This window comes from Solidesulfovibrio fructosivorans JJ] (genome assembly GCF_000179555.1).
In the GTDB taxonomy this organism is placed as follows: Bacteria; Desulfobacterota; Desulfovibrionia; order Desulfovibrionales; family Desulfovibrionaceae; genus Solidesulfovibrio; species Solidesulfovibrio fructosivorans.
In genome coordinates, this window is sequence record NZ_AECZ01000009.1 from 1 (window position 1) to 112,854 (window position 112,854).

The window sequence follows — 112,854 nt, forward strand, 5'->3', positions numbered from 1 at the left end:
ACTTTTAACGGTTACAGGATGCTGTCGATATCCATCTATAACCATTGAAAGTTTTTAGGAGGGGAGAGCGCGAGAGGGGGACACTTTTTTCAAAAAGGGTCCCCCTCTCGCATCCTCTTTTCCTCCCCGCCTATTGACCGAGCCATTGGGCCCAGACCTTGCGGTTCCTGGGGCCGTCCCATTCGCACAGGAAGATTCCCTGCCAGGTGCCGAGCATGATGCGGCCGGCCGCCACGATGAGCGTCAGCGACGGGCCGACCAACGTCGTTTTGATGTGGGCGTCGCTGTTGCCTTCGACGTGTCGGTAGCCGGCGTCCCGGGGCAGCAACCGCCCCATGGCCGCGACCATGTCGGCGACCACGTCCGGATCGGCGTCCTCGTTGACGGTGAGTCCGGCGGTGGTGTGGGGGCAGAAGACGACCAGCGCCCCGTCGCGCCAGCCCCTGGCGTCCACGAGTTCCTGCAGGGCGCTGGTGAGCCGGATGAGTTCCTCGCGGCGGGTGGTGTGCACCTCGAAGGTTTCCATAGGGTGAGCCTCCTTTAGCCGTCGTCGCGGACCGGACGAAATCCGTGACCGAAGGACGGGTCGTAGAGTTTGGAGCATGTTCCCTGGCCGAGCCCGGGCAGCACCAAGAAAAGGGTTTGCCGGTCGACGCCGGCATGGCGCACCGTTTCGGCCAGGGTGGCGACGGTGGCCCAGAGGCGTTTTTCCCCAGGCCAGCCCAGGCGATGGGCGATGGCCACCGGCGTGTCCCCGGGGAGTCCCGCTTCGCGCAGGGCGGCGGCCACGCCCTCGGGATCGCCGGCCGAGAGGTAGATGGCCAGGGTGGCTTTGTGCGCGGCCAGGGCGGCCAGGGATTCCCCCGGCGGCATGGGCGTGCGCCCGGCGAGCCGGGTCAGGATCAGGCTCTGGGTCGTCTCCGGTTCGGTTACGGAGACGCCGAAGGCGGCGGCGGCGGCCGAGGCCGAGGTAACGCCGGGAATGACCTGATAGGGGATGTCGTCGGCGACCAGGAGCCGGGTCTGTTCGGACAGCGCGCCGTAAAGGGCCGGATCGCCGGTATGCACCCGGGCGGCGATGCCCCCGGCCCGCACGGCGTCTACGAGCAGGGCATGGGTCTCGGCCAGGGTCAGCGGCGCGGAATCGACCACCCGCGCCTCTTTTTTGGCCAGGGCCACCACGGCCGGCGATACCAGCGAGCCGGCGTAAAGGACCAGATCGGCCCGGCCGATGATCCGGGCGGCCTTGACCGTGAGCAGCTCCGGGTCGCCGGGGCCGGCTCCGATGAAATAGACGCCGCAAGGGACGTCGGGCGCGTCAGCCATGGCGGGATTCCTTGACGGCGGTTAGGACGAAGACGGGATTTTCGGCGCAAAACCGCAGGTCCCCGGCAAGCGGGGTTGCCGTCTCCGCCTGGACCTGGGTGAGGGTCACGGGCCAGCCCAGGGCGCGAAGCGTTTCCAGGGCGCTGTGCAGGCTGCCGAGCAGCACGCAGTTGGCGACCAGCCTGCCCCCGGGGCGCAGCCGCCGGCACAGTTCGGGCAGCAGGTCCGGCGCGTTTGTCAGGCCCCCGCCGATGAAAATGCGGTCCGGGTCCGCCAGCCCGGCCAGGGCGTCCGGGGCCTCGCCGTGGATGGGCGTCACGGTCAGCGCGCCGGTGCGGCGGATGTTGTCCATAAGCAGCGCATGCCGGGCCGGATCGCGCTCCACGGCAAAGACCGGGCCGCCGAGGTTTAACAGGGACGCTTCCAGGGCCACGGCCCCGGTCCCGGCCCCCACGTCCCAGACGACGTCTCCCGGACGCGGTGCGAGCCCGGCCAGGGACACGGCCCGCACCGGAGCCTTGGTGAAGACGCGGTCGCTTCGCGAAAGCGCGTCGTCGGCAAGGCCCAGGCTGAGCGCGATTTCGGGCGGGTGCGTGCGTTCGACGAGCGTGAGGTTGAGCGGGGAAAAATCCTGGTTGGCCGCCTCGGCCAGACGCAGGCTGCGGCGGCGCTCCCCGGGCAAGCCCATTTCCTCCAGCACGTGCATCGTAAAGGCTGCGCCGCCGCGCCCAAGCAGCTTGTCCGCGATGACGGCCGGGGTGTTGACGGCGTCGGTGTAGACCGCTGCCGCGCCGTGGCGGACGAGGGCGGCGAAAAGGGGCGTCAGGTCGCTTCGGCCGTGGAGCGAAACGGCCGGGAGGTCCTGCCAGGGCCGGCCCAGCCGGGCGGCGGCGGCCCCGACGGCGGTGACGCTCGGGTAAAACGTCAGGCGATCGGACCCGAAACGTTCGACCAGCAGGCGGCCGATGCCGAAAAAAAGCGGATCGCCGTCGGCCAGCACGCAGACCGCCTCGCCGCTGTCGGTAGCGGTTTCGATGGCGTCGCACACGGCGGCAAGCGGACCGACGATGGGGATGCGGCGCGCGGGATGATCCGGAAAAAGGGCAAGCTGGCGGGCGCCGCCGACCACCACGGCGGCCCCGGCCAGGGCGTCGGCCGGTTCCGGGGCCAGCCATGGCCGGCCGATGCCGCAGCCGATGACGGCGACGCGCTTGGGGGTCATGTCGGGTACTCTCCAGAGGTCATGCCCCCCTGTACGCGCGCGTCGGGCCGGGGTCAAAAGGGTGGTTGCCCTTTTGGCGGGGCTGGGTCAGAAGTGTTTCAATGTGAAAAAGGGGGGTGATATGCTCGATCAACGCATTGGCGTCAGGTTCATGGGCGGGGCGCTGGCATCCCTGGGGTATACGGCGCTTTGCGCCGTGCTGGCGCTTTTTGTCATTCCGGCGGCCTGGGGCGTGGTGGCCTTTACGGCCTGGTGGTGCGGCGGGCTTGTCTTTTCCGACGGCACCCGGGCGGAATTTACCGGGCGGGGCGGCCGCGTCTGGCCGCTTTTTGCCGTGGCGGTTTTTTTGGCCATTCTGCCAAGCCTCGTGACGGCGGGCATGGAACACAACGCCAGGACGACGTCCGTGCAGTTGCTGCTCGTGTTGGCGCTGGTGCCGTTCGACGTGGCGGTCAAGCTGCCCATCTACCGCTGGCTGTTCGCGAACATCCGGCTCGAGCCCGGCGGCGCGCCCCGGTTCCACGGACGATACCTGCCCTATCTCGGCTGGGTGCTGCTTTTTTACCTCACGGCCCTGACCGTGGTGCTGTGGCCCTGGGTGGCCACGGGGCTTGTGCGCTGGTTTTGCGACAACCTCGAGGGCGACGGCTACGATGTCATGTTCGTGGGCACGGGCTGGGGGCTTCTCTGGCGCTCCGTCGTCTGGTTCGTCGGTTCCCTTCTCTTGATCCCCATTCCCTGGGTGCTGCGTTCCATGTACCGCTGGTGGACGGACAACCTCGAGCTTGTCCGCCATCCTGCCGACGCAACTTCCTTTCCCGCCTGATCTTCCGTTAAATGGGGCCAGGGGAGGCAGCGCCTCCCCTGGTCAGCATCACGCCATCGAAGTCGAACACGACGAGGGTGATGGCCGGGGAGCCGCCGGCAAAGCGGCGCATATGGGCCAGCGCCTCGCCGGCGAGCAGTTCGGCCAGGGCGCGTTTGGCTTCGGCCGAGGGGGCGATCTCGAAGGCATGACGGGCGGTGTTGGCCGTGGCCGCCTGCCGCGCTAAATCCTCTGGCCAGCCGGCCAGGGCGCACCAGTCGGCCAGGGCGGAAAAATCGGTTTCCCCTTTATGGGCATGGGTGTTGGGCAACCCCTGGGCCATCTTGACCAGCTTGCCGGGAAAGGCCGCCCAGACAATGGCCGCGAATTCCCGCCTGGCCGCTTCCGCAAGGGCGAAGGCGAAGAAATCCGCCGCCTGGACGCAGGCCGTTTCCGGCAGATCGGGGTAAAGGCTCCGCAGGAACGCCTCGCTGCGCCTGCCGGTGGAAAACCCGACCGTGCCATGGCCGAGCGCCTTGGCCACGTCGAGGGCTTCGGCGATGGAGGCCTTCCAGGCCTCGTGGCTAAACGGCCGCACGATGCCGGAGACGCCGAGGATGGAGATGCCGCCGACGATGCCCAGGCGCGGGTTGAGCGTCCGCTTGGCGATGGCTTCGCCGCCTTCCACCGTGACCACGGCCGCAAGTCCGCCCCCGTAGCCGCACTGGCGCGCCGCTTCGGTCAGGGCGGCGATGATCTGCTGGCGTGGCGCGGGATTGATGGCCGCCTGCCCGACCGGCACCGGCAGCCCCGGCAGCGTCACCCGGCCGACGCCCTCGCCGCCGTCAAGCGCGATCCCCGCTTCGGCCCGGCGCGTCACCCGGCAGCCGATGCGCGCCCCGTGGGTCGCGTCCGGGTCGTCGCCGCCGTCCTTGATGATGCAGGCTGCGGCTCCATCCCCTTCGCGCCGCGCTTCGGCCACGGCCAGGGACATACGGGAACCGTTCGGCAACGGCACATCGACGGTTCCGGGTACCGCCCCGCCAAGAAGCGTGAGCGCCGCCGCCTTGGCCGCGCCGGCCGCCGCCGTGCCGGTGGTGAAACCCTCGCGCAGCTTTTCCCCGGCCATCAGTCCCTCCCTTTGGCGCAGCAGGCCGCGAAATGGGCCGCCGCCCGGGGATTGCCGCCGAAATGCAGGTGCACGTAGCTGCCGAGCGTGTTGCCGCGCAGAAATCCCTCCGGCGCGTCGATGGGCCCCTTGCGTCCGGTCAGGGCATAGACGGCCGCAACCTCGCCCGTGTCGCCGTCCAGGCGCGAATAATGGAACTCGTGCCCCCGCAGCCGGGTCCCGGCCGGCCCAAGCGGCGTGTCCGCCCGGGTGACCGCCTCCCGGTAGCCCAGGGCCGAGAACCGTTCGCCCATGATCGCCCGGAACGGAAACACCCCGGCCATGGCCTGGCTGCGTCCCGCTTTGTCGACAAGCGACTCCATCAGATACATGAACCCGCCGCACTCGGCCAAAACCGGCCGCCCGGCGGCGCAGAATTCCCGGATGGCCCCGCGCATGGCCGCGTTCGCCGCAAGCTGTTGCGCGAAAAGCTCCGGATAGCCGCCGCCCAGGTACAGTCCCCCCACACCCTCGGGCAGGGCCGTGTCCGCAAGCGGCGAAAAATACGCCAGTTGCGCTCCGGCCGCTTCGAGCAGCCGCAGATTCTCCGCATAATAAAAGCAGAATGCCGCATCGCGGGCGACGCCGATGAGGGGCGATGTGGAGGGTATGCCTCCGGCGGCCAGGGGCGCTGCCCCTGGACCCTGCCGGGGGACCACGGCTCCCCCGGACCCCCGTAATGGGGGGAGGGATGGAATGAGGCGCGGCAGGTCCATGTGCGCTTCAATCCAGTCGGCCAGGGCGTCGAGGCGGGTAAGGGCCTCGGGGTCGGTTTCGGCCGTAACGAGCCCCAGGTGCCGCGAAGGCATGGCGATTGCCGGCCGGCGCGGCAACACGCCCCAAAGCGGCGTCTCAGGAAGCGCGACGGCCATGACCTCGGCCAAAAGCTCGCGGTGGCTGTCGCTGCCGGCGTTGTTGAGCGCCACGCCGCAAAAAGCGAGCTCCGGATCGAACCCCGTAAACCCGGACACCATCGCCGCCGTTGACCGGGCCATGGACGCGGCGTCCGCCACCAGCAGCACCGGCAGCCCGAGCGTCTTGGCCAGCCGGGCCGTGCTGCCGGCGTCGTCCGTGGCCGAGAAGCCGTCGAAAAGCCCCATCACCCCCTCGACCACCACCATGTCCGCGTCGGCCGCGTACCGGGCGAAGATCTCCCGCATGCCGTCCGGGCCGCACATCCAGTCGTCGAGGTTGTGGCTCACCCGGCCCGTGGCCAGCCCATGGTGCCCCGGGTCGATGAAGTCCGGCCCAACCTTGAACGCCTGCACCCGCAGCCCGCGCCGCGAAAGCGCCCGCATCAGCCCCAGCGCCACCGACGTCTTGCCGCAGCCGCTGCGCGTGCCGGCCACGACGAGGCCGCGCCCGGGGCGGGGGGATGGGTCGTCGGCGGGGCGCTGCCCCGGCCCCCGGCGGGGCTCCGCCCCTGCACCCCGCCGGGAGGCCAGGGGCCCCCCGGACCCCCCGTCCGGCTTTGGCTGGGCGGAGGATGGGTTGGTTGGCGGAAGGTCGGTGGGAGGAAGATGGAGTCGGCATTTGCCGGGACGGTGCCGCCGCTTCGCGGCAGGCTCGTCCCGGGCAAATGCCGACTCCACCGCGCCGTCGCCCCGTTGGGGCGAAAGTGGCAAGGAAGAATCGTTCATCGTCTTCCGCTTTGCGGCCCCTTTAAAGTTTTTGGGGAGGGTGGGGGTCCGGGGGAGGGAACCCTTTTTTTCAAAAAAGGGTTCCCTCCCCCGGCGCCTTCGATCTCCCTTCTCCCTTACCGGCCCAGTTCCAGAGCGCCGCTTGTTTTGAGGCGCGTCAGCAGCTTGTCGTTTCGGGCCTTGGCCATGCGGGGGGCTTCGTCTGGTTGGAAGGCGGCGAGGATCATGCCGCAGAACTTGTCGCCCTTGTAGACTTCCACGCGGTAGATGGAGCCGTCCTTGTCCACGGAGTAGCCGGCCTTGAGGTCGTCGCGGCGGATGGTGAGGCCGCCTTCGTCGTCGTGGCCGGGTTTGGCGTAACCGATGACGTTGACGCGGTAGTCGTGGTTTGGTTCGACGACGAAGGAGCCCGCCACGTTGACGACGCTGCCGAAGGGCACGGTGCGCCGCGTGCCGTCGATGGTCATGGGCACGGCGTCGAGGCTGGTGTCGTAGTCGAAGTATTGGGGGTCGAGTTCGGTCACGTTCTTGTTGCCGAAGTAGACCCTGAGGCTTTTGTCGGCCGAGACCAGGGCCATGATGGGGCTGCCGGGGCGGTATTCCACGGCGCTGCCCTTCTTGAGCGGGATGTAGCGCAGGCGTGCGCGGGCGTTTCGCAGGTCCAGGTAGACCTTGTTGTCGAAAAACGAGACGTCCACGTTGCTTTGCAGGGCTTCGGCCACCTGTTTGGTGTCCAGGGGAAAGGTGCGTTCGAATTCGATGCCGAAGGAATTGAGGAAGCTTTCGACCACGGCCAGGTGGTAGTAGGCGGACATGAAGGGGGTGATGTTCTTGCTGCCTTCGATGCCGAAAGCCGGCTTGCCGTGGTTGATGGCGAAGTAGGTCAGCGTCTTCGACATCTCCTTGGCGGTCTCGTTATTGAGGTCGTGGGTGTGGGTGTTTTTGACGTGGTAGGCGTGCAGCTCTTCGTAAAGGTGCTGGTTGGCGTCGTCCACGGCCTTTTGGGCCAGTGCCTGGAGGTCGCCGAAGCGCGCGCCGGGAACGCTGGTCTGGTCGATGATGACGGATTGGCCCCAGCGCGCCGGGCACTGCCAGTCGGAGACGTAGGTGGGGCTGTAGTAGCCCCAGCCGTCGTGCAGGTGGAGCACGGCGTCCACGCGCTTGTCGGTGATGATGGCCTTTATTTTCTGGATGGCCGCGTATTCCGGGTCCTTGGGGTCGAGGTCGGCGAACTTGCGGTTCATGTCGCCGTGCATGCCGCGCGAGTTGTGGATAATGGACAGGAAGTTGAGGTTGGGCACGACCCAGACCGCGCCGGTTTTGATCTTGTAGTGCGACACGAGCAGGGCGGCGGTGTAGAAGCCGCCGGGCTCGTCGCCCTGGATGCCGCCGACCACGAGCACGGTCGGGCCGGGGCGGCCGGAGTCGAGTTTGTGCAGGGTGAAGTCGAGATTGCCGCCGAAGGCGGTCGATGCGAAAGCCGAGAGGAGAAGCGCGATCAGGATGGAACGCATGGGACCTCGACGTGGCGTTGTTTTCGCCTTGTTTACAACAAGGCGGGGCGCCGTATTCTTTAACCGATCCGGCCTCGGAAGTCATCCCGGAGCCTGCCGCCGGTATCGCTGGCGGCTTGACGCGGCATGGCCGAAAGACGATACTATAATACGGAATAACCCCAAGGAGCGTGCCGCATGAAACCGGTCGATCTGCTGTACATGGGACTTGGCGCGGCCTTTTTGGCCAAGGACAAGTTCGAGGCGTTCGTGGACGAGATGGAAAAGCGCGGCGAGATGTCGCGCACCGAGGCCAAGAACTTCCTGGAAGACGCCAAGGCCCGGGCGCAACAGGAAGAGGAGGCGCTAAACGCCCGCATTCGCAAGGAGTTGCAGAAAGTTCTGGAAGGCATGGGCCTGGCCACCAAGGAGGACATTGCCGAACTCAAGGCGCTTATCGAGAAAAAGCCGTCCTGATGCCGTCCGGATTCGCGCCGCGCCGCGTCTGGCTGGCTTTTCGGTTCCTCCATACGGTCTTCGTGCTGGTGCGGCGCAAGGAGCGGTTTCTCGCCTTGCGCCCCTTGCCGCCGCGCCGGCTCAAAGAGGCCATCCTGACGCTCGGCGTCAGCTTCATCAAGCTGGCCCAGGTGCTGGCCACCCGGGCCGATTTTTTTACCGAGGACTATCTGGTCGAACTGCGGGGCATCCACGACGAGGTCGCCCCCATGCCCGAGTCCGATTTCCGGACGGCCTTCGCCAGGGCCTTCGGCGCCGCGCCGCCGTTTGCCGCCTTTGAGGCGCAGCCGCTGGCCAGCGCGTCCATCGGCCAGGTGCATGAGGCGTATCTTGCCGACGGGAATAAGGTTGCGGTGAAGCTGCGCCGGTTGGGGGTGGAGCGGCTGGTGCGGGCGGATTTGCGGCTGGTGCGGGGCATGTTGTCCCTTTTCTCCCCGTTTTTTTCGCGGGCTACGAAAAATTCCGTGGAAGCCGTGCTGGCGGAATTTTCCGCCATGATCGTCAAGGAAGCCGACTTGTCCGTGGAGCTTGCCAACCTGCGCAAGTTCACCGACGCCTACGGCGACGGCGCGGTGCGGTTCCCTGCTCCCGTGCCGGAGCTTTCCAACGCCGACGCCCTGGTCATGAGCTTCGAGACCGGGTTTCGCATCGACGACAAGGCCGGGCTGGCCGCCGCCGGCATCCCCTTCCGCAAGGTGCTCGACGACCTGATCGCCTTTTATATCGAACAGATGCTGGTGCGGGGCTATTTCCACGCCGACCCGCATCCCGGCAACATCCTGGTGCGGCCGGATGGGGGCATCACCCTGCTCGATTTCGGCATGGTCAAGCGGCTTCCCGCCGACACCCGGGTGGCCATGATCGAGGTGGCCAAGACCGCCCACGACCGGGACTACGAGGGCTTCATCGTGGCCTGCAAGCGTCTGGGCATCGTGGCCGCCGGGGCCGAGCCCACCGAGATGATGGAATTTTCCGAGCGCATGTTCGACATCTTCGGCGACGCCAGCCTGTCCGCCGCCTCCATGCAGGCGCTGGCCTTCTCGGTGCTCGATTCCATGAAGGACCTGCCGTTCAAGGTGCCTCAGGACGTGGTCTACGTCATGCGGGCGAGCACGCTGATCGAGGGCCTCGGCACCACCTACATCGAGAATTTCAACGGCGTGAAGGACATCCTGCCGCTTCTGCGCCGCAATCTGGCCCGGGCCATGGGCGCGGAGGCCGGGCTTTTTCCCACCCTGCGTTCGGAACTGACCAGCCTGCCGCTGACCTTGCGCCGGGCCAAGACGGTGCTGACGGACTTAAGCGAATCCAACCTGCGGGTGAAGCTCTCGCCCGAGACCCTGGAATACGCCGGCGAACGCCTGCGCCCCTATCTGCGCCGGGTGGCGTTGGGGATTTTGCTCCTTGCCGCCGCCTTTCTCGTGGCCCTGACGCGGCCGCCCCATGCCGTGCCCATTGCCTGGACACTGTTTGCGGCCGGGGCGGTACGCATCTGGCTGGCTCTCCGTTAGTGAAAGTACGACGCTACGCGCCGAAAAGCGCCTGCTCGAAAGAGGCGTAGCCTTTTTCCACCGCATATTCGTAGGGCATGTCCCAGTTGAAGCGGGCGCTTAAGGCGATATGCGGCACCGGGACAAAGCGCGCCTTGCGGGTGAGCAGGGCTTCGTAGCACGGGTCTGCGACAATGAAATCCACGGCCGGATCGTTTACGCGCTCGGCAATGGCCTGCTCGGCGTCGGTGTCCAGGTCGCGGGGGCCGCGCGCGGCGAGAACGCCCCGGCAACCGGGCGCGTCGGCAAAAAGCGCCTCGGACGGCGTCACGGACACCACGTCCACCTCGGGCAGGCCGAAATCGCGGCGCAGGCAGTGCTTGATGCCATAGCTGACGACCGGCTCGCCGATGACCAGGGCGTGTTTAAAGGGCGCTGGGCGCGCGGGCGGCGTCGCCGGGGCGGCGGGACGTCCCTCCAGCATGGCCAGGATGTCGGCCAGTCCCTGCCGGCCGACGGGCAGGCCGGCCACATAGGGCGTGCCGTAGGCGGCCTGCATGCGCGCGGCCAGGGACAGGCCGCTTGCCGAAACCACCAGGTTGGCGGCCGCTTCCGGGGCCTCGCGTACGGCCTGGAGCGGGTCCTCTTGGCCCGGGCGGGCCACGGAAAAGACGCTGACCAGGGCATGGCCGGCTTGTTCAAGGGCCGTCAAAAGCGGCTGGATATGTTCCGGCTTGCCCGTGGACAGGTGGATGGCCCCGAGCACGTTCAGGCTTTTTCCCCGCTTCTTTGTCGGCGGAACCATGAACTTGTCGGCCAGGGCCAGAAACGCCTTGCCCGCGCCCTCGGGGTAGGGCTCCGAGCCGGCGGTCGGCACCATGAACACCGGCAACCCGGTGCGGGCTTCCAGCGTGCGGGCGAAGCCCTTGAGGTCCGTGCCGATGATCTCCGAGATGGGCGTGCCGGCCAGGGCGATGAACCGGCGGTCGAGCTCGGTTGCGACCTTGGCGATGTTGTCGATGAACTTGTCCTCGTTGCCGAGGATGACGTCCATCTCCAGCAGTCCGGCCCCGACCACGGTGGCCGGTCCCCGGTACCAGCGGGGCTCGTCCTCGATATTGATGTGCCAGGCCCCGCCGGCCGGGCCGTAGATCACCACCAGCCCGTCGAAATCGTACAGGGCCGAACTGACGCCGAAATAGCCTGTGGCCAGGGGCAGAAGCTTGTGGAAGATTTTCATGTGCTCCATCCTTGCGCTGTCGGGCTTAAATGAGGAACTGGCGCCGGTAGATCCAGTCGTGGTTGCTGACCGGATGGGCCATCGCCTGCCGGGTTTCCTCGAGCATCCACACGGCGTTTTCGTAGCCGTAGTGCTGCTCCTGGTAGCGCGACAGCGGCACGTTGACCGCCTTGGCGCAGAACATGCCGGCGTCCACGCCGTAGGCCAGGTCCACGTGGTCGAAGGCGGCCGTTTCGCCGCAGAGGTTCGGGTGGGAGACGTTGTAGACCCGGATGTGCGGCGCGACCTCGCGCAGGCGTTCGATCAGCTTCCATTCGTAGGGCTTGAAGGTGCCGCGCCCGAAGATGGTATCCACCGTGAGTCCCGCGTCCACGAAGGCCAGGGCCAGCTCGTAGGGGCTGCCGTTGATCGCGCATCCAATGGCGATGGTCTTGCCGCGAAGGGTGTCGAGGAGCGGTCCGGCGGCTTCCTTGGCGGCCTTCTCGGCGGCCGTCGTGTCCAGGTCGCGGCCGAGGGCCTCGCCTATTTTGGCGTACTGGGCGGCGATGGTCCCGAAGCCGTAGGCCGTGGGCACGAAAAGCGACGGGATGCCCAGCTCCTTTTCCATGCGTCCGGCCATGCCGTTGGCCAGCGGATGGAGCACCAGGGAATGCCCGGCCGAGGCCATGCGGGAAAACTCCTCGAGATCGGCGCAAAGGGGAATCTGGGTGAGGCGCGACAGGCCGGCCGCCCGCAGCACCGCGTAGAATTCGCCGTCCGGGGAAAGCGGCATGAAGGTGCCGAGCAGGTTCACGGCGTCGGGATCGGGCGTGCGCGGCGCATCCTTTAAAAACTCGAAAAACGAGGTGTAGGCCGAGGTGAAGGGCGATTCCTTGAGCCCGATGGTGATGGGGGCCATGGCCCCGAGGATGACGCGGCGGCCGGTGGCGGCCGTGAGCCGCTCGAGCACGCCGGTGAAATCCGTGCCCAGGATGTAGTCCGGGCAGCCGACGATGAGGAAGATGGCCTTTTCCGGCCGGGTGGCCGCGATGTCCCGCACGGCCTTCTCGATCTTGTCCAGATGCCGGCCCATGGTCATGTCCACTTCCTCGAGGCACAGCATATAGAAGCGGTCGCCGAATCCTCGGGCATGGGCCATGAAGGCCGAGTGGCGCAGGCAGGCCGAGGGCCCGACCATGATGGAAAGCGACTCGGGCAAAAGGAGCGAGGTTTCGATGACGCCCCAGCCGGCCAGATTGGGGCCCACGCCCTCCAGCGGCGCGAAGGGGAAATCCTCCCGTCGCGTGAGCCGCGCCATCTCGATCGAGGCTTGTGTTGCGCGCATGGCGTTCTCCTGTTGTCTTCTCAGTCCCCCTTTCCCATCAGCTCATGAGAAAAGGAAAAAAGTTTAGGAAGGGGAGAGCGCGAGAGGGGAGAACCCTTTTTAAAGGGTTTCCCCTCTCGCATCGCTTCCTTTCCTATAATCCCATCATGGTCCGGGCGAGGTTGCGGAATTCGAGGGAGGTCGGCAGTCCGGGGTCGCCTTCCACGATGGTCCTGCCTTCTTCCTCGAAGGCGTGGATGGCCCGGTCGCGGGGGATGACGCCGAGGATGGTGGTGTCCATTTTGGCGGCGAAATCCTCCACCCGGGCCTTCTCGTCGGCCATGTCGCGGCAGTTGAGGATCAGCCCGCCGAGCTCGGCGTAGTGGCGGTCGGCGAAATGGCGCAGGGCCAGGATGATGTTGCGGGCGGCGAGCAGGGCCATTTTTTCGCCCGAGGTGACGATGGCCACCTTGTCGGCGAAGCCTTCGCGCATGGGCACGGCGATGCCGCCGCAGACGATGTCGGCCAGGATGTCGTAGAGCACCACGTCCGGGGCGTAGGTCGCGTAGGCGTTCATTTCTTCCAGCAGCTCGAAGGCGGTGAGCATGCCCCGGCCGAAGCAGCCGACGCCGGGAGTCGGGCCGCCGACCTCCAGGCAGGTGGTGCCGCCGAAACCGGTGCGGGCGATCTCGTCGAGGCTGGCCGGCCGGCCGTGTTCCTGGAGGTATTGCAGGATGGGCGGCGGGGTCAGGCCGCGCAGCAGATTGATGGTGGAGTCCGTTTTCGGGTCGCAGCCGATCTGCATGACCTTGCGGCCCTCGAGGCTCAGGGCGGCCGAGAGGCTTGAGGTCACGGTGGATTTGCCGATGCCGCCCTTGCCGTAGATGGCGATCTTAATCATGCGCCGCTCCTTGCATCTTGAGGGAATCACCGCGACTGGAGCCGATCGTGCGTCCGGCGCGGGCCAGCACGTTTTTCGCCTCGTCGACGGAGACGTACCGTTTTTTGGTGGTGATCTGGAATTCGTATTCGATTTTGTCTTTTTTGCTTTGGGCGAAGGGGTTGCAGTTGGGCATGATGACGTTGGCCCCGCCCTGGACGAGCGCTCGGTACTGGCCCTGGTCCGGGTCCAATGTCGCGACGGTGTTGGCCGCCGCCAGATGGGTGTTCCGGGTCACGATGCGGGTCAGGGCGAAGACGCGCAGCATCAGTTCGATGTCCCCGGCCGGCTCGCTCCCGAGCGGCGTGCTGCCGTCCGGAATAAACGGCCCGATGTTGACCATGTCCGGTTGGAAGTCCTGGAAAAAGAGGATGTCGTCGGCCAGATCGTCCAGGGTTTGGCCGGGCAGGCCGACAATGTTGCCCACGCCCGTCTGGTAGCCCAGGTCCCGGATGGTCTTTAAAGCGCGAAGCCGCCCGGCCAGCGTGCGTCCGGGGCGCATCCGGGCGTAAAGCTCCGGGTTCATGGTCTCGTGCTTCATGAGGTAGCGGCCGGCCCCGGCGTCCCGGAAGGCGCGCAAATCGTCCGGCGAGCGCTCGCCGAGGCTCAGGGTGACGGCCACGTCGGCCTGGTCGAGAATCCGGCGCAGGATCGAGCGGACCCGCTCCCGGGTGTAGTAGCCGTCCTCGCCGGATTGGAGGACCACGGTGCGAAGCCCTGCGTCGGCCACGGCGAGGGCGGTCTCCACGACCGTATCCTCGGACATGCGAAAGCGCTCGATGGCGCGGTTGCTTGCGCGCAGGCCGCAATAAAGGTCGTCGCACGAGCAGTGGTTGGAAAAGTGCACCACGCCGCGCAGCTGGGCCTCGTCGCCGCAATGTTCCCGGCGCACGCGGTCGGCCTCCGTAAAAAGCGCCTTTCCGGCCGCCGGATCGCCCAGGGCGTCGAGGATTTCCCGTCTGTTCATGGCCGCATCCTTTTTCCCGCTTATTTCGCGTTGGTGCTTGTCACGCGGCCGGTGTCGGCGTCCTCGACGCGCAGCACGCAGGCGTTGCAGGGATCGAACGTGTGTATGACGCGCAAGAGTTCCAGTGGATTGGCCGGGTCGGCCACCGGGATGTCCAGCAGGGCCCGCTCCAGGGGGCCGGGAATCCCGTCGCCGCTTCGGGGGGAGAAGTTCCAAAGCGAGGGCACGAGCGCCTCGTGGGCGACGATCCGCCGGTTTCGCAGGCGGATGCGGTGCACGAGCGCGCCCCGTGTGAGTTCCGCCAGGCCGATGCCCTCGCCGCTGTCCGGGAGCGTGAAAGGCACCTGCAGGACCGGGTTTTCCGCGTCGAGGCAGCGGTCGAGGTCGCCGAGCCAGGCCGTGACGGAGCGGATGCAGGCCACGGATTCGATGCCCCGGGCCAGCACCCGGCCGATGACGGAATCAAGCGCTCCAAGCGGCAGACCGAGCGCTGTCAAGGCCGCGTCCGCAAGCTCCCGGACCATGGCGTTGGCGCGTCCGTAGGCTCCGACGATGCGGGCCACGGGCCCGACCTCGCAGGCCCGGCCGGCATGGCGCGGCGCGCTGAACCAGCGGAAATCGTCGTTTCGCCAGTGGTAGGCCGTTTCCCCCGGGCCGAAGCGCAGCCGGTAGCGGTCCTTGTCCCGCTCGGCCCAGCCCGGGTCCGTCTCGTCGGTGACCGCGTCCGGGCTGGCCGGCGCGGCCTGGCCGGCGTCTTTAACCGTGAAGACGCCGCCCGGGAAAAGGGCGTCGCCCCCCTCCGGGCCGGGGAACTCCCCCCAGGACAAAAAGGCGTCGGAGCGGCCCACGGCGGCCCAATCCTTATAGATGCCGCCGACGAGCAGAACGTCGGGCAGGAAGGTGCCCTCGATAAATTGCCGGCACTCGCCCAAAAGCGCCGCGCAGGCGGCCCGGGCCGTGGGGGAAAGGTCGGGATTGCCGCCGCCGGTCAGGCTGGCGCTTTGGGGGAGCCCCCCGATATGCCAGGTGGCGTTGGCGGCCAACGCGCCGCGCAGGATGCCCTGGGCTCTCGTCAGCTTGGTCCGGATGTCCATGGCCGGCTGGATGTGACTCAAAACGAGCAGGCTGGCTTCGGGCGAGGCGTTCTGGGCCGGGTGGCCGGCCTTGCCCACGGAAAAGACCGTGCCGCCGTCGCCCGCGGCCAGGGCGGCCAGCAGGCCTTGCGCCTCTTGGTAGAATTTCGCCCCGGCGGCGAGGGAGGGGCTTTTTTCGCGGGCAAAGGCGGCCGTCTTTTCGGGCGAGGCGCGCAGGGCGGCGGCGAGGTCCAGCCAGTCGTTGCTATAGAACAAGTAGAAATGGGTGAGATGGTCGAGAAGGTACTGGAGCGCGTGCACGATGTTTCGCGCCAGACGCGCGGATTCGGGCAGGCGTATGCCGATGAGCCGTTCCAGGGCCCGGGTGGCGGCCAGGGCATGGCCGGCGTTGCACAGGCAGTGGGGGCGCTGGGCGAAAAAGGATTCCTCCCCGGACAGTCTGGCCCCGAGCAGGTAATTCATGTTGTGGAGCATCTTCCCCGTGCTCCAGGCCCGCGCCACCCGCCCCTTGGCGCGAAGGACGCTGATGATGAAGAGGTTGCCTTCGCACAGGGCGATGCCGGCGTTTTTTTCGGGGTGTATGGACATGCGGCGGTCTCGTCAGGCTCCAGGCGGCGGGGCGCGGCTTGCGGTCTTCGTCTTCCCGTGGAGGCGCGTGGCCCCTTCCTTGTGGATAAGAAAATATAAAAGGTGTCACCAGTACGATCAAGCCCATGCCGCTTTGAAAAGGAACGTTGTTTTCGAGGGCGAAGCGTTACCCGTGCGGCAGCGGGCAAGAGGGGTCGGAAGGCATATCGCGGACCGGCCGGAGACGACGATGCGAGGCGGACGGCGGGGCGATCGTCGCGAAATTCATGCAGGCTGCGTGGCGAGCATGCGGGCCAATGGCATCACCAGCTTTTCGCGAAAACGCGATGCGCTGTTATTGGGTTCCCTTTTCGTTATGGTCGTAACCACTTGTTTTTTAGACCTCTCCCAGCTTTCTGTCAAAAGGAAAAGGGGAGGGCGCTTTGGGGGGCCAGGGGAAACCCTTTCGTAAGACAAGGGTTCCCCAGGCATCTTATTTAACCGAAACGGCTGATATCGGTTTTGCAGGCGTCGTCCCATTCCAGGCAATCGAGGTCGGTGATGGCCTCGAACTGGTTCAGGCAGCGCTGGCACTTCCGGGCCACGGCCACCTTGCCGCCCTTGATGTCGGCCTCGGTCGCCTCGACCGTGACCTTTTCCCCGCAGCTCGGGCAAACGGCCGTGAATTTCGCTTTCTTTTCCGCCACGTCGCACTCCTTTGACAGGTTTTCCCCCGGCGCGCGGCACATGGCGGCCAGGGTATTTTCAACGGTAGCACTCCAGGCCGGGCGGAGGCAATGCGCGCCGCCCTTCGCCCGCAACCCGGCCACATCCTTGACGCCTGTCCGCTCCCGAAGCATCATGGCCTACGTGATGCAATCCCAACACGGGAGGGGTCATGCGGACCACGGCCTATCTGCTTGAAAGCCTTGTCGCCGAGGGTGTGGGGCACACGTTTCTGGTCCCCGGCGGCCTTGTCGATCCTTTTCTGCCCGATCTCGCCGCCACGCCGGGCATGACGCCCATTGTGGCCGCCCACGAATCCGGCGCCGCCTACATGGCCGACGGTTACGCCCGGGCCTCGGGCCGTTTCGGGGTGGCCCTGGCCATCGGCGGACCGGGCGTGACCAATCTGGTGACCGCCGCCGCCTCGGCCCGGGCCGACGCCTCGCCGGTGCTCTTCGTCACCGGGCAGGTGCCGACCGACTGGGAAGGGCGCGGCGGGTTCCAGGACTCCTCACCGGCGTCGCTCAACGACGTGGCCTTGCTCTCCCCGGTCACGGCGCTCTCGGTGTCCGTGGAAAATCCGCACCTTACCCATCACCACCTGCGGGCCTGCCTGACGCGCATGCTGGCCGGTCCCAAGGCCCCGGTCCACATGAGCCTGCCCCTGGACGTGCAGCGCGCGGAAGTCCCTTCGCCCTGGGAGGCGCTCGACGACTCGGTCTACCGGCCCCGCTTCGTGGACGGCAGCGCCGTGGAGCGGCTGTGGCGCGTGCTGGTGCCGGACGGCGGCGGCGAGGCTCCCACGCGGGTGGCCATCCTGGCCGGGGCCGGGGTGGAGAAATCCGGGGCCACGGACTGCCTGGTCGCCTTTGCCGAACAGTTCGAAATCCCGGTGGCCACGACCTTGCGGGCCAAAGGGGCGTTCCCGGAAGACCACCGGCTTTCGCTCGGCATCTTCGGCTACGCCGGCCACCGCCACGCCATCGAAACGTTTCTGTCCGGCCGGGTGGAGGTGCTCATCGTGCTCGGCAGCGGCCTGTCCCAGCGCGATACCCTCTTCTGGGACCGGAAGATGCTGCCCACGCGCGCCCTGGTCCATGTGGACGTGGACCCGCCCGCCATCGGCCGCACCTTCCATACCCACGTGCCCATCGTGGGGGACTGCCGGGCAGCGCTGACCCTGATGATGGAGGGCGGTTCGGCCCGGGTGATGCACCTGCGGGCCGGCAACCAGGCCCGGGCGGCCTGGCTGGCGTCCATCCGGGCGTCCGGACCGCGCGAGTACGACCCCGGGCACGCCGCAAGCGAGGACGTGCCCCTGCACCCGGCGCGGGTGGCGGCCGAGCTGCGCCAGGCCCTGCCCCGGGACGCGGCCGTGGCCGTGGACTCGGGGGCGCACCGGGCGTTTTTCGCCCATTATTTCAAGGCATACGGTCCGCGCACGTACTATACGGCCTCCAACCTCGGCCCCATGGGCTGGGCCATCCCGGCGGCGGTCGGCATCAAGGCGGCCCTGGGCCAAACGCCCGTCGCCTGCGTCACCGGCGACGGCTGCATGCTCATGCATGGCATGGAGGTGGCCACGGCCGCCCGCTACGGCCTGCCGATCCTCTTTGTGGTGGTCAACAACAACGCCCTGGGCAACGTCTGGCTGCGGGCCATCCAGGAAGGACCCGGCCCCGGAGCCCTGGCCGAGCTGCCCGGACACGACTTCGCCGCCTTCGGCCGGGCCATGGGCGCGCGGGGCCTCACGGTGACAAGGCCCGAGGAACTGGCCCCGGCTTTCGCCGAAGGCCTGTCCGGAGAAGGGCCTTGCGTGGTGGACGTGCGCTGCGACAGACGCTTCACCACGCCCGTCACGCCCTACTCCGAAGCCAAAAAAGAGTGGGTGGACAGCGATTGAGGGGCAGGGAACGAGAAGAAACGGGGGGACGCCTTTCCGCAAGAACGGTGTCCCCCTTCCTTTTTCGGCCTCGTTACCGGGCGATGCCGGTGAGGGCGAGCAGCCAGTAGCAGGCCGCCGAGGCCAGGGCCGCCGCCGGGATGGTCATGACCCAGGCCATGACCAGTCGGCCGGCCACGCCCCAGCGCACGGCGGACAGGCGCTTGGACGCGCCCACGCCGATGACCGTGGTGGAGATGGTGTGGGTGGTGGAGATGGGCGCGCCCAGGACCGAAGCGCCGCTGATGACGGCCGCCGCCGCCGTTTCCGCGGCGAAGCCGTGGATGGGCTCGAGTTTGAAGATCTTGTGCCCCATGGTCTTGACGATCTTCCAGCCGCCGGAGGCCGTGCCGAGGCCCATGGAGGCGGCGCAGGCGAGTTTGACCCAGAAGGGCACGGTCATTTCCGGAATCGAACCGGCCAGGAACAGGGCCAGGGTGATGATGCCCATGGTCTTCTGGGCGTCGTTTAGGCCGTGGCTGGTGGCCATGAAGGCCGAGGACAGGATTTGCAGCTTCTTGAAAAGGCCGTTGACCCGGTGCGGCGTGCTGCGGCGCACCAGCCACGACAGGAGCACCATGAGCAGGTAGCCGGACACGAACCCGGCCAGGGGCGAAAGCACCAGCGGCAGCAGGACCTTGTGGGCGATGGAGCCGTAGCTCGGCGTATCCCAGCCGCCATAGGCCACGGCCGCGCCGATGAGCCCGCCGACCAGGGCGTGGGACGACGACGACGGCAGTCCCCAGTACCAGGTGAGCAGGTTCCAGATGATCGCCCCCATAAGCGCGGCCAGGACCACGCCCTGGCTGCCGGAGACCACGTCGGGCCGCACGATGCCGCTGCCCATGGTATGGGCCACGGCCGTGCCCAGAAAAGCGCCCACCAGGTTCAGGACGCCGGCCATGCACACGGCGGTCAGCGGCGAGAGCACCTTGGTGGAAACGACCGTGGCGATGGCGTTGGCGCTGTCGTGGGCGCCGTTGGTGAAATCGAACAGCAGCGCGATGCCGACCACCGCGATGAGCAGCACCGGGATATCAGGCATTTTTGAGCACCACGCCTTCGAGCACGTCGGAGAGGGATTCGGTGCGCTCGACGGCCGCCTCGATGCGGTCGAACAGGTGCTTCCATTTGACGATTTCGAGAATGGCCGCGTAGCCGGCGCAGTCCTCGCCGCCGTCGTAGAGTTCGCCGATGCCGACCATGATCAGGGTTTCGCACTCGTGCTTGAGGCCTTCGATCTTGAGAAACTGCTGCTCGGCCTGCTTGTTCTGGCGCATGTGCGCGAGCACGGCCCCGATTTCCTCGATCATGGCCCGCAGGTTGCTGATGATGCGCCGGGCGGGATAGCGGATGCGGTCGAAGCCGAAAAGCCCCACCCGGGAGGCGATGGCCTTGATGAGGTTCAGGATGTCTTCCTGGGTGAGGTTGATCTCGTGGATGTCCTCGCGGTCGATGGGCGTAATGAAGGTGAGTGAGAGTTCCTTGGCGATGCGCCGGCTGATGGTGTTGCCCTCGGACTCGATGATGGTGATGCGCCGGCAGCGATCCTCCACGTCGTCGAAGGTGGTGAACAGTTCGTCGAGGATGATCGCGGCCTTGACGAGTTTACGGTGTTGCTCGGCAAACAGGTCGTAGAATTTCACGGACCTGGGAAACAGGCTGAACCCCATGGCGTCTCCGCTTTGTTAACTGCTTGTATGGGGGAAACCGCGCGTCGGGGCGGTTTCCCGAAATCGCGTCGTTACGCGCCGGCCAGGGGCAGGCGCACCACCCGGACGGCTCCATTCAGCGCCGCTTCCCCGCCGTACGGCGCAAGCTCCGCCTCGGGCAGGACGAGGTCGAGATTGGCCGGTCCCATGAAACGCACCTCCACGAAACCCGCTTCCCGGGTCACGCTGACGGTCAGGCTCACGTCGTTCGGCGTCTGGGACAGAAGCGAGCCGAAGGCCCGCACCATGGCCTCGTGTCCGGCCAGCACGGGAAAAGATCCCGGCGGCGGGGTTTCCAGCCGCGCCGTCACCGTCTTGGCCCGAAACAGCGGCGCATGGGTGGCCATGGCCTGCTTGAGGGCGGACAGCGCGTCGCTGGCCGCGGCGGCCCTTGCGGCGGCGTAGCGGTCGCGGGCGGCGGCGAGCAGGTCGTCGATGATGGCCTTCATGTCGTCGGCGGCGCGAACCACGGCGCTTAGGGCCTTGGCCATGGCCGTGCCGTCCAATCCGTCCGCAGGGGCCGGAGGATTTTCCGGCGCGCCGTCCGGCCGTTCGGTGAGCATGGTCAGCGCCGTTTCGGCGAATCCGCGCACCTTGGTCAGGGGCGTGCGCAGGTTGTGGGAGGCGTCGATGACGAAGTCCCGGAAAATGCGGTCCATGGTCGCGGCCTCGGTCACGTCGTGAAAGGTGACCACGCGGCCGGCCGTGTCCGGGTCGCCGGGCAGCGCCGCCACGGTCACCTCGGTCACCCGGGTGTTTTGCAGTTCGAAGCGCCCCACGCGTTGGGCCACGCCGGCCTCCGGGTCGAAGGCGGCCAGGGAGCGCTCCACGCAAAGGGGCATGCCTGCCTCGAGGGGCGAGCGGCCGACGATATCGGCCTTTTTGGGAAACATCTCCCGCAACGCCCGGTTGGCGGCCACGATCCGTTCCTGGCCGTCCAGGATAACCACGCCTTCGGCCATGCTCTCGAACACCGCTTCCTGGCGCTGGCGGTGCTCCTCGATTTCCCGGACATGGTCGCCGATGCGCTCGGCCAGCACGTTGATGGCCGCGGCCAGCGGCGCGAAATCCCGGGCCGGCACGATGTGGATGCGCCGGTCGTAGTGTCCCTGGCCCACGGCCGCGACCACGTTGGCGATTTCACCGATGGAGCGGGACATGCCGCGCGCCAGGCCGAAGGCGGCCACGCCCCCGGCCAGAAACACCAGGGCCAAAACGGCCAAGAGCGCGTCGCGAAACCGCGACAGCTCCCCGCCGAGGGCCGACACCGGCAAGGCCAGGCGCAAAATGCCCGCCGGCACGCCGTTGCCGCCGGCATAGGCCTTGGCCACGTAGACCATGTCGCGGCCGAGCGTCCTGCTTTTGCGCACGTCCTTGCCGATGCCGCCGGCTTCGGCCTGGCGCACCTCGGGCCGGCCGGCGTGGTCTTCCATGGCGGCCACGCCCTCGGCCCGCACGGCCGAATCGGCCACGACCCGGCCGGAAACGACATAGGTGAAGCGAAGGCCCAGGTGCGTGCCGAGAGTGTCGGCGAAGTGGGCCAGATCGGTTTCGGTCTTGAGGCCCGGTTCGCGGGCCAGCAGGAACGCGACCATGTCCAGGGAGGACTTGGCCCGTTGTTCCGCTTCCTCCACCAGGGCCCTTTCGGCCTGATTGGTGACGAATATGAACACCCCGCACAGGACAAGCAGGAAAAATCCCCAGGTCCAGAGAAGAAAATGCAAGCGGATGGAACGATTGGCCATGCGTGTTCCTTATGTGGCGAAGGCGTTTCGACACTGTGACTATTTCGTGACGCAGAGATATAGGCGGCCAGGGCTCCGGGGGCAAGGGGCAACGCGGGATTCGCCCGCGCCGGCGTATGTCGCGGCGCGACGGTGCGAGGCCCTGCGGGGGGGCGAAGGGAACGTTTCCGTTTGGCGTGGGGACGGGTACAAATCCTTGTCCCGGATTCGTGACTCTTTTGCGGGCGGTACAGAATCCTGTACGCGCCAGGACGCCGGCCGCCGCGGACAGGCTCCCAAGTCGACTCTATAACATATTGAAGATGATAGAAAAAAATGTTGAGGCGGCCGAATGACGTGTTCTGGCACGGCGGCTGCTAAGGAAAAAGTATCCTTCCTCTACACAACACTTTTTGGAAAAAGGCTTTTCGGGTGGCTCCCGGAAAGCCTTTTTCATTTTGGACCCGGGCGCATCGCCGCCGGTCGGGCGTTCCCAGGTTTTCCGGGGGCGGGCCGCCACTCGCGCGGCCAGCCCGGCACGGCCGGATCGCCTCCAGGTTTTTTTGGGGTACGGGTACAAAATCCTGAACATGGGGGCGCGGGGCTTCGGCCTTGCGCAAGGGGAGAGGGGGCTTGGGAGAGGGTTTCCCGCGCCCTCCCCGCATGGCCGGGAGCGGCCCGGGCCGCTCCCGCCGTTTTTTATGCCCGCCCGGGAGCGGTCCGGCGAGGCGGCTCAGTTCAGCTTGAAGTGGATGGTCAGCAGGGCGCGGCAGGGCACGGGCCGGCCGCCTCGTTTGGCCGGAAAAAAGGTGGAGGCCTTCACCGCCGCCAGCGCCGACCGGGCGAATTCCAGGCCGCTTTGCCGCACGACCTCGGCGTTTTGGAGTTCGCCCGACGCGTTTATGAAAAGGCGCAGCACCACCGAGCCTTCCTCGCCGTCGATGCGGGCGTTGGCGGGATAGCGGGGCAGGGTGCGATGGCGAAAGGTCGGGCCGTCGCCCCTGCCGAACGCGCCCACGTATTCCCCGCCGCCTCCGCCGCCGGGCCCGGTGCCGCCCAATCCCCCCGTCCCCGGACCATGCCCCGGCCCCTTGCCGCCTCCCTGGCCGTCGATTCCCGGCGCGCCTTCCCCGCTTCCCATCCCTGCTCCCTGGCCATGGCCGGCTGTTGCGGCAACGGCCGGCGCGGCTTGCGGCCTCGGTTCCGTTTTGGCCGACGCGGCCCTCCGACGGGGCTGGCGCTTGACGGCGTGTTTCGTTGCGGGCCGCGCCTTGGGCGTGGGTTCCGGCTTGGGTTTGGGCGCGACGGCCGGAGTCGGTTTGGGCTCGGGCGGCGGCGTCTTTTCCGGTGCGGGGACGGGGACGGCTTGCCGCGGCGGGGCGGCCGGTTCGGGCGGAGGACTCGGCTCCTCCGCCTGGGCCGTTGTCCGAGGCGGGGCGGGGGCCGGGGCTGGAGCTGTTTCCCCGGCCGGCCTGCCGTCGCCGCCGCCGGGCAGTTTCCCGTCCCCGCCGGAACCGCCCAGACCGCCGAGATTGAGTTCGACCACGGTTTCGAGCGGCGGCTCTTCATGGGGCAGGGTGAACACCCCGGCCGCGGCCAGCGACACCAGCAGCACGGCGTGCAGTCCAAGGGAGAGCGCGAGCCAAAGCCAGGGCGTTTCACTTTGGCGCGGCTCGTCCGCGGGCGCATTGAAAAGCGCGCTCCCTATGCTTTCCAGTTCGTCCAGACCGCACTGTTCGCAGATGAGCGGCCCGAGATCAAGATAAGCCGCGTCCTGTTCCGGATTGTGGAGCATTTGTCCGGTATAGTGTTCCATGGATACCGTGCGTGACGGACGATGAGCCGCTTGTTTGAATGGAAAACACGTTGAGCGTCACGATTTTATAAAAATCGTGTACTATTGCTATTTTGGAAACCTTCCTCTATTGGACTGCCAAAGTCAAGGTGCGCTGCTGTAGCGCCAATTTATTCCTTTTTTTATTGCTTAAAATTTTTTGCTATAACGTCTTTTTTTTGAGAGTCCCTTACTGTCATGCATATAGTATAAATCGTGATAGTGTCTACAGCAGTCAAAAGATCGTCGGGCCTTTGTGCGGGTGACTGCGCGCCTGTGGGGGGAAAGCTGCTCCCGCCGGCAAGGGCTCCGACCGGCGGCTGCAATACGGCCGGCCGCCGGCATGCAAGCCCGAGAGGGCGGGCCGTGTGGAGGGAAAGGGACCGGCGACGCGAAGCGCCGTCGGCGATGTCGGGAACCAAAGGGCTTGCGAAAGCGGGTCGACTACGGGGGGAACATGAAACGTTTCATGGTCATGGCGTTTGTTGCAGGCCTGTGCCTGACGCCGTCGCTGTCCGCCGGGCAGCAGTCGGGGGAGGCGGACACCCAGATGAGCGATATGGTGGTCACGGCCACGCGCACCGAGCAGCCGATGAAGGATGTGCCCGGCCGCGTCGTCGTCATCACCAGGCGGGAACTCAAGGAAATGCCTGTTCAGACCGTGGACGAGGCGCTTTCCTACGTTTCGGGGGCCCACGTATACCGCCCGAGCGGGGTGTTCAGCTTCAAGGCGGTGGTGTCCCTGCGCGGGCTCGGCAACGAGCAGGGCCGCACCCTGGTGCTCATCGACGGCGTGCCCCAGAACAGCTCCGACATGGGCGACGTGAACTGGAACCGCATCAACCTCGAGGACATCAAGCGCATCGAAATCCTCAAGGGGCCGGCCGCCTCGATCTACGGCAACAACGCCATGGGCGGCGTCATCAACATCATCACCGAGAAGCCGACCAAGATCGCCTCGGCCTCGGCCTCCACCACCTACGGCACCTACGACGACTGGCAGGTGCGGGGCGTGGCCGCCCTGCGTACCTCCGAGGAGCCCAAGGCCCTCTATCTGCGGGCCTCCGCCCGGTACCACAACTCGCCTGGCTACATGGCCACGCCGAGCGACGAGCAGACACCCTTTTCGGTCAATTCCTTCATTCGGGAAAAGACGCTCAACATCAAGGCCGGCTGGGACATCAACGAAAGCAACAATCTGGAATTCCAGTACACCAAGGACAACCAGAAAGCCGGCGAGGGCACGGAATACTTCGCCTACGACGGCAAGAACCGGGGCTACGACACCGACGCTTGGCAGGGCAAGTTCACCGGGTCCTGGGGCGGTTGGTCCGCGATGGTGAACGCCTATTTCCAGGATGTGCACTACGACCGCACCAACGAATCCTGGTCGGACTACACGAACATAGACGCCTACAGCCGCACCGATTCCAAGGTCGATCGCAAAAACTACGGCCTGCTGACCAACCTGTCCAAGGTCGTGGGTTTCAACACCTTCACCGTGGGCTTCGACTACAGGCTCGGCATCATGGACGGCACGGACTATGGCCGCACCGATCCTATCTTCGCCACGGACTACGGCAAGATCCGCAGCTACGGCATCTTCGGCCAGGATCAGCTCAAGTTCCTGGACGACAAGCTCATTTTCCTGGCCGGCCTGCGCTACGACAACGCCACCACCTTCGACGGCCACTACGACACGAACATCGCCAAGCTGAGCAAGTACACCGAGTATTATCCCGATCATACCTGGGACGACTGGAGCCCCCGCGCCTCGGTCAAATACTTCTTCCTGGACAACCTGAGCGCCTACCTGTCCTACGGCCACGCTTTCCGCGCCCCGCTTCTCGACGACATGTACCGCACGGGCAAGATGAAGGGCGGCTCCAAGATCTCCAATCCGTCGCTCGGACCGGAAAAGCTCGATACCTACGAAGTCGGCTCGGACTGGCAGCCGCTGGAAAACGTGCGCCTGTCGGGATCGGGCTATTTTTCCGTGGGGCGTGATTTCCAGTCCTACGTGACGGTCCTCCCCGGCATCTTTCAGAAGCAGAACATCGGCGAAGTGCAGATCTGGGGCATGGAGCTCAACGGCGAATGGGACCCCTTCAAGTTCCAGGACATCGACGTGCTCAAGCGGTTCACGCTCTTCGCCAACTACACTTTCAACGATTCGCGGGTGGCCGACTTCCCGGGCCGGCCGGATCTCGTGGGCAAGCTGTTGCCCTATGTGCCGCAGAATTCGTTCAATGGCGGTTTCAATTGGCTCAACAAGTACGTCAACGCCAAGTTTGCCGTGCAGTACGTGGGGCTCATGTACGGCGACGACCTCAATACCGACGCCAACATCATTCCGCCCCATGCCCTGGTCAATGCCAAGCTTTGGCGTAATCTGGATTTTCTGGGCGGCTACGGCAAGAACTTCACCGTGTCGCTTTCCGGCGAGAACCTGCTCGACCACCAGTATGTCGACGCGCACAACCCCAACACGTTAAACCCCGGACGGATGCTCTTTATGGAACTGTCATGCAAGTTCTGAAAAAGCGCGGTCTGACCACGGCCCAGGTCGTTTTCTTCGCCTCCATGGTGGCGCTTGATTTCGGCTGGGGCATGGTCTTCAAGACCGCGCTGCAAATGACGGCCATTCACGCGGTGGCGCGACTGGAAATGGTCGTTTCGGTCATGCTCATGGTGATAACGCGTCTGATGCTCGATCGCTTCGGCACGCTTATCGCCTATGAACTGGCCTGGGGCCTCCTGGCCGCCGTCTTCATGCCGGCGGCCGGGGGCGACCCCGGTTTCATGAAGCTCGTGCCCGCGGCCGTCCAGGGCCTGGTCTACGACGCGCTTTTCACCTGGCTGCGAAACTCCATGCCCCTGGGTCGGGCCTACGTGGCCATGCTGGTCGGCGGGCTCATCGGCCCAAGCGCCGCCATGGTCGCGCGCGTGGCCATGGGCATGCCCTGGGCCACGGCCTCGCAAGTCCTTTTCGGCATCTCCCTGGTCACTTCGCTCGGCATCAACGCCCTGGGCGTGTGGCTGGCGCTCACGGTCTGGAAACGGGTCGGCGGCCTGGCCGCCGTGGCCATGCTGCGGCTGCGGACATGATCGAACTGGAGGGCGTATCCTTTGTGCCCGTCGGCGCGGACCGGCCCATCCTGGCCGACGTGAGCCTGCGCATCGCCGCGGGCGAGCGGGTGGGCATCGTCGGTCCCTCTGGCGCGGGCAAATCCACCCTGGGTTATCATCTGTGCGGGGCGCACCGGCTGGCCCTGGCCGGCGAGACCACGGGCGTGCTGCGCTACGACGGCGCGGACGGGACGGAAGGCGCGCCGTGCGGGTTTGCCGGGCTGGTCGGCCAGAACCCCGAGGCCCAGCTTTTTTGCCGCACGGTCTACGAGGAGCTGGCCCTGGCCCTGCGCGTGCGCGGCGAGGACGAAACGCGCTGCGCCGCCGTGGCCGACGCGCTTCTCGACCGCTACGCTTTCGGCGCGCGCCGCGATGCCCCCGTTTCCAAGCTGTCCCTCGGCCAAAAGCAGCTGACCGCCGTCCTGTCCATGCTGGCCATGGAACCCAGGGTGCTGCTTCTCGACGAGCCCACCAGCTACCTGGACGCCGCCGCCGCGGACCGGCTCTTCGCCCATCTTGGCCGCCTGTGCCGCTGCCACGGCTGGATCGTCCTGGTCATCGAGCACGACCTGGCCCGGCTGTCCGGGTTCGCCGAGCGGGTGCTGTCCGTGGCCGACGGCAGGCTCGTGGCCGACGGCCCCTTCGAGGCCCACGCTTCCGACGGCGATCCGGCCATGGCCGCGCCCCTGCCGCCTTTCGCGCCGGTCGATGCCGCCGGGGAGCCGGCCGTCGCTTTTTCCGACCTCTCCTTCGCCTACGCCAAGGGCGAGCCGGTGCTGCGGGACATCGATCTGGCCGTGCGGCCGGGGGAATCCGTGGCCCTGCTCGGTCCCAACGGCGTCGGCAAATCGACTCTGCTGCGCCTGGCCAAGGGACTTTCCAAACCGGGTTCCGGTACGGTCCGCCTCGGGGAGGGGCTTCTCCCGTCGCGCGACGTGGGCCTCATGTTCCAAAATCCCGAGGACCAGATCTTCGCCCATACCGTGGAGGCCGAGTGCGGCTACTGGCTGGCCAACCTGGGCGTGCCCCGGGAGGAACGGTCCCGGCGTTGCGGCGACGTGCTCGCCGGCCTGGGACTTTCCGGCATGGACGAGCGGGCGCCGTTTTCCTTGAGCTTCGGCGAGAAGCGCCGGTTGTGCCTGGCCGCCGTCCTCGTGGCCGGGCCGGCCGTGTTGTGTCTGGACGAGCCCACGACCGGCCTCGACGACGCCAACATGGTCCACATGGCCGGCATCGTCCGGCGACTGGCCGGGGAGGGCAAGGCCATCCTCTTCGCCACCCACGAGGGCGCCTTCGCGGCCATGGCCGCCACGCGCTGGGTGCGGCTCGAAGAAGGCCGCATCGTTTCCGACGGACCAAACCCCCATCTTACGAGCCATGATCGCCACGCTTAAAAACGCCTCGGCCCTGGGCAAGTGCTTCTTTGCCGTGTCCCTTTCCGTCTATGCCTTTTATTGCCAGGACTGGCGGGTGCTGCTCGGACTGATCGCCCTTTTGGCCGGGCTGCTCGCCGCTTCGGGCGACTGGGACAAGAGCGTGTGGGTGATGTTCGTGGTCTTTGCCGCCTCGTTGCCCACGCTGCTGGTCATTTTCGTTCTCGGCGGCGTGGAGGAGGCTTCCACCTGGCGCGAGGGCGTGTGGCTCGGTCTTTCCTGGCTGTCCGTTTTCTCCCTGCGCCTTTTCCTGCTTGTTTTGGCCGATATCCTGGTGGTCAAGTGGACGACCTTTTCCGACCTGCTCCTGTCCCTGCGCGGGGTGCATCTGCCGGGCAAGGCGGTCCTTTTCGTCTCCACCCTGGTCACCATGGTCCCGAACGTCTTTTCCCTGGCCATGCACGTCGTCACCGTGCAGCGCTGCCGGGGCTTCGAGCCGAAACGGCTGGTGAACCCGAAAAACATTCTGCCGCTTTTCGTGCCGGTCTTCCTGGCCCAGGTGAAGCGCTCCACGGACCTGGCCCTGTCCCTCGAAATGCGGGGCATTTCCGGCAATGCCCTGGGGCGCGGGGCCAGATTCCGGCTCACGCCTGGCGATGCGGTGCTGGGCGTTGCGGCGATTCTTATCTGGTTTCTGGGCCGGGGCTGGGCTTGACGCCGCCTGCCCTTGATGCTGCGATACAATGCGACCGCGCGGATCAGGCGCGGCAAGGAGCGATGCGATGGAATGCGGTTTTTGCGAACGGCGCTGCCGGCTCGGACCGGAAAGTTTCGGTTACTGCCGGATGTACCGGGCCGGGGATAACGGCGTGGAGGAGCGATTCCCGGACAGGTGGTGCGCCACCGCCGTCTCCCGGGTGGAAACCGTGCCCTTTTACCATGCCTGGCCCGGAGCGCGCTGCCTCATCATCGGCACGGCCGGCTGCAACTTCGACTGCCGCTATTGCTCCAACGCCGAAGTGGTCAAGGTCGATCCGGCCGGCCTGAGCGACATCATGCTCGAACTGTCCCCCAAGGCGTTGGTGGACAAGGCCCGCAAGCACGGCTGCCACGCCATCGTCTTTTCCGTCAACGAACCCACGGTCTCGCTGCCGAGCCTCGAACAGGTGGCCCGGGAAGCCCGGGACGCGGGCATGCCCATGGGCTGCCTGACCAACGGCTACGCCACCGTTGCGGCGACCGAGCGGCTGGCGGAGGTCTTCTCCTTCGTCAACGTGAGCCTCAAGGGCCTGTCGCCTGATTTCTGCAAGGAGTATCTGGGCGTGCCCGACGCCGGGCCGATCCTGCGCAACATCGAGGCCCTGGCCCGCAAGGTCCATGTGGAGGTGACCACGCCCGTCATCGAAGGCGTCAACGACCACGAGCTCGACGCCATGGCCGTTTTTCTGGCCGGCATCCGCCGCGACATCCCCTGGCACGCGTTCCGCCTTTTGCCGGAATACAAGATGCAACGGGAAGACTACCCGAGCATCGAGGCCATAAGCGCCAAGATCGAGGACTGCGGCCGCCGGCTCGATTACGTCTATTTCCACAACTTCATCGGTTCGCGCTGGGTCAACACCCGCTGCCCGTCCTGCGGCGCGGTGGCCATCGAGCGCCATAGCCTGGGCTGCGGCGGCGACAAGCTCGACACCTTCCACTGCCATGGCGACGCCTGCCCGTCCTGCGGCGCGCGCATCTCCCTGTGCGGCTCCCATATGGCCTGGAACATCAAGGAGGCTTCGGCATGAGTCTGGCCATTCTCGACGCGCGGCAATGGCAGCAGGTGGTGGACCTGCAAAGCGGCCGACCGACCGAGTCGGACGCGCCAGTGACCGGCATGGTCAAGGGCCTCCTCGACCGCCATCCCTTTCCCGGCGACCGCGACCGGGGCAGCAACGCCTGGGTCACGGACACGACCCTGGACCTGATCGACCGCTACGATCCGGGGTTCGCCTTCCTGTCCTATTCCCAGCAGTATTATTCCTGCCGCTACAGCCCGCTTACCCCCGAGGAGCGCCGGGAACACGTGGCCGGCGCGTTCGCCGAGGCGGCCCGCTTCGCCGCGGCGTCCGGCATGACCACCGTGCTGGTCGGCACGGGCGAGCTTGTGCCGGCCGAGACGCCCATCGACCTGGAAAACCTGGACGGCCTGGCCGTGACCAGCAACTGGTGCGCCCACTATGCCGGGCTCTACGACCTGTCGCCCCGTGACCACGACACGCTCCGCCATCATCCGAGCCTTTCGCGCATCGTCTCGAAACAGGATATCCTCGACCTCTTCGGCGGCGGCCCGGCCGACGGAGACCGGTTGCCCGAGTACATGGCCGTGGCCGCCACCGGCGGCTATTTCAAGGGCACGTCCCTGCGCCGGCTGCTCATGATCCCGGAGCCGAGCGCCGTGATTCCGGTCTCGGCCAACCTCGGCCCCGTCGCCTCCCTCACCGGCATCCGGGCGCAAATCCTTTCCCGGCTCGCCGCCGGGGAACGCATGGCCCTGGCCCTTGTCGAAGGCGTGGGCTGCGCGGAATTCGGCGTGCCGGCAACGACCTGCGCCAACGGCCTGGACTGGTTTCGTTACGAACCCGGCGACGCCCAGTTCCTGGCCATATCCACCGGCCGGCACCCCATTTTCCAGCACAACGGCGGCTACCGCTATTACCTCGACGACGACGAACGCAAACCCTACCCGTTTTCCGGATACTTCACGGAAATCCCCCCCGACACCATCGGTGCAGCCTACAGCGGCCGCAGTATCGCCGTGGGCAACCGCAGCATGTTCATGCACGTGTGCACCGGTTGCGACGTGACCTGCGAATGCTTCGCCCGTAACCTCTACAACCAAGGCCTCATGGCCGTTATCCATCGTCAGGATAAGATGGAGATGAAATAGGATTTGTAATGTGACCGGGGGGAACCCTTTTCTGAAGAAAAGGGTTCCCCCCGGACCCCCTTCCCAAAAGACTTTTATAAAAGTTAACCGGTTAATATTTATCCAGTTGTAAATTCACCAAGTTATAAAGTTTAGGAAGGGGAGAGCGCGAGAGGGGAGAACCCTTTTTAAAGGGTTTCCCCTCTCGCATCCTCTTTCCCCTTCATAAGGATCTTCGCATGCGCGACAATGAGGTAGCGGGGTTTCTGGCCATCAGCCGGGAGGTGTTCGCGCCGGTCTATCCCTATTACGCCGCGCGCTTCGTTCGGGAATCGGGCCTGCGCGGCGGGCGTTGCCTCGACCTCGGCTGCGGCGGCGGGGACCTGGGGCTGGCCGTGCTCGGGCTGGGGGCCTTCGAGGCTATTTTGTACGACAAGTTGCCGGCCATGTTGGTCGCGGCCCGGGACAACGCGGCCGGGCGCGGCATGGCCGACCGGACGCGGGTGCTGCTCGGCGATGTGGCCGCGCTGCCGCTGGCCGACGGGTGCGTGGATCTGGTCGTCAGCCGGGGCTCGGTGATGTTCTGGGACGACCTGCCCAGGGCATTCCGGGAGGTGCGGCGGGTGCTCACGCCGCAAGGGCGGGCCTATCTCGGCGGCGGACTTGGGTCGCCGGCCATGCGCGAGGCCATCTGCGAACAAATGGTCGGACGCCATCCGGCCTGGGCCAACGGCGTGCCGCCGCACCGGCCTGGCACCGACCCGGAGACCCATGCCCAGATGCTGCGCGCCGCCGGCATCGACGACTTCGTCATCGAGCCCGACGACACCGGCCACTGGCTCAGTTTCGGGGGAGAGTGAAAGAGCCGGGGGGAACCTTTCTGAAGAAAGGTTCCCCCCGGACCCCCTTCCAAAGACTTTTAATAGAATAAAATTAAGTAGATCGAACTAATTCAGCTATAAGGTTTAGGAATGGGAGAGCGCGAGAGGGGAGAACCCTTTGCAAAAGGGTTTCCCCTCTCGCACTTTTCCTCAACTCTTCTTTTCTTCCTCGGCCACCACGCCGAGCCTGTCCACGCCGGCGGCTTTGACCACGCCCATGACCGCAACCACGGTGCCGTAGGGCACGGCCTTGTCGGCCCGGAGAAAGAGCTGTTTTTTCTGGGCGCTCACGAGCTGTCGCACCTGACCTTCCAGGTCGCCGAGTTCCACCTGGTACTTGTCGAGATAGAGGCTTCCGTCGGCCTTGATGGTCAGGACCACGCTTTCGTTTTCCTTGGGCAGCACGGAAACCGCGCGGGTCTGGGGCAGGTCGACCTGCAGCCCCTGGGTCATCATGGGCGCGGTGACCATGAAGATGATGAGCAGCACCAGCATCACATCCACGAAGGGCGTGACGTTGACCTCGCCGAGGAATTTTCCCGAGCCGCCCGTCATCATGGCTATGCCCCTCCGACGGCGCTACGCGGTTCCTGTTCCCGCGAGGCCGTGACGGGAGCCCAGCTGACCTCGCGCTGGATGCGGTTGAGGAACGCGCCGGCGAAATTGACCAGTTCCCGCTCGATGGTCTGCATGTAGCCGAGGAAGAAGTTGTAGGCGATGACGGCCGGGATGGCGACGGCCAGGCCGATGGCCGTGGCGATGAGCGCCTCGGAGATGCCCGGGGCCACGGCGGCCAGGGCGGCGGATTGCATGAGCCCGATGGAGTGGAACGAGTTCATGATGCCCCAGACCGTGCCGAACAGGCCGATAAAGGGCGTGGCGTTGGCACAGGTGGCCAGGAAAGGCAGGGTTTTCGAGAGGTTGCCAAGCTCCTCGGTCACGCCCTGCCGCAGCACGCGGCGGATGTTGTCCATGGCCACGCGGCCTTTTTCGTCCGGTTGCATGGGGGCGTCCTCCATGCGCACGAGTTCGGCGAAGGCCAGCCGGCCCACGTGAAAGGAAGGCGAGGCGCGGGATTCCCCGAGTTCCCGCATGGCCGTGCGCAGGGTGTCGGCCTTTTGGAAGCGGACGTAATCCCGGGCCGCCTCCCGTTTGGCCCTGGTCAGGGTGAAGATTTTGACCAGGATGATGCTCCAGCAGCCCACGGACATGGCCGCCAGGACGCTCAAGACAAAAAGGACCGTGGGTGTGGCGTTGGACAGCATGCCTAAAAAACCGGCATGCGGCGTCAGTCCGTTCATCGGGCTCCCCCTGGATGATGTGCGATGCGGTATGGTCGCGGGTTTGCGGGCGGCGCGGAAAAGACCATGCACCAGTCGTCTATCTTGGATCGGTTCAGCGAATATGCGCTTTATCGCAATATGGAGGAGCGGCCGCAGCGCGTCAAGTGACACGCTTTTATAAAAAATAGTTCTTGCGGCGGACGCGGGAACAGACATGCGGGAGTGGATCGTTTCCGGGAAAGGGCTTACAATATCGTTTCCGCCATACATATATTCCTGTGCGTCATGGAATCCGGTGCGCGTTACAGCGGTGTTTGGCCTGGCGAAACGTGTTCGCCGAGGAGGCGGGTCGGGCAGGGCGGCCCCGCGTCTCTCGGAAGGGGGGCCGGGCGGGCGTTGGACAGCGACCGGGCGGCATGCCCGTCAAAAGCCCTTGGCGTCCGGGGGCGTCTCCAGTAATATGAAAAGAAAGACCGTATCGGGTTTGGGCCTCGACGTCACGGTGGGCCGGTTACGCCCCTGCGGGACGTCGGGCATTTTAGGACGGAACCGCGTGTAACAGCGTGTGCGATAGGGAAGGAGGGAACCATGCGCGTGGCTTTTGTGGGAGACTCGCTGATCGTCGGCGTGGGTGATCCCTGCTATCTCGGCTGGGTGGGACGGCTTTGTGCCGCCGCGTCCACGGCCGGGCTTGCGCTGACCATGTACAACCTCGGCGTGCGCTCCGAGACGAGCCGGCACGTCAAGAATCGGGCCGGACGCGAATTGCCGCCGCGCCTGCTCCCCCGCGACGAGGCCCGGGTGGTGCTGTCGTTCGGGGTCAACGACGCCAAGGTGGAAAACGGCCGGCGCAAGGTGGAACTGGCCGAGTCGGTGGACAACCTTTTTGCCTGCGCCACCTACGTTTCCAAGCTGTGCCCGCTGCTGGTGGTCGGACCGCCGCCGGTGCTCGACGACGCCCACTGCGCACGGGTGGAGGAGATTTCCGACGCCTTTGCCAGGGCCTGCGACGATATGGGCGTGGCCTATCTGGAAATGTACCGGGCGCTGGGCCACGATGCGACCTACCGCAACAGCCTGGTTGCGGGCGGCGACGGCTACCACCCCGAAGCCGCCGGCTACGCGGCCATGGCCACGCGCGTCGAGGCATGGGACGCCTGGCGCGCTTGGTTTCGATGCTGAAGATCTCTTAAAAAATGAGCTGGGGGGAAACTTTTTTGGAAAAAAGTTTCCCCCCGGACCCCCTTTCAAAAAACTTTTACCGGTTACGGCATGTTGCCATTGTTCCACCCATAACCGTTAAAAATTTTGGGGAGGGGAGAGCGCGAGAGGGGAACCCTTTTTTCAAAAAGGGTTCCCCTCTCGCACGTTTCTCATTTCTTCATCTCCTCAATTCCAACGCCGCCACCACTTCGATGTGGGCGGTGTGGGGGAAGAGGTCCACGGGCGTGACCTGGGTGAGTGTGTAGAGGTCGCTTAGGATTTTGAGGTCCCGGGCCAGGGTGGCCGGGTTGCAGGAGACGTAGACGAGCTTTTCCGGCGCGGCGTCCATGACGGCGGCAAGGGTTTGTCCGTCCGCCCCGGCGCGCGGCGGGTCAAGGGTCACGACCGCCGGTTTGGTCGCGGCCAGGTCGGCAAGGACCGTTGCCGCGTCCCCGGTCTTGAACACGCAGTTTTCGCGTTCGGAAAGCTTGGCCGATTTTTGGGCGTCGGCCACGGCCCGCTTGTCCGCCTCCACGCCGTAGACCGTCTCGAAGCCGGGGGCCAGGGCCAGCGCGATACCGCCGCAGCCGCAGTAGACGTCCCAGAGCGCCCGGTCCGGGGCCGTGCCGGCCGCTTGGGCCACCACGGCATAGAGTTTTTCCGCCGCCGTGGTGTTGGTCTGGGCGAAGGCGTCGGCCGAGATGCGAAGCCGCACGTCCCCGATGCGCTCCTCCAGGTGGTCGGTGCCGAGGGCGAAGACCTGCCGCTCGCCGATGGCCACGGTCGTGGGGGCGCGGCGCACGGAATGGACGAAGCCCGAGACGTCGGGAAAGCGTTCCAGCAGGGCTTCGCCGAAATGATGGGCGGCGTCGCCGGCCCGTCGCGAGGGGCCGGTGATCAGATGAACGAGCCGGCCGCCGGTGGCCAGGGAGCGGCGCACCACGAGGTGTCGCCACACGCCCTTGCCCGTGCGCGGATCGTAGGCGGCAAGGCCCGTGGCGGCGCAGGCCTCGCGGGCGAAGGCCAGGATATCGCCGGTCCGGTCGTCCATGAGCAGGCATTTTTCGATGTCGAGCACCCGGCCCGGGCGCTGGCGTTCGTGCAGTCCCAGATGCAGCCGGCCGGCAAAGGCGAACTCCATCTTGTTGCGGTAGCCGTACGTTTCCGGCGAGGCCACGGCGGGGGCGACATCCACGTCCCGAAGTCCGCCCAGGCGGGAGAGGGTTTCGGCCACTTGCTGGCGTTTCCAGAAAAGCTGGGCCGCATAGTCCAGGTCCTGGTGCAGGCAGCCGCCGCAAACGCCGAAATGGGGACAGGGGGCGGCCACGGCCTGCGGCGCGGGAGTCAGCGTCTCCACGGCCCTGGCCTCGGCAAACCCCTTTTTGACCCGCGTCACCTTGGCCCGCACCGTGGCCCCGGGCAACCCGCCGTCCACGAACACCACCAGCCCGTCCACCCGGGCCACACCCTTGCCGCCAAACGCCAGCCGGTCAACGGTCAGCGTCAGTTCCGTGTCTTCTCGCATGTCCATGCCCGGCCTTATGCGCGAGCCCGGCCCCGGACGCAAGGGCGCAGGCGCGGGGGCGGGGGCGGCCGCCATTTCGAGTGCCGCCTAACCAATTGCCTCGGCGGGAAATTTCGGCTAGGGGGTGAAAGTCGGAGGAGGTCGATGACACGCAAGCATATCCTTATCGCCAGCCTGGTGTGCCTTTTCCTGACCCTCGCCGTGGCCGGCATGGGGTATCGGGCCAAAAGCGACACCGAGGCCGTGGTCACCGACCAGTTCAACAACCAACAGTTGTTGCTGGCCCAGAAGATTGCCGGCGACATCACCGACCATTTCGCTTTTCTGCGCACCTGCCTGCAAGGCCTGTCGCTGATGTGGCGCGAGGAAACCGCGGCCGACGCCAAGCCGTGGCTGGCCATGCCGGCCTTTTACGACATCTTCGCCCAGTGGAACGTGACGGCGCTTGGGGTGTTGCGGCCCGGGCACGACACGCCCATGTTTTATGACGCCTCGGGCACGCCCTTGTCCGGGCCGGGACTGTGCCCGGGCTGGTGCCACGACCTTTTCAGCGGTTCCCCCAACATCGGCCGCATTGCGCTCAGTCGCGTGTATTCCCCGGACAAAGGCCCCTTTGCCGGGCGTCTGCTGGTGAACATGACCATGCCCCTGGCGGATGACTCCGGCAGCGTGGGCGGGTTGGTTCTCGTGGTCGACGCCGCCGCCGTGGCCGCCCGCTACGCCCATGACGTGCGCTCCGGCGAGACCGGCTATGCCTGGGTCATCGACGACAAGGGCGTTTTTCTCGACCACTATGACAAGGCCTTTATCGGCCACGATTCCCTGGCCGTGCGCCGGCAGCGCGATCCGGGCATCGACTGGTCGCGGCTGACCTGGCTCGTCAATACGCGGATTCTCAAAGGCGCGCAGGGCACGGACTGGTACATCTCGGGCTGGCACCGGGGCCGCACCGGCGTGATCCGCAAATTCGTGGCCTACTGTCCGGTGCGTCTGGACGCCGGCGAGGACCGGGCCAACCGCTGGGCCGTGGCCCTGGCCGCGCCCGAGCAGGAAGTGCAGGGCATCATCGGCCGGCTGGTGGTGCGTCAGTGGCTCATTGTCGGGCTGTTCGAGCTGGTGGTCTTCGCCGGGTTCGCCATGACCATGCATCTGGCCCTGCGCTGGTCCAAGACCCTGGAACGCGAGGTGGACAAGACCTCGCGGGAGTTGCTCGGGGCCCAGGAAAAGCTGATCCGGGCCGAGCGCTTCGCGGCCATCGGCGAGGCGGCGGCGCGGCTGACCCATGAGATAAAAAATCCGCTCATGCTCATGGGCGGGTTCGCCAACCAGGTGCGCCGGCATCTGCCCGAGAAGGCGGCCGACGCCGAAAAACTCGGCATCATTGAGGAGGAGGCCAAGCGCCTGGAATCGCTCCTGACGGAAGTGCGCGATTTCACCCGCCCCGCCCCGCCCCAGATCGAGCCCCGGGACTTCAACGCCACGGTCAAGGAGTCGCTGGCCATCATGGCCGAGGCCCTGTCCTCGCGCTCCATCGAGGTCACGAGCCGGCTGGACGGGGATATGCCTCCCGTGCCCCATGACGCGGCCCGTCTCAAGCAGGTCTGCATCAACCTCATCAAAAACGCCGCCGAGGCCATGGAAACGGGCGGCAAGCTCACGATCGTCACCCAGGCGGTCGGGGGCAAGGCCCGGCTCATCGTGGCCGACACCGGCGGCGGCATTGCCGACGACGTGCGCCAGCGGGTGTTCGACCCCTTTTGCACCACCAAGGAATCGGGCACGGGCCTGGGCTTGGCCGTGTGCCAGCGCATCATCGAGGACCATCACGGCGAGATCGGATTCACGAGCGCCGCCACGGGCACGACCTTTACCGTGGATCTGCCCCTCGGCGGCTAGCCCTTGGGCGTCGGGTCGCGGTTTTTCCCCGGGGCCTGTTCTTCGGCCCGAACCCGGCCGCGTCCAGGCAGGCGAAAATATTGGGATGCAGCGCGTCGTCAAGCATGCTGTCCGGTTCGTTGGCGTCGTAATAGCCGCACCAGATTTCCTCGAACAGGCTGTGCGGCAACCGCGACAGGTCCGCCACGCCAAGCCGGCACAAGACCGGCCGGCCGCGCTGCCAAGAGCGGGCCTCGTAGAAATACTGCCCCCGGTGGTTGACCTTGGCTTCGAAACGGCAGTCGGCGAGCAGGACGCCGATCAGCCGGGCCCCTTCATCGAGCGAATACCCCATGCCGGTCATGCGCTATCCTCCTTCTTGTGGCAACAATGCCTGCTTGTCGCGTCCGTGCGGGCGTCCGCCACGGCGCGGCTTATTTGATTTCCCCGGTCTTTTGCGGCGCGGGGCTCTTTGGGGGCGTGAAAGCGGCGGCTTCGCGGCCGTCCGGGGTGTCGGGGTGCAGCCGGGACGGGCCGAAGAAACGCTTGGCCCAGGCACCGGCCTGGCGGCGTGACGAGATAGATGCTTGGGACAGCATGGCTTTTTCTCCTGCGTTGCGGATGTCCGGCCGCGGCCGGTTAATGGAATCAGTCTATAGCGATAATGAAATTCATTGTCAATTGCAATCCCGTGACGATTTGCCGTCCAAGGCGTCGGGAGGCATGGCGTCGGCTCCGGCCGCGGGTTGCCGGCGAGGGCGAGAAGGGCTACGTATGGCCGCAACTTGTCGCAGGAGGTCCGCATGGCCGCGTTTCGCCTGGCATTGTGCCAGATCAACCCCACGGTCGGGGACGTCGGGGGCAATGTGGCCAAGGTTTTGGCCGGGCTTGACCAAGCCCGCCGGATCGGGGCCGATCTCGTGGTTTTTCCGGAAATGGTCGTCCCCGGCTATCCGCCGGAGGACTTGCTGCTCAAATCCGATTTCGTGGACGCCTGCATGGCGGGCGCGCGGCGCATCGCCGGTCAGGCCCGTGGGCTGACGGCGGTTTTCGGCTGTCCGTGGTTCGAGGACGACCTCGTAAACGCCGCCATCGTCGCCCATGACGGGGAGATCGCCGGCATCACGGCCAAGCGCTATCTGCCCAACTACGGCGTGTTCGACGAGAACCGCTATTTCGCCACGGGCCGGGGCAGCGCGGTCTATGATCGGGACGGATTCGTTTTCGGCGTAAGCGTGTGCGAGGACATCTGGTATCCGGGCGGGCCGCCGGCCGAACAGGCTCACGGCGGCGGGGCGAGGCTTCTGGTCAATATTTCCGCTTCCCCGTACCACCGGGGCAAGGGGGCGGGCCGGGAGCGGATGCTTTCCACCCGGGCCTCGGACAACAGCGCCTACGTGGCCTATGCCAACATGGTGGGCGGCCAGGACGAGCTGGTTTTCGACGGCCACAGCGTCGTTTTCGGCCCGGACGGGGGACTTGTGGCCCGGGGGAAGCAGTTTGCCGAGGACATGGTCGTGTGCGACCTCGATCCCGGCCAGCCCCGGCGGCAGCGCCTGCTCGATCCGCGCTGTCGCAAGTGGGAGCCCGAGCTGGAGCACCGTCCCAGGCGCATAAGCCTGCCCCATGTCGCCGACGCCGTGCGCGCGCCGCTCGATGCGCCCGCTATGCCGCCGCTTTTGGACGACGTCGCCGAGGTCTACGAGGCGCTGGTCCTTTGCACCGGGGATTACGTGCGAAAATCCGGATTCGGCGGGGTGTGCATCGGGCTTTCCGGCGGCATCGACTCCTCGCTGACGGCGGTCATCGCGGCCGATGCCCTGGGGCCGGAGAATGTGTTCGGCGTGGCCATGCCCACCCGCTATTCCTCGGACGACAGCCTGGAGGACGCCAAGGAGCTGGCGGAAAAGCTCGGCATCACCTTCCACGTGGTGGCCATCGAGGAAATATTCAAGGCATTTCTCGGCACCTTGTCCCCGCTTTTCGGCGACCGGCCTTTTGACGTGACCGAGGAGAACCTGCAACCGCGCATTCGCGGCACGCTGCTCATGGCGCTTTCCAACAAGTTCGGCCGGCTGGTTTTGACCACGGGCAACAAGTCCGAGGTCGGGGTCGGGTATTCGACGCTCTATGGCGATACGGCCGGCGGTTTTTCCGTGATCAAGGACGTGCCGAAGACCCTGGTGTATGCGCTGTCGCGCTGGCGCAACGAGCGGGCCGGCACGGACCTGGTTCCGGCGCGGGTGCTGGTCAAGCCGCCGACGGCGGAGCTGCGGCCCGACCAGAAGGATTCGGATTCGCTGCCGGAATACGATGCCCTCGACCCGGTGCTGGCGGCCTATGTGGAGCGGGGGCTTTGTCCCGCGGCCATGAAGGCGGCGGGGATGGACGCGGCGGTGGTGGACCGGGTGACAAGGCTTGTGGACAGAAACGAGTATAAGCGGCGGCAGAGCCCGCCCGGGCCGAAGATCACGCCGCGCGCTTTCGGCAAGGACTGGCGGCTGCCCATCGTCAACCGCTACGATCCGCATAAAAACGGGGACTGAGGCGGCGCGGCAGGGGAGCAGCGTAGGGACCGAGAAGTGACTGCGGACCGCGGCCCAAAGCGACCGGAAGTGACCCGTTCGCAAAACCGGCTTGACGCCCCGTGACGCCGCGTGTATCTAGCTTTTCCTCACACGCGCCAGCGTAGCTCAGTTGGTAGAGCAGCTGATTCGTAATCAGCAGGTCAGGAGTTCGAGTCTCCTCGCTGGCTCCAAAAATTTCAAGGCCTTATCTCGGCAACGAGGTAAGGCCTTCGTCGTTTTTGCTAACGTATTGCGAACTCGGATCGCAACGATCGGCTCCCCCGTGCACCGAATTTAATCGTTTCCCGCCTCATACCCATACCGCTGCCGGTATAGCTGGAGGTTGGAGGCCTCTCGGTCCATGTCCTTCATCCACGGCGGTGAAGCATGCGGACTGAGTCCAGAACCCCAGTCTCTTCGTCGAAAATCGGAGGGAATCGCTGCGGGCATGACCCCAAACAGCCCTTGCTAACTCCTGCCAGCCCGATCCGAAAAGGCAAGGGCGGCTTGCCTCGCATCCTCTCCCTGGCTGCCGAGCGAACCAAGTTTTGGTATGACCATCCCAAGAAATGCCCTCTGCTGCTGACCAAAGACAACCGCAAGATCAGGAGCGAACGCCGCGAGGCATGTCTCGTAGTCTTGGAGACGCTACTCTCCCACCTCGACTTGGCGTCCCTGTGCCTCGGCGTGCCGACCCTGGCCAACGGCTTCATCGACATCGACATGAAAATCATTGTCCGCGATTCCGGCCTCGGCCAGCGTCGGTGCGAGCGGGCCATCAGGCAGATTAAAGAAGCCGGCTTCTCGACCAGCTCCACCTGGAAGCTGACGCGGAAAAGCTCCTCAGGACCGTCTTTGGCGAAGTCGATTGATCGGTCGCAAGCCCTCTCACCCAACTCATTCAAACAATTCGGCATGGGTGCCCGCGCGAACGAAAACAATCAGGCTGTTGGACGATGCTTCCGCGAGTCGGTAGGCAAGCAGAAAATCTCCGCCGACGTGACATTCACGATATCCCTCCCAAGTACCTACGAGTGGGTGATCGGACCATTCAGGTGCGAGCGGCCCGTCATTGGCAATCAGCAACAGCATGACTTCCTTGAGTCGCCGCATATCGTATCGGCCTGAACGCTCCAACCGCTTCCAATCTTAGAGGAAGGGCTTCGTATAATCGGCCGCCCTCGGCAGTGGAGCCCGTTTACTGCTGGCCGGCTTCTTCGATGGCATTGAACACTTCCGCAGCACTCTGGAAACGCGCGCGGCGAGTCTTAACAGAGGCCGTCCCAGGTTTCCCTCGCAAGACAAGAGTCGAACGGGTATATAGACGACAAGCACGGAGAAGTTCGCATCATGACAAAGAAAAAGGCCGTACCGGGGCCGCAGCCGCAACACGCCGCCCAGCCAATGATCGACAAGGCCGAAACGAAATCAGCCCCGGGGCCCGAGGCGCGTTTTCCTATCGTGGGCATTGGCGCCTCGGCCGGGGGGTTGGCGGCTTTTGAAGCCTTTTTTTCCGGCATGCCCGCCGTGTCCGACCCGGGAATGGCTTTTGTCCTGGTGCAGCATCTGGCCCCTGACCACAAGAGTCTGCTGACCGAACTCATCCGCCGCTATACCCGGATGCAGGTCTTCGAGGTCGAGGACGGGATGGAGGTGCAGCCCAACTGCGCCTATATCATTCCGCCCAATCGCGACATGGCCTTTCTGAGCGGCAGGCTCCAGCTTATGGAACCGGCCGCCCCCCGGGGGCAGCGCCTGCCCATCGACTTCTTCTTTCGCTCCCTGGCCCAGGGGCTGCGCGAGCGGGCCATCGGCATCGTGCTCTCGGGCACCGGCAGCGACGGCGCCCAGGGCGTCCGGGCCATCAAGGGCGAGGGGGGCATGGTCATTGCCCAGACTCCCGCCACGACCGAGTACGACGGCATGCCGCGAAGCGCCCTCGCCACCGGCCTCGTGGACTATGCGTTGCCGCCGGCCGAGATGCCCGCCCAGATCAGCGCCTATGTGGCCCACGCCTTTGGCAAGCCCCCGCAGACGGTGGCCGCGCCAAGGCATGCGACCGAAAACGCGCTGCGAAAAATATGCATCCTGCTGCGCGCCCAAACGGGGCACGATTTTTCCCAGTACAAACCGAGCACCATTCATCGCCGCATCGAACGGCGCATGGCCGTGCAGCAAATCGCCGAGCTGGATGCCTATATTCGGTATTTGCAGCGGAACCCGGCAGAGGTGGAAGCGCTTTTTCGTGACCTGCTCATCGGCGTGACCAGCTTCTTTCGCGATCCCGAGGCGTTCAAGGCAGTTGAAGCGCAGGTCATTCCGAAGCTTTTTGCCGGCAAGCCCGCAGGTTCCCTGGTCCGCGTCTGGTCAGCGGGCTGTTCCACCGGAGAAGAAGCCTATTCCATCGCCATCCTTGTGCAGGAGTATCTGGAGACGACGCCGCAACGTTACGTGGCGCAGGTTTTTGCCACCGACATTGACAGCCAAGCGATCGCCACGGCCCGAGCCGGACTGTATCCGGCAAGCGTTGCCGACGATGTCTCGCCGGAACGGCTGGCCCGCTTTTTTACGGCCGAGGCCGACGGCAGTGCGTACCGCATCCACAAAAGCATCCGCGACATGCTGGTTTTTTCCGAGCAGGACGTGATCAAGGACCCCCCTTTTTCCAAACTCGACTGCATTCTCTGCCGCAATCTCCTCATCTATATGGGAGGGGAACTGCAGAAAAAACTCATTCCCCTGTTTCATTACGCATTGGCTCCCGGAGGTTTTCTCTTTTTGGGCACTTCGGAAACGGTGGGGGATTTTGGGGACCTTTTTGCCGTCCTGGATCGCAAGTTGAAAATATATCAGCGCAAGGATGACTTGTATGGCAGACAACTCCTGGGTGTGGGCCGGTTTCTGCCCCCCCTTATGGCGCTGGACGCCTCGCTCCCCCGGCCCGCCACCAAGGAAGCCGATTCCGCGAAACTGCCCTTGCGCGAACTGACCGAACAGGCTCTGCTGCGAGAGATCGCCCCGTCGGGCGCGCTGATAAACGCCCGTGGCGACATCCTCTATCTTCATGGGCGCACGGGCCAATATCTGGAGCCCGCGCCGGGGGAAGCCGGCGTCAATAACATCCTCAAGATGGCGCGGGAAGGGTTGCGTCGGGAATTGAGCACGGCCCTGCACAAGGCCCGGTCATCCAGGGAAACCGTACGCAGCCAGGCGCTTCGCGTGAAAACCAATGGGAACTTCACGCCGGTCAACCTGACGGTTTGCCCGGTGGCGTCAGGCCAGTCCGTGGCTCTTGACGCGCCCCTTTATCTGGTCATCCTGGAGAGTCTGCCGCATTTGGAGCATGAGCAAACGCAACAGCCAGTCCTCCCGGAATCCGGCGAAGGGGCAGGCGAACGGGGCAAGACGCATGATGCCGGTGTCACGGCGCTGCGACAGGAACTGCGCGCCAAGGAAGAATATCTCCAGACAGCCATCGAGGAGCTGGAGACATCCAATGAGGAACTCAAGTCATCCAATGAGGAAATGCAGTCCATAAACGAAGAGCTGCAATCCTCAAATGAAGAACTCGAGACGTCAAAAGAGGAATTGCAATCTGTCAACGAGGAGCTGGCAACCGTCAATGCTGAACTGCAAAACAAGCTGGTCGACCTGTCGCAGGCCAATAATGACATGAGCAACCTGCTTGCCGGGACGGGCATCGCCACAATTTTCGTGGACCATCGACTGTGCATACTGCGTTTCACACCGGCCGCCACCCGGATCATCAACCTGCTCCAGGTGGATATTGGGCGGCCTGTTGGCCACATCGTCTCCAATATGGTGGGTTATTCCAACTTGGTCGTCGACGTGCAATCGGTGCTGGCGACTCTGGTCCCCAAAGAGTTGGAAGTGCAGACAGCGGAAGGGAAGTGGTACACGATGCGGATTCTGCCCTACCGAACACTGGACAACGTGATCGAGGGGGCGGTGCTCACCTTTGTCGATATCACCGAGATGAAGAGATCCCATGAACTCGTGCAGAAAGCCAACGATCAGCTTCGGTTGGCTAGTGTTGCGCGTGATTCGCAGGAGGCCATTGCAGTACTCGATTTGAACGGATATATCATAGCATGGAATCCTTCCGCGCAGAGACTATTCGGTTGGGCTGAAAGCGAGGCACTGGCCATGAATATCCGTGACATGATGCCTGAAAACCTGCGGGAACAAGAAATGAAAAACATGTATCTGATCGCCACGGGCGATATGCCAAAGCCTTATGCGTCACAGCGTATAACCAAAGAGGGGCGGGTTGTTCATGTATGGCTGACGGTTGGCTCCCTTATCAATGAGGCCGGCCACGTCTACGCCATGACGACGGCCTGTCGGGGCTCTCACACGAGGCTGGAAACATGAAGGATAAACTGCGAATTCAGGCCGAGTTGTTGGCCGAGGCAGGCAAGGCTGAGACTGGAGAGAATTTTTCTCGGGAGGAAATACGGCAAGCATTTCACGAGCTTCATGTTCACCAAATTGAATTGGAAATGCAAAACGAGGAACTTCGCCGGGCCCAGGTGGAACTGGAAGCAGCCCGGGCGCGCTACTTTGACCTCTATGACTTGGCTCCGGTCGGATACTGCACGGTCAGCGAGCCAGGGCTGGTCCTGGAAGCCAATCTCACTGTCGCAACGATGCTTGGTTTGAACCGAGATGCGTTGGTCGGGCAGCCTTGGACCCGTTTTGTTCACAGGCAGGATCAGGACGTATACTACAAGCGACGCAAAAAGCTTTTTGAGACCTCCGTGCCGGCCGCATACGAATTGCGCTTGCTGCGAAAAGACGGGACCGAATTCTGGGCGCACCTGGCGGCCACCATCGCCCAGGATGCCGAAGGCGCTCCCGTATGCCGCATCGTGGTGCATGACATCACGGCGCGCAAGCAGGAGGAACAATTTCGGGAGAACGTCGAACGCATCATTAAGCATGACATCAAGGGCCCCCTTATCAACCTTTTCAGCCTGGCACAGTTGGTCATGGATGGGGTGAACGATATTTCCATGATGCAGGCCTTTCCCCAAATCATGCTCGGCATTCGGCAGGTGATCCACCTTATCCATTCCGTCGAGCCGTTACGGCAAATGGAGAGAGGCGAGTACACCCCCGCCAAAGAGTCGATCGAAATCTATCAGATTCTCGGCACCGTGAAAGAATCCCTCGCAGTATTGTCCTCACAGGACCAGGTGGGCATCGTTCTCCAGGCGACGGCTTTGGATTGCTCACCCGGAGAGGCTCGGCTCTGCGGGGAAGCCTTTCTCATCGAAGACATGTTCATGAATCTGGTGAAAAATGCCGTGGAGGCCTCGCCCCCGAAGGGGCGGGTGACCGTCACCTGCCAAACGGTGCCGGGTGCGCTACGCATTATCATCCACAATGCCGGCGCGGTGCCGGAAGCCGTCCGGGACCGGTTCTTCGAGAAGTATGCCACGGCCGGCAAGGTTTACGGCACGGGTCTGGGGACATACAGTGCCCAACTCATCGCCAAGGCGCACGGCGGCCGCATCGAGCTTGCCACCTCCGAGGCCGAAGGGACCACGGTGACCGTCGTGCTTCCCTGCTCCGCCGCTTAGCATTCCTGCGGCCTGAGCGCCGGCCAGTGAGCCGGGCCGCCAACACAGCCGGAAGCCTTTCGCTGCACGCCCCGCATACCAGTTTTTACGACCGAGAACTCCACAGGCGTGTTTTCCGGGAGTGTTTGTGACTTGTTCATGGCTCGATTCCTTTCGCCAATCCAGACAGTAAAGTCCCAAAAGCCCCGGGACGACGTGGGATCCATGAATATAACAACTTATAGTGCAGTCATATCGAAGCGAAATGATAGTCTGCAATGCCCAGAATTTCGATTTCAATAAGTTTGCATCTTGAGTAACTATATAATAAATTACAGTCATTAGCCAATGATAGTTGGAATTTTATTCCATAACCGCAGCATAAATTTCAAAAAATACATCGTGACAATATTCGATCATGTCTTATTATATTGGATGCATAAACGACAGATACGTATTTGCCGTAACGATCTTCCAGCCCAGGTGCGTATCGATGCGCCACCATTTTAGGGAAAGCGGCGTTATCGAGAAATGCCGCAATAAGGAGTTGATATTTTGGATCAAAAAATATTCGAGTCACCTGCCCCCGAGGTGTGTGCCAGCAAGATTTTCGAGGCCAGCGGCGCCAAATTCGATGCGGACGTCGCGACCGACCTCTGGCAGAAAATCATGCAACACAAGTGGATCCTGTCCGAAAGGCTGAACCGGGATGTCGGATTCAGGATCGCCTGCAACGACTTCCTCGAAAATATCGGAACGGACGAGGAACTCGCCACGCACAACCAGGAAAAACTGCTTGTGCAAATGGGAGCACGCACCATCAGCCGGGACATCTGGGACACCATCTCCGACACCCAGCCACCCAAGCAGCTGATTCAAAAAAGGATTGTCCTCCCCTTGATTGAAGGGGACCTCTCACGGAAGCACGGCGTCATCCCGCCCAAGACCATCATATTTTTCGGTCCTCCCGGCACGGGCAAGACCCACTTCGTCAAGGCCATGGCCGGAAGGCTGGCCTGGTGGTTCATTGAAATCGCGCCGAGTATGCTCATGATCGACGGCGTGGACAGGATAGGGGCGCACCTACGCGAAATAATGGAAAAAGTACGCGGCCTGGATGAAGTCGTCCTCTTTATTGACGAGTTCGAGGAGTTCGCCGGCAGTCGGGATAGTGCCAACCGGGTCGACAGGTCCATTACCAACGAATTTCTCAAACAGGTGCCGCTTATAAAAAGCCAGGGCAACAAGGTATTGCTCGTGTGCGCGACCAATTATATCCGTCAGCTGGATGCCGCCCTGCTGCGGCCCGGACGCTTCGATTGCATCATTCCGGTGGGAACCCTGGATGACGACGGAAGAAGAACCATTCTCGAATACTATTTGGCGAAGATGAACACCGGGATTATTGATATGGACCGCATCGTGCCCTTGACGGTGAAGTTCACTCCGGCGGACCTCGAATATCTCTTCCAGATCGTCGCCCAACATGCTTTTGAAATGGAATGCGAGAGCAGGAGCAATATCCCGGTGACGACGGACATGATCACCGAGGAAATCGCCGCCTTCAGACCGTCCCTTACGGAAGCCATGGTCGAGGAATTCAAGGAAGACGTCGCCACCTATTCGCGGGTCTAACGCGCCTGAAACATCGCGGGCGGCCTCCTCGAATTTCGTACGGGAGAGGCTGCCTGACAATGCAAAAACGCGCTTCCTGCTGCCGGCAACGCATCACCCCAAGCCCAGGGCATACTTCTGAAGAGTCTTCCCGTCCCATCCTTTTCACCATTTCAAGGTTCGGGCGACGACGTGTCGTCCGCCTCATTTTGGGCATCGAAAAATATTTCGAGGAAGAGAAACGAGATGCTGAGCGCCAAAGGTCCATACAAGAGACCAAGGGGGCCAAACATCAGCACCCCGCCGATGATGGAGACGAAAACCCAGACCAGGGACATGCGCGCCGTGCCGCGCATGAAAAGCGGGCGCACGACGTTATCGACCGAACTGACGACCAGAAGCCAGTAGAGCGCAAGGAAGATCGCCATTTTGACCGAGCCTGTGGCGATAAGGGAAATAATCGCCGGAAGCATGATCAGGCTGAGTCCCACAACGGGTATCAGCGATGCAATGACCGCGACGGCCCCCCAGAGCAGCGGACTTATCCCCGCGATCCAAAGCCCGATGCCGGTGACCACCCCGATGGCGACGCTGGTGCCCAGCCCTCCCAGGAGCACGGCCTGGGACACCGCCTTGAACCGCGCGATGATCGCGTCTTCCTGATCCCGCCGCAGCGGCGACGCCTTGCGCAGCAACTCCGTGAGACGTTCCCCTTCGGCCAGAAGATAAAAAAGGAACATGACCAGCACGAGCAGTTGCAGCCCCATGCTGGCAACCCCTTTGCCGGCCGAAAGGAACCACAGGCCGATGTCCCCCCCGGAGGACAAGGCCAAGGTCTCGATTTTGCGCAAATCGATTGAGGATACGTCAAGGTAGCCTTTGGCCCAGTTCGGCAGGGGAAGGGCGTGGATCCAGGCCACGGCTTCGGTAAGCCCGCCGGTCCGAAACCAGGTGATGGTCGTGTGAATGAACGTGACGGCCTCGCTGGTCAGCAGGGTCACCAGCCCGGCCAGCGGCAGAAGCACGAACAGGATTGTCAGCAGGGTCAGGATGGTTGCGGCAAGGAACCGGCGCGTTTGGACCGGGCGGGGCAGGTGCCTCCGCAAGGGGTGTACCAGGGTGGCCAGGACCAGGGCGAGAACCATGGCATGCCTGAATGGCCACAGGAGTGTGCCCATGATCGCGATGGCCGCCAGGAAGATGGCCAGAAGAAAAGGCCGATAGAAGTCCGGTGATGGTGCCATGTTTTTCGCCAGTGGCATTTATGTCCCGCATCGTCGCAGGCGGCGTCTCCGGTCCCGGGGAGTCTCGTGAAACGGGAGGACCACCGGCGCGACTACTTCCCGATACGGAAGTCAAAGTGCTCGGCGCCGATCATGCCGGCGCCAGTACCCGAGAATCCGGCGGTGACGAACTCGAAGGAGCCAAGGCGGCCGTCTTCGCAGGTGACCGTGCCATTGCCTTTCTGCTGGGACGCATGAACAAAATCACCCTTGCAGATCACGCCCTTGTTCGTCGTGAGGGTCAAATTCCCATCGCCCCAAAAATGCACCGTCGCCTTCCCGGTGAAGGTCTCGGTGCTGTTGAGCACCGCTCCATGGATAGGAAGCGTCATTGCATGTGCAGGAAATATCAAGACAAGAAACAGGATTGCGAAAGCAGCAGCCAGCTGGGAACAAAGTTTGAATAAGTTGTACATGGCGGCCTTTTTTTAAAATATTTTTTAAAAACCATTTCACGAGCGTTTCTCAAGAGAATGGTCTAGAGTTTTTTTGCTACTTTTACTATATATTACATTATAATATTTTGTCCATCCTGCCTGGATATCTTTGCGGCATTCTTCCGAGGCCTCCTAAGGGACGATTTGCGCAAAGACGCCCCGTCCCTGGGGAGGCTCATCCCGAAGCTCCGCAAGAAGCGCGGGGAAGAGCCCCTTTCCCGTGGGTATTCCCCTGAGCGACGGGCACAGACGCCTTAAACGGCGCTGCCGTCAGCGTACATCCACCGCGACATGGTGTTCCCGGCGGTCATCCGCCAGGGGGATCAGGCCCTGCGCACGTCCAACTCCCGTCTCGATCGTTTCGTTGACCATGACGCCGTCCAGCGTCACCTGGATTTTCCGCCTGGCCTTTTCGCCAAGACGCCTGACCGTGATATGATACACGGTTTCGCGGTGGCGGTAGTGGATTTTGTAGGAATCCCAATGCGTCGGCAGGCACGGCGCGATGCGCAGCCGGTCCACCTCCAGGGTAAGGCCGAGCAGCGTTTCCACGGTCAGCCGGTACATCCAACCGGCCGCCCCGGTGTACCAGGTCCAGCCGCCCCGACCCGTGTGGGGCGGCGCGGCGTAGAGGTCCGCGCTCATGACGTACGGCTCGACCTTGTAGCGGGCGATGGCCTCCGGAGAATTCCCGTGACTGACCGGGGTAAGCATGGAGAAGTACTCCCAGGCGCGTTCCCCCTCCCCAAGCCGGGCCAGGGCCATGGCGGCCCATATCGCGGCATGGGTGTATTGGCCGCCGTTTTCCCGCACCCCGGGCACGTAGCCCTTGATGTAGCCGGGGTCGAGGTCCGAGGCGTCAAAGGGCGGGGCGAGCAGCTTGATGCACCGTGCGTCGCGGTCCACGAGACGCTCGTCCACCGCCGCCAGGGCCTGCCTGGCCCGTCCGGGATCGCCGCCGCCGGACAGGACCGCCCAGCTCTGGCTGATGGAGTCGATCTGGCAGTCCACGTTTTCCGACGAGCCAAGCGGCGTGCCGTCGTCGAAGTAGGCCCGGCGGTACCAGTCGCCGTCCCAGGCCTGGGCCTCGATGTTCTCGCGCAACCGGGCGGCCTGCACGGCGCATGTCTCCGCCATGGCCGCGTCCCCCCGGCCGCGCGCCAGACCGGCGAACAGCTCCAGGTTCTCGAACAGAAACCAGGCCAGCCAGACGCTTTCGCCCCGGCCGCCCCGGCCGACGCGGTTCATGCCGTCGTTCCAGTCGCCGCAGCCCATAAGCGGCAGGCCGTGCGCGCCGAAACGCAGCCCGTGGCGGATGGCCCTCGCGCAATGCTCATAGAGGCTGGCCGTTTCCGACGAGCGTTGCGGCTGATCGTAATACGACTCCTCGTCGGGATCGAGTTCGCGGCCTTCCAAAAACGGCACGACCTCGTCGAGGACGCCCGTGTCCCCGGTCGTCAGCACGTACCGGGCGGTTGCGTAGGGCAGCCACAAATAATCGTCGGAGAAATGGGTGCGCACGCCCTGGCCATTGGGCGGATGCCACCAATGCTGCACGTCGCCCTGGAGGAACTGTCGCCCGGCGCAGCGCAGCAGCTGTTCGCGGGTCAGCCAGGGCGCCGCATGGACCAGGGCCATGGTGTCCTGCAACTGGTCGCGGAATCCGTAGGCCCCGCCGGACTGGTACAGGCCGCTGCGGCCCCAGAGCCGGCACGACAGCGTCTGGTAGAGGAGCCAGCCGTTGGCCAGCACATCGAGTGCGGGATCGGGCGTCTCCACGTTGACCGCGCCAAGGGTGCGGTTCCAGTGTTCCCACACCGTTTCCAGGGCCTGGCGCGCCCCGGCCGGACCGCCGAAGCGTTCGATGAAGTGCCGCGCCTCGTCGGCATCCCCGGCCGCGCCGAGGAGGAAGACGATCTCCCGCTCTTCTCCCTCGGCCAGTTCGAGCCGGGTCTGGAGGGCGGCGCACGGATCGAGGCCGGCCCCGGTCCTGCCCGAGAGAAACTTGCGGCCAAGGGCGGCGGGATTATTCGGGCTGCCGTTTCGGCCGAGGAATTCGGTCCGGTTTCCGGTCACCGTGCGTTCCCGCTCGCTGACCTGGGCAAAGACGATCCGGCCGCCGCATTCCCGGCCGTAGGCGTTGCGGGCGAAAACCGCCCCGGTCAGGGGGTCCTTTTCGGTCACGATGTGCGGGATGTTGGTATGACGCCACTCCCCGAGCACCAGTTCGAAGTAGCCGGTCAGCGACAGGCGGCGCGGCCGCCCAGAATGGTTGCGCAGCCGCGCCACCAGGAATTTGACCGGCGCGTCCATGGCGACATAGGTGGAGAGTTCCGAAAAGATGCCTCCCTCGTCATGCTCGAACACGCTGTAGCCGAAGCCGTGCCGGCAGACATAGCCGGACCGGCCTCGGGCGGGAAGTCCCGTCGGCGACCAGAACGCCCCTGTCCGCTCGTCGCGCAGGTAGAGCGCCTCGCCGCCGGCGTCGCCGACGGGGTCGTTGCGCCAGGTGGTCAGCCGGAATTCGTGGGCGTTTTCCGCCCAGGTGTAGGCGCTGCCGCACTCGCTTGCGACCGTGCCGATGTGGGGGCTGGCGATGACGTTGACCCAGGGCGCGGGCGTGGTCTGGCCGGGCTCCAGGCTGATGACGTATTCGCGTCCGTCGGGCGTAAATCCTCCCAGGCCGTTTTCCAGAATGCGTTCGCGCGCGGGAAGCATCCCGACCGGTTCGGGGGGCTGTCGTGATGAGGTTTCCAGTCGTTGCGGCAAACGCCTGGCCGGCGGGCGGCGTTCCACCTGCTCGGCCAGGGTCTCGGCGGAATCGCTCAGCACGACCCGGGCGACCGTCTGGAAAAGCACCCGGTCCTCCTCGGAGAGTTCTTCGGCCCGGCGTACGAAAACCCCGCCCGGCCGGTCGATGACCGCCGCTTCGGGCCCGGCGTGGACAAGCCCCATGATCCGGTCGTGAAGCGCCGCCCGGTAGCCCGAGTAATCCTCGTTTACGATCACCAGATCCGAGGCCAGTCCCTTCATGCGCCAATAGGCATGGGCCGCGAGCATCTGCGCGACCAGATCGATGCGGTCGCTGTCGCCGATGCGAACCAGGACGATCGGCAGGTCGCCGGAAATGGCGAAACGCCACAGCCCGGACTGGCCCAATTGGTTTCTGGTGATGACGCTTGGCGCGGCGCGGTGCAGGGCGTTGCCGAAAACGACGCAGGAGGCCAGACGTCCGTAGACCTGGGCGTCGGCTTCGGCCGCACCCAGGTGGCGCAGCGCCTCCTGGCTTTGAAACCAGGCCATTTCAAAGGCCCGCTCGACGAAGTGCCGGTCGCCATACTTGTCGATGACGGCCAGGGCGGCCTCGCGCGTGTCCGCGACGCCGGAGATGATCTGCACGGTCACCGCGGCGTCGGGGGACAAGGGTATGGCGCGACGGATGGCGACGATGGGATCGAGCACCGCGCCGGCGGTATTGGAGAGCGCCTGCGGGCTGCCGTCGCCGGACAGGGCCAGGGGATTGGCCGCCGTTCGCCCCCGCCCGATGAAGGCGGCACGGTCGGTCTCGTAGGAGGGTTCGCCGGCGGCCACGCCGGGAGCGGCGAAGAGGTGGAACAGCCACGGCGTCCGTTCGTCCGGCGTGCGCGGCCGGCGCGTGCACAGGATCGCCTGCCGGTCGGGCAGAATCTCGGTCTGCACGAAGAGGTTGCTGAAGGCGGGGTGGGACAGGTCGGCATTTTGCGGGGCGAGCACGACCTCGGCGTAGCTTGTCACCTCGATCTGCCGGGGATGCGCGGACAAGTTGGTCAGCGTGAGCCGACGGATCTCGACGTCGTCCTCGGGCGAAACGCTGATCTCGGTGTGGGTTTCGATGCCCTGGTCGCGTCGCCGGTATTCGGCCCGCGCCTGCACGAAGGCCGCCTCGTAGCGTTCGGCCGGGCGCAGCGTCGGCTGGTGGGCGCTGGACCAATACCGCCCCGAGTCGCGGTCGCGCAGATAGATGAACGTGCCCCAGTCGTCGCAGGTGGCGTCCTCGCGCCAGCGGGTGACGGCCAGATCCTGCCAGCGGCTGTAGCCGCCGCCGGCGCTGGTGGCCATGACGTGGTACCTGCCGTTGGAGAGCAGATGGACTTCGGGCAGGGGCGTATCCGGGTCGGTGAAGACGCGCATGATCGCGCCCGCTTCCGTGGCCGGCGGACGGGCGGCGGCGCTCACTTCGGCGGTGTGCGGGTGCAGCGTGGCTTCGTTTTTCGGCACCCGCTCCTGCAGAAGCGACTGCGTCGCCCGGATGGAGGGCGCGGCCATGAACCGGCGTTGCATCGGCTCGTCCAGCAAGACCTGGGCGAAAGCCAGCAGACTCATCCCCTGGTGGTGCGCCATGAAGGCGCGGATGACGGCGTGATTTTTTCCCCGGGGCACGCGCGCGGGGGTGTAATCGATCGCCTCGTAGAAGCCGTAGACGCCCTGGAAGCTCTCGGCGGCAAGGCGCTCCAGGTTGCGGCAGGCTTCCCGTGGCGCCACGAGCAAGGCCAGGGCGCTGGCATAGGGCGCGATGACCAGATCTTCGCCGAGCCCCCGCTTGAAGCCCAGGCCGGGCACGCCGAATGCCCGGTACTGGTAGGCCTGGTTCAGGTCCACGGCGTTGTAGCAGGATTCGGAAATGCCCCAGGGCACGGCGCGCTGCCGGCCGTATTCGATCTGGCGCGACACGGCGGCCTGGCAAGTCTGTTCGAGCAACGTATTGGCATAGCTCGGCATGACGAGTTGCGGCATGAGGTACTCGAACATCGAGCCGCTCCAGGAAATCAGGCTCGGGTCGCCGCCATGGCTCGTCAGCAGGCGGCCCAGGGAAAACCAGTGCTTCTGCGGCAGCTGCCCTTCGGCAATGAGCAGGAAGCTGGTCAGGCGCGCTTCCGAGGCGAGCAGGTCGTAGCAGGATGGGTCGCGCCGGCGTTCGCCCACGTCGTAGCCGATGGCCAGCAGGTCGCGCGACGTGTCGTAGAGAAAGGTGAAATCCATGGTCGCCAATTCGTGGCAGCGTTCCAGCAAGTCGTCGATGACGCCAAGGCGTCGCCGGGCTTCCCGGGCCTGGGGGGGCGTTTCGGCGGTGAGCGCGCCCTCCCCGGCCAAGGACGCCAGGGTCGGGTTGTGCTCGCGCGCTTCTGCCCCTGGCGCAAACAAGCGGAGCTCTTCGCACAGGGCATGGACCTGCCGGTTGAAGGCTTGCACCCAATCATGCAGCGCGGCGTCGGCGGCGTCGTCCCGGGGCAGTGCGGCCAGCAGGCCATTCCCCATGGCCGTGAGCGCCGCCAGGACCGCGCCGACGGCCGTCAGGTCGCCTGGTGGGCCCTGCTGCCTGGCGTCGCGTAGCGCGTCTTGAAGCTGCGCCACCTGCCTGGCGATATCCGGAGCGCGCGAGGCGGAGACGTGTTCGGCCAGCACCCGCACGGTATCCTCGAGCCCTGCCAAGGCTCGGGGGGACAGCACCGGCCGGTCCTTGAGCTCGGCCAGTCCCGCCTGCAAGGTAAGCAGGCAGCCGGCCAGATTGCCGCTGTCGACTGTGGAGACGTATTGGGGACGAAGTGGGGCGAGTGAGCGCGTGTCGTACCAGTTGTAGAAATGGCCCCGGTAGCGTTCCAATTTTTCCATTGCCGCCAGGGTGGCCTCGGTACGGCGCAGCAATTCTCCGGTGCCAATGTACCCGAAATCCCAGGCGGCCAGATTGGCCAAAAGGGACAGGCCGATATTCGTCGGCGAGGTGCGCGAGGCGAGCATCTCCGCCGGGTATTCCTGAATGTTGTCGGGCGGCAGCCAGTTGTCGCGCGGGCCGACGAATTGCGCGAAGAAGTGCCAGGTGCGCCGGGCCGCTCCCCGCAAAAACGTTCGCTGGTCAATGGTCAGCACTTGTACCGGGGCCGTAAGCGGCCGGCTGATCCACCAGGCCACGACCGGCGAGACCAGCCAAAGGAGCAGGACGGGCGCGCAGGAGAGCAGGACCGCCGGTTGGCCAAGCGTCAGCGCCAAGGCCAGGACCGAGGCCAGGCTCGGCGCGAACCACATCTCCAGGGCAAAATCGGCCAGGGAGCGGCGTGCGTTGCGCCGCGCATAGGCCGGTCCGTGCCACAGCAGGAGGCCGCGCCGCGTGAACAGCATGCGCAGGCCCGAGCCGGCGATCGCGTCCAGGCAGACAAGCGCCTCGTAGGGCAAAAAGGCCAGGGTCAACAGCGTCAGCAGCAGCGGGCGGCCGGCCGATTTGCCGGTCTGGCGCAACTGCGCCAGCCAACCCCGATCCCCGGGCTTGCGCACGAGTTCGAGCAAGGCGCCCGGCAACACGGGCAAAAAGACCACCCCCACGACCAGCAGCGTCCAGAACCAGGCCGGCCCGGGCCCAAAGAGCCAGCCCAGGACCAGCAAGGCGCACAGCGAAGGCGCGACGAGACTGCGGCGCAGGTTGTCGCACAGCTTCCACACCGACAGGGCCGTCAGCGGATTGGGTTGTCGCCGCGCTTTTCCGCCGCCAGTTCCGGCGGGCCCGGGCACGCGCGGCATAAGCCAACCGGCCAGTTGCCAGTCGCCCCGTATCCAGCGGTGCCGCCGGCTGACGTCCATGGCGTAGCTGATCGGGTGTTCCTCGATGAGGTCCACGTCGGTCACCAGGGCGGAGCGGGCATAGCCGCCTTCCAAAAGGTCGTGGCTCAGGATGAGGTTTTCCGGAAAGCGCCCGTCCACGGCCTGGCGGAAGGCGTCCACATCGTAGATGCCCTTACCGATGAACGATCCCTCGCCGAAAATGTCCTGGTAGGCGTCGGACACCTCGCGGGTATAGGGATCGATGCCGGCCTCGCCCGCGAAAAGCTTCGTGAAACGAGACTGCCCGGCGCTGGCCAGACTGATGGACACGCGGGGTTGCAGGATGGCGTGCCCGCAGACGATGCGCCCCTTGGCGACGTCGTAGACCGGACGGTTGAGCGGATGGGCCATGTTGCCCACAAGCGCCCGGGCCGCGTCCCGGGGCAGTTGCGTGTCGGTGTCCAGGGTGATGACGTAGCGGATCGAAGAGAGGATGGACGCATCGCCCACGATCTCCGAGAAAGCGGACGCGGCTTCCCCCCGCAGCAGGGCGTTGAACTGTTCGAGCTTGCCGCGCTTGCGTTCGTGGCCCATCCAGGTCCGCTCGGAAGGGTTCCACTCCCGGGGCCGATGGAACAGGAAGAAGACGCACGGCCGGTCGTCGCGGTAGGTGGCGTTCAGGGCCATAAGCGCCGCGCGGGCATGGGCGAGCGAGGCGGCGTCGTTTGGCAGCACGCGCTCGGGCGCATCGGGGAAATCCGTCAGCAAGGCGAAAAACAGATTGGGGTCGCGATTGCCGAGGTAGCGGATCTCCAGGGCTTCGACCAGGCTGTCGATGTCTTGGGGGGAGCCGAGCAAGGTCGGAACGACCACCATGGTGCGGTGCTCGGCCGGGATGCCTTGGGAAAAATCCAACCGGGGCAGGGTGCGCGGCGGCAAAAGCCAGGTCGCGGCCAGGTTGACCAGCGGGACGGCCAAGGCCGAACCGCCGAGCGCGCCGGTGATCGCGACAAGCCAATACTGCCAGTCTCCCGGCGCGAACCCGCCGAAAGCGGTCAACGCGACCCAGACTGTAAGGCTGGTCAGCAGCAGGATGGAACCGAGGTACAAGACCAGACGGACCGTCCGGTGCATCCGTCCTGCCCGGGCCGCCAGCGACAGGCGGCACTCGACCGCCCGTTCCAGCAGGGGGCGTCCCTTGTCGAGCAGGTAGTAGCCGACATGGGCGGTGCGGTCGTCGGCGCCGCGGCGCTGCGCCGCCGCGCGCGCCAGCAAAAGGACCTGCCGGGTCACCGCCAGTTCGCTTTGTGAACTGCCCCTGGCCACCTCCTCGACGACATGCCGGTATCGGTCGCGGGTGGCGAAATCCTGGAGGGCGTGCATCCCGGCCGGATCCTCGCGCAAGGTCTGTTCGACGAGGCTTAAGGACTCGACGTATTTCTTCCAGTCCATGGCCCCGATGAACCGCAGGCTGCCGATGCTGTTGGCGATGGAAAGCTGGTTGGTCGCGGCGGTCCGGCCGGCCGCCTCGGACAGTTGGGTGGCGGTCACTCCCTGTTCGAGGAGTTTTTGGCCGATCCAGGTCTGAATGAAGGCCATGGAGGCTCCCTGGGTATGGAGCCGGGCATGGAATTCCTCCACAAAGGCCGCGGTCAACGGCACATCGGCGTTGGCGAATTCGGCCAGCAGCAGGATAAGCTTTTTCGGTTCCTTTTCCGCCGTGGCCTGCATGCGTTGCGCCCAGAAGATGGCCGCGTCGCGTTCCTCGCGCCGACGCGCGATGCGGATCGCGATGCGGCGGATGTTTTCCAGCAGCGCGAGCTGGAGCATGATCGGGAAGGCCCACAATTCGCCCAGCATCAAGGGTGTGGCGGTCTGGTAGGCGGCAATGAACTGGGTGGCGTTGTCGTTGTCGACGCGGCCGTCCATGTGCGAGATCAGTTCCAGCGCCAGGTCATAGATGCGGGGGAATCCGGCCGACGGCCCCTCGGCCAGTCGCGGCAACTGCCGGCTGTAGCCTCGGGGCAGATGCCGGCGGGCCAGACTGATCTGCTGCTCGATGAGATAGAAATTATCGAGCAACCAGGCCTCGGCCGGCACGACCCGCCCCCCCGGCATGGCCGTGACCGTCACGATGTCGTAGGCCGCCCGCAACGCCCGCGCATTGTCCGCGAGCCGAGGCAGCAACATGTCCGGACCGGGGTGCGGATCAAGGACGTGCAGGCCGGCCAGTTTGACGGCGTGAAGCGTGAGCTGCTTGAGACTATACAGTTCCGAGCGCAGCAACTCGGTATTCTGATCGTTACGCAGGGCGTGGCGCGCCCGGGTTTTCAATCCGAACTCTTTCATGCGCATGTGCATTCCTTGATCGAGCCCGAGATCTTGCGCGCAGGTGTGGCCTCCCGTCATCTGTTTGCGGCGATCTTAAGCCTGGTTGTCACCCTTGTATTTGGTCTCAACATTCGGTGAGATTGCTGTGCGTTATTGCCAAGAGACCGAGGCGCGCGCTCCTGCGACGCTGGCACAAGGCACCACGCGTCCTCGGCCGTTGCTCCCTTTGGCCGCTCCTGCCTCACAGGGGATGGGAGGTGTTCTCCAGAGGCTCGTCGGCCCACCCATCCTTGGCCTGCAAGGCCCGCTTGGCGACTAACTGAAAGTGCCGGCCGAGGATGGCCAGTTCCACGGCTACGGGCAGGGCCTTCCGCTTGGTCAGGGCTGTTTTTATAATGAGCTTCCAATACCCGAACCTGGCCCGGGACAGGATGCCGATGCGCCACAGGCTCTTGAGAAAGGCGCGGAGATCGCTCCAGACAAGCTTGCCCCGGGCTGTCGGATTGTAGTTTTTTAGAAATGTATTGATACGGTCATAGTAATACTCGGGTGCGTAAAGCGTGGACAGAAGGTTTTTGTAGCCGTTGATCAGGGTTTCGCGGCGCATGATCGGGATGAAGTTCAGGCTGGCGTCCGTGTTCTCGCCCGTGGCATTGCCAAGGAGCCGGTTTTCGGCCTTGAGCCGGCTCCACAGCCGTGTCTTGGGCATGGCGGTAAGAATGCCGACCATGGCCGTGACCACCCCGATTTTCTGGATGAAGCGGATTTGCTGTTCGAAGATGCCTTCCGTGTCGCTGTCGAACCCGACGATGAACCCGCCCATGACCTGTAAGCCGTTTTGATGCAGGATCTTGATGGCTTGGGGGAAATCAATGGCCACGTTCTGCTTTTTGCCGCATTCCTTGAGGCTGTCCGTGGAAGGCGTCTCGATGCCGATGAAGACCTTATGGAAATTGGCCTTGCTCATCATACCCACCAGTTCGCCATCCCGGGCCAGGTTGATGCTTGCCTCGGTCATGAATTTGAAGGGATAGCCATGCCGCGTCTGCCAGTCGATGAGCCGGGGCAGGAACTGCTTCACCGAGGCGATATTGCCGATGAAATTGTCGTCCACGATAAAGACCGGGCCGCGCCAGCCGGCGTCGTGAAGGCTTTCTATTTCATGCAGCATCTGGTCGGGGGATTTGACCCTGGGACGTCGGCCGTTGAGGACCACGATGTCGCAAAACTCGCAATCGAACGGGCAACCGCGTGAGTATTGCACGGACATGGTGACATAGTCCCGGAAGTTGATCAGATCCCATTGCGGGATGGGCGTGCAGGCGATGTCCGGCCGCTCGGAGGTGGTGTAAAGAGGCTTGGGCGCTCCCCGGCGCAAGTCCTCGAGAAAGAGCGGCAAGGTGGTCTCGGCTTCGTTGAGGACGAAATGGTCCACGCCCTGGAAACGCTCGGGTTGGGCGGTAAAGGCCGGTCCGCCGGCCACGATGCGTTTCCCCATGGCCTTGGCGCGGGCGATGACGTCCTTGGCACCGGCTTCCTGCACGACCATGGCGCTGATAAAAACCATGTCCGACCAGGCCAGGTCCTCGTCGCGAAGGGGCGCGACGTTGGCATCGACAAGTCGCTTGTCCCACTGCGCCGGCAGCATGGCGGCGACCGTCAGCAGGCCCAGCGGCGGAAAGGCCGCTTTTCGGGAAATAAACGGCAAAATATGTTTGAAGCTCCAGAAGGTGTCTGGATAAACTGGATAAACCAGAAGAGTTTTCATGATGTATCATCCCCCGCCCGTTGGCATGTGTCACATCCGAGTCCGGCACTTCCTTCATGTATAGCGCAAAAAATAAAAAAGTTCTTTAACAATTATTCTCACCGCTCCTTCCTGTGAAGCCTCGTTCTGCGATACAACTTGTCGATTTTCATAGACAAATAGTTCTCTGGACTTGAGGCTGCAACATAACTGTCTGACGGCACTGGCGAATATGCCGACTTATAAAGACACCTTCCCTATGTCACTCTAAGAGCACGTGGTCAGTCGCTTTCAAATTGGTCTTCTCGCCGGTTTATGATTTTGGATGACCCCGGCCGGCTTACCGTCCAGGTAACCCACGTACGCACCGTCCAGCTTGACATTTGTCCCGTCCAGCAGCGACGTCCGGTGAATCTTTCCGCCCATGACTGGGGCCTGGCCGTCAAGGTCCAGGCCGGACGCCTTGAGATCCGACCGCGTCCCCCATCTGTTCACAAAGCACGGCCAAACGCCGTCCGCTTCCACGCATCAAATGCACGGCGCGTTGACAACCCCTTGGAGAAAAAGTAGATAATTGAGTAAGTCTGGATTTTTCAAGACATTGGGGGGCACATGAAAAAAAGTGTGGTCGTCGCGCTCGTTGCCCTGGCGTTGCTTGGCATCGCGGCGTCGCTTGCCGGTTGCAGCGAGATGGTCCTTCTCCATCCCAAGGGACCCATTGGCGATTCGCAGCGGCGGTTGATCATCGTGGCCTTTGTCCTGATGCTGCTGGTCGTCGTGCCGGTCATCGTCATGGCCATCTGGTTCCCGCTGAAGTACCGGGCCTCGAATCCCAAGGCGAAATACGATCCCAAGTGGACCCACAGTGGCCGGATCGAAACCGTGGTCTGGCTCGTGCCCCTGGCCATCGTGCTGGTGCTCTCGGTGATCACCTGGCGCGAGACCCACCGCCTCGACCCGTACCGCCCCCTCGACGTCGGGGTCGCGCCGCTGCGCATCGACGTGGTGAGCCTCGATTGGAAGTGGCTTTTCATCTACCCCGAGCAGGGTATTGCCGTGGTCAACGAGCTGGTGTTCCCGGCCCGGGTGCCGCTGAGCTTTCGGCTCACCTCGGACACGGTCATGACGTCCTTTTTCATCCCCCAGCTTGGCAGCCAGATTTACGCCATGGGCGGCATGCAGACGCGGCTGCACCTCATGGCCGATGTCGAGGGCGTGTACGCCGGGCAAAACCAGCAATTCAGCGGTCGCGGTTTCTCGACCATGACGTTTGCGGCCAGGGCCCTGTCACAGCAGGACTTCGAGGCCTGGGTGCAAAAGGTCAAGGCTTCGCCTGACAAGCTCGATATCGCTCGGCTCGACGCCCTGCGAAAGCCAAGCGAGAAGGTCCCCGTCCAGTTCTTTTCCTCGATCGCCCCGGGGCTTTTCGAATACGTGATGCACAAGGCCGCGCCCATGGCCCCCCATTACGGCGATATCATGATGCACGCCCAGGGGCATGGCGGACACGGCCAGCCCGATGCCGCACAGGAGCGTTGACATGCTTGGAAAACTGACTCTCGCCGCGATCCCTTACCATGACCCCATCGTCATGGGGGCGGTCGTCGGTTCCGTGCTGCTTGGCCTGCTCATCCTCGGGCTCATCACCTACTTCAGGAAATGGCCCTACCTTTGGCGGGAGTGGCTCACCAGCGTCGATCACAAGCGAATCGGCGTGATGTACATCATCGTGGCCCTGATCATGCTGTTGCGGGGCTTTTCCGACGCCATCCTGATGCGCTCCCAGCAGGCCATCGCCATGGGCGCCTCCCAGGGGTTCCTGCCGCCCGACCACTTCAACCAGATTTTCAGCGCCCACGGCACGATCATGATTCTTTTCATGGCCATGCCCTTTCTGACCGGGCTGATGAACATCGTGGTGCCGCAGCAGATCGGGGCCCGCGACGTGGCCTTTCCGTTCCTGAACGCGGTGAGCCTGTGGCTGACCGTGGCCGGGGCCTTGCTGGTCATGGTCTCGCTTGGGGTGGGGGAGTTTTCCAAGGCCGGCTGGTCGGGCTACGCGCCCCTGACCGAACGGGCTTTCAGCCCGGGCACCGGCGTCGATTACTGGTTGTGGTCCCTCCAGATCGCCGGCGTGGGTTCGGTTCTGACCGGCGTCAACTTCCTGGTGACCGTCCTTATGATGCGCGCCCCGGGACTGAGGCTCATGCGCCTGCCGCTTTTCACCTGGACGTCGATCTTCACTAACGTGCTGCTCATTTTCTCCTTCCCGGTCCTGACCGTGGCCCTGGCCCTTGTCGCGCTCGACCGGTACCTGGGCATGCACTTTTTCTCCAACGGCTTCGGCGGCAACATGATGCTCTATACCAACCTCTTTTGGACCTGGGGCCATCCCGAGGTGTACATCGTCATCCTGCCGGCCTTCGGCGTTTTTTCCGAAGTCGTGGCCACCTTTTCGAGCAAGCGCATCTTCGGCTACACCTCGCTCGTCTATGCCACGGCCGCCATCATGTTCCTGTCGTTCGCCGTGTGGGTGCACCACTTCTTCACCATGGGCGCGAGCGTCAACGTCAACATCTTTTTCGGCATCTCCACCATGCTCATCGCCATCCCCACAGGGGTGAAGGTCTTCAACTGGCTTTTCACGATGTATCGAGGCCGAATACGCCTGACCACGCCGCTGTACTGGACCATCGGCTTTTTGACGACCTTCGTGCTCGGCGGCCTCACCGGCGTCCTCATGTCCATTCCGCCGGCCGACTACGTGGTCCACAACAGCCTGTTTCTCATCGCCCACTTCCACAACATGCTGATCCCGGGCACGCTGTTCGGCTTTCTGGCCGGCTACGTCTACTGGTTCCCCAAGGCCTTTGGCTTCACCCTTGACGAAACCTGGGGCAAGCGCACCTTCTGGTGCTGGTTGATCGGCTTCTACCTGGCCTTTGTGCCGCTTTACATCCTGGGTTTCATGGGCATGCCCCGGCGCCTGCAACACTATGACAACCCGGCCTGGCAACCGCTGCTCATCATCGCGGCCGTGGGCACGCTGATCATTTTATGCGGCATCGGCTGCATGCTGATGCAACTCGTCGTGAGCCTGAAAAACCGCCAGGCCAATCTGGACGTGACAGGCGATCCCTGGGACGGCCGCACCCTGGAGTGGGCCACGTCCTCGCCGCCGGCCATCTACAACTTCGCCACCATCCCCGTGGTGCACGACATCGACGCCTTCTGGGACATGAAGGAAAAGGGCATCGCCTATGCCCGGCCGGACCATTATGAAGACATCGAGATGCCGAAGAACACCGGATACGGCTTTATCATCGGCATTCTCGCCTTTCTGTTCGGCTTCGCCATGATCTGGCACATCTGGTGGCTGGCCCTGACCGGCCTGCTCGGCATCGTCGTGGCCGTGATCGCCCGGGCCGGCGATGACGACATCCACTACGTCATCCCCGCCGCCGAGGTCGAACGCATCGAGAACCAGCGCCGCCAAGCCATGGCGGCCGCGCCGGCGGGTTCGTAAGGACCATGCTTCCTACCGGGATCTTTTACGAGGTGACACGATGACCACGGACACAGCGACCATGACCGGGCCGGTCGGACACGGCGCCGATCACGACGCCCCGGGCCTGCACGCCCTGGGCTTCTGGCTCTATCTCATGACCGACCTGATCGTGTTTTCGGCGCTTTTCGCCACGTACGTGGTGTTGGCCCCCAACACGGCCGGCGGTCCCTCGGCCAGGGAGCTCTTCCACCTGCCCGAGGTCTTCGTCGAAACCATGCTGCTGCTGACGAGCAGCGTGGTTTTCGGCTACGCCTCGCTGGCCCTTGGGGCCGGGAAAAAAGGCCTGGGTCTGGCCGGATTGGCGCTGACCTTCCTGCTGGGACTGGGCTTTATCGTCATGGAACTGGGCGAATTCCACAGGCTGATCCTGGCCGGGGCCGGACCGCAGCGCAGCGGGTTTCTTTCGGCCTTTTTCACGCTGGTCGGCACCCACGGCGCCCACGTGACCGTGGGGTTGCTGTGGCTGGCCGTCATGATGGGGCAGATCCTGACCAAGGGCCTCACCGTGCCCGTGCGTTCCCGTCTGGCCCGCCTGGGGATGTTCTGGCACTTCCTGGACATCATCTGGATCGGGCTTTTCACCGTCGTCTACCTGATGGGGGTCATGTCATGAGCCAGACGCACGCCTCCGGCGACAATGACGTCCGGGCCGGCAGCGGTTCCTTTCGGACCTACACCCTGGGCTTTGTCCTCTCCCTGGTCCTGACCGTCATCCCCTTTGCCCTGGTCATGACCGGCGCCTTGCCGCATGGTGCCACGTTGGCGTGTCTCTACGCCGCCGCCGTGATCCAGATCGTCGTCCACCTGCACTACTTCCTCCACCTGGACAGATCCTCGGGCATGTACTGGAACATGCTGTCGCTGCTGTTCACCTTCTTCATCATGTTCCTTTTCATCGGTGGATCGTTATGGATCATGTACAGCCTGCACTCCCGTATGTAAGGCCATACGGCCGGCTGCGGCGGTATGTGCTGGTTGCCAAGCCCTGGATCGTCGTCGCCAACCTGATCTCAGCGTTCGGCGGATTCGGCCTGGCCGCGAGAGGGCATCTGGAGTCGGGATTGTTGCTGGCCGTCCTGGCCGGCGTCGCCCTGGTCGTGGCCTCGGCCTGCGTCGTCAATAACGTCATCGACCGGGAAATCGACCGCAAGATGGCCAGGACCTGGAATCGGGCCCTGGCCATCGGGGCCATGTCGGGCCGGGCCGCCATGGTCTATGCCGGGGTGCTTGGCGCGGCCGGGCTGGCCGTCCTGTGGGTCGGGACCAACGCCCTGGCCACGGGGCTTACGGTTCTGGGATTCGCCGTCTACGTCGGGGCCTACAGTCTGGCCCTCAAGCGCATCTCGCCGTTGAGCACCCTGGTCGGGAGCCTGGCCGGCGCGACGCCGCCGCTTGCCGCCTACTGCGCCGTGAGCCAGCGTTTCGACCTCGGCGCGCTGCTCGTGTTGGCGCTTTTTTGTTCCTGGCAGATGCCGCACTCCTACGCCATCGCCATAAGCCGTTACGACGACTACCGCGCCGCCGGCATCCCCGTGCTGCCGGTCGCTTGCGACATCGCCACCACCAAGCGGCATATCGCCGGCCATATCCTGGTCTTCATGGTGGAGGCCCAGCTGCTGACCGTATGCGGGTATGCCGGGATGCGGTTTTTCGCGCTGGCCACGGCGCTTTCCCTGGTCTGGTTCGGTCTGGCCCGCTTCGGCGCGGGCGACGACAGGCGTCAGGCCAGGGCTGTCTACGTCTTTTCCATCCTGGTCATCGTGGCGGTCAGCCTCATGCTGGCCGTGGACGCCGCGCCTATCCCTGCCTGAAGCAGAACATCACCATCTCTTCGCCGGTCGCGTCCTTGTGGGATTTGAAAAGGGCCGCAGCTGTCTCCTGGGTCAGGTAGAGGGCCACATTGACGAAGTGGCAATCGGTAAACGTCCCGTCCACGAAGTGGGCCGCCGTGTTGACCTTGTCGCCCTCGTTGACCACGATGACGTCGCACAGGGTGAAGCGGCAGCGTTCCAGGCGGCTTGTGCCCCGGAACAACAGGCCGCCCGGGCCCTGGATCTCGCAGTGGGTAAACGTCTTGCCCTCGTTGGGAACGAGGTAGGGGGAGTAAAAGTCGCCAAGGCGGACTTTCTCGTTCTCGAAGCTGGCGCGCAAGGTGCTTGCGCCGTTGGGTTCGTAGGTAATCAGCCGCAGGTGTCTGGCCTTTTGCACCGCCGCCACGGCCAGGACCACCACCAGGGCCACGCCGGAAAAAAGCAGCGACGTCAGAATGCCGACCACCACCCAGGCCCCGACGACATAGGGCTTGAGGTGGTTGGTCAGATAGCCGATGAGCACCAGGCAGATGACCGTGGCGATGACGAAGATGGTCATCGAGTGCTTGATGAAAAACGAACTCAGCGCATTCCAGAGGCCTTCGGTCTTGCTCATAACACCACCATTTCCCGGAGTTACCACATTTCATGGCACGGAGCCCGGACCAAGTCAATCAACGCGGTTCCGGGCGGTCGCGTCGCTACGCCTCTGTGAACTTCCGACGGCTGGTTCACTTTGTCGCGCCGCCTTGTCCCCGCTTCCCTAAAAATGCTACGCACTGTCATGCTCAAAAATAGAGAAACGGGAAAAGCCGTGGCCCACACTGCGGATGGCAAAATTTGCATTATTTATAAGTCTCGAGGAACGATAATGGCAACGTTCAGACACGAAACCCGAATTTTTGTCGGCAAACTCAGGCGACTGTTCGCGGTCCATTTCCGCCAGGGGTATGTGGCCCGACAACTGCGCAACCGTCAGGGTGACTGCCACCAGTGCGGCACCTGTTGCCATTTCACGATAGCTTGCCCGATGCTGACAAAAGACCAATTGTGCCGCGTGTATGGCAAATGCCGGCCCAAAGCCTGCCGGGTCTTTCCCCTCGACCAGAAGGATATCGACGACGTGACCCGATGCGGCGGCACTTGCGGATATATTTTTGACGACGTTTCCGGAGTTCATACGGGAACAACGAGTGGAAAGAGCCGAACCGGCCGCACGCCGTAGAACCACGCTCCGCGCCCGCCAGAGCCGCCAGGTTTGGGGCGGTATCTGTCCACAAAAATGGACCCACTCCGAAAGTTGAGAATTGTCGACTTTGCGCCTCGCGCCATATCCACCCACAAGGAAAACGAGAGACCGACTCGTGACACGTTGCCCGGCCCGGACGCCATGACCCGGGAGATGGGCGCTCCATGCGGCGGGATGACAAGCTCCGGCCAGACTGCTACCGCCATCCCATGGAATGGATCATAGGCATTGCCCTTGGTATGGTCGTCGTCTTTGCCCTTGCGGCAGTCTTCGCATTGACGGCAAAGAGGCGCGGTGACGGGACGGTTCGGGGGTGGTTCGAGTTCGACAAGTACAAGGCCGGCGAAAATTCTAAGCGCAGCCTCCACGATAAGACCCGATGGCGATGACCCGGTTGCATCTGGTGGGCCGCTACGGTCGGGTACGAATTCTTCCTCCACCCTTGGCGGCCTCGCAGGAATGGGTAAAGGGTCCTGTACGGGGGGGCCAGGCGGTTGGTCCGGATGGACAAGAGAAAAGCCCGCGCGGCGGCGGCGCCAGTTTGGCGCCTCGGGCCTGTAAGTCAATTGCAGATATGGTGGGATTCTTCGAAAAAGCGCCGGGTCAGCGCCGCAGGCGGAGGGTGCTTTTTTGCGAAAGGATGTGCCTGACGACGAAATTTTTCCCGTTGGGGATGTAGTCCTCCACCCACTTTTTAGCGCCCTGTACGTCGCCGGCCATGACCATCCGCGTCATCGCGCGGTGATTGGCGATTTCGTTTTGCGTGTCGTCCCGGTCGTTTTCGATGCAGGCGATAATGACTTGCAAGGTCCGCATCAGGCTTTCTTCCAGCTCGGCAAGTTTCAAACTGCCCGTAAGCCCGACCAGCGCCTTGTGATAGTTGATATGGGCATTGGCTATGGCGACCGGATCATCGAGGTTGGCCTGGGCTTCGTAGGCGACCGTGCTCTCCTCCAGGGCGCGCAACAGGCGCTCGGGCGCCGTGGGGATGCATTCGCAGGCCCTTATCTCCAGAATCTGACGCGTCAGGAAGATATCGTCGATTTCCTCGAGCGTAAGCTTGCGCACGGACGCCCCCTTGTTCGGCAGGTGCGCCACAAGCTCTTCGGTCGCCAGGATGCGCAGGGCCTCCCGCACCGAACTGCGGGAAACGCCGAGCGAATGCGACAGCGTCATCTCCTTGAGCTGGTCGCCGGGCAGAAAGGTCCCGTCGAAAATGGCGCGCCGCAATGTCTCCGCAATCATGGCCACGCTGCTGGACTTCGCCCCTTCGGTCTCTCGGATCGTCATGACTCTTCCTGGACGTTATTTTCCCGCTTCCCAAACGACGCGGCCCCGGGAAAGGGACACGTCCACAAGCGGGGCGCCGATGGCCGTAGCCAGCTGGCCCGGATGTTCGCAATCGAAAATGGTCACATCGCCGCGCTTGCCCACATCCAGGGAACCCCGGTCGTGGCTCTTCCCCAAGGCGTAGGCGGCGTTGAGGGTCGCGCCGACAATGGCCTCGGCCGGGGTCAGCCTGAACCACGAGCAGGCCAGCGCAATGGTCAAGGGCAACGACGTGGCCTGAAACGACGAACAATAATCCGTGGCCACGGCGACAGGCACGTTGTTTTTGATAAAAAGCCTTGCGTTGGCTTTTTGCGCGTCAAGATAAAACTGTTCCGCCACCGGCAAGAGCACGGCGACGGTCGTGGTGGCGCCCACGGCGTTGATCTCGGCATCCGGCGTATAGGTGAGGTGGTCGGCGGAAAGCGCCCCCCCCGCGACCGCCGTGCGCCATCCCCGCGAATCGGAGGACGCATCCGCGTGGACGCGGACAGGTAATCCCAAAGAGGTCGAAATATCAATCAGTTCTCTGGCCTGCTCGGCTGAGAAGTCGCCATTTTCACACGAAAGGTCCTGCGACTGGGCAATGCCTTGGGCAAGCACCGCCGGGAGCATCTCGTTTTTGACGACAGCGACGTATTCTTCCGCGCTCCGTCCATCCTGGGGCGCGATATGCGCGCCGAGAAACGTGCAGACGATATCCATGGCCGTATGCGAGGCGGCCTGATGCAGCAGGCGCAGCAGGCGCAGCTCCCCACGCGTATCAAGGCCGTAGCCGGACTTGACTTCAAGGGTGGTCACTCCTCCCGCCGCGATCCGCTCAAAGGCCCGGGCGACGTTGCGCAAAAGCTCGTCGTCGCCGGCCTGGCGCGTCTTGACGATGGTGGACCAGATGCCGCCGCCCTCGGCGCGAATCTCCCTGCCGTCGGCGCCTTCGAGCCGGCGCACGTACTCCCAGTGCCGGTTGCCCGCGAAAATGGGGTGCGAATGGCATTCCACAAGTCCGGGCAGCACCGTTTTGCCGGAGGCGTCCAGCACCGGGGCGTCGTCCCCGTAGGCGCGCAGCACCTCCCGCGAATCGCCCACGGCCACGATGACGCCGCCGCGAATGGCCAGCGCGCCGTCGTGGATGATGTTCAGTTCCCCTTGCCCCCGGCCCGCCCTGGGGCGCTTCGCATCCGTAACCCGCGCGAGGCTGGCCGCGTGCGCAATGGTGATATCGCCGTTCACTGCTTCCTCTTTTCCGCATCCGGCGGCGCCAGGAAAAGGCCATCCTGGGCTGGAGCGCCGGCTCATACGAGTTCCTGGAGAATGCGCGCCGTAATGCTCGTGGCGCTCAGGGTCGGCAGTCCGGACGTGTCGCGCACCGTCCGGCGCTGCAGCTCCGTAAACCCCATGTCGTCGAGTAAAACATAGTCCGCGCCCGCCTCCCGCGCGCGCAACGCCGCCCGGACAAGGGCCTCCCGCCCGCCGTAGGGCGAAGCCGCCGCCGTGGAAACCCGCGCCGCAGAGGAGCGCCACTGCGCCGGCGCCGCTTCCATGTCTGACGCCGGGCCGATGACGCACAGATGCCCGTGGCCCGCCAGGGCGGCGACCACGGACCGGATGACCGTTATCGGTTCGATAAGCCTGGGGATGGCCCGCTTGAGCTCCGGAAACCGCCCTGAGCAAAGCAGCAGAAGGGCGTCGCACTCCGCTTCCAGCTTCCGTCCGGCGGCGATAAGGCGGGGCAGCAGAAGACGCTTGGCGACAAGCACGCCCCTTACGACCCCATCCTGCTTGCGCAGGCAGGTCTCGATGCCGGATTCTCCATCCTCCGGGACCAGCCGCGCGCACTCGCCAGCGCCCAGGCCGTCCAGGGCGCCGCGTTGCCTGAAGGCGATGCGATCCCCCAGGATGGCGCGAAACGTGGGTTCGATATCCGTGCGGGGCGCCTGCCCCAGGGTGAGTATGCCGAGAGTGATCATGTGCGTCATGCCTGGGAGGCCAGGACAAAGAGGAGCCACTCCCCCCTCGGGGAGTGGCTTCTTTTCGCGATGGCCGGGACCCTAGTTCACGGCTTTGCCATTGATGAGGGGACGCGGCAGCGCGCCGGTTTCAGCTCCCCATTTCTTGAGGATCTTACTGTAGGTGCCGTCGGCGAAAACCTTTTGCAAGGCCGCGTACACCGCATCGCGGAGCTTGGCGTTGTCCTTGCTGAAGGCGATGCCGTAAGGATTGGATTCCAGCAGCGGCCCCACGGCCACGAAGGCGCCCTTTTGCTGCACATTGGCCCAGCCCAGGGCCTCGGGGCTGAGGGCGGAAGCCTGGGCCCGGCCCTGCAGCATCTGCATGCGCGCGGAGGCCGCGGAATCCACCGCCATGATGTTGATGCCGGGCTTGCCCTTGTCGAGCAGGTTTTCCTTGTTCCACTTCTGCATGGTGGTCAGGTAGTCCGTGGAGGCGGACACCGCCAGGGTCTTGCCGCTCAGGTCTTCCAGGTTCTTGATTTTTCCGGCCAGCGCCTTGGTGGTGAAACATTGGGTGCCGGAGTTGAAGTAGTCGATGAAGTCCAGGGACTTGCGACGTTCCGCGCTGTCGGACATGCCGGAAAGGACCATGTCCACGCGCTTGGTGTTGATGGAATTGATCAACTGGTCGAAATTCTGGTCGTCAAATTCGATCTTGATGCCCAATTCCTTGGCAATGGCCTGGGCCAGTTCCACGTCGATGCCGTCCAGGGTGTCGGAGCCGGGGGCCTTGAATTCCATGGGGGGGAATATGCCGTTGACGCCGATGATGATCTTTCCGCTTTTCTGGATGGAATCGGGCAACATGTCGTGCAGCGATGCGGCAAAGGCCGTTCCGGAGAACAGCAGGGCAAAACCACACAACAACGAGGCGAGCTTTCTTTTCAGCAACGTCTTTTCCTCCAAATGATTCATGCCGCGCTTGGCAGACGGCAACCCGCGTAAAAAAACCGCAACAGCCTATGCGATCGCTCCAAGGAACGCCTTGGTGCGCTCGTGTCGGGGGTTTTCAAAAACCTCCGACGGAGTTCCCTCTTCCACCACGCGGCCGTGGTCCATAAGCGCCACCTTATGGGCCACGTTTTTCGCGAACTCCATTTCGTGGGTCACGATGACCATGGTCATGCCGCTTTCGGCCAGGTCGCGCATAACGGTAAGCACCTCGCCCACAAGCTCGGGGTCCAGTGCGCTCGTCGGTTCGTCAAAGAGCATCAGCTCGGGCTCCATGGCCAACGACCGGGCAATGGCCACGCGTTGCTGCTGTCCGCCGGAAAGTTGTTTGGGAAAACGATCCGCCCAATCCCGCAGCCCGACCTGCGTCAGGAGCGCATAGGCGCGCTGCCGCATTTTGCGGGGATCTTCCTTTTTGACGGTGACGGGGCCCTCGATGATGTTTTCCAGGACAGTCATATGCGGGAACAGGTTGAAGTTCTGGAAAACCATGCCGATGCGTGTGCGTATTTTGCAGAGCTCTTTTTCGCTCTGCTCGTACAGCCGCCCCTTGCGTTCATTGAATCCGATCAGCGATCCGTCGACGTAGATGCGCCCGGCATTGATCGTTTCCAGATGATTGATGCAGCGCAGGAAGGTGCTTTTTCCGGAGCCCGAGGGGCCGAGCAGGCACAGCACTTCGCCTTTTTCCACGTCGATGTTGATGCCTTTGAGGATTTCGTGGTCGCCGTACGACTTATGGACGTTGACCGTATGCAACATGGGGACATCCTGTCGCATGGCTAGGCTCCGCACCGTTGTCTTTTGCCGAAGGTGTTTTCCCGGAGGGTCTCCAGGAAACCGCGTTGGGTGGCAAAGGCATGGCCGCGGGCGAAGCGCCGCTCGATACCGACCTGCACGACGCTGAGGATGGTCACGACAATCAGATACCAGCCGGTGGCGACGATAAGCAGCTCCATGACCTTGGCATTGACGAAATAGATGATCTGGGCCTTGTGCAACAGCTCGGTGTAGGCGATGGCGCTGGCCATGGAGGACGTTTTGAGCAGGCCGATGAATTCGTTGCCGATGGGCGGCACGATAACGCGCATGGCCTGCGGCAGGACGATGCGGCGCATGGCCATAAGACGGGTCATGCCGAGGGACGTGGCGGCGTCTATCTGGCCCTTGTCGACGGAGAGGATGCCGCCGCGCACGATTTCCGTCAGATACGCGCCCTCGTTAAGGCCCAGCCCGAGCAGGGCGGCCATGAAGGGCGTCATCACGTCCACCATGCGGTATTGCGCGAAGCCCAGATTCACCACGGGAAAGATGAGCGCCAGATTGAACCAGATCAGCAGCTGCAAATAGACGGGGGCCCCCCGGAACAGCCAGATGTACCATCCTGAAAACATGCGGGAAACGGGGTTTTGGGAAAGGCGCATGATGGCGAAGATCACGCCCAGCGCCATACCCATGAGCATGGAGCAGGCCGTGATGAGGATGGTGTTTGCCAGTCCCTTGAGAAGCGCGGTCGAAAAAAAGAACTCCTCCACCACGGACCAGTCGATTTGGCCCACGATGAAAGCGTTCACGATAAGTCCCATCAGGCCTATCAGAAGAATGCCGGAAACCCACCGTCCGTAATGGCGGAGAGGAATGATTTTGTCGTTGGTCACCATGTTTTTTCCAAATCCAAAAGTCAAAAAAGCCGCTCTCCGCTTGGTCGCCGAGGGGAAACCGCAAAGAATGTCCGACAATTTTTGTCGGACAATTTCTGCCCCGCGATGCGGCTGCCGTCAAGTCAAATTACGGTGCGATGACAAATATGACAAAACCGGACGGATTCTTTTCTCGACGTGCCGGCTCGGCTCCGGCCCCGGGCGCCGTCAAATGAAATGGGCTGTCGCATCAAGCGACAGCCCATTTCATTTGACGTCCCAGGTCCCTTTGCTCGCTCCAAGGCTGTGGCGCGACAGGGGAGGGGCGCGACGTCGTATCCCCGGCCCCTTTCCCCAAGGGATCGGGTCGGGATGCCCCGGCTGGATAAAATTCTTAGAACCGCTTCGTCAGCGTCAGCGTGCCAATGCTTCCCTGCGAACTGTTTTGTCCGGAGAATTCTTTTAAGAAGCGCAGGGAAACGGAAGTGGTGTACGCCGGAATGTCAAAGGCGACTTCCGGCCCGATGCCATAGATCGTCGTGCGATCATCCGTTGCGCCGCTGCCGCTGTCATCGGTCGTTTGCCAGGAGCAGTAGCCCGCGGCGCCGACCGTCATGGTCTTGTTGAAGGTTTTTCCGACACCCCATTCGAAATGGAAATCATTTCCAGGGGTAATGTTCGTTTCGTTTTGCTCCGTGTTCACTTCGTACCGGGACAGGATGGACGCGCTCCAGGTCCTTTCCGTGTCGAAATAAACGGTTGCGCCCGCAGTGAACATCACCGTGTAAAACCCCTTGCCGGGACTAGCCGGATGATTCTTGCTGAAATAACCGGTCGGGATGTACAGGCCCGCTCCAATGGCGGCGTCATACCTGTCCCCATGCCAACTGAGAAGCAGGGGTTCAATCAGGATGTCGCCCAGGCCGAACATGTCCTCACTGGTGCGCGGGGAGGATTGCCCTGTTTTGAAGGAGCTGTCGGTATATTGAAAAGGCACGACGGCATCGAAGAGGAGATTGCCTCCAAGCACCGAAATATTCGATGAGTATATGAGACGCGTGACCTGGCAATAAACATTGAGCTTGAAGTCGTTGTTGACAATTTTATTGTTCTTGTCCCGGTACTCCGGCGCGTTGTAATAGACGGAATACTCTCTGACGTAAAAACCTTCGGGAGGCAATGTGGCCGCTTTGATCCCTTCGACGCCGTTGACATAGTGCCCGGTGCTGGCAAACGCCAAGCCGCACGATAAGGAATACACCACAAGAAAAAGAAAACATGCCCGTTTCATAAATATCCCTCCAGTGTTTTTCCGCAATAGGGAACAAGCCGTCCTCCGCTTCCCACACGACAGGCTTGTTGCCGCAATGGTCCCCTGATCCGGCGGCATTCCGACTTCGAAGCGGAATCCAAAGCGCCATGCGCCTGCAAGCTGTGCCGTCCGCCCCCCTTGCCGGCATGCCGCCTCAGCCTTCGCGGAAGGCGATGCCGAACCCGCCGTTCGGGTAATGCCAAGTGAGCGCGCCGGGGCTGGCCAGGGCGCGGCAGGTGCCGCATTCCAGGCAGGCCGCGAACAAAACGCCGATGGTGCCGTCCTCGTTTTCGGAATAGACGTGGGCGGGGCACACCCGGACCAGCAATTTCCCCGTGCCGGTCTTTCGGGCGATTTCCTGGTTGACTTCTATGTGCGAGTGCTCGTCGACGACGTACGTGTTGCCCGCCAGACGTTGCGTGACATCTCCAAAGATCGTCATGTCCTTTCTCCCTAAAGCGCCCTGACGGCCTTGAGCATGTCCCCGAGGGCCGTAAGCAGCTTGATCTTCGAGCGCTTGAACGCGCTTGTCGCCGTGGCCGCGATGTGTTTGCGGGGCGTGGTGTCGCAGCTGTAGATGTCGTGGAAGATGTCGGTGAGCAGCAGGCCGTAGTCCTGGTACATGCGCGGCACTTCGAGGACGTTTGGCGCCTTGGCGTAGGTCTTCATGTCGGCGCCCACGAACGTGGCGTCGAGCTGCTTGCGATAGTCGTCCATGTCCTGCTGGCCGTAGCTGCCGCGCTTAAGCGCCTTGACGATGGTCTTGGCGGCGGCGATGCCGGAGCCGGCGGCCAGGTCCATGCCGCGGATGGTCAGGCCGGTGTTGAGCGTGAAGCCGGCGGCGTCGCCGATGATGAGGAACCCCGGCCGGGCGAGGTCGTGGGAGGTCATGGCCGGGCCGTTTTCGATCGTCAGGTGGCAGCCGTATTCCAGCAGCTCACCGTCGCGCAAAAGCGGCGCGATGGCCGGGTGGCCCAGAAAATTGTCGTGCACCTCGCTCGACGTGAGCCCCTTGGCCTCCAGGTCGTCGAGGCGCAGCACCACGCCGACGCTGATCGACTCCTTGTTGGTGTAGAGAAAGCCGCCGCCCGCCGCCGTCTTGGTGCAGTCGCCGACGAGGGCGTAGGCGACCCCGTCGTTGCCGGTGACGTTGAAGCGGTCCTCGATGACTTTGACGGGCAGGCCGATCACGCTTTTGACGCCGACGGCCAGGTTCTGGGCCGGCTCCTTGGCGCGGATGCCGGCCTGCTGGGCGATAAACGAATTGACGCCGTCGGCGGCGACCACCACATGGGCGTGGAGTTCGTCCTCGCCGGCCTTGACGCCGACCACCTGCCCGTTCTCGAACAGCAGGCTGTCGACCCGGATGCCCGGCATCACCATGACGCCGGCATTCTCGCATTGCTCGGCCAACCAGGCGTCCAGCTTGGCGCGCAGCACTGTCACCGCGTTGACGGGATCGCCCAGGCGCTGGTCCCAGTAGTCGACATTGAAGTGCGACGTCGGGTTGAGGAAGGAGAGCACATTGCGCGTGATGCGGCGCTCCACCGGGGCCTCCCCGACAAAATCCGGGAAGACCTGTTCCATCACCCGGCAGTAGAAGATCCCTCCCGAGAGGTTTTTTGCGCCGGGCTGCCCGCCGCGTTCGATCAAAATGACTTGCTTGCCCGCTTGCGCCAGTTGGTGGGCGCAGACGGTGCCGGCCACGCCGCCGCCGATCACGATGACGTCGGCATCGACCTCGAGTGCTTCTTCAGCCATCAGGTTTCTCTCCCCCAAAACCGTCATTGAAACGGGTGGGCCGGGCCGCCCGGTTTCGCGCGGCCCGGCTTTCAAACGCATACGGAATCAGAGCGCGCCGGCGTTGACTTTCTCGGCGATGTCGTCGGCCGACAGCCAGCCCGATGTCAGGGCGAAGCCGTTGGCCGAGCCCGGAATCGTCAGTTGGTAGCTTTCGCCGAACAGGCCGCCCGCGTCGCAACCGACGCTGTAGAGGCCTGGAATGACCCCACCATTGGCGTCGAGGACCTGCATGTATTCATTGATCTTGATGGCGCCGACGCTGACCATGATGCCGGGTTCCATCTTGATGGCGTAAAAGGGGCCACGATTGCAGGGAAAGAGATACTTCGGGTCCTTGCGGTACTTCTTGTCCTCGCCGGCACTGACGTAGCCGTTGTACTCCCCGACTTCCGAGCGCAGCACCTCTGGAGCGACACCGATCTTGCCGGCCAGCGCCTCGAGGGTCTCTCCCTTGTAGACGTTGGTGCAGCTGTCGTTTGCGGCGTCAGCCTCAAGTTCCCCGGGCAGATGGATCAGTTTTTCGTAGTTGCGGACGTAGATGCCGAGACCGACAAAGTTGCCCTTGTTGACCAGCCTGTCGATGAAGTCCTGATCGAGGATGCACCAGAACATCGCGTCCGGCAGGCCCACCATGAGGTCGCCGGCATTGCCGAAGTTGAGCCCCACGGTCTCGTTGGTGAAACGCCGGCCGTGCTTGTCGACCCATAACGAGGGCTGCATGCCGGCGTTGTTGACATGGCTGGTGACGGTTTTGTCACGCATCAGAGGAAAGAACACCATGGTGCCGATATTGGAGTTCTCGACGGCGCCGACCTCCTGCATCATCTTGAGGCCGTCGCCGGTGTTCCCTTTCCCGCCGGCATTGATGACGTGCTCGCCGATCTTGAACTTGCCGTACTTGTTGATCAGCGCGGGATTGGCGGCGTAGCCGCCGGAGCCGACCACGACGGCCCTGGCCCCGAGCCTGACGGTCTCGCCGTCGGCGTCCTTGGCGACCACGCCCTTGATCTTGCCGTCCTCGCCCCGCAGGATCCTGGTCGCGGGGGTGGACAGGAAGATGTCGACGCCGCGGCGGCGGGCGTCCGCTTCGAGCAGCTCGAGCAGATGCGCGACCTCGCCTTCGGGCAGGTGCCAGGTGACGAGTTCGCCGGGCTGCTCGGGCGCGGTGATGGTGACGTCCTCATAGACGGCTCCCACCTCGTCACGCATTTTCGTGATGGTGGTGGCGGCGTTCTCGACGAAGCGGTTTACCAGCGCCGAATCGCAGCGCCAGTGCGAGTAGTCGATGTAGGCCGTGTAGGCTTCTTGCTTGGTGACCGTGATGCCGCGTTTTTTCTGTTCGTCGGACTCGAAGGCCGCGTGGCCCTCGGCAAAGGCCGAGCTGCCGCCGAGTTGCTCTTCCTTTTCGAGCACGGCGCAGGTCAGGCCGTTTTTGGCGGCCTGCACGGCGGCCGACAGGCCCGAGCCGCCGCCGCCGATCACGATGACGTCGTAGTGGGAATCGAACTCTTCAGCCATGTCACTTCTCCTCCTGGCTTGGGTTGACCGGACGTTATTTGCCAAGGGCCGCCCGCAGGGCGGGGACGACCTCGTAGAGATCGCCCACGATGCCGAAGTCGGCGGCCTTGAAGATCGGCGCGTCGGGGTCGTTGTTGATGCCGACGACGACCTTGGTCCCCCGGATGCCTTCCAGGTGTTGCGGGGCTCCCTGGATGCCGACGGCGATGTAGAGCCGGGGCGTGATATGCTGGCCGGACCGGCCCACATAGCGCTCCTTTTCGACCCAGCCCAGGTCGTCGGCGACGGGCATGCTGCAGCCGATTTCGGCGCCGAGGGCCGTGGCGAGGCCCTGGATGAGCGTCAGGTCGTCCTTTTTCTTCAGACCGCGTCCGACCGAGACGACCACGCTGGCCTTGGTGATGCCCGCATCGGCGCCGGCGGCCGGTTCGGTCTTCTCGAGCCTGATGTCGGCGACGCCATCGGCGGCGACCGTCTCGATGGGAGCCGGGGAGCAGGGCGTCCGCTCGACATCGCCTCCGGCATAGAAGGTGACCACGGGCCCGGCGGACGCGATCGTCTCGATGACCCGGCCGTCCAGGTCCGCGCGCTCCAAAAGGGTGGTCTCGCCAGCGGCTGACAGCTTCAGGCCGCGCGGGATCATGGCCGCGCCGAGCTTCACCGCTGTCGCGCCGGCAAGGACGCGTCCCGCGGCGGAAGCGCTGGCGACGACCGCCCCGGGCGCGTCGGCCGCGATCAGACGGGCGACCGGGCCGGCGTAGGCTTCGGCCGGACGCCCCTGTTCCGTCTCGACCCACTTCACCGCGTCGGGGCCGGCGGCCGCGGCGGCCTCGGCCAGGGCGCGCGGTCCGATAACGGCCGCGATGACCTTCCCGCCCAGTCCCTTGGCCATGGCCACCAGGGCGGGCGTCTGCTTTTCCTCCGTCACGATGATCCATGCCTGGCTCATTTGGCCTCTCCTTTCTCGCTGTCCGCGTAAGTGCCCATCATGCTCACAACACCCCTTCGCCCCGCAGGGCTTCGACGAGCTGCGCGGCCGCCGCGGGAGGCGCGCCCTCGAAGAGACGGGCGGCGGTGGTTTCGGGCAATCTGGTGGCCCGGCTCGAAACCGCCTCGGCTCCACCGGCCCCGATGTCGGCGAGGGTCAGCTTGCTGACGGGCCGCTTGCGGGCCATCAGCTGCTCCTTCATGCCGGGGACTTTTTTCTCGGGGGAGGCGGCGCTGACCGCGACGACGGCTGGAGCGGCAAGGCTTACGGTCTCCACGTCCTTGCCCAGCTTGCGGGTGATGCGCACGCGCCCGTCGACGGCTTCGGCGCTGTCGACGTGGGCGACGGCCGGCCAGCCCAGCAGTCCGGCGAGGGCCGCCGGGACGCCGGCGTATTCCTCGGAGTCGCCGATCGTGACGATGTCCACGTCGCCGATCTTTCTGACGGTGGCGGCAATGACCGCCGCCGTGGCCGCATTGTCGACGAGGTTGGGCGCGTCGGCGATCGAGACGGCCTCCTTCACGCCGCGGGCCAGCACCCAGCTGGCGTCGCCGTCGCCGATGGTCAGGCCGATGATCTCTCCCCCGTCCGCAATGGCCTTGGCGGCCTCGAGCGCGGCGAAATCGTCCTCGCCGGGGCTCATCTTCGCGTTGCGCCAATCCACGGATCCGTCGTTTCTGACGGCCGCGTCCTTGGCATCCCTGGCCCACTTGTAAACAATGACTGTTTTCATCCTTGCTGATGCCTCCATGGCGAAAGCCAATGTGCAGGTTGCTCTCGTGATTTCGTGATGAAAGTGACGTCTTGTACGCACGGATGCTTCTAAAGAAACGCACACTGTCCAGGTTTGTCCTTAGCCATTGGTGTAAAAGTGCTAGCATGAATTGTTTGTTGCAGTCCTATACTTTGTGTGGTAGTGATTTATTCACGAGCATTATTAATTGTTTTATTGTCATTGATAGATTCAATTTATGAATTGCCGGCGAGCGCACCTTTGCCAAAGTGCAACCATCTTTCGGGGGGGGCAGGAGTATGGACATTCAAAGAGGCGCATCGCGTCCGGGCCGATGTTAACGCCAGCCGCAACCGCAGGAGCCGCCTTGCCGCGTCGCGCTGTGACGAGGGTTTCTTTCCGGCTTCTTCGCCAACGCCGGACGCGCCTCGGGGCGGGCGCGCGTCCTCCCGTGTCCGCCCCGGCACGCGGCAACAGGGCCACGCCAGCGAACGGGGCTGTCGCCTTGTGTGTTCTTTTCCCCGGGCGTATGGCTGAAGCCTTGGTTCTTGCGGGATGCGCGGTTGGCCGGAGGCTCTTTCCCGGGGGCTGTGGGGAGGAAGCGGTTTTACGAGGGGAATTTCTGTCTATTTAATTGTGAAAAAAAGCACATAAAACATGAAGTCGCGGAGGTCGCTATGTTTGACTTTCGTCAACTGCGCTGTTTCATAGCCGTTGCGCGGCAGCTGCATTTTAACCGCGCGGCAAATGAACTCCATATAACGCAGCCGTCATTAACGCACACTATAAAACAACTTGAGCAGAGCCTTGGCGTTGTCTTGTTCGAGCGAACGACACGAACAGTAGGGCTTACAGCTGCGGGGCGCGCTTTTTATAAAGAGGCCATTCGCATGCAGGAGCAGATGGAACTGGCCTGCCAGGCCGCCAGACGGGCCGCACAGGGCGAACAAGGCCGTTTGACCATCGGCTTTGTAACGACAGCGATCCTGTGTGATCTCAAGCGCATGATCCGCCTGTTTCATGAGCGGTTTCCGCATGTCGAGCTGGTGCTGCGGGAGATGCTCATTGGTGATCTTCTGGACAAGTTGCATTCGGATTCGCTGGATTTGATCTGCAGCGACGGGGACGTGACAGACGAAGCCTTTGACTCGTGCCCGATCGCCAGCCCATCGATGGTCTTGGCCGTCCATCGCTCCAATGCCCTGGCGTCTTGCCGCACGGTCACCCTTGCCCAGGCGATGCATCAGCCTTTTGTCGTGGCCACCGACCACCCGGCGCACAACCTGCAACGCAGGATGATCCAGGCGTGCCAGAAGGCCGACTTTACTCCGGCCATACGGGAATGCGCCGACAGCGTGCCCTGCGCGGTGGCTTTGGTGGAAGCGAAGCTGGGGGTGGCGATGGTCTACAATATTCCGACCTGTCGCCCGGCCGACGTGGTCTACAAAAAGCTCCTGAACAGCGACATGGAAGACGTCCGCATGCATTTGTGCTGGCGTCGTGGGGCATTAAGTCCGGCGGCGGCCAATTTCGTGCAGCTGGGCTAGGGCCTGGTCCAGCCATCGTCGCCGGGAGGACGCGATGGGACGGGAACCACGGCGGGATGGAGAGTCATCCGGGCCGCTTCCCGTCCGCGGCCGGGAGCTTCCCCGTGCGGCGCCGATCCTTTGCGCCTAGCCTCATGGGCCGTTCCCAAGAATCCGGCTGGGAATAGAACCGCTTTGCAACATGGCCTTTTTTTGGCATTTTCAGGGACCGGGGCTGCGCGCCCCTGCCAAGGAGTTTCCCATGTTGCCCCCTGCGCTGCATTTCCTTTCGCCACGCCGCCAAACATACCTGACAGGCCTGCTCGAGCATTACCGGCCCGTTGCCTGGGGCATGTCCCTTTTGAGCGAAGCCCTCAAGCACGCCATCACCAAACGCCCGGACAAGGGATTTCGCGTCCTGACCGGCGAGATCGACAACCTCGAGGCCGAGGCCGACAAAGTCAAACGCCACATCCGCAACCATCTGCCGGTCGCTTGGTTCATGGTCGTCGACAAGACGCTCTTCCTGGACTACACGCGCCGCCAGGACAACATCCTCGATGCGGTCCAGGAAGCCACGACCTGGCTCGCCTTGTCTTCCTTGGAGGTGCCCGGGCCTCTGGCAGAAGCCATGATGACCAGCGTCGCCGAAGCGGCCGAGACCGTGGCCCTGTTGCATGCGGCGCTTTCCGCCACCATCGAGGGGATCCTGCACAAGCGCGGCGATCGCGGCGCCATCAAGGCCCATATCCAGACCGTGCGCCAGCAACATCTGAAAGTGGTCAAGGCCAAGCGTGGCCTGATCGCCGCCGCCTACGCCTCGGACATGGAATTCGGGGCCGTCTACCGGATCATCCGCTTCGTGGAATACGTCTTCCGGGCCAGCCACAACGCCGAAAGCTGCGCCGATATCCTGCGGGCCATGCTGGCGCGTTAAGCAAGGGCGCGCGACAGCGTGGCTGGGACCCCCTGTGACAGGGGTTCCCAGCGCGCATTATCCCGGGAAGAAATATTTCAGCCCGGGCACGCGCCGGGCGATGGCGTACAGGAGCAGGCAGGCGGCGAAGGCCAGGGGCGTGTGGACGCACACGCTCATGAAGAGCGTCGTCGGGCCGATGAAATGGGTCAGGCGGGAGAGCGCCAGGATGTGGTAGATGTAGACGGAAAAGGTCGCCCCGGCCAGGAAGCGCAGCGCCTTGGGCGAGTTCCCGGTCAGGCTTTGAAGGCATAGCTTGAAGAGACAGGCGCATAAGAGCAGCACGAGGGGCGCGTCCGGATCGTAAAAGCGCACGTCCAGCCGGTCGAAGGGAAGGGAGAAATCGGCCGTGAGCCCGGCCGTGGCGACGATGGCGACCACCATGCCGCAGAGGAGAAATAGCGGCGGAACGCGTCGGGGCGAGGCGGCAAGCACGTAGCCCAGGACGAAATAGCCGGTGTGCGGGAGAAAAAGCATGTTCGCCACCGGAATCGTCACATCCAGGAAGCGCAGCCAGGGAGCGACGACGCGATACGCCGCCCACAAGGCCACGAACAGCCACGCCGCGCGTTTATCGGCGGCGACCGGCCGCAGGATCGGGGCCACGAGCGCCAGCCCCAGAAATTCCCACATGAACCACAGGTGAAAGCCCAGGTTGGCCCGCACGTTGTAAAGGACGGTGTTGAAAAGTTCCGTCGGGTCGCCCTGGCTGATGGCCAGCGCCTTGTAGGCGGCAAGCCCGCCCAAAAGCGGCAGGCCGTAGCGCACGGCCACCCGGCCGAAATGGGCCGGCAGGGACGGGAAATCGCGGCGCAGCATCAGCGCCCCGCTGATCATGAAAAAAAGCGGCACGGCCTGGCGCGTGGCGGCGCTCAAGAGGTTGGCCGCCATCCAGGTCAGGGAATCGTCCACCCGCTCGACGTTCGGCACCAGGGCATGCAGCAGCACGACGCTGACGCAGCCGATGACTTTCAAGGCGTCCAGGGAACACAGACGGTTATGCGGTCCCGTGGTCGGGGCGGCGGAGATGGATGGCTGCACGCGGTGGTCGTCGGGCTGCTTGACGGACGGCCGGCATGGACGTCCAAAGTGTATGCCCGGCGCGGCGCACGGTAGGGCATGCCCGCCGAGGCGTCAAATGAGGGGGGGGAGGGGATGAGGATGCCGGGGGGAACCCTTTTCTGAAGAAAAGGGTTCCCCCCGGACCCCCTTCCCAAAAGACTTTCAATAATAGTCACTAGTTGGATGTGTCAGGCTCGACCAGTTATAAACTTTAGGAGGGGAGAGCGCGAGAGGGGAGAACCCTTTTTAAAGGGTTTCCCCTCTCGCACTGTCTTCCTTAATCCTCTCCTAGTTATCCCTTAAGCGCGTCGTAGACGTTGCCCACGATTTTTTCCGAGGGGGTCAGGGTCTTTTCGCCCGGGGTCCATTTGGCCGGGCAGGCTTCGGCCGGGTGTTCGCGCAGGTGCAGGTTGGCCTGGCATTTACGCAGCAGTTCGTCGGCGTTGCGGCCCACGTTGTAGAAGTTGACTTCCTTGGACACCAGCACCCCGTCGGGGTTGATGATGAAGGTGCCGCGAAGGGCCAGTCCCGATTCCGGGTCGTAGACGCCGAAGTAGCGCGAAACCTGGCCGGTGGGGTCGGCGGCCATCTTGAACTTGACGTTTTCCAGCAGCTTTTCGCTGTTGCGCCAGGCCAGGTGGGCGAATTCGGTGTCCGTGGACACGGAGAAGACTTCGAAGCCCATCTTGGCCAGTTCCTCGTGCTTGGTGGCGAGGTCGGCCAGCTCGGTCGGGCAGACGAAGGTGAAGTCGGCCGGGTAGAAGACCAGGATGGTCCATTTGCCGGCCTTCTGGATCGCCTCCATGGACATCTCGCCGAACCCGCCTTCGGTCGGGTCGTAGACCTTCATGGAAAAGTCGACCACTTCCTGGCCGACGCTGGCCTCGGGCACTTCGATGCAGCATTCCTCGTCGTATTCGTGATCGTGATCGTGCATTGGGTACGTCCTTTGTGTTTGGGGTTGCCGAAAACGGTCCGGTTCTCTTTACAGCTTATGGACCGGCCGGGGACAAAAGGCAATATATAACGGTTACGGGCGGGGCCGTCTCTGGACAAGGCCCGCCCGAGCCGCTAGTTTTTAAAAATACGCCACTCCAGGTCTATACCCCAGGGAGGAACCATGTCGCATCCGCTTCTGTCGCCAAGGCGTGTTTTGTTCGCGGCGATCCTGTGCGCCCTGGCCACGGTCGCCGCGCCGTCCTCCGCGTCGGCCCAGCAGGTCAATCCATACGGGAACTGCTGCGTGGCCCAGGTGACCATGGACAATGACTCCGCCAACGCCTGGACCGTCATCTGCGGTTCCTGCGCCACCAATCCCGGCCGCTACACCGTGACCCAGCCGGACCCGGCCAAGCTCGTTTTTCTCGGGCCTAACGGGGTTTCGGCCGGCAGTCCCTATGACGCGGCCGTGGCCATCTGCCGCTGTCCCTCCCAGGATGCCCGCCGGGCCTGGGAGAAAAAAATGCGGACGTTCGACGGCAACTAGCCCGGCGCTTTTTGGGGAAGAGACAGGCGCTGCGTCGATGGAAAAAAAGTGTTGCCGCATGTCGTGCCAAGGGGTTCGCGGTCGTTTCGTGGAGGCTTGGCCGGGGTGCTTCGGAAGCGGCCCGGCCGGGCGGGTGTCGTTCATGGGCACACCATGACCATTTTTTCAGAGAAAGGCAATAGGATTGATTCCTATTTTCATTTAAAAGTAATTTTCCCGTAACGGGCGCGGCGCGGCGCGTGGCGTCGCCGTCCCGATCGTCGGAGGAGTCATGCGTATTGTCGTGTCGCGTTTGGTGGTTGCCGCGCTTGTGGCCGCAAGCCTGGGGCTTGCCGGTTGTGCCGGGCGTCCGGTTCCGGCCGCGCCCGCCGATGCCCGGTCCGTGCGCACGGTGCGCGCGGCGCTGCTCAATGTGCTCACCTGCCCGAGCGTGAATTGCTCGGTGGTCGAAGACCTGCACGCCGGGGAAAAGGTGTCGTTGCTCTCTCCCGAAATCAACGGCTGGCACCAGGTCCGGGTGCTCAAGGACGGTCAGGAAGGGTATGTGCAGGCCCGGTTCCTCGGGCGGTAGGCGGGATGGGAGAAAAGAGAACGTTCCTTATGGAAAATAGGTAATTGTATTTCGCCTCCGGCATGCGCGAGCATGTTTCGGGGGGACGCTCGGGAATCCCCGCGGGTGCGTTCGCCCACATGTCGCCATCCAGTGGCGGGCTGGGCGGACTGTGCCGCCGGTGCTTCCCCGTGCGGTTTCCGGGGTCGGCCTCAATGACGCGCTTCCGTTTTGATGCGGCGGGGCGCGGTATGGAGTCTTGTCCGTGGTGTTGGCTGCATGCCGCGCGTTTGCCCGCCGTTGTTCCGCCCGCAACCTTCTTGTGTTTCAAAAAATACCACGTTCCCTTCCTTTTTGTCGTCTTCTTTCTCTTTTGCCGGCCGGGCAGGCCGTTGCCCTTGTCGCATGGCGTTATCTCGGATGTCGTTGTGTCCGAAATTTGACGCTATTTGTAAAAATGCGATTTTTGGCGCGTCGAAGGAGTGCGAAATTGCGCGCCAGAGCCCGAACCATCTTTGCAAGAACCCTCTTTTCCATTACGGTGCATTCGTGTTGTAACAATGAATAGTTCGTTTTCCACGAATGAATCTCCCGGGCCCTCCCGGCGGCTATCGGAGGTGTGTATGCGACTGTCCCTCACAGGTAAGATCATCGCCTTGCTTCTGTTTACCGTCCTCCTGCTCACGTCGACCATCGCCCTGACCGCGCACCATTACCTCTCCGCCGGGCTCAACCGCATCAGCCAGCAGCAAATCAACAGCCAGGCCGATGCCGTGAATTTCATGCTCAAGCAGGCCGGGCAGGAGGTCAAGGGCGCGACGTATATGCTGGCCACACGGCCGGACGTGGTGGCGGCCGTGGAGGCCGGGGACAAGGCGCGGCTGGTGGAGATCGCCAAAGAGGCCCAGCGGGAATTGCGCATCGAATTCGTGACCATCGCCAATGCCCAGGGCGTGGTGCTGGCCCGCAGCCATTCGCCGCGATCGGGCGATTCCATCAAAAAACAGATCAACGTGCAAAAAGCCCTGACCGGACAGGCCTCGCTTGGCCTGGAAGAAGGCACGGCCGTCAAGTTTTCGCTGCGTGCCGGGTGTCCCGTCAGGATGGACGGCAAGGTGATCGGCACCGTGACCACGGGCATCAACCTTTCCTCCAGCAACGCTTTCGTGGATGAGATCAAGAAGGTTCTCGGCACGGAATGCACCATCTTTTACGGCGACACCCGCGTGGCCACCACCATCGAGCGGAATGGCAAGCGGGCCATCGGCACCCGCATGGACAACCCCGAGGTCCTCGATACGGTCATCACCAAGGGCAACCGTTTCCTCAAGATCAACAAAATCCTCGGCCGGGCCTACAACACCGCCTACTGGCCCATGGTCGGAGCCGACGGCAAGATCACGGGCATGCTTTTCATCGGCAGCGAGCGCGAGGGCATCGCGGCCACGGAGCGCACCATCTTTTATTCCGTGCTGGCCGCGTCCAGCGTGGCGGCCCTGGTGGTGATGATTGTCGGCTTCTTCACCGCCAGGGGCATGACGTCGCCGCTGCGCCGGGTCATCGATCTGGCCCGCAAGGTGGCCAAGGGCGACTTGGAGGCCAAACCCCAGGGACGCTTTGCCGGCGAGATGGCCGAGCTGTCCGGGGCCATCGAAAAGATGGTGACCGGGCTTAAGGCCAAGATCGCCGAGGCCGAGATGATGAGCCAGGAAGCCGGCGAGGAGGCGGCCCTGGCCGAGACCGCCCGCAAGGAGGCCGAACAGGCCCAGGAACAGGCCGAGGTGGCCAAGCGGGAAGGCATGCTCGAGGCGGCCGAACAGCTCGGCCATGTGGTCGAGAGCATCATCGACGCCTCGGGCGAGCTGGAAAACCAGGTGGAGCACGTGCGCACCGGCGCCGACCACCAGCGCGACCGCCTGCGCGAGGTGGTGGAAGCCATCTCCCAGATGACGTCCACCGTGCTCGACGTGGCCAAGAACGCCTCCCGGGCCGCCCAGTCCGCCGACGACACCAAGTCCAGGGCTTCGGCCGGAAGCTCCGTGGTCGAAAACGCCGTGCGCTCCATCGACCGGGTCAACACCGTGTCCACGGACCTCAAGGCCGCCATGAGCGAACTGGGCGAACAGACCCAGGCCATCGGCCGCGTCATGTCCGTCATTTCGGACATCGCCGACCAGACCAACCTGCTGGCCTTAAACGCCGCCATCGAGGCGGCCCGGGCCGGCGAGGCCGGACGCGGCTTCGCCGTCGTTGCCGACGAGGTGCGCAAGCTCGCCGAAAAGACCATGACCGCCACCAAGGAAGTGGGGCAGGCCGTGGTCAGCATCCAGCAGTCCGTGGCCGGCAATATCGAAAATGTGGACAAGGCGGCCGTGGCCGTGTCCGAGGCCACGGAACTGGCCGAGAAGTCCGGCGGCGTGCTGCGCGAGATTCTCGATCTGGCCGAGACCAGCGCCCGGGAAGTGGCCGGCATCGCTGCCGCCGCCGAACAGCAGTCCGCCGCGGCCGAACAGATCAACAAGGCCATGAGCGAGGTCAGCGAGGTGGTGGAATCCACCAGCTCCGGCATGCATGAGTCCGCCCAGGCCGTGCATGCCCTGGCCGACCTGTCCGGTGATATGGACCAGATCATCGAGAAGCTGCGCCAGGCCTAGGCGCGCTGAGCGGAAAAAGCCGCCGGAGGAGGGGACTTTTTGGCGAAAGTCCCCTCTTCTTATTTACGGCATGACTTTCCTTTTGCCCGCGGCGACGCGGCGCTCTCGGAGAACGGTCCGCGCCTGGGCCTGACCTTTCGGCCCGAGCGCTCCCTGCTCTGTTATTTTCAATATCGGCAAAATGACTTGACCTTTGCGCGCCAGCGGGCGTACTTCCCCACAATCCAAGCAACTTGTCGACAGAGCCAGTGGTTATGCTCCCCAATATTTGCGTGAGGATAACCGGGAGTCGGTTTCGAGACGCATTCGGACGGGTTCGCATGTATCTTGATTCCGCTTATGGGACCACCGCGCAAAGCAACAGCGTGTCGTTTGCCGCCGCGCTCCTGAGAATCGCATATGACCTACGGAAGGCGTACTTCATTCCCTCATGGCCAGGATGAAAAGGATCAAAACTTTTGGAAGGCGACGGCCGAAGGCTATGACGCCTGGATCGCCAGTGACTTTCAGGACCAGTACGAGGTCAACTGGAGCATTCTTGCGAAACACGTGACCCCGAATAGCCGGCTTCTCGATGTCGGGTGCGGACCGGGGACCCTCAGCATCCGTCTTTCGCGGCGGTGCCGTGAGGTCTGGGGCGTGGACGTGACGCCGGAGATGATACGGGTCGCGGAAGAGAAGCTGGCCTGCGAGCCAGCGAACGTGTGTTTCCAGGAGGCCGACGCCTGTGATCTGCCCTTCGAAAACCACACCTTCGACACCGTGATAAGCGTCAATGCCCTCCAGACGATGGACCGGCCGGAGACGGCCATAAGCGAGATGCACCGCGTGCTCAGGCCCGGCGGGGAGCTCCTGCTCATCACCTATTGTTATGGCGAGGCGACGCTCGCGGAGCATAATGCCTTGTTGGACTGGGCGGTCCAGTATGATGGCCGGGCGATGTGGCACAGCTTCACGTTCGCCCAGCTTGACGCGCTGCTTGCGGCCAAAGGGTTCGAAGTGGCCGAGGCCGAGAGGATCTGGGATGGGCCGGTTGTCGCTTTTCTGCGCGGAAAAGCGATCAATGTCTGATTGAGGCCTTCCCCCCGTCTCCTTGAGGGGGAGGGGGAGGCGCTCGTCGTTTGGGATATCGCTGGTCCGGGGCGAGGCCTTACCGGCCCGGGCGGCCGAGGGTCCGGACCAGGGCGTCGTATTGGCGCAGCTGTTCGGCCAAGAAGCCTTGTTCCCCATGGAAGGCGAGGGCTTTTCGCGGGCAGGTCAGAAAGCAGTACAGGCAGCCCAGGCAGTCCGGATGCCCGCCCATCGCGGCCACATCCGCCGGATCGAGGCCGGACGGGCAGAAATCCCGGCACACCCCGCAATCGTCGCAGGCCGCCCGGTCGAGGGTGAGCCCGTCGCAGCGCATCTCCTCGCGGCAGAAAACGTCCTGCCGCAGTCCCGTCTTGAAAAGCAGTGCCCCGAACCAGTCCGTGCCGGCCAGGTAGCGGAAAAGGGCCGTGTTGCGCACGGCCAGGAAATACTTCTGCCGGGCCGGACTGTGGATGAAGCTCGCGATCCGGCCGGCGACCGGCGGGGCCAAAGGCCGCCCGGCCAGAAGCGGCAGGGAAAGCCCGTCGCAAAAGGCGTCCATCTCCGGCGTGACCAGGCCCCGCCGCCGGGCTTCGGCCAGGGGCCGCACCTTTTCCGGCGGAAAGCCGGCCATCCTGGCGCAGGCCAGGTCGATCAGATAAGGATTTTCCCCAAAAATCAGCGTGTCCAGGCGCAGCGGCGTGCCGCGCGTGGGGCCGAGCCCCTCCATGGCGATAAGCGCGTCCACGATGTGGAGGCCCGGGCGCACGGCGAGGTTCAGGTTGACGATGTTGGCGGCCAGGCTCTGGTGGGTTTTTTTCTTGTTTTCCTGGCCGACCAGGCAGCCCATGAGGTTTTTGAGGCACACGGACATGCCGGCCTCGAAATGGGTCTTGAGCTTGGGCAGGTTGATGACGAGCGCCGCATCCGCCACCGGCGCGGCGACCATGGCCGTGACCCCGTTTTCGAAGGCCACGGGCTTACCCGGGACGTGGTTGAGGTCCACCACAGGACAGCCGAACCGCGCCGCCGCCTTGTCCACCATAAGCCGCCCGATCACGCCGATCTTGTTGCGGTAAAAGCCGGAATTGGTCCCTTCGCCGACCGTGACGTCGCTGTAGCCGGCGTCGCGCAGATGCCCGAGCAGGGCGCAGAGCAGGCGCAAATCCGTGGTGTTGCCGGTCAGCGCGTTCATGTTGGCGTTGAGATTGGGCTTGACCAGGATGGGCGCGGCCGTATCAGCGGGGAAGACGTGGGCGTAGGCGGGCAACACGTCGGCCAGGGCCTTGGCCGTTTCGGCCAGGGAGGCGGCCCGGCGGATGTCCAGGCGAAATGCGGTCATGCGCGCTCCGGAGCGGGGGTTGGCGTTTCGGGGACGGCCAAAGGCCGTCCGGAAGCCATAACGGGTCCGGAGCGCGAGGGGAAGGGGCGTGTCGTGCCGGCGGGCGTCAGACGGCGGCCGCAGCCACGATGCGGGCCACCACCGCGTCCTCGGTCAGGTCCGAGGTGTCGATGACCAGGGCGTCCTTGGCGGCGACGAGCGGCGCTTCGGCCCGGTTTTGGTCCTGGGCGTCGCGGTGGCGGATAGCTTCCAGAATGGCCTCGTAGTCGGCCGGCTTGCCGAGGGATTCAAGCTGGAGCACGCGGCGTCCGGCCCGGACCTCGGGACTGGCGGTGAGGAAAAACTTGTGGCGCGCCTCGGGGAAGACCACCGTGCCCATGTCGCGGCCTTCGGCCAAGAGGTCCGTGGATGCGCCAAGCGCCTGCTGGGCCAGACGCAGCCGACGCCGGACCACGGGTAAAACGGCCAGGTTCGAGGCCCAGCCGCCGACCCGCTCGGTGCGGGCTGCGTCGGGCAGCGGCGCGCCGTCGACCAGGAGCAGGGTGTCCGCGCCGGAGCCTTCAAGGGCGAAGGTCATGGCGGCGAGCCGGGCGTCGATGGTCGCTTCGGGGAGCCGATGCCCGCCCTCGCCCAAGGCCAGAGCCAAGGCCCGGAACATGGCCCCGGTGTCCAGGTAGGCCACGCCGAGTTCCCCTGCCGCCCGGCGGGAGACGGTGGTCTTGCCCGCCCCGGCCGGGCCGTCGATGGTCACGATGCGGCGCGACTCAGCAGCCATGTTCGATGGCGTCCTTCATTGCGGCCAGAAACATGGCGTTTTCCTCGTCGTTGCCGATGCTCACGCGCAACAGCTCGGGCAGGCCATAGCTTTTCAGCGCCCGCACGATGATGCCGCGCTTCAAAAGCGCCTCGAAGAGCTCCAGGGCGGGGACCGGGGGCTTAAGCATCAGGAAGTTGGCCTGGGACGGATAGACATGGCAGCCAAGCCGCGTCAGCTCTTCGGCCATCAGCTTGCGGCCCCGGACGACGGTCTCGAGGCTCGCCTGCAAAAAGGCGGTGTCCTCGAGGGCGGCCATGCCGGCGGCCTCGGCCAGCAGGTTGACGCTGAAGGGGAGCCGCACCCGCAAAAGGTGATCGGCCAGCCAGTCCGGCATGATGCCGATGCCGAGCCGCAACCCGGCCAGGCCGAAGAGCTTGGAAAAGGTGTGCAGCACGACCACATTGTCGCACTGGGCGAACCGGGGCAGCATGGAATAGTCGGCCGCCGGCTCGGCGAATTCGGCATAGGCCTCGTCGACCACGAGCAGCGTCCTCGGCGGCAGGGACCGGGCGAAGGCCAGAACTTCCTCGGCCGGTATGGCGTGGCCCGAGGGATTGTCGGGATTGGTCAGGAAGACCATGGCCGTATCGTCGTCGCAGGCCGCGCGCAGCCCCGGCAGGTCGAAGCCGAAATCGGGCGTAAGCGGCACCTGGCGCAAGGTGACGCCGCAAAGCTTGGTCTGCTGCACGTAGATGGAAAAGCAGGGCGAAAAGGCCACCACATTGCTTTTGCCCGGTTCGCAGGTGACGCGCACGAGCAGGTCGATGATCTCGTCCGAGCCGTTGCCGGCCACCACACACTCCTTGGGCACGTGGTGATAGGCGGCCAGGGCCGCCACCAGGGCCGGGTTGCCGGCTCTGGGGTAGCGGAAGACCATATCGCCCTTTCTGGCCAGCACGCGCTTGACGAGCGGCGAGGCCCCGAGGGGATTTTCATTGCTGGCGAGCTTGACCACGCGGGTCAGCCCGTAACGCTCCCTGATCTCTTCCATGGACAGTCCGGGAGCGTACGGGGTGAATCCCCGCACCGCTTCGCGGACACGGTCGCTTGGCTGCATGACCGACGGCTCCGTATGCGATAGGCGGTAGAGTGGTTGCTTCTGTCGGGTCCGCGACGTCCGACCGGGCGGATTTCGCGGACAAACCGTTCAACTGGCGGCTTCCCGGAAGAAATACCGCTGTATTTCCTCCGGGACCGAGGCTAGGCGGCCGCGTGCGGTTTGATGGTGAGCACGGGGCAGGTGGCGGTCTTGACCACCTTTTCGGCCACCGAGCCGAAGATGATCCGGTCGATGCCGGTGCGGCCGTGGGTGCCCATGACGATCATGTCGGCCTGCTGGCTGTCGGCGGCCTTGAGGATTTCCTCGGCCGGGTAGCCGGTCAGGACCATGCCGCGCGCCGGCAGGTCCTTGAAGTTTTCGGTGGTGAAATCGTTCATGGTCGTTTCGGCCGAGGCGACCACGTCGCCGACGAAGGTGTCGAGCGCGGCCTGGGGCACGTTGAAGCCCACGTATTCGGCCAGGGACGGGGCCACGTAGACGCAGATGATCTCGGCCTTGGCGGCCCGGGCCAGCGTGGCCGCGTATTCGGCCACGAGCGGGGAGCCCTCGGAGAAATCCACGGCGCACAAAATTTTTTTCAGGGCTGGCATGGCAGCGCCTCCTTGGTTTGACCTGGCTTGTTTCCGCTTAAGTTCCGGCGAGATCGTCCGAAAAGCATGGGGCAAGCCCGGTCGGTCCAGGATGCCAAAGTGGATGGCAATAGACAAGGCGTTTCACCTGTCTTATGCAATGAAACGAAGATGCCTGCGAGAGAAGGACCACGGGGCAAATTTTGCCTGGTTACGAAAATATAATGCGTAATGATATTGGCATGTTCATGGAAAACTGGGAGCTGGCAGGCTCCTTGCATGCCGAAAGGAAACGTTAACGCGGGGGAAGGCCGATGAAAATCCAAAACGACCAATTGACCGCCCTGCAGCAGGCCGCGGCCAATAAGTCCGCTGAGAAGAAGGACGGGTCGGACGCCTTCGCGGCGCTTTTGGCCAAGGAAGTCGGCGAAGGCCAGTCGTCCCAGTCGGGGTTCGCGGCGCCTCCCCTGGCCGGCTATGCCGCCCTGGATGTGTCCGGATCGCAAGGCGCGGACGCTGCCGCGGCTTCGGGTCAACTCAGCGAAGAAGAGCAGGCGGTTATGAGAAACATGGACTCCCTGCTGGCCAAGTGGGAAGACTATGCCGACCAGCTGGCCTCGGGTTCCGGGGGGGATTCCCTCAAGCAGGCCTACGGGGTGCTGGAAAACATTGAAACCGGCGTCAAGCAGCTCAAGGACGACCTGCCAAGCGACGCCAACACGGGGCTCGGTTCCCTGGTCAACGAACTGGAAGTCATGACCGTAACCGAAAAGATCAAGTTCAACCGGGGCGACTACATCTAAGTCGCGCCGGCGCATGTTCCCCTGCAGGACGGAGCCGGCGTGCCGCCGCCGGCTCCGCTCCGCCTCGCGACCACGGCACTTCGTCGGATGGCCGCCGTACATCTCGCCGTAGACCTCGCTTCGATTCAATCCAGAGCAGCCGGAAATTCCCGCAGCGCTTCGTGGCGCGCGCCATGATCCGAAAGCACCGAACGCCAGAGCGTCATGGCGGCAACGGGCACGGACGGCCACTGCGCCTTTGCCAAAAGCGCCAGCATGGCCGGCCAGTCGCCGCCGCGTTCCGGTTCGCGCACCCGGGCCAGGGTCAGGTGGGCGGCGAAGGGTTTTCCCTCCGGCGCGATGCCGAGCGGGGCCAGGGCCGCGTCCACGGCGGCGGCGAGTTCCCGGCAGGCCGACGCGCCTTCCCGCAGTCCGGCCCAGATCACCCGGGGACGGTTCGGGCCCGGGAAAAAACCGCCGCCGGCGAAACCCAGGCGAAAAGGCGCGAACCGTATGCCGGCCAGCGCCTCGCCAACGGCCTCGATGCCGGCCGGTCCCGTAACGGGTGTTTCCCCGAGGAATTTGAGAGTGATATGGGCCTGTCCGGTCCGCACCCGGCTTATGCGGCCGCGGCACAGCGGCGCAAGCGCCGCCCCGAGCCGATTGGCCATATCCTGGCAGGATTGCGGCAGGGCAAGGCCCACGAACGCGCGGACATGATCCATGGCGGCCTCCCGGCCGGGCGTCACTTCTTGGGCGGTTGTTCCTGTTCCTTCTTGGGCGGGAACTCGGTGAAGTAGCGCTCCACGAACTCGTCGATGACCAGGGCCGGCTTTTCCTTTTCGATCAGCTGCTTGTCGAAGTAGCGGACAGCGCGTGAGGTCGAAGGGTAGGGCCACATGTAGATGGATTTGTCGAAGTGTTCGGCCAGGAAAGGGACCAGCTCGTGGGCGAAGGAATCCCGGAAGATCACGGCGTTGGGCCGGGAGGGATCATGGGTGTCCATGACCACGGTGGGCTGGAAGTAGGGCGGCGTGGGCCGGGTATCGGTCGTGTTCACGGCCTTGCGCTTGAAGCGCGGCGTGAAGGTCACCCGGCTTTCGGGGAAAAAGTCTCCTAGGGCCAGCATGCTGGCCAGGCCGCCCTGGAGGTCGGGGGTGATGGTGATATCGAAATCCCCGCGGATTTCCGGTTCGAACTGCGGGAACCACTGGCTTAAGCGCTTCATGATCGCCACGTACCCGGCAAAGGCCCCGAACGTCGTCCAGTGGGTGTCGGTGCGGTAGTAGGCCAGGGCCTGCCGTTTGACCTTGTCCATGACCGGGCGCAAGTCGAGGATGTTGACGCCGGCCCCGGCAAGGGCGTTCACGATCTGGTCGGTGCGGCTTATGGGGCTCACCTTGTTGTACTGCGGCGGCAGGAATTCCGGGTACACGGTGTGCTTGTTGGGGGCGACCACGATCAGGTAGTGGATGCCGCGCTTGGCCAGCCAGTCCTGGCGATCCTTGTAGACCTTGACCCAACGGGTCAGTTGGGCCGGCGTGAAGAGCTTCACCGACCGGTAGTCCTGGATGACGTTGAGCTCGTTGTTCTCCTGGGACAGGAACAGCCAGTCGCCCCGCCCTTTGATGACGTTCTGGTACTGGTTGGAGGAGCGCAACAGGAAGATGTCGAGGATGTTTTCCAGCCGGACCAGCATTTGGCGGAAGCCGAACGTCTTTTCCAGGTAGCCGCGCTGGAGCACGTTGAAGGATTTAAATATCGACCCAATGGAAAACTCCGGCAACGGGTTCGGATCGGTTTCCATCATGTAGACGTTCGGGGCCAGGTCGAAGATATGGTCCGCCACGGGCAGACAGATCATACACAAAAACAAGGCGACGCCGAGGGCGATGACGAACTTGTGGGCAGACGTAGGAGCCACGCTCATGCAAGACCTTAGAACTGGAAGTAAATGAAGGGATTATGCGTGCCGCTGGCCAGGGACATGGCGCACAGGATAAAGACCGCCGGCATCACGACGAGGCTGACCAGCGCCTCCACGCCGTCGTCCAGGGCCACGGGACCAAGTCTGCGCATGGCCAGCACGCGGGTGCGCAGGCCCTTGATCCAGGGAATGACCGGGGTCGCGCCGATAAGGGCCGCCGCCAGCACGATGGCCACCTTGGGGTTGAGGAAAAGGCCCACGTGCCATTCCACGCCCGATCCCTGGGCGAAGCCGGCCATGGCCTTGATGTAGCTGAGGGCCACCGGCAGCGATTCGGCCCGGAAAAAGACCCAGGCCACCATCACCACCAGCAGGGTGTAGGCATGGGCGATGAGCCGCGGTCCCTGGGTCACGCGCTTGGCCAGGGGAAAGCGCTCGATCACCGAGAACAGGCCGTGGAACATGCCCCAGATCACGAAGTTCCAACTGGCCCCGTGCCACAGGCCGCACAGGAAAAAGACCGTGACCAGGTTGAAATACATCCGGGACTGGCTGCAGCGGTTGCCGCCGAGCGGGATGTAGAGGTAGTCGCGAAACCAGGTGGACAGGGAGATGTGCCAGCGCCGCCAGAATTCCTGGATGGAGCGCGATATGTAGGGATAATTGAAGTTTTCCATGAACTTGAACCCGAACATGTGGCCGAGGCCGATGGCCATGTCCGAGTAGCCGGAAAAGTCGAAATAGATTTGCAGCGTGTAGCACAGGATGCCGAGCCAGGCCACGGGCGTGGTCAGGTGCTCGGAGGGAATGGCGAAAATCTTGTCCGCCGGCAGGCCCACCACGTTGGCGATGAGCACCTTCTTGCCGAGGCCGATGACGAACCGGTTGATGCCTTGGGAAAAGCGCTCCAGGCCCACGGTGCGGTGGGTGATCTGCGAGGCGATGTCCTTGTAGCGGATGATGGGGCCGGCCACGAGTTGGGGAAAAAGCGAAATATACAGGGCCGTGTTGGGCAGCGACATCTGTGGCGGCGTCTGCCGACGGTAGATGTCCATGAGATAGGAAATGCAGTGGAAGGTGAAAAACGAAATGCCGATGGGCAAATGCACGGCTCCGACCGTCATGGTCGGCAGCCCGAATTCGCTTAACACCGTGTTGCAGTTGGCCACGAGAAAATTCGTATACTTGAAGATGATGAGCAACAGCAGGTTGAAGGTGATGGCCACGGCCATCTGGCGTTTGGCGTTGCTGCGCTCATGGGCTTTGTAGATCCATATGCCGAACAAATAGTTGGCCAGGATCGAAACCAGCATGATGACGACGTATTCGCCTTCACCCCAGGTATAGAAAAAAAGGCTCGCCGCCAGCAGGATCCAGTTGCGCAGCCGTCCGAAAGTCACACACGAAAAATACAACGCCAGCACGACCGGCAAAAAATAAAAAGAAATGAAGCGGAGCTGAATACCATGGTGGGTGTAGGGGTAGGGGGTTACGGCGCGGCCGCCAAATCGCGGCCTCGGCGCGGAGGGCGAAAACCGCGTCACGCCCGCGCGTCCTCACGCGGGTGATCGCTCTTACCCAAGCAGGCGAGGTTTGACAACTCCCGGACCTCGCACCCCTTGCATTGGGCCGTAAGTCCGCTACAACAAACCATGGAAACGGAAATTTTCCGCCTCGAAGTCGCCCGCCGGTTGCTGGCCGGCCTCGATCCGGCCTGTGTCTGGCGTCCGGTCTACGGCCCCGACGGGACCCTCCTCGCCCCTGGGCACGGTCCCGGCCCGGACGAACTCGAAAGCTACATCGGCAACCTCGACGTGGTCGGCAAGTCCGTCGTCGATCTCGGCTGCAACCTGGGCTACTTCGCCTTCCGGGCGGCCTGGCGCGGCGCGACCCGGGTGCTCGGCTGCGACGTCGACCCCGATGTCATCCGCACCGCCAGGGAGCTGGCCCGCCTGCACGGCCTGGACAACGTGGATTTTTCCGCCTGCGATTTTTTGTGCGGACCGCCCGCCGCGCCGCCCTGCGAAATGGCCATGCTCATCGATTTCATCGGGCGCGGCGTCATCTCCAAAGGCCGGCTCGAAAGTGTGGCCAAAGCCGCCGCCGCCTGGGCCTCGAAGGAACTTTTTTTCACCCTGCGCCCCGCCTACCGCCTCGACGACCTGCCCGCATCCCCGGCTGAACTCGAACGCCTCTACCCCGGCCATGTGCGTGGCGGCCACTTTCATTTGGCCGATGCCCTGGCCGAGCGCCTCGGGCCCGACTGGTCGCCGCGACGTCTCACCGGCAGCGGCCGGGTCAAGGCGGCGCTGCTTTTTACGCGCGTCGGATAAGGCGGAACAGGGGCAGCGCCCCTGCCGGGGTCTGGGGCGGAGCCCCACCCCTCCCGCCTCTCTACCGGCGAAAAAGCCCTTTCAGCCCGTGCGGTTCGCAGCGCAGGTACTGGTCCGGCGCGTCGACCTTGTCGCCCAGGGCGGCGGCGGCGTGCCAGGGCCAGCGCGGATCGTAAAGCATGCCCCGTGCCAGGGCGACCATATCGGCCTGGCCGGTGACGACGATGGTTTCGGCCAGGGCCGGGTCGGTGATGAGCCCCACGGCGATGGTGGGCAGTCCGGTTTCGCGGCGGATGCGTTCGGCGAAGGGGGCCTGGTAGCCGGGGGCGAGGGGAATTTGTTGTTTGGGGGACAGGCCGCCCGAGGAAACGTGGATGTAGTCGCAGCCGAGTTTTTTGATTTCGCGGGCAAAGGCGACGCTGTCCTCGATGTCCCAGCCGCCAGGGACCCAGTCCGTGGCCGAGATGCGGATGCCGAGGATACGGTTTCGGGGCAGCGCCTTGCGCACGGCTTTGACGATGCGCAGCGGGAAGCACATGCGGTTTTCGAGGCTGCCGCCGCAGTCGTCGTCGCGGGTGTTGGAAAGCGGCGAGAGGAACTGGTGCAGCAGGTAGCCGTGGGCGCAGTGGATTTCCACGCCGGCCAGATCCAGGGCGTCGGCGCGCTTGGCGGCGTCGACGAAGGCTTGCTCGATGCGGTCGAGTCCGGCGGCGTCAAGGGCGTGGGGCGGGATTTCTTCCGGTTCGTAAGGGATGGCCGAGGGGGCTTCGGGCGCCCAGCCGCCATGGTCCGGGGGGATTTGCGCGCCGCCTTCCCAGGGGTTGGCCGTGGAGGCCTTGCGGCCGGCGTGGGCAAGCTGCACCAGGATGGGGATGGACGCGCAGGCCCGCACGGCGGTCAGCGTGCGGCGCAGGGAGTCTTCGTGGGCTTTGGACCACAGGCCCAGGTCCTGGGCCGAGATGCGGCCCTGGGGTTCCACGGCCGTGGCTTCGATGATGAGCGCGCCGGCCCCGGATATGGCCAAATGGCCGAGGTGCATGGCGTGCCAGTAGGTGGGGTGGCCGTTTTCGGCCGAGTATTGGCACATGGGCGCGATGATGATGCGGTTTTTAAGCGTTCGCGGCCCGATTTTGACGGGAGAGAAAAGAACACTCATGGGTAGGCCTCCGGATGTTTGCCTTTTTGTAGCGCCGGCGGCGGCGGGCAACAAGGGGAGGACGCGTTTTTTGCGGGGCTACAAAATAAGCAGGGCGGAGAGCAGCGCCAGGCCCAGGGCCGCGCCGCACAGGGCGGGCGTATTGGGAACGAGGCCGCGCCGGATGTCCCGCGAGGGATAGAGGGCCAGGGCGTCGCCGACCAGCCAGGCCGCGGCCAGGGCCGGAAGATGGGGAAAGAGGTTTCCCGCCACGCCCTGGTAGGCGAGCAGCAGCCCCAGGAACGCGCCGGCTTCGGCCATACCGATGGCGAGGTCCCGGGACTGGTCTTCGCGCAATCCCGGCAACGTGACGCGTCCGGCCAGGGCGGCGACGGCCGCGATGCAAACGGCCAGGTAGGTGAGCGCCGTGGCCACCGCCCGCGCGCCGCCGCCGAGGACCGTGCCGATGGCCGCCGGAACGGCGGGGACGGCCGACACCGGGCATTGCCATTGCCAGGCGGCCAGGCGCGTTTCGAGAAGCCCCGATACGGGCAGCAGCAGCACGAAGCCGAGGGCCATGACCGACAGCCATGTTTCGGGTCCCCGGCCGCCCGGCGATCCGGCGGCGCAGAGGATGCCGGCCACGCAGCAGGCAAGCCCCATGTCCAGGCTGGCGTTGAGCGGCGTGAGCTTGGGGATGGCGACGAACTGGACGAAAAGCGCGCCCAGGGCGGCCGCGCCGGCCAGGGCGGCGGGCAGGCGGGCGGCATTTTTTCCTTCCTGGCGGCAGCCGACCGTGCCGGTCAGCATCCAGACGAGCCCAAGGCACAGCCCCGAGGGCACGAACGCGCCGATGGCGGCGCCGCTTACGGCCAGGGGCGAGAGGGCGGTCGCGCCGCCGACGATGGCGCCCGGCCGGGCCAGGCGCGGCAACAGCAGGGAAAGGGGCAGGATGATGGCGAGAAACCCCAGCGCCGGCCCGAGGCTGTCCGCCGGGTCGCGGTCGGGCCAGAGCCGGCCGGGCAGGGCCGCGCCCACGGCGATGGCCAGGGGGAGCAGGGCCATGGCCGCCCCCATGGCGGCTTCGTTGCCGCAGTAGGCGAGCAGCAGTTCGCGCAGAAGCAGGCAGGTCGCGCCGGCCCCGGCGAATCCCAGGGCCAGGGCGGCGGGCAGGGGCCGTCCGGTGTGAGGCGTTTGGGTCGTCATAAAAAGAGCTTGCAGAAGCGGGCAAAGAGGGTTGTCGCTTCGTCCGGCGTCCCGGGCGCCCTGGCGGAGCGGTTGGCGGCGGCGCGGGCGGTGAAAATCTCCCGCACACGGTCGATGATCTCGGGATGGCGGGACAGGACCATGCGGAATCCCTCCCGGTCCACCTCCAGGCCGCGCGTGGCCTCGACGGCGCGCACGTCGGCCTGGCGCGGCTCGCCGGTCAGAAGCGCCATTTCGCCGAAAATCTGGCCCGCCGCCAGCCGGGCCACTTCCTTGCCGTCAATGACCACGGCCACAAGCCCGGACAGGATGAAGCACATGGTCGTGCCCTGTTCGCCCCTGGCCACGATGGTCTGTCCCGGGACGAACTGGCGGATCACGGACACCCTGGCCAGCATCTCCATTTCGGCGTCGGTCAGTCCGGCGAGCAGCTCCACCTCGCTTAGGGCGGCCAGACCCTCGGGGCGGCCGCGATCCGGGGCCGGAGCGTCCATGATGACGCGCCGCGCCGGGGCCGGAATCTCGATGCCGCGTTCCAGGAACTCGTACCAGACGGTCGAGAGCACGGCATCGGCGGCGGCGAGGCGTCCGTTGAAGGCGCGGATGTAGTAAATGGCGGAGTAGACCAGCCGGTCCGATTCGATGCTGTACAGCCGGGCCACGGGCGACGGGTTTGCCACCACGCCCTCGGCCCGGGACAGGGCCGTCTGGATGGCCGACTTGACCTTGACCGGCGGCGCGTCGAGGGGGGCCGGCACGTGGAGGATCTGGCGCAGGTATTTTTCGGGCCGGCTGTAGTTGACGAGCCGGTCCTTGGCCACGGCGTTGTTGGGCAAAAGCACCTCGTTGGCCTCGAGGGTCACCACCTTGGTGTAGCGCCAGGTGACTTCCGTGACCCGACCCTCGATGTCGCCGGCCTTGATCCAGTCGCCCTCGACGAAGGGCTTTTCCATCTGCAGGAGCAGGCCGGAGAAAAGGCTGCCGATGGTGTCCTGCATGGACAGGCCGACGACGGCGGTGAGGATGGCCGAGGAAGTGAGCAGGGAGCCGAGCTGGATGTCGAGCAGTTGCCGCAGGCCCCAGCCGACGAGCACGGCCAGGATGCAGAATTTGAGCAGGTCCTGAAGGATGTGGCGTCCGGGCCGGCCGGAGCCGCGCGCGGGCGCGAGCTGCGCGTAGACGAAGTCCACCCCGTTGCAACCGGCCAGCCAGAGCATGGCCAGTGCGGCCAGGGTCATGGCTGTTTCGCCGGAGTCGGCGGCGTTGGGCGGCAGCAGCCAGGACAGGCCCCATAAAAGCGCCAGGCCGCAGAGCCACTTGACGAGGCCCCCCAGAGGGCGGCTAATGACGCCCCGGCGCCACAGCCACCGCAGCAGGGCCGTTACGAGCAGAAAAACGGCGACGGCCGCGCCCAGCCGCCAGCCGACGCCGATGGTCACGCGGCCAAGTTCGGGCAATGATGCGGGCAGGGAAACGGCGGACGCGGGCAAGCGGACGGCTCCTTTTTGGCGTTGGCATGTCCCTACGTGTCCCGTGCTCCGGCGTCAACGCGGCGCGCAAACGACAAAGGAAGCGTATACGGTGTCGAGAAAAAAGAAGCGTGAACGCCCCGATCCGGCCAGCCTCGGCCTACCGGCCGGCGGGGTGGAGAGCCATGCCCACCTGGACGTGGAGGAGTTCGCCCCGGAGGAGATCGGGCCTGTGCTCGACCGGGCGGCGGCGGCCGGGGTGTCGGCCGTGGGCAACGTGTTTTTGGGGCCGGCCGCCTATCTGGCCCATCGGGACTTCTTCAAGGACCGGCCGGAAGTCTTTTACATCCTGGGCGTGCATCCCTGCGACGCGGACAAGATGGCCGCCGGAGACATGGCGGCCATGGAAGCGGCCTTTCGCGACGAGGCGCGGCTTCGGGCCGTGGGCGAGATCGGGCTCGATTATTACTGGGACGTGTCCACCTCCGCGACGCAGCAGCGCGTGTTCCGGGAGCAGCTGGAACTGGCCAGGAGCCTCGACGTGCCGGTGGTCATCCACAGCCGCGAGGCCGAAAGGGACACCCTGGCCATTCTCGACGACATGGGGTTCAAGGACCGGCCGCTGGTGTGGCACTGCTTCGGCGGCGGAACCTGGCTGGCCGGTGAGGTCTTTTCCCGGGGCTGGCTGGCCTCGATCCCGGGGCCGGTGACCTACGCCAAGAACACCGATCTGGCCGAAGCGGTGGCGGCCATGGATTTGTCCCGCATCCTCCTGGAAACCGATACGCCCTACCTCGCGCCCGAACCCTGGCGCGGCAAGCGCAACGAGCCGGCGCTGATCGCCTTCACCGCCCAGCGCGTGGCCGCGCTCATGGAACGCGACCCGGCCGAGGTCTGGCTCACGACCGGCGACAACGCACGAAGGTTTTTCGGGGTATAGGAAGGGGAAGGAGATGCGAGAGGGGGACCCTTTTTGAAAAAAGGGGCCCCCTCTCGCGCTCTCCCCTCCCAAAAACTTCTTACGGTGACAGGCTGTTACCGATAAAAGTCTTTGGGAAGGGGGTCCGGGGGGAACCCTTTCTACAGAAAGGGTTCCCCCCAGCTCTTATCCACCCATGGTCAGCATCCAGGGGATGCCGACGGCCAGGAACACGCCCAGGAAGATCAGGCCGAAGATGAATCCCAGCCGCCAGAAGTCCTTGGCCGGGATGTAGCCGCTGCCGTAGTAGATGGGCGAGGGGCCGGTGGCGAACGGCGTCAGGATGCCCATGATGCCGAGGCTTGTGCCGAGCATGAGCGCCATGACCTTCATGTTCATCCCCGGCACCGCCGCCGCGGCCGTGAGGAACACCGCCATCAGCGCCGTGACGTGGGCCGTGACGCTGGCGAAGATGTAATGGATGGCGAAAAAGACCACCACCAGCGCCACCATGACCGTGGTCAGGGAGTAGCCGGCCAGGTGCGCGGCCACGCCCTGGGCGAACCAGGTGAGAAAGCCCGTCTTGGCGAGCCCCCCGGCCAGGGCCACCAGGGTGGCGAACCACATGAGCACGTTCCAGGCCTGCTTGTTGGCGAGCAGGTCGTCCCAGGTGATGACCTTGAAAAGGAGCATCAGGCACAGGGCGATGAAGGCCGTGGTGGTGGAATTGAGGAACTTGCCGCCGAATATCCACAACAGCAGGGCGAAAAGCGCCAGCCCGGCCATGGTCAGCTCTTTGCGGCTGATCGGGCCCATGGCCTCGAGTTCCTTGCCGGCCCAGATCGGGGCGTCGGCGCTTTCCTTCTGGGTCGGCGGGTAGATGAAGTAGGACAAAAGCGGCACGGCCAGGAAAAGGATGATGCCCACCGGCGCGATGGCCACGAACCAGGTGGTCCAGTCCAGGCGGATGTTGGCCGTTTTTTCGATCACGGACACGGCGAGCAGGTTTGGGGCCAGCCCGGTGAGGAACAGCGAGCTGGTCACGCAGGTCGTGGCCAGGGCCACCCACATGATGTAGGAGCCGATCTTGCGCGGCTCGTTGTCCGGGGTGGAGCCGTACAGCGGCGGGATGTTCTTGATGATGGGAAAGATGGTGCCGCCGCTTCGGGCCGTGTTGGAGGGCATGAACGGGGCCAGGACGGCGTCGGCGCAGGCCACGGCGTAGCCGAGTCCCAGGGTCTTTTTGCCGAGCACCTTGATGAGCGTCAGGGAAATGCGCCGGCCGAGGCCGGTTTTTTCGTAGCCCAGGGCGAACATGAAGGCGATGAAGATCAGCCAGACCGTGCCGTTGGAAAAACCCGACAGAGCCCAGCTGATGGCTTGCGACGTCGTGGGCGGGGTCGGCGGCTTGACAGGCACCAGCCGGAACAGCGCGGCCAGGGTCACGCCCATGACGCCGATGGCCGCCGCCGGAATCGGCTCGAACACGAGCCCCACCACCACGGCGGCGAAAATGGCGAAATAGTGCCAGGCATACGGAGCCAGACCGGCCGGAACCGGCAGGGCGGCCAGCGCCAGACCGACGACCACGGGGAGCAGGGCTTTAAGGGGCAACTTCACGGGGAGCCTCCTTGTGTTGGCTGGGGCACCCGAATCCGATCATTCGGGAGGATGGTTCCATGATAACGGGTCCATCCTGTTGATACAATCTGATTATGGCATGTGGTTAGCAAAATCGCGACAAGCGGGGCGAATAGGCGGCGAAGCACGCCGGCCCGGGGTGTGGGAACGGTTTTTTACCCTGGGACGGCAAGGCGTTTTCCGGTAAAACGGCGACGGGACGTCGGGGAACTGCATTTGGTTCCTCCGGGGAGCGTAAGGAAGAATGTATGGAAAACCTCAAAAGAAGGTTGATCGACGACCCGCGTTACAGATGTCGGCGGGAGGCGTGTCTTAAGCGCCCCACGGTCTTCATTGCCCTGACCGGGCATTGCAATCTGGCCTGCGCCTACTGCTCGACCCGAAACGTCCGCCGGGAGCACCGCAACATGGATACGGCCCTGGCCCGGCGTATCGTGGACCAGTGCCTGGCCAACGACTGGCCCTTTTCCTTCGGCCAGACCTACGAGCCGTTCCTGCATCCCGAAGTGGAGCGGGTGATCGCCCATGTCGCGGCCGGAGGGCAGCTTTTTTCCTGCGCCACCAACGGATTGGCCATCAGGAAAAGCGCCTACGACCTGCCCATGCGCCTGCTTTTAAGCTACAGCGCCACGCCGGAGGATTTTGCCCTGCGCGGGGCGCGGCTGTCCTTTGCCGCCTACCGGGAGAAGATCCTGGGCTTTTTGCGCCACCGCATCCGCCGTCGCGTGTCCGGTACGATCGCCGTGCAGATCGCCGATTACGGCATCTTCAGGGACGGGGTGGACTATTCCAAGGCCATCGGCGATGTGGACGGGATCGTGGCCAAGACGCGTGAACTCGCCGCGCTGCTCGGCCTGGATGACGCGGCCGCGCCGGACTTCAGGCGGGAGGACATCGCCGCGCGAAGGCCTCTGGTGCTTTTCGCGGACGGGGAGACCGTCATCCAGGTCCAGCCGACCAAGATCATGCCCAACAGCTACGACGCCTTCGTTCCCCTGGAATCGACCGCCGCGCCGCGCGGGTATTGCGACTCCTGCCACACCATGCTTTCGATCCAGGCCGACGGCACGGCGGCCTTTTGCTGTTGCGACCCCACGGCCCGGGCCACGGCCGGGCGGATCACGGCGGAGACGGACCTGCGCGAATTCTGGCTCGGGCCGTCCATGTCGCGCATACGGGCCGCCTTCGACGCCTTTGCCCCGGCGCATCCCTTTTGCACCCAATGCCTGGCCAACGTTTCGGAACACATAAAGCCGCTTCTGACCGTGGTCGATCCCGGGCTGGTGGCGGCCATTTTGCGCGACCAGGGCGTCACGGACGATCTGCCCTGGTTTTCCTTTCCCGGAGAGGCACCCGGCGCGCACGGACAATAGGCCGCCGGGTTGCCCAAAAGCCGCGCCGGATGTAGGGTCTCCGGCAACCCGCAACCCCCCGGAGGCGCACCGCTATGGCCCTTGTCATCACCACCCGCGGCGATATCGACCAGATCATTGTGACCTCGCTGCCCCGCGCCTTCGTGCAGCGGATCTACCGGCACTGCTGGGGCAAGAACAACACGCCCTATTTCGCGAACAACTGCTTCCGGGGCGTGCTCTATTTCGACGAACGGCTGGCGGCGAAATATGCCGAGGACCAGGGGCTGCCCTGGCACGGCTGGCTGGCCGCGCCGAAATTCTACCACCGCACCGGCGCGGTCTACGAGCATGGGCTGGGCTTGCGGCTGACCCTTGGCGACGCGGCCGAGACGATCACCTCGGTCGGGGTTCCCGTGGTCGAGGAGCGGCCGAAACTGGCGGACTACACCGCGCGTCTGGCCGAGGACGAGGTGCTGTGCCTGTTCGGCTCGGTGGACAAGGGGGAAATGGTTTTCACCCTGGATGACGTCGAGGGCCCTTTTGATCCGGAAAAGCTGGCCATCCATATCGACCGGCTTGCCGACCTCTATTGCGAGGAAACGGTCATCACCGGCATGACCTACGACGGACGGACGCTGTCCATGGAAACCGGCGAATCGCGGGGCAAGAACATGATCGACCCGCTGCTTGTGAGCGCCGACGGCCGTCTGCTCGACATGTACGATTTCACCTGAGCCCCGCGCCGGCTCCCTTTTCTCTCCTGGTGTGGACGGTCGGATCGCGCCCTTGCTTGACGGCGGCGCGCCTCGTTTCTATACAATACGCGGTATCCTTTTCACGCCATGCGCCGTACGCGGCACGGCATCACCCGGGAGGCAGCTCGTGAAAACCGTACTGGTCGTGGACGACGACCCGAGTATCCGGGCGCTCATCCGGCTGTACCTGGAAGGCGCGGGCTACGTGGTCATGGAGGCCGCCGACGGCAAGCTGGCCATGCAGTCCCTGTCCGGGCAGCCGGCCGACCTCGTGGTGCTCGACATCTTCATGCCGGAGATGGACGGGCTGGAGGTCTTGCAGGTGCTGCGCGAGACCTGCCGGACGTGCAAGGTTATGGCCATCTCCGGCGGCTCGGCCAAGGTCGGCATGGACCTGCTGGGCCACGCCACCATCTTCGGCGCCGACGACGTGCTGCAAAAACCCTTCAGCTCCGAAACCCTGCTGGAAAAAGTCGAAGCCCTCATCGGCTTGGCTGCGTAGCATCCCAAGAAGTTAGGAAAAGACAGTGCGAGAGGGGAACCCTTTTTGGAAAAAGGGTTCCCCTCTCGCGCTCTCCCTTCCCAAAAACTTTTTACGGTTAGGGATGTTCTAACGGTAACGCTCCGTAACCGTTAAAAGTCTTTGGAAGGGGGGCCTGGGGGGAAACTTTTCTTCAGAAAAGTTTCCCCCCGGCTTCTTGCAACAGCCGCGCGGTCCGGTCCAGGGCGGTCGCGGCGTGGGGCGCGTCGCCCGCCTCGCCGGCCAATTCCAGGTCCTTGGCCGCCAATCCGATTTCCTCGAATCCGTAGGACAGCGCCGATCCCTTGAGCTTGTGTCCCTGCCGGCGCGCGGCTTCCAGATCGCCCTGGTCCAGGGCCAGGCGCGCCGCCTCCAGGGTCTTTGCGGCGGTGTCGAAAAAAAGCGGCAGCAGTTGGCGCAGGCGTTCCCTGTCCACAAGGAGGGGGCACGCGGCCGGTTCGGCGGCCCGGTCGGGCGCGGAAACCGGCGTGTCGGGGGCCGCCGTGTCGCGGCCGAGGAATCGCCGCAACGCGGCCAGGATGGCGGCCTTGCGCACCGGCTTGACCAGAAAGTCCGAGCAGCCGGCCTCCCGGCAGCGGTCCCGCTGCTCGTCCAGGGAGTGGGCGGTGAGGACCAGGATGGGCGTGGGGGGCCGGTTTTCCCGCGACTCCAGGGCCCGGATGGCCCGGGTGGCGTCGTGGCCGTCGAGAACGGGCATTTCCAGGTCCATGAGAACGAGGTCGTAGGTCGCGGCGGCGAACCGGTCCACCGCCTCGCGGCCGTTGGCGGCTTCGTCGATGCGGTAGTCGCTGTCGAGGAAAAGCCGCATCAGAACCAGATTGTCGGCATTGTCGTCCACCAGCAGGATGCGCGGTGGCGCGGATACGGAAGGCATGGGCACGCCGCCTGTTGCAGTTGTGTCCGTGAGCCGGCCTGGCTTCAAACCCTTATTGGCGTACTATGTAGAGGAGGCGCGCCCGGTTGGCAATGGGAAAGGCGAGTTTGGCCGCAGGCAGACCGTGGCTTCCGGGCACATGGCGGTCAGGTCGCGCACGAACCCTTCCACCCGGGCGGCCGCCTGCGGCGCGTAGGCGAGGCGCACCACGGCGGCGAATCGGTCGACCACCGTGGGCAGGGCCAGATTATCCTCGGCCTCGAGCAGAAACTTGAGCAGGGCCACATGGCGCGCGTCCAGGCGCACGTACAGGCGGGCCGAGGCCGTGGCCGGGCGGTAGGGGGGCTGGCGGCGACGGCGGCGCTTCACAGCGTCTCGCAGCCGTCTTCGGTGATAAGCGCCATATGTTCCCAACGCGCCCCGCCCCATTCGGGGTAGTAGAGCCCCGGCTCCACCGTGACCACCATGCCCGGTTCCAGAACGCCCCGCGAGGCCGGATTGAGGCTCGGCCCTTCGTGGGTTTCCAGGCCGACGCCGTGGCCCAGGGAATGGGTGAAACGGTCGGCCACCCCGGCCTTGACGAAGACGTCCCGGGCCAGGGCATAGGCGTCGCGAAAGGGCAGTCCCGGCCGCAGTCCGGCCAATGCGGCGGCCTGGGCCTCCTGGACCCGCTCGAGCATGGTCCGGAAGCGTTCGGGAGGATTGTCGCCCACCCATACGGTGCGGGTCTGGTCCGAGCAATAGTCGTCGCGCCGGCCGCCCACGTCGATCAGCACCATGCAGCCGTCGGTGATGACGGTGTCGCCCGGTATGGCGTGGGGCAGGGCCGCGTTGGCGTCGACGGCCACGATGGAGGAAAAGGCCAGTTCGCTGGCCCCGAATTCCCGGAAGAGCTTTTCGATTTCCCAGGCGGCTTGCGCCTCGGTGCGGCCGGGCGTCAGCACTTCGGGCAGGCGCTCCATGACGGCGTGGTTGACGGCTGCCGAGCGGCGCATGCGGGCGATCTCGTCCGCGTCCTTGATCAGGCGCAGCGGCTCCACCGCCCCGGTGACCGGGGTGAGCCGCATGTGCTCGGCCAGCTTGGCGTGGGTGTCGAAGGAGATGGCCGTGGCCTCGAAGGCGGCCTGGGTGATGCCGCGCTGGGCCAGAAACGAGGCGATGGTGGCGAAGCGGTTGCTGCCGTAGATGCACAAATCCCTGGCCGGCCAGAGGCGTAGCGCCGCGTCGCGGTAGCGGGCGTCGGTGAAAAGCGCGTCGTGGCCGTCGGCCGTCACGCACAGCCAGCCGGCCGATTCGTTGCATTGGGGGTCGTGCAGCTCGAAGCCGCTCAAATAGTAGCGATTGGCCGCATGGGTGACGAGCAGGGCGCGGTGCCCCATTTCCGCCAGGCGCTGGCGCAACCGGTCGCGCCGGGCCGCGTAGGGGGGGATGGTCGTAATCACGGTGAAACGTTGCTCCTTAAGGAAGAGGGCGAAGAGGATGCGAGAGGGGAAACCCTTTAAAAAGGGTTATCCCCTCTCGCGCTCTCCCCTTCCTAAAGTTTATAACAAGGCGGGAGCTGTGTATAATACTTTGTCTTTGTTGCAAACACATTGGAAAGAGCGGTGAGGACCGTTGCCCCCTGGAACGGTCCCTTACAGCGTATACACCGTTTCCGGGGCGCCGGTGAGCATCCGGTCGGCCCACTGCGCGCCCTGCATGAAGGAATGGTCCATGTTGCCGACCTCGTATTTCCAGCCGCCGAAGCGTCCCCGGGAGAACACGCCCCGGGCCTCGAGTTCCGGCTGGATGACGGCTAGCGCGGCGTCGCGCTCCAGGCAGGGGATGGGGTAGGCGTAGTCCACGCGCATTTCCCAGGTGGAGACGAGGCGGTCGCGGTCGTCCGGAGCGATGAGGGTGGTGGCGGCGAGGCCGTCCACGGTGCGCCCGGTCAGGTCGTCCAGATTCTCGGGTTTGTGTTCGGAGTAGCTCGTTTCGGTCATGATCGCCCGCTTGCGGGGGCGCGGCCCGTCCGGGTCCGGGGTGTTGTTGTAGGAATAGTTGTGGAAATTGGTGACCCGGTAGAAGGGGCAGTCGGATTCGGGAAAATACATCCAGCAGCGGGGATCGGGCGGCGCGCCGTTAAATCCCAGGCCGTGGATGGCCGAGCCGCTGTGCTTGAGCCGGCCGGCGGCGGCGATCATAGCCGGGGTCGCGCCTTCCAGCACGTCCACGACCAGCCGGTCGAGGGCCATGGTGGAAAGCAGGTGGTCGTAGACCACGGTGTCGCCGGAGGCGGTACGCAGGGTCTTGGCGGCGGCGTCGAGCCGGGCCGCGCCGTCGCCGCAGCGCACACGGTCGGAAAAGCGCGCGGCCAGGCGGCGGTAGATTTCGCCGGTGCCGCCGTGAAGCGGGAAGGAAAACGTGTTGTTGGGACCCCAGGCCACGTCGTCCTGGCCGAGGATGATGTTTTTGATCACCCGGTCGGCGTCCACCACGGACACGCGTTCGCCGATCCAGCGGTGGGACATGAGTTCGCCCGGATGGGCCCAGACCTTGAAGTTGTAGGGCACCATGAAGAGCCGGGCGATGCCCGGGCCGAACACCCGGTCGATCCACTCCCGGAAATGGGCCGGCGGCGTCTTGTAGGTATCGGCGGCGGCGGCCCGCCCGGCCGCGAGCAGCCCTTCCACGCATTCCCAGGCGAGTTCGGGCGGCAGGCGGCGGATATTGTTCTGGAAGGGGTAGGGCACGAAGGTGCCGGCCACGCGGATCCAGGATTCGCGCTGGTGCTTGAGCACGTCGTCGCCGAGGAGGTCCTCGAGGAGGGTGTCGAAGGCCGGGTAGTGGGAAAAGACCACATGGCCGCCCACGTCCCAGGTGAACCCCGCGTTGTCGGTGAAACTGGCGGACAGTCCGCCGACGTAGGGATGGCGTTCGAGGACGAGAAAGTCGTTTTCGCCGCTTTGGTGCAACTGCCAGGCGGCGCCGAGCCCGGTGGGACCGGCCCCGATGATCAGATATTTGACGCGCATGCAGGCCTCCTGTGGGGGTGTCGCATGAATAGCAAGAATGGGGCCAGAGGTCGGGAAAAAAGAAACCCGGGGCCGCCTGCCAGCTGACGGCCCCGGGAAAAAGGTTGCTGTGGGGGGGGGACTACCAGGCCGGACGACGCGGGGGCCTGGGGGCGCGGGGCTTGGCCTCGTTGACCTTGAGGCTGCGGCCCTCGAACTCCGTCCCGTCGAGCGACCGGATCGCCTCGTCGGCGGCGGCGTCGTCATCCATCTCCACGAATCCGAAGCCGCGCGGTTTGCCGGTCTCGCGGTCGGAAATCAGTTTAACGGATTGAACTTCGCCGTATTGGGCGAACAGATCACGGACGCTTTCCTCGGTGGTGCGGAAGGGCAGGTTGCCAACATAGATGTTCTTGGACATGAGACACGGACTCCCAAACGGTTGACGTCAAATGCGAACGCGAAGCGTGTACGGAGGTCCGTCTGGCAACAAACCGCCGGCTACGCTCCTTCCCAGGACGATCCCATCGGCCGTACGGCCGGAATGGCCCGATAGTTGGAGTGCATCCGTCGGGTTCGACAACGGGAGGGTAATGGCAAACAGTCGGCGCGCACTCTGTATTGACTCCCCAGCGAGCCATTCGCGCAAATTGCCGCGCCGCCGTATCCTGCCACGGGCGAGGTGACCGCACGGGTTTGAGCGAAGATGTCAAACGATATCGGAACCCGAAATAGGGGGCAAGAAAAAATTGTTCGTATTCGTCGTTTCCCCTTGAAATAATACTTGGTTTATTTTCAATCGCCCGAATATGTTTTCCGATAAACAGCTTGGTAGGGATTTCGCCGGATGCCGGGCGACGGAAAATAGTGTAAGCGCGAAGGCGCGGCGAGGAGCCTTTCACAGTGGTGGAGTGGAGGTGGAAATGGCCGAAGCGTTGCAGGCCGAGCGGTTCGCCGTGGCGGTTTCCCAGCGGGAATCCTACAAGACAGGTTTCGGCGGGACCACCCAGGCAAGCGAGCGCGTGCTCTATTATTACGCGGAGAAGACGCCGGAGGCCGGTATTTCGGTGCAGGCTTTAAACGCCAACAGCGTGCCGAGCGGCGAGAAGACCTCGGTGTCCGAACCGGAGTTTCTGGAGAAGTTCAAGCCCGAGCCGCTGATCTATTACAATCAGGTCAAGCCGCGCATGGACGAGATGCTTGCCGAGCTCGAAAAGGGTGAGAAGCATCTCGAAGCCGGGCGCATGGACAAGGCCGAGAAGTCCTTCCAGAAGGCCCTGGAATACGACGCGGAGAACCTGCGGGCGATTTTCGGCCTGGGCAATGCCTATCTCGCGGCCGGCAAGATGGTGGAGGCGGGGGAGATCTTCGAGAAGATCATGTCCATCGAGCTGGCCTTCGGGCCGGAGAACAAATTTCTGTTCAATGAATTCGGCATCCGCATGCGCAAGCATGGGCTCCTGGACATGGCCAAGGTCTACTATGCCAAGGCGCTGACCGTATCCGAGGCTGACGAGAACCTGCATTTCAACCTGGGGCGGGTGCTTTTCGAACTGGGCGAGTTCGCGGCCGCCGCCACCGAGGCCGGCAAATGCCTGGCCATCAATCCCGGCTTCCTCATCGCCAAAAAGCTGAGGGCGGCGGCGGAGAAAAGAACCGTCCCCGCGCCCCCGGCCGCGCCGCCGGCCGCACCGACGGCAACGGACGCCGGCTGACCGCCCGTCGCCGCCCTACCGAAACACCACCGTCTTGTTGCCGAAAACGATGACCCGGTCCTCCAGGTGCCACTTGACCGCCCGGGCCAGCACCGTGCGCTCCAGCTCGCTCCCCGTGGCCTTGAGGTCGGCCACCGAAAACCGGTGCGTCACCCGGGCCGTGTCCTGCTCGATGATCGGCCCGGCGTCCAGCTCGGCCGTGACGTAATGGGCCGTGGCCCCGATCAGCTTGACCCCGCGCTCGTGTGCCTGCCGGTACGGATCGGCCCCGACGAAGGCCGGCAAAAACGAATGGTGGATGTTGATGACCCGGGTGTCGTAGGGCCGCAGAAAATCCGCCGACAGGACCCGCATGTACCGGGCCAGCACGACCAGGTCCGTGGCGTCGCCGAGCAGCTCGGCCATGCGCGCCTCGGCCTCGGGCATGCCGCCGTCGCCGACCGGCACGCAGGAAAACGGTACGCCGAAACTCTCCACGCTCGTCCGCGCGTCCTCGTGGTTGCTGATGACCATGGCCACCTCGCAAGGCAGCTCGCCCCGGGCATGCCGCCACAAAAGCTCCATCAGGCAGTGGTCGTGGCGCGAAACCAGGATCACCGCGCGCTTTTTCACGTCGGAATACGACAGCCGCCAGTCCATGCAAAACGGCGTTCCCACAACCTCGCCGAAGGACGACTCCAGGGCCGGGCGCGACATGTCCATATAAGGCGTGTAAAATTCGAGCCGCATGAAAAACGTTCCCCCCTCGGGGTCCGTGGAATGCTGGTCGAGATCGACAATATTGGCCCCATGGGCGTGCAGGAAGGTGGTGACGGCCGAAACGATGCCGGGGCGGTCGGGGCAGGTGATGCGCAAACGGGCGGTGTGGGTCATGGTGACGGGATCCTTTCCGAATATTCTTGCCGGCGGCTGATCACCGGGGGAAAGGCCATAACCCAGAACGGTTTTTGAGGCCAGTCGACTTTGTCCAAAGATTATTCGGACAATATTGTCATTTTTCGAAAATTCGTTTACGGATGGGCGTCCTTGTCGAGCGCGCCCCCGCTTCGAGCGCGCCATGACCGAAGGGAAGCCCAACTTTTAAAAAAAGTACCCAATGAGGTAGGTGTATGATCATCGGTATCCCCAAGGAAATCAAAACGCTGGAAAATCGGGTCGCCATGAC

96 protein-coding genes and 1 tRNA gene (1 of these 97 only partly in view) are annotated in these 112,854 nt (G+C 64.4%); 37 read left to right on the top strand and 60 right to left on the bottom strand.

Annotation, left to right across the window (positions count from 1 at the left end):
• Window positions 1-130: 130 nt before the first annotated feature.
• From DESFRDRAFT_RS07950 to DESFRDRAFT_RS07960, 3 genes are read right to left on the bottom strand one after another with little or no spacing between them, the layout of a single operon-like run.
• Complete coding sequence (locus tag DESFRDRAFT_RS07950; protein ID WP_005992836.1) at window positions 131-526, bottom strand: secondary thiamine-phosphate synthase enzyme YjbQ; 396 nt, start codon at window positions 524-526, stop codon at window positions 131-133.
• A 14-nt stretch (window positions 527-540) separates the two neighbouring features.
• Window positions 541-1,326, bottom strand: a complete 786-nt coding sequence (gene cobM, locus DESFRDRAFT_RS07955; RefSeq protein ID WP_005992838.1) for a precorrin-4 C(11)-methyltransferase — start codon at window positions 1,324-1,326, stop codon at window positions 541-543.
• Window positions 1,319-2,548: a bifunctional cobalt-precorrin-7 (C(5))-methyltransferase/cobalt-precorrin-6B (C(15))-methyltransferase gene (locus tag DESFRDRAFT_RS07960; protein WP_005992840.1), complete on the bottom strand. Its 1,230-nt coding sequence runs from the start codon at window positions 2,546-2,548 to the stop codon at window positions 1,319-1,321. Before DESFRDRAFT_RS07960 ends, cobM begins: the two co-directional genes overlap by 8 nt.
• A 121-nt stretch (window positions 2,549-2,669) precedes the next feature.
• Between DESFRDRAFT_RS07960 and DESFRDRAFT_RS07965 the strand changes: the two genes are divergently transcribed.
• Window positions 2,670-3,374 carry a hypothetical protein gene (locus tag DESFRDRAFT_RS07965; RefSeq protein WP_005992841.1) on the top strand — a complete coding sequence of 235 codons (705 nt, stop codon included), beginning with the start codon at window positions 2,670-2,672 and terminating at the stop codon, window positions 3,372-3,374.
• Between the two features lie 7 nt (window positions 3,375-3,381).
• Here DESFRDRAFT_RS07965 and cbiD read toward each other — a convergent pair whose 3' ends face one another.
• The 3 genes from cbiD to DESFRDRAFT_RS07980 form a co-directional block, all read right to left on the bottom strand.
• Window positions 3,382-4,482, bottom strand: a complete 1,101-nt coding sequence (gene cbiD, locus DESFRDRAFT_RS07970; RefSeq protein WP_005992842.1) for a cobalt-precorrin-5B (C(1))-methyltransferase CbiD — start codon at window positions 4,480-4,482, stop codon at window positions 3,382-3,384.
• Window positions 4,482-6,161 carry a cobyrinate a,c-diamide synthase gene (locus tag DESFRDRAFT_RS07975; protein ID WP_005992843.1) on the bottom strand — a complete coding sequence of 560 codons (1,680 nt, stop codon included), beginning with the start codon at window positions 6,159-6,161 and terminating at the stop codon, window positions 4,482-4,484. Before DESFRDRAFT_RS07975 ends, cbiD begins: the two co-directional genes overlap by 1 nt.
• Window positions 6,162-6,277: 116 nt before the next feature.
• Window positions 6,278-7,675 (bottom strand): M14 family metallopeptidase, encoded by a 1,398-nt coding sequence (locus DESFRDRAFT_RS07980; protein WP_005992844.1) that lies wholly within the window; start codon window positions 7,673-7,675, stop codon window positions 6,278-6,280.
• 177 nt (window positions 7,676-7,852) lie between these two features.
• Between DESFRDRAFT_RS07980 and DESFRDRAFT_RS07985 the strand changes: the two genes are divergently transcribed.
• Complete coding sequence (locus DESFRDRAFT_RS07985) at window positions 7,853-8,131, top strand: phasin family protein (protein WP_005992846.1); 279 nt, start codon at window positions 7,853-7,855, stop codon at window positions 8,129-8,131.
• Entirely contained in the window at window positions 8,131-9,681 is a 1,551-nt protein-coding gene (locus DESFRDRAFT_RS07990; protein WP_005992847.1) for an ABC1 kinase family protein, read from the top strand. The genes DESFRDRAFT_RS07985 and DESFRDRAFT_RS07990 overlap by 1 nt, the downstream gene beginning before the upstream one ends.
• 13 nt (window positions 9,682-9,694) lie before the next feature.
• Here the strand turns inward: DESFRDRAFT_RS07990 and DESFRDRAFT_RS07995 are convergent, their stop codons facing one another.
• The 6 genes from DESFRDRAFT_RS07995 to DESFRDRAFT_RS08020 all read right to left on the bottom strand — a co-directional run bounded on the left by DESFRDRAFT_RS07995 (window position 9,695) and on the right by DESFRDRAFT_RS08020 (window position 16,634).
• Window positions 9,695-10,900, bottom strand: a complete 1,206-nt coding sequence (locus DESFRDRAFT_RS07995; protein WP_005992849.1) for an oxidoreductase/nitrogenase component 1 — start codon at window positions 10,898-10,900, stop codon at window positions 9,695-9,697.
• Window positions 10,901-10,925: 25 nt separating this feature from the next.
• Window positions 10,926-12,224, bottom strand: a complete 1,299-nt coding sequence (locus DESFRDRAFT_RS08000; RefSeq protein ID WP_005992851.1) for an oxidoreductase/nitrogenase component 1 — start codon at window positions 12,222-12,224, stop codon at window positions 10,926-10,928.
• 133 nt (window positions 12,225-12,357) lie between these two features.
• Entirely contained in the window at window positions 12,358-13,104 is a 747-nt protein-coding gene (locus tag DESFRDRAFT_RS08005; protein WP_005992853.1) for a nucleotide-binding protein, read from the bottom strand.
• On the bottom strand, window positions 13,097-14,110 hold the full coding sequence (hydE, locus tag DESFRDRAFT_RS08010) for a [FeFe] hydrogenase H-cluster radical SAM maturase HydE (RefSeq protein WP_005992855.1): 1,014 nt from the start codon (window positions 14,108-14,110) through the stop codon (window positions 13,097-13,099). The genes DESFRDRAFT_RS08005 and hydE overlap by 8 nt, the downstream gene beginning before the upstream one ends.
• Window positions 14,111-14,130: 20 nt before the next feature.
• Entirely contained in the window at window positions 14,131-15,792 is a 1,662-nt protein-coding gene (locus DESFRDRAFT_RS08015) for a nickel-dependent hydrogenase large subunit (protein WP_005992857.1), read from the bottom strand.
• Between the two features lie 476 nt (window positions 15,793-16,268).
• Window positions 16,269-16,634: a hypothetical protein gene (locus tag DESFRDRAFT_RS08020; protein WP_144004974.1), complete on the bottom strand. Its 366-nt coding sequence runs from the start codon at window positions 16,632-16,634 to the stop codon at window positions 16,269-16,271.
• Between the two features lie 35 nt (window positions 16,635-16,669).
• Between DESFRDRAFT_RS08020 and DESFRDRAFT_RS08025 the strand changes: the two genes are divergently transcribed.
• Window positions 16,670-18,400 (top strand): thiamine pyrophosphate-binding protein, encoded by a 1,731-nt coding sequence (locus DESFRDRAFT_RS08025; protein WP_005992861.1) that lies wholly within the window; start codon window positions 16,670-16,672, stop codon window positions 18,398-18,400.
• 73 nt (window positions 18,401-18,473) lie between these two features.
• Here the strand turns inward: DESFRDRAFT_RS08025 and DESFRDRAFT_RS08030 are convergent, their stop codons facing one another.
• The 4 genes from DESFRDRAFT_RS08030 to DESFRDRAFT_RS23100 form a co-directional block, all read right to left on the bottom strand.
• The gene (locus DESFRDRAFT_RS08030) at window positions 18,474-19,484 is read right to left on the bottom strand and encodes an inorganic phosphate transporter (protein WP_005992863.1); all 1,011 of its coding nucleotides are present in this window, start codon (window positions 19,482-19,484) and stop codon (window positions 18,474-18,476) included.
• Window positions 19,477-20,112 (bottom strand): DUF47 domain-containing protein, encoded by a 636-nt coding sequence (locus DESFRDRAFT_RS08035; RefSeq protein WP_005992865.1) that lies wholly within the window; start codon window positions 20,110-20,112, stop codon window positions 19,477-19,479. The genes DESFRDRAFT_RS08030 and DESFRDRAFT_RS08035 overlap by 8 nt, the downstream gene beginning before the upstream one ends.
• A 71-nt stretch (window positions 20,113-20,183) precedes the next feature.
• On the bottom strand, window positions 20,184-21,896 hold the full coding sequence (locus DESFRDRAFT_RS08040) for a histidine kinase dimerization/phospho-acceptor domain-containing protein (RefSeq protein ID WP_005992867.1): 1,713 nt from the start codon (window positions 21,894-21,896) through the stop codon (window positions 20,184-20,186).
• A 712-nt stretch (window positions 21,897-22,608) separates the two neighbouring features.
• Complete coding sequence (locus DESFRDRAFT_RS23100) at window positions 22,609-23,691, bottom strand: energy transducer TonB (RefSeq protein ID WP_005992869.1); 1,083 nt, start codon at window positions 23,689-23,691, stop codon at window positions 22,609-22,611.
• A 475-nt stretch (window positions 23,692-24,166) separates the two neighbouring features.
• Between DESFRDRAFT_RS23100 and DESFRDRAFT_RS08050 the strand changes: the two genes are divergently transcribed.
• The 7 genes from DESFRDRAFT_RS08050 (at window position 24,167) to DESFRDRAFT_RS08080 (ending at window position 31,982) form a co-directional block, all read left to right on the top strand.
• Window positions 24,167-26,248, top strand: coding sequence for a TonB-dependent receptor (locus DESFRDRAFT_RS08050; RefSeq protein ID WP_005992871.1), 2,082 nt, complete (start codon window positions 24,167-24,169; stop codon window positions 26,246-26,248).
• On the top strand, window positions 26,236-26,817 hold the full coding sequence (locus DESFRDRAFT_RS08055; protein ID WP_005992874.1) for a hypothetical protein: 582 nt from the start codon (window positions 26,236-26,238) through the stop codon (window positions 26,815-26,817). The genes DESFRDRAFT_RS08050 and DESFRDRAFT_RS08055 overlap by 13 nt, the downstream gene beginning before the upstream one ends.
• Window positions 26,814-28,232, top strand: coding sequence for an ABC transporter ATP-binding protein (locus tag DESFRDRAFT_RS08060; protein WP_005992876.1), 1,419 nt, complete (start codon window positions 26,814-26,816; stop codon window positions 28,230-28,232). The genes DESFRDRAFT_RS08055 and DESFRDRAFT_RS08060 overlap by 4 nt, the downstream gene beginning before the upstream one ends.
• Window positions 28,216-28,926, top strand: coding sequence for an energy-coupling factor transporter transmembrane component T family protein (locus tag DESFRDRAFT_RS08065; protein ID WP_005992878.1), 711 nt, complete (start codon window positions 28,216-28,218; stop codon window positions 28,924-28,926). The genes DESFRDRAFT_RS08060 and DESFRDRAFT_RS08065 overlap by 17 nt, the downstream gene beginning before the upstream one ends.
• A gap of 67 nt (window positions 28,927-28,993) precedes the next feature.
• Window positions 28,994-30,001 (top strand): radical SAM protein, encoded by a 1,008-nt coding sequence (locus DESFRDRAFT_RS08070; RefSeq protein WP_005992880.1) that lies wholly within the window; start codon window positions 28,994-28,996, stop codon window positions 29,999-30,001.
• The gene (locus tag DESFRDRAFT_RS08075; protein WP_005992882.1) at window positions 29,998-31,143 is read left to right on the top strand and encodes a hypothetical protein; all 1,146 of its coding nucleotides are present in this window, start codon (window positions 29,998-30,000) and stop codon (window positions 31,141-31,143) included. The genes DESFRDRAFT_RS08070 and DESFRDRAFT_RS08075 overlap by 4 nt, the downstream gene beginning before the upstream one ends.
• Before the next feature lie 218 nt (window positions 31,144-31,361).
• Window positions 31,362-31,982: a class I SAM-dependent methyltransferase gene (locus tag DESFRDRAFT_RS08080; RefSeq protein WP_005992884.1), complete on the top strand. Its 621-nt coding sequence runs from the start codon at window positions 31,362-31,364 to the stop codon at window positions 31,980-31,982.
• 171 nt (window positions 31,983-32,153) lie between these two features.
• Here DESFRDRAFT_RS08080 and tolR read toward each other — a convergent pair whose 3' ends face one another.
• Both tolR and DESFRDRAFT_RS08090 read right to left on the bottom strand, forming a co-directional pair.
• Window positions 32,154-32,567, bottom strand: coding sequence for a protein TolR (gene tolR / locus DESFRDRAFT_RS08085; RefSeq protein WP_081458441.1), 414 nt, complete (start codon window positions 32,565-32,567; stop codon window positions 32,154-32,156).
• On the bottom strand, window positions 32,564-33,304 hold the full coding sequence (locus tag DESFRDRAFT_RS08090; protein WP_005992887.1) for a MotA/TolQ/ExbB proton channel family protein: 741 nt from the start codon (window positions 33,302-33,304) through the stop codon (window positions 32,564-32,566). The genes tolR and DESFRDRAFT_RS08090 overlap by 4 nt, the downstream gene beginning before the upstream one ends.
• 570 nt (window positions 33,305-33,874) lie before the next feature.
• Here DESFRDRAFT_RS08090 and DESFRDRAFT_RS08095 point away from each other — a divergent pair.
• Window positions 33,875-34,468: a GDSL-type esterase/lipase family protein gene (locus DESFRDRAFT_RS08095; protein ID WP_005992888.1), complete on the top strand. Its 594-nt coding sequence runs from the start codon at window positions 33,875-33,877 to the stop codon at window positions 34,466-34,468.
• 199 nt (window positions 34,469-34,667) lie between these two features.
• Here the strand turns inward: DESFRDRAFT_RS08095 and rlmD are convergent, their stop codons facing one another.
• A complete protein-coding gene (rlmD, locus tag DESFRDRAFT_RS08100; RefSeq protein WP_005992889.1) occupies window positions 34,668-36,020 on the bottom strand; it encodes a 23S rRNA (uracil(1939)-C(5))-methyltransferase RlmD in 1,353 nt (450 codons plus the stop codon).
• A 138-nt stretch (window positions 36,021-36,158) separates the two neighbouring features.
• Between rlmD and DESFRDRAFT_RS08105 the strand changes: the two genes are divergently transcribed.
• Window positions 36,159-37,910, top strand: coding sequence for a sensor histidine kinase (locus DESFRDRAFT_RS08105; RefSeq protein ID WP_005992890.1), 1,752 nt, complete (start codon window positions 36,159-36,161; stop codon window positions 37,908-37,910).
• On the opposite strand, the gene DESFRDRAFT_RS08110 is transcribed toward DESFRDRAFT_RS08105, so the two are convergent.
• Window positions 37,882-38,253 carry a hypothetical protein gene (locus DESFRDRAFT_RS08110; protein ID WP_005992891.1) on the bottom strand — a complete coding sequence of 124 codons (372 nt, stop codon included), beginning with the start codon at window positions 38,251-38,253 and terminating at the stop codon, window positions 37,882-37,884. The genes DESFRDRAFT_RS08105 and DESFRDRAFT_RS08110 overlap by 29 nt on opposite strands.
• 70 nt (window positions 38,254-38,323) lie before the next feature.
• Window positions 38,324-38,488 (bottom strand): hypothetical protein, encoded by a 165-nt coding sequence (locus DESFRDRAFT_RS22515; protein WP_005992892.1) that lies wholly within the window; start codon window positions 38,486-38,488, stop codon window positions 38,324-38,326.
• 204 nt (window positions 38,489-38,692) lie between these two features.
• On the opposite strand from DESFRDRAFT_RS22515, the gene DESFRDRAFT_RS08120 reads away from it, so the two are divergent.
• Together DESFRDRAFT_RS08120 and DESFRDRAFT_RS08125 are read left to right on the top strand one after the other, a co-directional pair.
• Window positions 38,693-40,435, top strand: a complete 1,743-nt coding sequence (locus DESFRDRAFT_RS08120; protein WP_005992893.1) for an NAD+ synthase — start codon at window positions 38,693-38,695, stop codon at window positions 40,433-40,435.
• Between the two features lie 136 nt (window positions 40,436-40,571).
• Window positions 40,572-40,647, top strand: a tRNA-Thr gene (locus tag DESFRDRAFT_RS08125).
• A 706-nt stretch (window positions 40,648-41,353) separates the two neighbouring features.
• Here the strand turns inward: DESFRDRAFT_RS08125 and DESFRDRAFT_RS23245 are convergent.
• Window positions 41,354-41,569 carry a type II toxin-antitoxin system YafQ family toxin gene (locus DESFRDRAFT_RS23245; protein WP_199533111.1) on the bottom strand — a complete coding sequence of 72 codons (216 nt, stop codon included), beginning with the start codon at window positions 41,567-41,569 and terminating at the stop codon, window positions 41,354-41,356.
• Between the two features lie 237 nt (window positions 41,570-41,806).
• Here DESFRDRAFT_RS23245 and DESFRDRAFT_RS08135 point away from each other — a divergent pair, with 237 nt between their 5' ends.
• The 3 genes from DESFRDRAFT_RS08135 (at window position 41,807) to DESFRDRAFT_RS08145 (ending at window position 47,676) form a co-directional block, all read left to right on the top strand.
• Window positions 41,807-44,851 carry a chemotaxis protein CheB gene (locus DESFRDRAFT_RS08135; protein ID WP_005992895.1) on the top strand — a complete coding sequence of 1,015 codons (3,045 nt, stop codon included), beginning with the start codon at window positions 41,807-41,809 and terminating at the stop codon, window positions 44,849-44,851.
• Entirely contained in the window at window positions 44,848-46,062 is a 1,215-nt protein-coding gene (locus DESFRDRAFT_RS08140) for a PAS domain S-box protein (RefSeq protein ID WP_005992896.1), read from the top strand. The genes DESFRDRAFT_RS08135 and DESFRDRAFT_RS08140 overlap by 4 nt, the downstream gene beginning before the upstream one ends.
• Window positions 46,063-46,596: 534 nt before the next feature.
• Complete coding sequence (locus tag DESFRDRAFT_RS08145) at window positions 46,597-47,676, top strand: ATP-binding protein (protein WP_005992898.1); 1,080 nt, start codon at window positions 46,597-46,599, stop codon at window positions 47,674-47,676.
• A 152-nt stretch (window positions 47,677-47,828) separates the two neighbouring features.
• On the opposite strand, the gene DESFRDRAFT_RS08150 is transcribed toward DESFRDRAFT_RS08145, so the two are convergent.
• The 4 genes from DESFRDRAFT_RS08150 to DESFRDRAFT_RS08165 form a co-directional block, all read right to left on the bottom strand.
• Window positions 47,829-48,899 (bottom strand): AI-2E family transporter, encoded by a 1,071-nt coding sequence (locus DESFRDRAFT_RS08150; RefSeq protein WP_144004976.1) that lies wholly within the window; start codon window positions 48,897-48,899, stop codon window positions 47,829-47,831.
• Between the two features lie 92 nt (window positions 48,900-48,991).
• Window positions 48,992-49,354: a hypothetical protein gene (locus DESFRDRAFT_RS08155; RefSeq protein ID WP_005992901.1), complete on the bottom strand. Its 363-nt coding sequence runs from the start codon at window positions 49,352-49,354 to the stop codon at window positions 48,992-48,994.
• A gap of 291 nt (window positions 49,355-49,645) precedes the next feature.
• Window positions 49,646-58,300, bottom strand: a complete 8,655-nt coding sequence (locus DESFRDRAFT_RS08160; protein ID WP_005992903.1) for a GH36-type glycosyl hydrolase domain-containing protein — start codon at window positions 58,298-58,300, stop codon at window positions 49,646-49,648.
• 217 nt (window positions 58,301-58,517) lie between these two features.
• Window positions 58,518-60,044, bottom strand: a complete 1,527-nt coding sequence (locus tag DESFRDRAFT_RS08165; RefSeq protein WP_005992906.1) for a B12-binding domain-containing radical SAM protein — start codon at window positions 60,042-60,044, stop codon at window positions 58,518-58,520.
• Window positions 60,045-60,635: 591 nt separating this feature from the next.
• Here DESFRDRAFT_RS08165 and cyoA point away from each other — a divergent pair.
• From cyoA to cyoE, 5 genes are read left to right on the top strand one after another with little or no spacing between them, the layout of a single operon-like run.
• Window positions 60,636-61,562: a ubiquinol oxidase subunit II gene (cyoA, locus tag DESFRDRAFT_RS08175; RefSeq protein ID WP_005992908.1), complete on the top strand. Its 927-nt coding sequence runs from the start codon at window positions 60,636-60,638 to the stop codon at window positions 61,560-61,562.
• Between the two features lies 1 nt (window position 61,563).
• Entirely contained in the window at window positions 61,564-63,549 is a 1,986-nt protein-coding gene (gene cyoB / locus DESFRDRAFT_RS08180; RefSeq protein ID WP_005992909.1) for a cytochrome o ubiquinol oxidase subunit I, read from the top strand.
• A gap of 40 nt (window positions 63,550-63,589) precedes the next feature.
• Window positions 63,590-64,204 (top strand): cytochrome o ubiquinol oxidase subunit III, encoded by a 615-nt coding sequence (cyoC, locus tag DESFRDRAFT_RS08185; protein ID WP_005992910.1) that lies wholly within the window; start codon window positions 63,590-63,592, stop codon window positions 64,202-64,204.
• A complete protein-coding gene (cyoD, locus tag DESFRDRAFT_RS08190) occupies window positions 64,201-64,533 on the top strand; it encodes a cytochrome o ubiquinol oxidase subunit IV (protein WP_005992911.1) in 333 nt (110 codons plus the stop codon). The genes cyoC and cyoD overlap by 4 nt, the downstream gene beginning before the upstream one ends.
• A 26-nt stretch (window positions 64,534-64,559) precedes the next feature.
• On the top strand, window positions 64,560-65,402 hold the full coding sequence (cyoE, locus tag DESFRDRAFT_RS08195; protein ID WP_233489586.1) for a heme o synthase: 843 nt from the start codon (window positions 64,560-64,562) through the stop codon (window positions 65,400-65,402).
• Here the strand turns inward: cyoE and DESFRDRAFT_RS08200 are convergent.
• The 14 genes from DESFRDRAFT_RS08200 to DESFRDRAFT_RS08265 form a co-directional block, all read right to left on the bottom strand.
• Window positions 65,389-66,018, bottom strand: coding sequence for a hypothetical protein (locus DESFRDRAFT_RS08200; RefSeq protein ID WP_005992913.1), 630 nt, complete (start codon window positions 66,016-66,018; stop codon window positions 65,389-65,391). The genes cyoE and DESFRDRAFT_RS08200 overlap by 14 nt on opposite strands.
• 156 nt (window positions 66,019-66,174) lie before the next feature.
• Window positions 66,175-66,582 (bottom strand): hypothetical protein, encoded by a 408-nt coding sequence (locus DESFRDRAFT_RS22520; protein WP_158306966.1) that lies wholly within the window; start codon window positions 66,580-66,582, stop codon window positions 66,175-66,177.
• 672 nt (window positions 66,583-67,254) lie between these two features.
• On the bottom strand, window positions 67,255-67,941 hold the full coding sequence (locus tag DESFRDRAFT_RS08210) for a GntR family transcriptional regulator (RefSeq protein ID WP_005992916.1): 687 nt from the start codon (window positions 67,939-67,941) through the stop codon (window positions 67,255-67,257).
• 15 nt (window positions 67,942-67,956) lie between these two features.
• Window positions 67,957-69,210, bottom strand: a complete 1,254-nt coding sequence (gene hutI / locus DESFRDRAFT_RS08215) for an imidazolonepropionase (protein WP_005992918.1) — start codon at window positions 69,208-69,210, stop codon at window positions 67,957-67,959.
• Between the two features lie 62 nt (window positions 69,211-69,272).
• Complete coding sequence (locus DESFRDRAFT_RS08220) at window positions 69,273-69,956, bottom strand: AroM family protein (protein ID WP_144004977.1); 684 nt, start codon at window positions 69,954-69,956, stop codon at window positions 69,273-69,275.
• Between the two features lie 72 nt (window positions 69,957-70,028).
• A complete protein-coding gene (locus DESFRDRAFT_RS08225) occupies window positions 70,029-70,904 on the bottom strand; it encodes an ABC transporter substrate-binding protein (protein WP_005992921.1) in 876 nt (291 codons plus the stop codon).
• Between the two features lie 45 nt (window positions 70,905-70,949).
• Entirely contained in the window at window positions 70,950-71,720 is a 771-nt protein-coding gene (locus DESFRDRAFT_RS08230) for an amino acid ABC transporter ATP-binding protein (protein ID WP_005992922.1), read from the bottom strand.
• Window positions 71,721-71,722: 2 nt separating this feature from the next.
• Window positions 71,723-72,514 carry an amino acid ABC transporter permease gene (locus DESFRDRAFT_RS08235; RefSeq protein ID WP_233489587.1) on the bottom strand — a complete coding sequence of 264 codons (792 nt, stop codon included), beginning with the start codon at window positions 72,512-72,514 and terminating at the stop codon, window positions 71,723-71,725.
• A gap of 460 nt (window positions 72,515-72,974) precedes the next feature.
• Entirely contained in the window at window positions 72,975-73,871 is an 897-nt protein-coding gene (locus DESFRDRAFT_RS08240; protein WP_005992924.1) for a SphA family protein, read from the bottom strand.
• Between the two features lie 175 nt (window positions 73,872-74,046).
• On the bottom strand, window positions 74,047-74,334 hold the full coding sequence (locus tag DESFRDRAFT_RS08245) for a ferredoxin family protein (protein ID WP_005992925.1): 288 nt from the start codon (window positions 74,332-74,334) through the stop codon (window positions 74,047-74,049).
• A gap of 11 nt (window positions 74,335-74,345) precedes the next feature.
• Window positions 74,346-75,653, bottom strand: a complete 1,308-nt coding sequence (locus DESFRDRAFT_RS08250; RefSeq protein ID WP_005992926.1) for an FAD-dependent oxidoreductase — start codon at window positions 75,651-75,653, stop codon at window positions 74,346-74,348.
• 87 nt (window positions 75,654-75,740) lie between these two features.
• Entirely contained in the window at window positions 75,741-77,213 is a 1,473-nt protein-coding gene (locus DESFRDRAFT_RS08255; RefSeq protein WP_005992927.1) for an FAD-dependent oxidoreductase, read from the bottom strand.
• A gap of 34 nt (window positions 77,214-77,247) precedes the next feature.
• A complete protein-coding gene (locus tag DESFRDRAFT_RS08260; protein WP_005992928.1) occupies window positions 77,248-78,162 on the bottom strand; it encodes an electron transfer flavoprotein subunit alpha/FixB family protein in 915 nt (304 codons plus the stop codon).
• Between the two features lie 43 nt (window positions 78,163-78,205).
• Window positions 78,206-78,934, bottom strand: coding sequence for an Electron transfer flavoprotein alpha/beta-subunit (locus tag DESFRDRAFT_RS08265; RefSeq protein ID WP_005992930.1), 729 nt, complete (start codon window positions 78,932-78,934; stop codon window positions 78,206-78,208).
• Between the two features lie 677 nt (window positions 78,935-79,611).
• On the opposite strand from DESFRDRAFT_RS08265, the gene DESFRDRAFT_RS08270 reads away from it, so the two are divergent.
• A complete protein-coding gene (locus DESFRDRAFT_RS08270; RefSeq protein WP_081458444.1) occupies window positions 79,612-80,481 on the top strand; it encodes a LysR family transcriptional regulator in 870 nt (289 codons plus the stop codon).
• Between the two features lie 241 nt (window positions 80,482-80,722).
• Window positions 80,723-81,397 carry a DUF47 domain-containing protein gene (locus DESFRDRAFT_RS08275; RefSeq protein ID WP_005992934.1) on the top strand — a complete coding sequence of 225 codons (675 nt, stop codon included), beginning with the start codon at window positions 80,723-80,725 and terminating at the stop codon, window positions 81,395-81,397.
• 57 nt (window positions 81,398-81,454) lie between these two features.
• Here DESFRDRAFT_RS08275 and DESFRDRAFT_RS08280 read toward each other — a convergent pair whose 3' ends face one another.
• Window positions 81,455-82,477, bottom strand: coding sequence for an acyltransferase (locus DESFRDRAFT_RS08280; RefSeq protein ID WP_005992936.1), 1,023 nt, complete (start codon window positions 82,475-82,477; stop codon window positions 81,455-81,457).
• A gap of 313 nt (window positions 82,478-82,790) precedes the next feature.
• Window positions 82,791-83,435, bottom strand: coding sequence for a peroxiredoxin (locus DESFRDRAFT_RS08285; RefSeq protein ID WP_005992938.1), 645 nt, complete (start codon window positions 83,433-83,435; stop codon window positions 82,791-82,793).
• Window positions 83,436-83,618: 183 nt separating this feature from the next.
• On the opposite strand from DESFRDRAFT_RS08285, the gene DESFRDRAFT_RS08290 reads away from it, so the two are divergent.
• Window positions 83,619-83,984 carry a hypothetical protein gene (locus DESFRDRAFT_RS08290; RefSeq protein WP_005992940.1) on the top strand — a complete coding sequence of 122 codons (366 nt, stop codon included), beginning with the start codon at window positions 83,619-83,621 and terminating at the stop codon, window positions 83,982-83,984.
• 271 nt (window positions 83,985-84,255) lie between these two features.
• Entirely contained in the window at window positions 84,256-84,555 is a 300-nt protein-coding gene (locus DESFRDRAFT_RS08295) for an SH3 domain-containing protein (protein ID WP_005992942.1), read from the top strand.
• Window positions 84,556-84,746: 191 nt separating this feature from the next.
• Here DESFRDRAFT_RS08295 and DESFRDRAFT_RS22100 read toward each other — a convergent pair whose 3' ends face one another.
• Complete coding sequence (locus DESFRDRAFT_RS22100) at window positions 84,747-85,055, bottom strand: hypothetical protein (RefSeq protein ID WP_144004979.1); 309 nt, start codon at window positions 85,053-85,055, stop codon at window positions 84,747-84,749.
• A 102-nt stretch (window positions 85,056-85,157) separates the two neighbouring features.
• Between DESFRDRAFT_RS22100 and DESFRDRAFT_RS08300 the strand changes: the two genes are divergently transcribed.
• Complete coding sequence (locus DESFRDRAFT_RS08300) at window positions 85,158-87,188, top strand: methyl-accepting chemotaxis protein (RefSeq protein WP_005992944.1); 2,031 nt, start codon at window positions 85,158-85,160, stop codon at window positions 87,186-87,188.
• A gap of 399 nt (window positions 87,189-87,587) precedes the next feature.
• Window positions 87,588-88,259 carry a class I SAM-dependent methyltransferase gene (locus tag DESFRDRAFT_RS08305; RefSeq protein ID WP_005992946.1) on the top strand — a complete coding sequence of 224 codons (672 nt, stop codon included), beginning with the start codon at window positions 87,588-87,590 and terminating at the stop codon, window positions 88,257-88,259.
• Between the two features lie 79 nt (window positions 88,260-88,338).
• Here DESFRDRAFT_RS08305 and DESFRDRAFT_RS08310 read toward each other — a convergent pair whose 3' ends face one another.
• From DESFRDRAFT_RS08310 to DESFRDRAFT_RS08325, 4 genes are all read right to left on the bottom strand, one after another.
• Window positions 88,339-89,598, bottom strand: a complete 1,260-nt coding sequence (locus DESFRDRAFT_RS08310; RefSeq protein WP_005992948.1) for a DUF362 domain-containing protein — start codon at window positions 89,596-89,598, stop codon at window positions 88,339-88,341.
• Between the two features lie 106 nt (window positions 89,599-89,704).
• Complete coding sequence (gene cmk / locus DESFRDRAFT_RS08315) at window positions 89,705-90,373, bottom strand: (d)CMP kinase (protein WP_005992951.1); 669 nt, start codon at window positions 90,371-90,373, stop codon at window positions 89,705-89,707.
• Window positions 90,363-91,472: a histidinol-phosphate transaminase gene (gene hisC / locus DESFRDRAFT_RS08320; protein WP_005992954.1), complete on the bottom strand. Its 1,110-nt coding sequence runs from the start codon at window positions 91,470-91,472 to the stop codon at window positions 90,363-90,365. The genes cmk and hisC overlap by 11 nt, the downstream gene beginning before the upstream one ends.
• A gap of 143 nt (window positions 91,473-91,615) precedes the next feature.
• The gene (locus DESFRDRAFT_RS08325; protein WP_005992957.1) at window positions 91,616-92,065 is read right to left on the bottom strand and encodes a universal stress protein; all 450 of its coding nucleotides are present in this window, start codon (window positions 92,063-92,065) and stop codon (window positions 91,616-91,618) included.
• Window positions 92,066-92,358: 293 nt separating this feature from the next.
• Between DESFRDRAFT_RS08325 and DESFRDRAFT_RS08330 the strand changes: the two genes are divergently transcribed.
• On the top strand, window positions 92,359-92,847 hold the full coding sequence (locus DESFRDRAFT_RS08330) for a hypothetical protein (RefSeq protein ID WP_005992960.1): 489 nt from the start codon (window positions 92,359-92,361) through the stop codon (window positions 92,845-92,847).
• A gap of 125 nt (window positions 92,848-92,972) precedes the next feature.
• Here DESFRDRAFT_RS08330 and thpR read toward each other — a convergent pair whose 3' ends face one another.
• Genes thpR through DESFRDRAFT_RS08345 form a run of 3 tightly spaced genes read right to left on the bottom strand, consistent with a single transcriptional unit; the run spans window position 92,973 to window position 96,153 of the window.
• Window positions 92,973-93,551: an RNA 2',3'-cyclic phosphodiesterase gene (gene thpR, locus DESFRDRAFT_RS08335; protein ID WP_005992962.1), complete on the bottom strand. Its 579-nt coding sequence runs from the start codon at window positions 93,549-93,551 to the stop codon at window positions 92,973-92,975.
• 20 nt (window positions 93,552-93,571) lie between these two features.
• Complete coding sequence (locus DESFRDRAFT_RS08340; protein WP_005992964.1) at window positions 93,572-94,756, bottom strand: alginate O-acetyltransferase AlgX-related protein; 1,185 nt, start codon at window positions 94,754-94,756, stop codon at window positions 93,572-93,574.
• Between the two features lie 8 nt (window positions 94,757-94,764).
• Window positions 94,765-96,153, bottom strand: coding sequence for an MBOAT family O-acyltransferase (locus DESFRDRAFT_RS08345; RefSeq protein ID WP_233489588.1), 1,389 nt, complete (start codon window positions 96,151-96,153; stop codon window positions 94,765-94,767).
• Between the two features lie 252 nt (window positions 96,154-96,405).
• Between DESFRDRAFT_RS08345 and DESFRDRAFT_RS08350 the strand changes: the two genes are divergently transcribed.
• Complete coding sequence (locus tag DESFRDRAFT_RS08350) at window positions 96,406-97,086, top strand: methyltransferase domain-containing protein (protein ID WP_005992967.1); 681 nt, start codon at window positions 96,406-96,408, stop codon at window positions 97,084-97,086.
• Window positions 97,087-97,147: 61 nt separating this feature from the next.
• On the opposite strand, the gene DESFRDRAFT_RS08355 is transcribed toward DESFRDRAFT_RS08350, so the two are convergent.
• From DESFRDRAFT_RS08355 to DESFRDRAFT_RS08365, 3 genes are all read right to left on the bottom strand, one after another.
• A complete protein-coding gene (locus DESFRDRAFT_RS08355) occupies window positions 97,148-98,242 on the bottom strand; it encodes an NADH:flavin oxidoreductase/NADH oxidase (protein ID WP_005992969.1) in 1,095 nt (364 codons plus the stop codon).
• Window positions 98,243-98,320: 78 nt separating this feature from the next.
• On the bottom strand, window positions 98,321-99,427 hold the full coding sequence (locus DESFRDRAFT_RS08360; RefSeq protein WP_005992971.1) for a hypothetical protein: 1,107 nt from the start codon (window positions 99,425-99,427) through the stop codon (window positions 98,321-98,323).
• Window positions 99,424-100,917 (bottom strand): mechanosensitive ion channel family protein, encoded by a 1,494-nt coding sequence (locus DESFRDRAFT_RS08365; protein WP_005992972.1) that lies wholly within the window; start codon window positions 100,915-100,917, stop codon window positions 99,424-99,426. The genes DESFRDRAFT_RS08360 and DESFRDRAFT_RS08365 overlap by 4 nt, the downstream gene beginning before the upstream one ends.
• 91 nt (window positions 100,918-101,008) lie before the next feature.
• Between DESFRDRAFT_RS08365 and DESFRDRAFT_RS08370 the strand changes: the two genes are divergently transcribed.
• Window positions 101,009-101,836 carry a TatD family hydrolase gene (locus DESFRDRAFT_RS08370; protein ID WP_005992974.1) on the top strand — a complete coding sequence of 276 codons (828 nt, stop codon included), beginning with the start codon at window positions 101,009-101,011 and terminating at the stop codon, window positions 101,834-101,836.
• Between the two features lie 165 nt (window positions 101,837-102,001).
• On the opposite strand, the gene DESFRDRAFT_RS08375 is transcribed toward DESFRDRAFT_RS08370, so the two are convergent.
• A complete protein-coding gene (locus tag DESFRDRAFT_RS08375; RefSeq protein WP_005992975.1) occupies window positions 102,002-103,435 on the bottom strand; it encodes an anion permease in 1,434 nt (477 codons plus the stop codon).
• Between the two features lie 269 nt (window positions 103,436-103,704).
• Here DESFRDRAFT_RS08375 and DESFRDRAFT_RS08380 point away from each other — a divergent pair, with 269 nt between their 5' ends.
• The 3 genes from DESFRDRAFT_RS08380 to DESFRDRAFT_RS08390 all read left to right on the top strand — a co-directional run bounded on the left by DESFRDRAFT_RS08380 (window position 103,705) and on the right by DESFRDRAFT_RS08390 (window position 106,068).
• Window positions 103,705-104,829: a radical SAM/SPASM domain-containing protein gene (locus tag DESFRDRAFT_RS08380; RefSeq protein ID WP_005992977.1), complete on the top strand. Its 1,125-nt coding sequence runs from the start codon at window positions 103,705-103,707 to the stop codon at window positions 104,827-104,829.
• Between the two features lie 74 nt (window positions 104,830-104,903).
• On the top strand, window positions 104,904-105,545 hold the full coding sequence (locus DESFRDRAFT_RS08385; protein ID WP_005992979.1) for a hypothetical protein: 642 nt from the start codon (window positions 104,904-104,906) through the stop codon (window positions 105,543-105,545).
• Window positions 105,546-105,693: 148 nt separating this feature from the next.
• Window positions 105,694-106,068, top strand: coding sequence for a response regulator transcription factor (locus tag DESFRDRAFT_RS08390; protein ID WP_005992981.1), 375 nt, complete (start codon window positions 105,694-105,696; stop codon window positions 106,066-106,068).
• 172 nt (window positions 106,069-106,240) lie between these two features.
• Here the strand turns inward: DESFRDRAFT_RS08390 and DESFRDRAFT_RS08395 are convergent, their stop codons facing one another.
• The 5 genes from DESFRDRAFT_RS08395 to DESFRDRAFT_RS08415 form a co-directional block, all read right to left on the bottom strand.
• On the bottom strand, window positions 106,241-106,981 hold the full coding sequence (locus tag DESFRDRAFT_RS08395) for a response regulator (RefSeq protein ID WP_005992983.1): 741 nt from the start codon (window positions 106,979-106,981) through the stop codon (window positions 106,241-106,243).
• A 63-nt stretch (window positions 106,982-107,044) separates the two neighbouring features.
• Window positions 107,045-107,350 (bottom strand): DUF4911 domain-containing protein, encoded by a 306-nt coding sequence (locus DESFRDRAFT_RS08400; RefSeq protein WP_005992984.1) that lies wholly within the window; start codon window positions 107,348-107,350, stop codon window positions 107,045-107,047.
• Window positions 107,347-108,423: a M24 family metallopeptidase gene (locus tag DESFRDRAFT_RS08405; RefSeq protein WP_005992986.1), complete on the bottom strand. Its 1,077-nt coding sequence runs from the start codon at window positions 108,421-108,423 to the stop codon at window positions 107,347-107,349. Before DESFRDRAFT_RS08405 ends, DESFRDRAFT_RS08400 begins: the two co-directional genes overlap by 4 nt.
• 192 nt (window positions 108,424-108,615) lie before the next feature.
• Window positions 108,616-109,995: a protoporphyrinogen/coproporphyrinogen oxidase gene (locus DESFRDRAFT_RS08410; protein ID WP_005992988.1), complete on the bottom strand. Its 1,380-nt coding sequence runs from the start codon at window positions 109,993-109,995 to the stop codon at window positions 108,616-108,618.
• Window positions 109,996-110,116: 121 nt separating this feature from the next.
• Window positions 110,117-110,395 (bottom strand): RNA recognition motif domain-containing protein, encoded by a 279-nt coding sequence (locus DESFRDRAFT_RS08415; protein WP_005992990.1) that lies wholly within the window; start codon window positions 110,393-110,395, stop codon window positions 110,117-110,119.
• Window positions 110,396-110,897: 502 nt separating this feature from the next.
• On the opposite strand from DESFRDRAFT_RS08415, the gene DESFRDRAFT_RS08420 reads away from it, so the two are divergent.
• Window positions 110,898-111,689: a tetratricopeptide repeat protein gene (locus tag DESFRDRAFT_RS08420; RefSeq protein WP_005992992.1), complete on the top strand. Its 792-nt coding sequence runs from the start codon at window positions 110,898-110,900 to the stop codon at window positions 111,687-111,689.
• 15 nt (window positions 111,690-111,704) lie between these two features.
• Here DESFRDRAFT_RS08420 and purU read toward each other — a convergent pair whose 3' ends face one another.
• The gene (gene purU, locus DESFRDRAFT_RS08425; protein WP_005992993.1) at window positions 111,705-112,562 is read right to left on the bottom strand and encodes a formyltetrahydrofolate deformylase; all 858 of its coding nucleotides are present in this window, start codon (window positions 112,560-112,562) and stop codon (window positions 111,705-111,707) included.
• 236 nt (window positions 112,563-112,798) lie between these two features.
• Between purU and ald the strand changes: the two genes are divergently transcribed.
• Window positions 112,799-112,854: the start of an alanine dehydrogenase gene (gene ald / locus DESFRDRAFT_RS08430; protein WP_005992994.1), read on the top strand. The gene runs 1,051 nt beyond the window's last position; 56 of the gene's 1,107 nt are visible here — the first part of the coding sequence; the start codon lies at window positions 112,799-112,801; its stop codon lies off the right edge, out of view.

What these genes read in the sequence shown, in the direction of transcription:
- DESFRDRAFT_RS08265 (WP_005992930.1), bottom strand. Translation starts at nt 78,934, where the DNA reads ATGAAAACAGTCATTGTTTACAAGTGGGCCAGGGATGCCAAGGACGCG.
- DESFRDRAFT_RS08150 (WP_144004976.1), bottom strand. Translation starts at nt 48,899, where the DNA reads ATGGCACCATCACCGGACTTCTATCGGCCTTTTCTTCTGGCCATCTTC.
- DESFRDRAFT_RS22520 (WP_158306966.1), bottom strand. Translation starts at nt 66,582, where the DNA reads ATGAACTCCGGAAACGTCGTCAAAAATATATCCGCAAGTGCCGCCGCA.
- DESFRDRAFT_RS07960 (WP_005992840.1), bottom strand. Translation starts at nt 2,548, where the DNA reads ATGACCCCCAAGCGCGTCGCCGTCATCGGCTGCGGCATCGGCCGGCCA.
- DESFRDRAFT_RS07990 (WP_005992847.1), top strand. Translation starts at nt 8,131, where the DNA reads ATGCCGTCCGGATTCGCGCCGCGCCGCGTCTGGCTGGCTTTTCGGTTC.
- DESFRDRAFT_RS22515 (WP_005992892.1), bottom strand. Translation starts at nt 38,488, where the DNA reads ATGCTGTCCCAAGCATCTATCTCGTCACGCCGCCAGGCCGGTGCCTGG.
- DESFRDRAFT_RS07965 (WP_005992841.1), top strand. Translation starts at nt 2,670, where the DNA reads ATGCTCGATCAACGCATTGGCGTCAGGTTCATGGGCGGGGCGCTGGCA.
- DESFRDRAFT_RS08160 (WP_005992903.1), bottom strand. Translation starts at nt 58,300, where the DNA reads ATGCGCATGAAAGAGTTCGGATTGAAAACCCGGGCGCGCCACGCCCTG.
- DESFRDRAFT_RS07950 (WP_005992836.1), bottom strand. Translation starts at nt 526, where the DNA reads ATGGAAACCTTCGAGGTGCACACCACCCGCCGCGAGGAACTCATCCGG.
- DESFRDRAFT_RS08140 (WP_005992896.1), top strand. Translation starts at nt 44,848, where the DNA reads ATGAAGGATAAACTGCGAATTCAGGCCGAGTTGTTGGCCGAGGCAGGC.
- DESFRDRAFT_RS08350 (WP_005992967.1), top strand. Translation starts at nt 96,406, where the DNA reads ATGGAAACGGAAATTTTCCGCCTCGAAGTCGCCCGCCGGTTGCTGGCC.
- DESFRDRAFT_RS08165 (WP_005992906.1), bottom strand. Translation starts at nt 60,044, where the DNA reads ATGAAAACTCTTCTGGTTTATCCAGTTTATCCAGACACCTTCTGGAGC.
- DESFRDRAFT_RS08395 (WP_005992983.1), bottom strand. Translation starts at nt 106,981, where the DNA reads ATGCCTTCCGTATCCGCGCCACCGCGCATCCTGCTGGTGGACGACAAT.
- DESFRDRAFT_RS08075 (WP_005992882.1), top strand. Translation starts at nt 29,998, where the DNA reads ATGAGTCTGGCCATTCTCGACGCGCGGCAATGGCAGCAGGTGGTGGAC.
- DESFRDRAFT_RS08110 (WP_005992891.1), bottom strand. Translation starts at nt 38,253, where the DNA reads ATGACCGGCATGGGGTATTCGCTCGATGAAGGGGCCCGGCTGATCGGC.
- cyoD (WP_005992911.1), top strand. Translation starts at nt 64,201, where the DNA reads ATGAGCCAGACGCACGCCTCCGGCGACAATGACGTCCGGGCCGGCAGC.
- rlmD (WP_005992889.1), bottom strand. Translation starts at nt 36,020, where the DNA reads ATGGACATGCGAGAAGACACGGAACTGACGCTGACCGTTGACCGGCTG.
- DESFRDRAFT_RS08055 (WP_005992874.1), top strand. Translation starts at nt 26,236, where the DNA reads ATGCAAGTTCTGAAAAAGCGCGGTCTGACCACGGCCCAGGTCGTTTTC.
- DESFRDRAFT_RS08155 (WP_005992901.1), bottom strand. Translation starts at nt 49,354, where the DNA reads ATGTACAACTTATTCAAACTTTGTTCCCAGCTGGCTGCTGCTTTCGCA.
- DESFRDRAFT_RS08005 (WP_005992853.1), bottom strand. Translation starts at nt 13,104, where the DNA reads ATGATTAAGATCGCCATCTACGGCAAGGGCGGCATCGGCAAATCCACC.
- purU (WP_005992993.1), bottom strand. Translation starts at nt 112,562, where the DNA reads ATGACCCACACCGCCCGTTTGCGCATCACCTGCCCCGACCGCCCCGGC.
- DESFRDRAFT_RS08200 (WP_005992913.1), bottom strand. Translation starts at nt 66,018, where the DNA reads ATGAGCAAGACCGAAGGCCTCTGGAATGCGCTGAGTTCGTTTTTCATC.
- DESFRDRAFT_RS08275 (WP_005992934.1), top strand. Translation starts at nt 80,723, where the DNA reads ATGTTGCCCCCTGCGCTGCATTTCCTTTCGCCACGCCGCCAAACATAC.
- DESFRDRAFT_RS08410 (WP_005992988.1), bottom strand. Translation starts at nt 109,995, where the DNA reads ATGCGCGTCAAATATCTGATCATCGGGGCCGGTCCCACCGGGCTCGGC.
- DESFRDRAFT_RS08295 (WP_005992942.1), top strand. Translation starts at nt 84,256, where the DNA reads ATGCGTATTGTCGTGTCGCGTTTGGTGGTTGCCGCGCTTGTGGCCGCA.
- DESFRDRAFT_RS08080 (WP_005992884.1), top strand. Translation starts at nt 31,362, where the DNA reads ATGCGCGACAATGAGGTAGCGGGGTTTCTGGCCATCAGCCGGGAGGTG.
- DESFRDRAFT_RS08240 (WP_005992924.1), bottom strand. Translation starts at nt 73,871, where the DNA reads ATGAAACGGGCATGTTTTCTTTTTCTTGTGGTGTATTCCTTATCGTGC.
- DESFRDRAFT_RS08120 (WP_005992893.1), top strand. Translation starts at nt 38,693, where the DNA reads ATGGCCGCGTTTCGCCTGGCATTGTGCCAGATCAACCCCACGGTCGGG.
- DESFRDRAFT_RS08050 (WP_005992871.1), top strand. Translation starts at nt 24,167, where the DNA reads ATGAAACGTTTCATGGTCATGGCGTTTGTTGCAGGCCTGTGCCTGACG.
- DESFRDRAFT_RS08380 (WP_005992977.1), top strand. Translation starts at nt 103,705, where the DNA reads ATGGAAAACCTCAAAAGAAGGTTGATCGACGACCCGCGTTACAGATGT.
- DESFRDRAFT_RS08020 (WP_144004974.1), bottom strand. Translation starts at nt 16,634, where the DNA reads ATGATGCTTCGGGAGCGGACAGGCGTCAAGGATGTGGCCGGGTTGCGG.
- DESFRDRAFT_RS07980 (WP_005992844.1), bottom strand. Translation starts at nt 7,675, where the DNA reads ATGCGTTCCATCCTGATCGCGCTTCTCCTCTCGGCTTTCGCATCGACC.
- DESFRDRAFT_RS08025 (WP_005992861.1), top strand. Translation starts at nt 16,670, where the DNA reads ATGCGGACCACGGCCTATCTGCTTGAAAGCCTTGTCGCCGAGGGTGTG.
- cyoB (WP_005992909.1), top strand. Translation starts at nt 61,564, where the DNA reads ATGCTTGGAAAACTGACTCTCGCCGCGATCCCTTACCATGACCCCATC.
- DESFRDRAFT_RS08105 (WP_005992890.1), top strand. Translation starts at nt 36,159, where the DNA reads ATGACACGCAAGCATATCCTTATCGCCAGCCTGGTGTGCCTTTTCCTG.
- DESFRDRAFT_RS08000 (WP_005992851.1), bottom strand. Translation starts at nt 12,224, where the DNA reads ATGCGCGCAACACAAGCCTCGATCGAGATGGCGCGGCTCACGCGACGG.
- DESFRDRAFT_RS08260 (WP_005992928.1), bottom strand. Translation starts at nt 78,162, where the DNA reads ATGAGCCAGGCATGGATCATCGTGACGGAGGAAAAGCAGACGCCCGCC.
- DESFRDRAFT_RS07985 (WP_005992846.1), top strand. Translation starts at nt 7,853, where the DNA reads ATGAAACCGGTCGATCTGCTGTACATGGGACTTGGCGCGGCCTTTTTG.
- cmk (WP_005992951.1), bottom strand. Translation starts at nt 90,373, where the DNA reads ATGGCTGCTGAGTCGCGCCGCATCGTGACCATCGACGGCCCGGCCGGG.
- DESFRDRAFT_RS08250 (WP_005992926.1), bottom strand. Translation starts at nt 75,653, where the DNA reads ATGGCTGAAGAAGCACTCGAGGTCGATGCCGACGTCATCGTGATCGGC.
- DESFRDRAFT_RS08015 (WP_005992857.1), bottom strand. Translation starts at nt 15,792, where the DNA reads ATGTCCATACACCCCGAAAAAAACGCCGGCATCGCCCTGTGCGAAGGC.
- DESFRDRAFT_RS08030 (WP_005992863.1), bottom strand. Translation starts at nt 19,484, where the DNA reads ATGCCTGATATCCCGGTGCTGCTCATCGCGGTGGTCGGCATCGCGCTG.
- cyoC (WP_005992910.1), top strand. Translation starts at nt 63,590, where the DNA reads ATGACCACGGACACAGCGACCATGACCGGGCCGGTCGGACACGGCGCC.
- DESFRDRAFT_RS08135 (WP_005992895.1), top strand. Translation starts at nt 41,807, where the DNA reads ATGACAAAGAAAAAGGCCGTACCGGGGCCGCAGCCGCAACACGCCGCC.
- cobM (WP_005992838.1), bottom strand. Translation starts at nt 1,326, where the DNA reads ATGGCTGACGCGCCCGACGTCCCTTGCGGCGTCTATTTCATCGGAGCC.
- DESFRDRAFT_RS07995 (WP_005992849.1), bottom strand. Translation starts at nt 10,900, where the DNA reads ATGAAAATCTTCCACAAGCTTCTGCCCCTGGCCACAGGCTATTTCGGC.
- thpR (WP_005992962.1), bottom strand. Translation starts at nt 93,551, where the DNA reads ATGGATCATGTCCGCGCGTTCGTGGGCCTTGCCCTGCCGCAATCCTGC.
- DESFRDRAFT_RS08040 (WP_005992867.1), bottom strand. Translation starts at nt 21,896, where the DNA reads ATGGCCAATCGTTCCATCCGCTTGCATTTTCTTCTCTGGACCTGGGGA.
- DESFRDRAFT_RS08065 (WP_005992878.1), top strand. Translation starts at nt 28,216, where the DNA reads ATGATCGCCACGCTTAAAAACGCCTCGGCCCTGGGCAAGTGCTTCTTT.
- hisC (WP_005992954.1), bottom strand. Translation starts at nt 91,472, where the DNA reads ATGCAGCCAAGCGACCGTGTCCGCGAAGCGGTGCGGGGATTCACCCCG.
- DESFRDRAFT_RS08340 (WP_005992964.1), bottom strand. Translation starts at nt 94,756, where the DNA reads ATGAGCGTGGCTCCTACGTCTGCCCACAAGTTCGTCATCGCCCTCGGC.
- DESFRDRAFT_RS08330 (WP_005992960.1), top strand. Translation starts at nt 92,359, where the DNA reads ATGAAAATCCAAAACGACCAATTGACCGCCCTGCAGCAGGCCGCGGCC.
- DESFRDRAFT_RS08415 (WP_005992990.1), bottom strand. Translation starts at nt 110,395, where the DNA reads ATGTCCAAGAACATCTATGTTGGCAACCTGCCCTTCCGCACCACCGAG.
- DESFRDRAFT_RS08305 (WP_005992946.1), top strand. Translation starts at nt 87,588, where the DNA reads ATGACCTACGGAAGGCGTACTTCATTCCCTCATGGCCAGGATGAAAAG.
- DESFRDRAFT_RS08245 (WP_005992925.1), bottom strand. Translation starts at nt 74,334, where the DNA reads ATGACGATCTTTGGAGATGTCACGCAACGTCTGGCGGGCAACACGTAC.
- DESFRDRAFT_RS08420 (WP_005992992.1), top strand. Translation starts at nt 110,898, where the DNA reads ATGGCCGAAGCGTTGCAGGCCGAGCGGTTCGCCGTGGCGGTTTCCCAG.
- DESFRDRAFT_RS23245 (WP_199533111.1), bottom strand. Translation starts at nt 41,569, where the DNA reads ATGCGGCGACTCAAGGAAGTCATGCTGTTGCTGATTGCCAATGACGGG.
- DESFRDRAFT_RS08225 (WP_005992921.1), bottom strand. Translation starts at nt 70,904, where the DNA reads ATGAATCATTTGGAGGAAAAGACGTTGCTGAAAAGAAAGCTCGCCTCG.
- DESFRDRAFT_RS08095 (WP_005992888.1), top strand. Translation starts at nt 33,875, where the DNA reads ATGCGCGTGGCTTTTGTGGGAGACTCGCTGATCGTCGGCGTGGGTGAT.
- DESFRDRAFT_RS08090 (WP_005992887.1), bottom strand. Translation starts at nt 33,304, where the DNA reads ATGAACGGACTGACGCCGCATGCCGGTTTTTTAGGCATGCTGTCCAAC.
- DESFRDRAFT_RS08035 (WP_005992865.1), bottom strand. Translation starts at nt 20,112, where the DNA reads ATGGGGTTCAGCCTGTTTCCCAGGTCCGTGAAATTCTACGACCTGTTT.
- DESFRDRAFT_RS08300 (WP_005992944.1), top strand. Translation starts at nt 85,158, where the DNA reads ATGCGACTGTCCCTCACAGGTAAGATCATCGCCTTGCTTCTGTTTACC.
- DESFRDRAFT_RS08355 (WP_005992969.1), bottom strand. Translation starts at nt 98,242, where the DNA reads ATGAGTGTTCTTTTCTCTCCCGTCAAAATCGGGCCGCGAACGCTTAAA.
- hydE (WP_005992855.1), bottom strand. Translation starts at nt 14,110, where the DNA reads ATGAACAGACGGGAAATCCTCGACGCCCTGGGCGATCCGGCGGCCGGA.
- DESFRDRAFT_RS08070 (WP_005992880.1), top strand. Translation starts at nt 28,994, where the DNA reads ATGGAATGCGGTTTTTGCGAACGGCGCTGCCGGCTCGGACCGGAAAGT.
- DESFRDRAFT_RS08385 (WP_005992979.1), top strand. Translation starts at nt 104,904, where the DNA reads ATGGCCCTTGTCATCACCACCCGCGGCGATATCGACCAGATCATTGTG.
- DESFRDRAFT_RS08220 (WP_144004977.1), bottom strand. Translation starts at nt 69,956, where the DNA reads ATGACGCACATGATCACTCTCGGCATACTCACCCTGGGGCAGGCGCCC.
- cbiD (WP_005992842.1), bottom strand. Translation starts at nt 4,482, where the DNA reads ATGGCCGGGGAAAAGCTGCGCGAGGGTTTCACCACCGGCACGGCGGCG.
- DESFRDRAFT_RS08270 (WP_081458444.1), top strand. Translation starts at nt 79,612, where the DNA reads ATGTTTGACTTTCGTCAACTGCGCTGTTTCATAGCCGTTGCGCGGCAG.
- DESFRDRAFT_RS08285 (WP_005992938.1), bottom strand. Translation starts at nt 83,435, where the DNA reads ATGCACGATCACGATCACGAATACGACGAGGAATGCTGCATCGAAGTG.
- DESFRDRAFT_RS08230 (WP_005992922.1), bottom strand. Translation starts at nt 71,720, where the DNA reads ATGCGACAGGATGTCCCCATGTTGCATACGGTCAACGTCCATAAGTCG.
- DESFRDRAFT_RS08310 (WP_005992948.1), bottom strand. Translation starts at nt 89,598, where the DNA reads ATGACCGCATTTCGCCTGGACATCCGCCGGGCCGCCTCCCTGGCCGAA.
- DESFRDRAFT_RS07975 (WP_005992843.1), bottom strand. Translation starts at nt 6,161, where the DNA reads ATGAACGATTCTTCCTTGCCACTTTCGCCCCAACGGGGCGACGGCGCG.
- DESFRDRAFT_RS08255 (WP_005992927.1), bottom strand. Translation starts at nt 77,213, where the DNA reads ATGGCTGAAGAGTTCGATTCCCACTACGACGTCATCGTGATCGGCGGC.
- DESFRDRAFT_RS08360 (WP_005992971.1), bottom strand. Translation starts at nt 99,427, where the DNA reads ATGACGACCCAAACGCCTCACACCGGACGGCCCCTGCCCGCCGCCCTG.
- DESFRDRAFT_RS08210 (WP_005992916.1), bottom strand. Translation starts at nt 67,941, where the DNA reads ATGACGATCCGAGAGACCGAAGGGGCGAAGTCCAGCAGCGTGGCCATG.
- cyoA (WP_005992908.1), top strand. Translation starts at nt 60,636, where the DNA reads ATGAAAAAAAGTGTGGTCGTCGCGCTCGTTGCCCTGGCGTTGCTTGGC.
- DESFRDRAFT_RS08060 (WP_005992876.1), top strand. Translation starts at nt 26,814, where the DNA reads ATGATCGAACTGGAGGGCGTATCCTTTGTGCCCGTCGGCGCGGACCGG.
- DESFRDRAFT_RS08290 (WP_005992940.1), top strand. Translation starts at nt 83,619, where the DNA reads ATGTCGCATCCGCTTCTGTCGCCAAGGCGTGTTTTGTTCGCGGCGATC.
- DESFRDRAFT_RS23100 (WP_005992869.1), bottom strand. Translation starts at nt 23,691, where the DNA reads ATGGAACACTATACCGGACAAATGCTCCACAATCCGGAACAGGACGCG.
- DESFRDRAFT_RS08325 (WP_005992957.1), bottom strand. Translation starts at nt 92,065, where the DNA reads ATGCCAGCCCTGAAAAAAATTTTGTGCGCCGTGGATTTCTCCGAGGGC.